116 protein-coding genes, 2 tRNA genes and 3 pseudogenes (2 of these 121 running past the window's edge) are annotated in these 113,985 nt (G+C 50.4%); 76 read left to right on the top strand and 45 right to left on the bottom strand.

Annotated features, from left to right (window positions below; genetic code table 11):
• Nucleotides 1-133, top strand: partial view of a flagellar hook-associated protein FlgL gene (gene flgL / locus J4728_RS01675; RefSeq protein ID WP_001223032.1) — the 3' end only. Its footprint begins 821 nt before the window's first position; 133 of the gene's 954 nt are visible here — the last part of the coding sequence; its start codon lies off the left edge, out of view; the stop codon is at nt 131-133.
• A 256-nt stretch (nt 134-389) separates the two neighbouring features.
• On the opposite strand, the gene rne is transcribed toward flgL, so the two are convergent.
• Nucleotides 390-3,593, bottom strand: coding sequence for a ribonuclease E (gene rne, locus J4728_RS01680; RefSeq protein ID WP_208210976.1), 3,204 nt, complete (start codon nt 3,591-3,593; stop codon nt 390-392).
• A 573-nt stretch (nt 3,594-4,166) separates the two neighbouring features.
• Between rne and rluC the strand changes: the two genes are divergently transcribed.
• The 3 genes from rluC to J4728_RS01695 all read left to right on the top strand — a co-directional run bounded on the left by rluC (nt 4,167) and on the right by J4728_RS01695 (nt 6,452).
• Nucleotides 4,167-5,126, top strand: a complete 960-nt coding sequence (rluC, locus tag J4728_RS01685) for a 23S rRNA pseudouridine(955/2504/2580) synthase RluC (protein ID WP_208210978.1) — start codon at nt 4,167-4,169, stop codon at nt 5,124-5,126.
• A 155-nt stretch (nt 5,127-5,281) separates the two neighbouring features.
• Entirely contained in the window at nt 5,282-6,025 is a 744-nt protein-coding gene (locus J4728_RS01690; RefSeq protein ID WP_208211189.1) for a DUF3053 domain-containing protein, read from the top strand.
• A 202-nt stretch (nt 6,026-6,227) separates the two neighbouring features.
• Nucleotides 6,228-6,452 (top strand): hypothetical protein, encoded by a 225-nt coding sequence (locus tag J4728_RS01695; RefSeq protein WP_023228184.1) that lies wholly within the window; start codon nt 6,228-6,230, stop codon nt 6,450-6,452.
• Nucleotides 6,453-6,523: 71 nt separating this feature from the next.
• Here the strand turns inward: J4728_RS01695 and J4728_RS01700 are convergent, their stop codons facing one another.
• Complete coding sequence (locus J4728_RS01700; RefSeq protein WP_001137605.1) at nt 6,524-7,108, bottom strand: Maf family protein; 585 nt, start codon at nt 7,106-7,108, stop codon at nt 6,524-6,526.
• 197 nt (nt 7,109-7,305) lie between these two features.
• Here J4728_RS01700 and yceD point away from each other — a divergent pair, with 197 nt between their 5' ends.
• The 14 genes from yceD (at nt 7,306) to ptsG (ending at nt 19,835) form a co-directional block, all read left to right on the top strand.
• Nucleotides 7,306-7,827, top strand: coding sequence for a 23S rRNA accumulation protein YceD (yceD, locus tag J4728_RS01705; RefSeq protein ID WP_001174492.1), 522 nt, complete (start codon nt 7,306-7,308; stop codon nt 7,825-7,827).
• 51 nt (nt 7,828-7,878) lie between these two features.
• A complete protein-coding gene (rpmF, locus tag J4728_RS01710; protein ID WP_000290727.1) occupies nt 7,879-8,052 on the top strand; it encodes a 50S ribosomal protein L32 in 174 nt (57 codons plus the stop codon).
• 133 nt (nt 8,053-8,185) lie between these two features.
• Nucleotides 8,186-9,265, top strand: a complete 1,080-nt coding sequence (gene plsX / locus J4728_RS01715; RefSeq protein ID WP_001532250.1) for a phosphate acyltransferase PlsX — start codon at nt 8,186-8,188, stop codon at nt 9,263-9,265.
• A 79-nt stretch (nt 9,266-9,344) separates the two neighbouring features.
• A complete protein-coding gene (fabH, locus tag J4728_RS01720) occupies nt 9,345-10,298 on the top strand; it encodes a beta-ketoacyl-ACP synthase III (RefSeq protein WP_000288148.1) in 954 nt (317 codons plus the stop codon).
• A gap of 15 nt (nt 10,299-10,313) precedes the next feature.
• Nucleotides 10,314-11,243 carry an ACP S-malonyltransferase gene (gene fabD / locus J4728_RS01725; RefSeq protein WP_000191343.1) on the top strand — a complete coding sequence of 310 codons (930 nt, stop codon included), beginning with the start codon at nt 10,314-10,316 and terminating at the stop codon, nt 11,241-11,243.
• A gap of 12 nt (nt 11,244-11,255) precedes the next feature.
• On the top strand, nt 11,256-11,990 hold the full coding sequence (gene fabG, locus J4728_RS01730; protein ID WP_000007236.1) for a 3-oxoacyl-ACP reductase FabG: 735 nt from the start codon (nt 11,256-11,258) through the stop codon (nt 11,988-11,990).
• Between the two features lie 155 nt (nt 11,991-12,145).
• Nucleotides 12,146-12,382, top strand: a complete 237-nt coding sequence (gene acpP, locus J4728_RS01735) for an acyl carrier protein (RefSeq protein WP_000103754.1) — start codon at nt 12,146-12,148, stop codon at nt 12,380-12,382.
• An 85-nt stretch (nt 12,383-12,467) separates the two neighbouring features.
• On the top strand, nt 12,468-13,709 hold the full coding sequence (gene fabF / locus J4728_RS01740) for a beta-ketoacyl-ACP synthase II (protein WP_000044664.1): 1,242 nt from the start codon (nt 12,468-12,470) through the stop codon (nt 13,707-13,709).
• Nucleotides 13,710-13,832: 123 nt separating this feature from the next.
• Complete coding sequence (gene pabC / locus J4728_RS01745) at nt 13,833-14,642, top strand: aminodeoxychorismate lyase (RefSeq protein ID WP_000478653.1); 810 nt, start codon at nt 13,833-13,835, stop codon at nt 14,640-14,642.
• A gap of 2 nt (nt 14,643-14,644) precedes the next feature.
• Nucleotides 14,645-15,667, top strand: coding sequence for a cell division protein YceG (yceG, locus tag J4728_RS01750; RefSeq protein WP_208210980.1), 1,023 nt, complete (start codon nt 14,645-14,647; stop codon nt 15,665-15,667).
• Nucleotides 15,657-16,298: a dTMP kinase gene (gene tmk, locus J4728_RS01755; RefSeq protein ID WP_000535399.1), complete on the top strand. Its 642-nt coding sequence runs from the start codon at nt 15,657-15,659 to the stop codon at nt 16,296-16,298. The genes yceG and tmk overlap by 11 nt, the downstream gene beginning before the upstream one ends.
• The gene (gene holB / locus J4728_RS01760; protein ID WP_000872458.1) at nt 16,295-17,299 is read left to right on the top strand and encodes a DNA polymerase III subunit delta'; all 1,005 of its coding nucleotides are present in this window, start codon (nt 16,295-16,297) and stop codon (nt 17,297-17,299) included. The genes tmk and holB overlap by 4 nt, the downstream gene beginning before the upstream one ends.
• Before the next feature lie 10 nt (nt 17,300-17,309).
• Nucleotides 17,310-18,107: a metal-dependent hydrolase gene (locus tag J4728_RS01765; protein WP_000480274.1), complete on the top strand. Its 798-nt coding sequence runs from the start codon at nt 17,310-17,312 to the stop codon at nt 18,105-18,107.
• Nucleotides 18,108-18,401: 294 nt separating this feature from the next.
• On the top strand, nt 18,402-19,835 hold the full coding sequence (gene ptsG / locus J4728_RS01770) for a PTS glucose transporter subunit IIBC (RefSeq protein WP_000475705.1): 1,434 nt from the start codon (nt 18,402-18,404) through the stop codon (nt 19,833-19,835).
• Between the two features lie 85 nt (nt 19,836-19,920).
• Here the strand turns inward: ptsG and fhuE are convergent, their stop codons facing one another.
• A complete protein-coding gene (gene fhuE / locus J4728_RS01775) occupies nt 19,921-22,095 on the bottom strand; it encodes a ferric-rhodotorulic acid/ferric-coprogen receptor FhuE (RefSeq protein ID WP_208210983.1) in 2,175 nt (724 codons plus the stop codon).
• 341 nt (nt 22,096-22,436) lie between these two features.
• Between fhuE and hinT the strand changes: the two genes are divergently transcribed.
• The 8 genes from hinT to J4728_RS01815 all read left to right on the top strand — a co-directional run bounded on the left by hinT (nt 22,437) and on the right by J4728_RS01815 (nt 28,508).
• Complete coding sequence (hinT, locus tag J4728_RS01780) at nt 22,437-22,796, top strand: purine nucleoside phosphoramidase (protein WP_001532068.1); 360 nt, start codon at nt 22,437-22,439, stop codon at nt 22,794-22,796.
• 2 nt (nt 22,797-22,798) lie between these two features.
• Entirely contained in the window at nt 22,799-23,173 is a 375-nt protein-coding gene (locus J4728_RS01785; RefSeq protein ID WP_000589563.1) for a YcfL family protein, read from the top strand.
• A gap of 13 nt (nt 23,174-23,186) precedes the next feature.
• On the top strand, nt 23,187-23,825 hold the full coding sequence (lpoB, locus tag J4728_RS01790; RefSeq protein ID WP_000164359.1) for a penicillin-binding protein activator LpoB: 639 nt from the start codon (nt 23,187-23,189) through the stop codon (nt 23,823-23,825).
• The gene (gene thiK, locus J4728_RS01795) at nt 23,806-24,630 is read left to right on the top strand and encodes a thiamine kinase (RefSeq protein ID WP_208210986.1); all 825 of its coding nucleotides are present in this window, start codon (nt 23,806-23,808) and stop codon (nt 24,628-24,630) included. Before lpoB ends, thiK begins: the two co-directional genes overlap by 20 nt.
• Before the next feature lie 10 nt (nt 24,631-24,640).
• Nucleotides 24,641-25,666, top strand: a complete 1,026-nt coding sequence (gene nagZ / locus J4728_RS01800; protein ID WP_023243959.1) for a beta-N-acetylhexosaminidase — start codon at nt 24,641-24,643, stop codon at nt 25,664-25,666.
• Nucleotides 25,667-25,690: 24 nt separating this feature from the next.
• Nucleotides 25,691-26,233, top strand: coding sequence for an alpha/beta hydrolase YcfP (gene ycfP, locus J4728_RS01805; RefSeq protein ID WP_094887588.1), 543 nt, complete (start codon nt 25,691-25,693; stop codon nt 26,231-26,233).
• Between the two features lie 254 nt (nt 26,234-26,487).
• Entirely contained in the window at nt 26,488-27,792 is a 1,305-nt protein-coding gene (gene ndh, locus J4728_RS01810; protein WP_000211053.1) for an NADH-quinone dehydrogenase, read from the top strand.
• Between the two features lie 176 nt (nt 27,793-27,968).
• On the top strand, nt 27,969-28,508 hold the full coding sequence (locus J4728_RS01815; protein ID WP_001043449.1) for a glycine zipper 2TM domain-containing protein: 540 nt from the start codon (nt 27,969-27,971) through the stop codon (nt 28,506-28,508).
• 73 nt (nt 28,509-28,581) lie between these two features.
• Here J4728_RS01815 and comR read toward each other — a convergent pair whose 3' ends face one another.
• Nucleotides 28,582-29,217, bottom strand: a complete 636-nt coding sequence (comR, locus tag J4728_RS01820) for a TetR family copper-responsive transcriptional repressor ComR (RefSeq protein ID WP_000205986.1) — start codon at nt 29,215-29,217, stop codon at nt 28,582-28,584.
• Nucleotides 29,218-29,458: 241 nt separating this feature from the next.
• Here comR and bhsA point away from each other — a divergent pair, with 241 nt between their 5' ends.
• The gene (bhsA, locus tag J4728_RS01825) at nt 29,459-29,716 is read left to right on the top strand and encodes a multiple stress resistance protein BhsA (protein WP_000800158.1); all 258 of its coding nucleotides are present in this window, start codon (nt 29,459-29,461) and stop codon (nt 29,714-29,716) included.
• Between the two features lie 96 nt (nt 29,717-29,812).
• On the opposite strand, the gene J4728_RS01830 is transcribed toward bhsA, so the two are convergent.
• Entirely contained in the window at nt 29,813-30,778 is a 966-nt protein-coding gene (locus tag J4728_RS01830) for a L,D-transpeptidase family protein (protein ID WP_208210989.1), read from the bottom strand.
• Between the two features lie 147 nt (nt 30,779-30,925).
• Complete coding sequence (gene mfd / locus J4728_RS01835) at nt 30,926-34,372, bottom strand: transcription-repair coupling factor (RefSeq protein WP_208210991.1); 3,447 nt, start codon at nt 34,370-34,372, stop codon at nt 30,926-30,928.
• 337 nt (nt 34,373-34,709) lie between these two features.
• Between mfd and lolC the strand changes: the two genes are divergently transcribed.
• From lolC to cobB, 5 genes are read left to right on the top strand one after another with little or no spacing between them, the layout of a single operon-like run.
• Nucleotides 34,710-35,909 (top strand): lipoprotein-releasing ABC transporter permease subunit LolC, encoded by a 1,200-nt coding sequence (gene lolC / locus J4728_RS01840; protein WP_001518787.1) that lies wholly within the window; start codon nt 34,710-34,712, stop codon nt 35,907-35,909.
• Nucleotides 35,902-36,603, top strand: coding sequence for a lipoprotein-releasing ABC transporter ATP-binding protein LolD (lolD, locus tag J4728_RS01845; protein WP_001033714.1), 702 nt, complete (start codon nt 35,902-35,904; stop codon nt 36,601-36,603). Before lolC ends, lolD begins: the two co-directional genes overlap by 8 nt.
• Entirely contained in the window at nt 36,603-37,847 is a 1,245-nt protein-coding gene (gene lolE / locus J4728_RS01850; protein WP_000168092.1) for a lipoprotein-releasing ABC transporter permease subunit LolE, read from the top strand. Before lolD ends, lolE begins: the two co-directional genes overlap by 1 nt.
• Before the next feature lie 28 nt (nt 37,848-37,875).
• The gene (nagK, locus tag J4728_RS01855; RefSeq protein ID WP_000291338.1) at nt 37,876-38,787 is read left to right on the top strand and encodes an N-acetylglucosamine kinase; all 912 of its coding nucleotides are present in this window, start codon (nt 37,876-37,878) and stop codon (nt 38,785-38,787) included.
• Between the two features lie 18 nt (nt 38,788-38,805).
• The gene (cobB, locus tag J4728_RS01860) at nt 38,806-39,627 is read left to right on the top strand and encodes a Sir2 family NAD+-dependent deacetylase (protein WP_080170999.1); all 822 of its coding nucleotides are present in this window, start codon (nt 38,806-38,808) and stop codon (nt 39,625-39,627) included.
• Nucleotides 39,628-39,708: 81 nt separating this feature from the next.
• Here the strand turns inward: cobB and potD are convergent, their stop codons facing one another.
• From potD to potA, 5 genes are all read right to left on the bottom strand, one after another.
• Nucleotides 39,709-40,755, bottom strand: a complete 1,047-nt coding sequence (gene potD, locus J4728_RS01865; RefSeq protein WP_208210993.1) for a spermidine/putrescine ABC transporter substrate-binding protein PotD — start codon at nt 40,753-40,755, stop codon at nt 39,709-39,711.
• 24 nt (nt 40,756-40,779) lie between these two features.
• Complete coding sequence (gene potC / locus J4728_RS01870) at nt 40,780-41,559, bottom strand: spermidine/putrescine ABC transporter permease PotC (RefSeq protein ID WP_000580299.1); 780 nt, start codon at nt 41,557-41,559, stop codon at nt 40,780-40,782.
• A gap of 315 nt (nt 41,560-41,874) precedes the next feature.
• The gene (gene sifA / locus J4728_RS01875) at nt 41,875-42,885 is read right to left on the bottom strand and encodes an SPI-2 type III secretion system effector SifA (protein ID WP_208210995.1); all 1,011 of its coding nucleotides are present in this window, start codon (nt 42,883-42,885) and stop codon (nt 41,875-41,877) included.
• A gap of 328 nt (nt 42,886-43,213) precedes the next feature.
• A complete protein-coding gene (gene potB / locus J4728_RS01880) occupies nt 43,214-44,077 on the bottom strand; it encodes a spermidine/putrescine ABC transporter permease PotB (protein WP_000799391.1) in 864 nt (287 codons plus the stop codon).
• A complete protein-coding gene (gene potA / locus J4728_RS01885; protein ID WP_000531607.1) occupies nt 44,061-45,197 on the bottom strand; it encodes a spermidine/putrescine ABC transporter ATP-binding protein PotA in 1,137 nt (378 codons plus the stop codon). The genes potB and potA overlap by 17 nt, the downstream gene beginning before the upstream one ends.
• A 250-nt stretch (nt 45,198-45,447) precedes the next feature.
• Here potA and pepT point away from each other — a divergent pair, with 250 nt between their 5' ends.
• On the top strand, nt 45,448-46,677 hold the full coding sequence (gene pepT, locus J4728_RS01890; RefSeq protein ID WP_000359414.1) for a peptidase T: 1,230 nt from the start codon (nt 45,448-45,450) through the stop codon (nt 46,675-46,677).
• A 3-nt stretch (nt 46,678-46,680) separates the two neighbouring features.
• Nucleotides 46,681-48,015 carry a hypothetical protein gene (locus tag J4728_RS01895; RefSeq protein WP_208210997.1) on the top strand — a complete coding sequence of 445 codons (1,335 nt, stop codon included), beginning with the start codon at nt 46,681-46,683 and terminating at the stop codon, nt 48,013-48,015.
• Between the two features lie 39 nt (nt 48,016-48,054).
• Here J4728_RS01895 and J4728_RS01900 read toward each other — a convergent pair whose 3' ends face one another.
• The 9 genes from J4728_RS01900 to rluE form a co-directional block, all read right to left on the bottom strand.
• Entirely contained in the window at nt 48,055-49,176 is a 1,122-nt protein-coding gene (locus J4728_RS01900) for a cupin domain-containing protein (protein WP_000456501.1), read from the bottom strand.
• An 80-nt stretch (nt 49,177-49,256) separates the two neighbouring features.
• Nucleotides 49,257-50,720, bottom strand: a complete 1,464-nt coding sequence (gene phoQ / locus J4728_RS01905) for a two-component system sensor histidine kinase PhoQ (protein ID WP_208211012.1) — start codon at nt 50,718-50,720, stop codon at nt 49,257-49,259.
• Nucleotides 50,720-51,391 (bottom strand): two-component system response regulator PhoP, encoded by a 672-nt coding sequence (gene phoP / locus J4728_RS01910; RefSeq protein ID WP_001537766.1) that lies wholly within the window; start codon nt 51,389-51,391, stop codon nt 50,720-50,722. The genes phoQ and phoP overlap by 1 nt, the downstream gene beginning before the upstream one ends.
• A gap of 126 nt (nt 51,392-51,517) precedes the next feature.
• Nucleotides 51,518-52,888, bottom strand: coding sequence for an adenylosuccinate lyase (gene purB / locus J4728_RS01915; RefSeq protein WP_000423763.1), 1,371 nt, complete (start codon nt 52,886-52,888; stop codon nt 51,518-51,520).
• 3 nt (nt 52,889-52,891) lie between these two features.
• On the bottom strand, nt 52,892-53,533 hold the full coding sequence (hflD, locus tag J4728_RS01920) for a high frequency lysogenization protein HflD (RefSeq protein WP_001519653.1): 642 nt from the start codon (nt 53,531-53,533) through the stop codon (nt 52,892-52,894).
• An 86-nt stretch (nt 53,534-53,619) separates the two neighbouring features.
• Nucleotides 53,620-54,726, bottom strand: coding sequence for a tRNA 2-thiouridine(34) synthase MnmA (mnmA, locus tag J4728_RS01925; protein WP_000004540.1), 1,107 nt, complete (start codon nt 54,724-54,726; stop codon nt 53,620-53,622).
• Between the two features lie 53 nt (nt 54,727-54,779).
• Nucleotides 54,780-55,241, bottom strand: a complete 462-nt coding sequence (locus J4728_RS01930; protein ID WP_000476071.1) for an NUDIX hydrolase — start codon at nt 55,239-55,241, stop codon at nt 54,780-54,782.
• Nucleotides 55,242-55,252: 11 nt separating this feature from the next.
• Nucleotides 55,253-55,582 carry a lysozyme inhibitor LprI family protein gene (locus J4728_RS01935; RefSeq protein WP_000825956.1) on the bottom strand — a complete coding sequence of 110 codons (330 nt, stop codon included), beginning with the start codon at nt 55,580-55,582 and terminating at the stop codon, nt 55,253-55,255.
• Nucleotides 55,579-56,244 (bottom strand): 23S rRNA pseudouridine(2457) synthase RluE, encoded by a 666-nt coding sequence (gene rluE / locus J4728_RS01940; RefSeq protein WP_208211015.1) that lies wholly within the window; start codon nt 56,242-56,244, stop codon nt 55,579-55,581. The genes J4728_RS01935 and rluE overlap by 4 nt, the downstream gene beginning before the upstream one ends.
• Before the next feature lie 171 nt (nt 56,245-56,415).
• Here rluE and icd point away from each other — a divergent pair, with 171 nt between their 5' ends.
• From icd to J4728_RS24250, 3 genes and pseudogenes are all read left to right on the top strand, one after another.
• Nucleotides 56,416-57,666, top strand: a complete 1,251-nt coding sequence (gene icd / locus J4728_RS01945; RefSeq protein WP_000444508.1) for an NADP-dependent isocitrate dehydrogenase — start codon at nt 56,416-56,418, stop codon at nt 57,664-57,666.
• A gap of 460 nt (nt 57,667-58,126) precedes the next feature.
• Nucleotides 58,127-59,251, top strand: a complete 1,125-nt coding sequence (sopF, locus tag J4728_RS01950; protein ID WP_079898940.1) for a type III secretion system effector SopF — start codon at nt 58,127-58,129, stop codon at nt 59,249-59,251.
• 120 nt (nt 59,252-59,371) lie between these two features.
• Nucleotides 59,372-59,437 (top strand): annotated as a pseudogene (locus J4728_RS24250) (phage tail protein); the annotation flags it as partial.
• Nucleotides 59,438-59,718: 281 nt separating this feature from the next.
• Here the strand turns inward: J4728_RS24250 and J4728_RS24145 are convergent.
• The 6 genes from J4728_RS24145 to pagD all read right to left on the bottom strand — a co-directional run bounded on the left by J4728_RS24145 (nt 59,719) and on the right by pagD (nt 63,497).
• Entirely contained in the window at nt 59,719-59,925 is a 207-nt protein-coding gene (locus tag J4728_RS24145; protein WP_000787626.1) for a hypothetical protein, read from the bottom strand.
• 321 nt (nt 59,926-60,246) lie between these two features.
• Nucleotides 60,247-61,035: a putative envelope lipoprotein EnvF gene (gene envF, locus J4728_RS01955; protein ID WP_208211018.1), complete on the bottom strand. Its 789-nt coding sequence runs from the start codon at nt 61,033-61,035 to the stop codon at nt 60,247-60,249.
• 489 nt (nt 61,036-61,524) lie between these two features.
• Nucleotides 61,525-61,764 carry a virulence protein MsgA gene (msgA, locus tag J4728_RS01960; protein WP_000289207.1) on the bottom strand — a complete coding sequence of 80 codons (240 nt, stop codon included), beginning with the start codon at nt 61,762-61,764 and terminating at the stop codon, nt 61,525-61,527.
• A gap of 190 nt (nt 61,765-61,954) precedes the next feature.
• Nucleotides 61,955-62,476 carry an RICIN domain-containing protein gene (locus J4728_RS01965; RefSeq protein ID WP_001532066.1) on the bottom strand — a complete coding sequence of 174 codons (522 nt, stop codon included), beginning with the start codon at nt 62,474-62,476 and terminating at the stop codon, nt 61,955-61,957.
• A 413-nt stretch (nt 62,477-62,889) separates the two neighbouring features.
• Nucleotides 62,890-63,102 carry a cold shock-like protein CspF gene (gene cspF / locus J4728_RS01970; protein ID WP_001537306.1) on the bottom strand — a complete coding sequence of 71 codons (213 nt, stop codon included), beginning with the start codon at nt 63,100-63,102 and terminating at the stop codon, nt 62,890-62,892.
• A 131-nt stretch (nt 63,103-63,233) separates the two neighbouring features.
• On the bottom strand, nt 63,234-63,497 hold the full coding sequence (gene pagD / locus J4728_RS01975; RefSeq protein WP_012664625.1) for a virulence protein PagD: 264 nt from the start codon (nt 63,495-63,497) through the stop codon (nt 63,234-63,236).
• Nucleotides 63,498-64,308: 811 nt separating this feature from the next.
• Between pagD and pagC the strand changes: the two genes are divergently transcribed.
• On the top strand, nt 64,309-64,866 hold the full coding sequence (gene pagC / locus J4728_RS01980) for a virulence membrane protein PagC (protein ID WP_208211020.1): 558 nt from the start codon (nt 64,309-64,311) through the stop codon (nt 64,864-64,866).
• 390 nt (nt 64,867-65,256) lie between these two features.
• Nucleotides 65,257-65,333 (top strand) — tRNA-Arg (locus J4728_RS01985).
• Between the two features lie 754 nt (nt 65,334-66,087).
• Here the strand turns inward: J4728_RS01985 and J4728_RS01990 are convergent.
• Nucleotides 66,088-66,432 (bottom strand): c-type lysozyme inhibitor, encoded by a 345-nt coding sequence (locus J4728_RS01990; RefSeq protein ID WP_000977725.1) that lies wholly within the window; start codon nt 66,430-66,432, stop codon nt 66,088-66,090.
• A gap of 702 nt (nt 66,433-67,134) precedes the next feature.
• Between J4728_RS01990 and J4728_RS01995 the strand changes: the two genes are divergently transcribed.
• From J4728_RS01995 to J4728_RS02005, 3 genes are all read left to right on the top strand, one after another.
• A complete protein-coding gene (locus tag J4728_RS01995) occupies nt 67,135-67,362 on the top strand; it encodes a hypothetical protein (protein WP_208211022.1) in 228 nt (75 codons plus the stop codon).
• A 196-nt stretch (nt 67,363-67,558) separates the two neighbouring features.
• Nucleotides 67,559-68,026, top strand: a complete 468-nt coding sequence (locus tag J4728_RS02000; protein WP_001218118.1) for an Hsp20 family protein — start codon at nt 67,559-67,561, stop codon at nt 68,024-68,026.
• A 338-nt stretch (nt 68,027-68,364) separates the two neighbouring features.
• Nucleotides 68,365-69,408 (top strand): sialidase family protein, encoded by a 1,044-nt coding sequence (locus tag J4728_RS02005; RefSeq protein ID WP_023255410.1) that lies wholly within the window; start codon nt 68,365-68,367, stop codon nt 69,406-69,408.
• Nucleotides 69,409-69,490: 82 nt separating this feature from the next.
• On the opposite strand, the gene J4728_RS02010 is transcribed toward J4728_RS02005, so the two are convergent.
• Both J4728_RS02010 and J4728_RS02015 read right to left on the bottom strand, forming a co-directional pair.
• Nucleotides 69,491-70,021: a cytochrome b gene (locus J4728_RS02010; protein WP_000929974.1), complete on the bottom strand. Its 531-nt coding sequence runs from the start codon at nt 70,019-70,021 to the stop codon at nt 69,491-69,493.
• Between the two features lie 148 nt (nt 70,022-70,169).
• Nucleotides 70,170-70,484 (bottom strand): TRL-like family protein, encoded by a 315-nt coding sequence (locus J4728_RS02015; protein WP_000182479.1) that lies wholly within the window; start codon nt 70,482-70,484, stop codon nt 70,170-70,172.
• A gap of 681 nt (nt 70,485-71,165) precedes the next feature.
• On the opposite strand from J4728_RS02015, the gene J4728_RS02020 reads away from it, so the two are divergent.
• Genes J4728_RS02020 through J4728_RS02040 form a run of 5 tightly spaced genes read left to right on the top strand, consistent with a single transcriptional unit; the run spans nt 71,166 to nt 75,951 of the window.
• Nucleotides 71,166-72,800, top strand: a complete 1,635-nt coding sequence (locus J4728_RS02020; protein WP_208211194.1) for an ABC transporter substrate-binding protein — start codon at nt 71,166-71,168, stop codon at nt 72,798-72,800.
• The gene (locus J4728_RS02025) at nt 72,800-73,774 is read left to right on the top strand and encodes an ABC transporter permease (protein ID WP_001533345.1); all 975 of its coding nucleotides are present in this window, start codon (nt 72,800-72,802) and stop codon (nt 73,772-73,774) included. The genes J4728_RS02020 and J4728_RS02025 overlap by 1 nt, the downstream gene beginning before the upstream one ends.
• Entirely contained in the window at nt 73,764-74,576 is an 813-nt protein-coding gene (locus tag J4728_RS02030) for an ABC transporter permease (RefSeq protein WP_000966636.1), read from the top strand. Before J4728_RS02025 ends, J4728_RS02030 begins: the two co-directional genes overlap by 11 nt.
• A complete protein-coding gene (locus tag J4728_RS02035) occupies nt 74,570-75,367 on the top strand; it encodes an ATP-binding cassette domain-containing protein (protein ID WP_000950212.1) in 798 nt (265 codons plus the stop codon). Before J4728_RS02030 ends, J4728_RS02035 begins: the two co-directional genes overlap by 7 nt.
• Entirely contained in the window at nt 75,361-75,951 is a 591-nt protein-coding gene (locus J4728_RS02040) for an ATP-binding cassette domain-containing protein (protein WP_064047246.1), read from the top strand. Before J4728_RS02035 ends, J4728_RS02040 begins: the two co-directional genes overlap by 7 nt.
• Nucleotides 75,952-76,032: 81 nt before the next feature.
• Here the strand turns inward: J4728_RS02040 and J4728_RS02045 are convergent, their stop codons facing one another.
• Nucleotides 76,033-77,166, bottom strand: coding sequence for a mechanosensitive ion channel family protein (locus J4728_RS02045; RefSeq protein ID WP_000456065.1), 1,134 nt, complete (start codon nt 77,164-77,166; stop codon nt 76,033-76,035).
• 193 nt (nt 77,167-77,359) lie between these two features.
• On the opposite strand from J4728_RS02045, the gene J4728_RS02050 reads away from it, so the two are divergent.
• From J4728_RS02050 to J4728_RS02075, 6 genes are all read left to right on the top strand, one after another.
• Complete coding sequence (locus tag J4728_RS02050; protein ID WP_001183699.1) at nt 77,360-77,686, top strand: four-helix bundle copper-binding protein; 327 nt, start codon at nt 77,360-77,362, stop codon at nt 77,684-77,686.
• An 8-nt stretch (nt 77,687-77,694) separates the two neighbouring features.
• Nucleotides 77,695-77,771: transfer RNA gene (locus J4728_RS02055), tRNA-Arg, on the top strand.
• Nucleotides 77,772-77,882: 111 nt separating this feature from the next.
• A complete protein-coding gene (gene zinT / locus J4728_RS02060; protein ID WP_208211197.1) occupies nt 77,883-78,530 on the top strand; it encodes a metal-binding protein ZinT in 648 nt (215 codons plus the stop codon).
• 108 nt (nt 78,531-78,638) lie between these two features.
• On the top strand, nt 78,639-79,427 hold the full coding sequence (aadA, locus tag J4728_RS02065) for a cryptic aminoglycoside nucleotidyltransferase ANT(3'')/ANT(9) (RefSeq protein ID WP_208211024.1): 789 nt from the start codon (nt 78,639-78,641) through the stop codon (nt 79,425-79,427).
• A 144-nt stretch (nt 79,428-79,571) separates the two neighbouring features.
• Nucleotides 79,572-80,165, top strand: a complete 594-nt coding sequence (locus tag J4728_RS02070) for a helix-turn-helix domain-containing protein (protein WP_001562706.1) — start codon at nt 79,572-79,574, stop codon at nt 80,163-80,165.
• A gap of 68 nt (nt 80,166-80,233) precedes the next feature.
• Nucleotides 80,234-81,082 carry a MerR family transcriptional regulator gene (locus J4728_RS02075; RefSeq protein ID WP_208211027.1) on the top strand — a complete coding sequence of 283 codons (849 nt, stop codon included), beginning with the start codon at nt 80,234-80,236 and terminating at the stop codon, nt 81,080-81,082.
• 253 nt (nt 81,083-81,335) lie between these two features.
• Here J4728_RS02075 and J4728_RS02080 read toward each other — a convergent pair whose 3' ends face one another.
• Nucleotides 81,336-81,584, bottom strand: a complete 249-nt coding sequence (locus tag J4728_RS02080) for a biofilm/acid-resistance regulator YmgB/AriR (protein WP_000208086.1) — start codon at nt 81,582-81,584, stop codon at nt 81,336-81,338.
• A gap of 78 nt (nt 81,585-81,662) precedes the next feature.
• Nucleotides 81,663-81,816 (bottom strand): annotated as a pseudogene (locus tag J4728_RS02085) (hypothetical protein).
• A gap of 82 nt (nt 81,817-81,898) precedes the next feature.
• Here J4728_RS02085 and J4728_RS02090 point away from each other — a divergent pair.
• From J4728_RS02090 to J4728_RS02115, 6 genes are all read left to right on the top strand, one after another.
• On the top strand, nt 81,899-82,444 hold the full coding sequence (locus tag J4728_RS02090) for a chorismate mutase (RefSeq protein WP_053445336.1): 546 nt from the start codon (nt 81,899-81,901) through the stop codon (nt 82,442-82,444).
• A gap of 197 nt (nt 82,445-82,641) precedes the next feature.
• Nucleotides 82,642-83,280: a leucine efflux protein LeuE gene (leuE, locus tag J4728_RS02095; protein ID WP_000457190.1), complete on the top strand. Its 639-nt coding sequence runs from the start codon at nt 82,642-82,644 to the stop codon at nt 83,278-83,280.
• A gap of 172 nt (nt 83,281-83,452) precedes the next feature.
• On the top strand, nt 83,453-83,815 hold the full coding sequence (gene yeaR / locus J4728_RS02100; protein WP_001248993.1) for a DUF1971 domain-containing protein YeaR: 363 nt from the start codon (nt 83,453-83,455) through the stop codon (nt 83,813-83,815).
• A gap of 2 nt (nt 83,816-83,817) precedes the next feature.
• Nucleotides 83,818-84,000, top strand: coding sequence for a DUF1869 domain-containing protein (locus J4728_RS02105; RefSeq protein WP_000513733.1), 183 nt, complete (start codon nt 83,818-83,820; stop codon nt 83,998-84,000).
• A 229-nt stretch (nt 84,001-84,229) separates the two neighbouring features.
• On the top strand, nt 84,230-84,871 hold the full coding sequence (locus tag J4728_RS02110; RefSeq protein WP_001576139.1) for a hypothetical protein: 642 nt from the start codon (nt 84,230-84,232) through the stop codon (nt 84,869-84,871).
• 313 nt (nt 84,872-85,184) lie between these two features.
• Entirely contained in the window at nt 85,185-85,433 is a 249-nt protein-coding gene (locus J4728_RS02115) for a GlsB/YeaQ/YmgE family stress response membrane protein (protein WP_000512149.1), read from the top strand.
• Nucleotides 85,434-85,571: 138 nt separating this feature from the next.
• On the opposite strand, the gene J4728_RS02120 is transcribed toward J4728_RS02115, so the two are convergent.
• Nucleotides 85,572-85,670 carry a YoaK family small membrane protein gene (locus J4728_RS02120; RefSeq protein ID WP_001589065.1) on the bottom strand — a complete coding sequence of 33 codons (99 nt, stop codon included), beginning with the start codon at nt 85,668-85,670 and terminating at the stop codon, nt 85,572-85,574.
• A gap of 195 nt (nt 85,671-85,865) precedes the next feature.
• On the opposite strand from J4728_RS02120, the gene J4728_RS02125 reads away from it, so the two are divergent.
• Both J4728_RS02125 and J4728_RS02130 read left to right on the top strand, forming a co-directional pair.
• The gene (locus tag J4728_RS02125) at nt 85,866-86,117 is read left to right on the top strand and encodes a DUF333 domain-containing protein (protein WP_000673492.1); all 252 of its coding nucleotides are present in this window, start codon (nt 85,866-85,868) and stop codon (nt 86,115-86,117) included.
• Nucleotides 86,118-86,185: 68 nt separating this feature from the next.
• Nucleotides 86,186-86,497 carry a hypothetical protein gene (locus J4728_RS02130; protein ID WP_000487129.1) on the top strand — a complete coding sequence of 104 codons (312 nt, stop codon included), beginning with the start codon at nt 86,186-86,188 and terminating at the stop codon, nt 86,495-86,497.
• Here J4728_RS02130 and J4728_RS02135 read toward each other — a convergent pair.
• A complete protein-coding gene (locus J4728_RS02135; protein WP_001649780.1) occupies nt 86,483-86,830 on the bottom strand; it encodes a DUF488 domain-containing protein in 348 nt (115 codons plus the stop codon). The genes J4728_RS02130 and J4728_RS02135 overlap by 15 nt on opposite strands.
• A gap of 118 nt (nt 86,831-86,948) precedes the next feature.
• Nucleotides 86,949-88,133 carry a CynX/NimT family MFS transporter gene (locus J4728_RS02140; RefSeq protein WP_208211030.1) on the bottom strand — a complete coding sequence of 395 codons (1,185 nt, stop codon included), beginning with the start codon at nt 88,131-88,133 and terminating at the stop codon, nt 86,949-86,951.
• A 100-nt stretch (nt 88,134-88,233) separates the two neighbouring features.
• Between J4728_RS02140 and J4728_RS02145 the strand changes: the two genes are divergently transcribed.
• The gene (locus J4728_RS02145; protein ID WP_000579793.1) at nt 88,234-89,028 is read left to right on the top strand and encodes an AraC family transcriptional regulator; all 795 of its coding nucleotides are present in this window, start codon (nt 88,234-88,236) and stop codon (nt 89,026-89,028) included.
• On the opposite strand, the gene J4728_RS02150 is transcribed toward J4728_RS02145, so the two are convergent.
• Nucleotides 89,008-89,454, bottom strand: a complete 447-nt coding sequence (locus J4728_RS02150; RefSeq protein WP_000460698.1) for a DUF441 domain-containing protein — start codon at nt 89,452-89,454, stop codon at nt 89,008-89,010. The genes J4728_RS02145 and J4728_RS02150 overlap by 21 nt on opposite strands.
• Nucleotides 89,455-89,659: 205 nt before the next feature.
• Here J4728_RS02150 and yoaI point away from each other — a divergent pair, with 205 nt between their 5' ends.
• On the top strand, nt 89,660-89,767 hold the full coding sequence (gene yoaI / locus J4728_RS02155) for a small membrane protein YoaI (RefSeq protein ID WP_000272241.1): 108 nt from the start codon (nt 89,660-89,662) through the stop codon (nt 89,765-89,767).
• Here the strand turns inward: yoaI and J4728_RS02160 are convergent.
• From J4728_RS02160 to yeaG, 4 genes are all read right to left on the bottom strand, one after another.
• Nucleotides 89,764-90,282 (bottom strand): YbaK/prolyl-tRNA synthetase associated domain-containing protein, encoded by a 519-nt coding sequence (locus J4728_RS02160; RefSeq protein WP_010989016.1) that lies wholly within the window; start codon nt 90,280-90,282, stop codon nt 89,764-89,766. The two genes, yoaI and J4728_RS02160, sit on opposite strands and share 4 nt — an antisense overlap.
• Nucleotides 90,283-90,331: 49 nt before the next feature.
• Complete coding sequence (gene dgcJ, locus J4728_RS02165; RefSeq protein WP_001048652.1) at nt 90,332-91,825, bottom strand: diguanylate cyclase DgcJ; 1,494 nt, start codon at nt 91,823-91,825, stop codon at nt 90,332-90,334.
• A gap of 640 nt (nt 91,826-92,465) precedes the next feature.
• Complete coding sequence (locus J4728_RS02170) at nt 92,466-93,752, bottom strand: YeaH/YhbH family protein (protein WP_208211033.1); 1,287 nt, start codon at nt 93,750-93,752, stop codon at nt 92,466-92,468.
• Nucleotides 93,753-93,874: 122 nt separating this feature from the next.
• Nucleotides 93,875-95,809 (bottom strand): protein kinase YeaG, encoded by a 1,935-nt coding sequence (gene yeaG, locus J4728_RS02175; RefSeq protein WP_001518010.1) that lies wholly within the window; start codon nt 95,807-95,809, stop codon nt 93,875-93,877.
• A 426-nt stretch (nt 95,810-96,235) separates the two neighbouring features.
• On the opposite strand from yeaG, the gene J4728_RS02180 reads away from it, so the two are divergent.
• The 3 genes from J4728_RS02180 (at nt 96,236) to J4728_RS02190 (ending at nt 99,421) form a co-directional block, all read left to right on the top strand.
• On the top strand, nt 96,236-96,982 hold the full coding sequence (locus J4728_RS02180) for a MipA/OmpV family protein (protein WP_000163762.1): 747 nt from the start codon (nt 96,236-96,238) through the stop codon (nt 96,980-96,982).
• 289 nt (nt 96,983-97,271) lie between these two features.
• Nucleotides 97,272-98,468, top strand: coding sequence for an anaerobic sulfatase maturase (locus J4728_RS02185; protein WP_000029242.1), 1,197 nt, complete (start codon nt 97,272-97,274; stop codon nt 98,466-98,468).
• A 95-nt stretch (nt 98,469-98,563) separates the two neighbouring features.
• Nucleotides 98,564-99,421 (top strand): aldo/keto reductase, encoded by an 858-nt coding sequence (locus tag J4728_RS02190; RefSeq protein ID WP_208211036.1) that lies wholly within the window; start codon nt 98,564-98,566, stop codon nt 99,419-99,421.
• Nucleotides 99,422-99,519: 98 nt separating this feature from the next.
• Here J4728_RS02190 and J4728_RS02195 read toward each other — a convergent pair whose 3' ends face one another.
• Both J4728_RS02195 and gapA read right to left on the bottom strand, forming a co-directional pair.
• Nucleotides 99,520-100,404 (bottom strand): D-hexose-6-phosphate mutarotase, encoded by an 885-nt coding sequence (locus J4728_RS02195; RefSeq protein WP_208211039.1) that lies wholly within the window; start codon nt 100,402-100,404, stop codon nt 99,520-99,522.
• Between the two features lie 334 nt (nt 100,405-100,738).
• On the bottom strand, nt 100,739-101,734 hold the full coding sequence (gapA, locus tag J4728_RS02200; protein WP_000153505.1) for a glyceraldehyde-3-phosphate dehydrogenase: 996 nt from the start codon (nt 101,732-101,734) through the stop codon (nt 100,739-100,741).
• 341 nt (nt 101,735-102,075) lie between these two features.
• Between gapA and msrB the strand changes: the two genes are divergently transcribed.
• The gene (gene msrB, locus J4728_RS02205) at nt 102,076-102,489 is read left to right on the top strand and encodes a peptide-methionine (R)-S-oxide reductase MsrB (protein WP_208211041.1); all 414 of its coding nucleotides are present in this window, start codon (nt 102,076-102,078) and stop codon (nt 102,487-102,489) included.
• Between the two features lie 41 nt (nt 102,490-102,530).
• Nucleotides 102,531-102,809 (top strand): YeaC family protein, encoded by a 279-nt coding sequence (locus J4728_RS02210; protein ID WP_001046864.1) that lies wholly within the window; start codon nt 102,531-102,533, stop codon nt 102,807-102,809.
• 109 nt (nt 102,810-102,918) lie between these two features.
• Here the strand turns inward: J4728_RS02210 and J4728_RS23785 are convergent.
• Nucleotides 102,919-103,415: pseudogene (locus tag J4728_RS23785) on the bottom strand (glycosyl hydrolase family 18 protein); the annotation flags it as partial.
• Between the two features lie 295 nt (nt 103,416-103,710).
• On the opposite strand from J4728_RS23785, the gene J4728_RS02220 reads away from it, so the two are divergent.
• The 8 genes from J4728_RS02220 to J4728_RS02255 all read left to right on the top strand — a co-directional run bounded on the left by J4728_RS02220 (nt 103,711) and on the right by J4728_RS02255 (nt 112,432).
• Nucleotides 103,711-104,787, top strand: a complete 1,077-nt coding sequence (locus J4728_RS02220; RefSeq protein WP_000645183.1) for a zinc-binding dehydrogenase — start codon at nt 103,711-103,713, stop codon at nt 104,785-104,787.
• Between the two features lie 26 nt (nt 104,788-104,813).
• The gene (locus tag J4728_RS02225) at nt 104,814-106,193 is read left to right on the top strand and encodes an MFS transporter (protein WP_000435326.1); all 1,380 of its coding nucleotides are present in this window, start codon (nt 104,814-104,816) and stop codon (nt 106,191-106,193) included.
• Between the two features lie 10 nt (nt 106,194-106,203).
• Nucleotides 106,204-107,247, top strand: a complete 1,044-nt coding sequence (locus J4728_RS02230; RefSeq protein WP_208211043.1) for an NAD(P)-dependent alcohol dehydrogenase — start codon at nt 106,204-106,206, stop codon at nt 107,245-107,247.
• Between the two features lie 21 nt (nt 107,248-107,268).
• Nucleotides 107,269-108,105, top strand: a complete 837-nt coding sequence (locus tag J4728_RS02235) for a ketose-bisphosphate aldolase (protein ID WP_000878870.1) — start codon at nt 107,269-107,271, stop codon at nt 108,103-108,105.
• A 4-nt stretch (nt 108,106-108,109) separates the two neighbouring features.
• A complete protein-coding gene (locus tag J4728_RS02240) occupies nt 108,110-109,057 on the top strand; it encodes a sugar kinase (RefSeq protein WP_208211045.1) in 948 nt (315 codons plus the stop codon).
• A gap of 9 nt (nt 109,058-109,066) precedes the next feature.
• Nucleotides 109,067-110,050 carry an aldo/keto reductase gene (locus J4728_RS02245; protein ID WP_079834902.1) on the top strand — a complete coding sequence of 328 codons (984 nt, stop codon included), beginning with the start codon at nt 109,067-109,069 and terminating at the stop codon, nt 110,048-110,050.
• A gap of 129 nt (nt 110,051-110,179) precedes the next feature.
• Nucleotides 110,180-110,938 (top strand): DeoR/GlpR family DNA-binding transcription regulator, encoded by a 759-nt coding sequence (locus tag J4728_RS02250; protein WP_000719104.1) that lies wholly within the window; start codon nt 110,180-110,182, stop codon nt 110,936-110,938.
• Nucleotides 110,939-111,073: 135 nt separating this feature from the next.
• Nucleotides 111,074-112,432, top strand: coding sequence for an MFS transporter (locus J4728_RS02255; protein WP_208211046.1), 1,359 nt, complete (start codon nt 111,074-111,076; stop codon nt 112,430-112,432).
• A gap of 102 nt (nt 112,433-112,534) precedes the next feature.
• On the opposite strand, the gene pncA is transcribed toward J4728_RS02255, so the two are convergent.
• Both pncA and ansA read right to left on the bottom strand, forming a co-directional pair.
• Nucleotides 112,535-113,191: a bifunctional nicotinamidase/pyrazinamidase gene (gene pncA, locus J4728_RS02260; protein ID WP_000184707.1), complete on the bottom strand. Its 657-nt coding sequence runs from the start codon at nt 113,189-113,191 to the stop codon at nt 112,535-112,537.
• A 26-nt stretch (nt 113,192-113,217) separates the two neighbouring features.
• On the bottom strand, nt 113,218-113,985 hold the 3' portion of the coding sequence (gene ansA / locus J4728_RS02265) for an asparaginase (RefSeq protein WP_001170134.1). The gene runs 249 nt beyond the window's last position; 768 of the gene's 1,017 nt are visible here — the last part of the coding sequence; the start codon falls outside the window, past its right edge; the stop codon is at nt 113,218-113,220.

A 113,985-nucleotide genomic window follows, 5' to 3' on the forward strand; every position in this document is an offset into this window, starting at 1 on the left:
GATGAGCAACCTGGTAGATGTGGACTGGAACTCGGTCATTTCCTCCTACGTCATGCAACAGGCGGCATTACAGGCGTCCTATAAAACGTTTACCGACATGCAGGGAATGTCGCTTTTCCAGTTGAACCGGTAACGCCTCTTTTTGAAACATATCACGAAACTGGATATGTTTTGTCTGCCCGCGCCATCCACCCCGGCGCGGGCATTTTTTTAGTCGTCATTGAGTTAGTGGTCATATTGTCGCGCCCGTAGCGACGCCATCCGTACGTATTATCCCGCCCAATCTCATAAACGCCTGGAGTGACTAAAAGACGCCATGGAGTGAGGCATCGCCCTGTAAGGGGCATAAAAAAGCCGACCTGGCGGTCGGCTTTGTATCGGTATTTACATCATTCTACCGGCTGTGGGCGTGTCGCCGGGGCGCTGGCATGACGTGTAGCGCTGTGTCCGCCTGCCGCGCCTTTACCTTCAAAGTGGAAGGAAGGGCGCTGCCAGTCGCTATGGTGCGGGGTTTCCGGCACATATTCCGGCGCTGGCGCACGCGTCATCGGCGCGCTGGCGTGGTTATGATCGTCAACGCAGACAACGTCCTGAGGCTTTTCCACCACCTGGGCCGGTGCGATAACGGTTTCTTCTGCCGTGTGCTCCACAACAGCCGCTTCCGCTTTTGTCTCTTCTTCTGGCTCGACAACGACAACATCAGCCACGTTTTCAGCCACCGTAATGGACGCGTCGGCGGTTTCTGCTACCGGTTCGGCGTCAGCAATAACCTCTTGCGCCACCGGCGTATCGCTTTCGGCAATCAGTTGCGGCTGTTCATCAACCGGCGCGGCAATCACTTCCGGATGCGTTGTCTCGACCTCGACGACTTCCGGCGCCTGTGGTTCGGCGACGGTCTGCGGCTCAACGGCAACGTTTTCTACCGCCTGTATCGACGCTTGTGGTTCGAGCGCTACGGTCGCAGCGATAACCTGCTGTTCAGCGACAACCGGTTGTGGCAGCGCCAGATCTGCTTCACGCTGCTCTTCAACAACCTGCGTTTCCTGAGGACGGACAATCGGGTAGCGGATCCAGACTTTACCGGACGCCATTTCCGGCGACGCGCAGGCGACGGTTAGCGGCATCGGCGATTGTGTCGGGTAGCGCTCGTCACGATAGCGACGACGACGCTGACCGCTTACGCGCAGGTGGCGCGGAGAACGGCGGGAGCGACGCGGCATACCGGTATTATCGCGAGGTTCTACGCTATCATCCTGCTCCGGCGCGATATCGGCGACGACAGGTAAATCAACTTTCGCCAGCTCGGTACGCGGCGCTGGAACGGGCTGTTCAACGTTTTCAACCGGGCGTGGTTCGTCGACGACGACCGGCGTGTCAACCGTTTCAACCACTGCGCTGTTGGTAAAGCGGACTTTCTGATTAAGCTGACGCTGCTTGCGGCGCGGCTGAACCTGCTGAACGCGTTCTTCCTGCTCGGTCTCCTGGACAGGTTGTTCTTCGCGGTTAAGCGCTTTTACTTCCTGCTGCGCCTGGCGTTTGTCATCATTGCGGCGGCGGCTGCGTTCGCGACGCGGCGTCTGTTGCTGCTCATCGCCGGTTTTCACTTTTTCCGCCGTTTCCTGCTGGCGGGTATCGCGCGCTTCCGCATTTTGCTGCTGCGCCTGGCGACGGTTACGACGATTATCGTCGCGGCTCTCGCCGCCGTCACGTCCGGCACGGTTATCACGGGTGTCGCGGCGTTCGTTACGATCGCGACGGTTGTTCTGCCGTGGCTTGCGACGATCCTGCTGACGCTCCGCTTTTTCTTCCGCTTTCGGCGCGGCTGTTTCGACGGCTTTCGTTTCTTCACCACTGAACAGTTGTTTCAGCGCGTTAAGGAAGCGGCTAAACAGACCCGGCTGGGCAGGCTGCGCGGCGGCAACATTATCCTTTTTCGCCGTGGCGACGCTAACCGCCGGTTCGACAGGCGTCGGCGCCGGAGGCACATCTGGCATAGCGAATGTCGCCAGCGCAGGCTGTTCCGGGCGTTTACGCTCGGCGTACTCTTCTTCAGAAGGCAGCGCCATCGCTTCTTCGTGCAGCTTCGGCAGCATGTAGCTCAGGGTCGGCGTTTCTTCCCCTTTGCGTACGCGCAGCACGGAATAGTGCGGCGTTTCCATCTGATCGTTCGGGACGATGACACAGCGGACGCCATCCTGACGCGTCTCAATAGCGTTAACTGCCGTCCGTTTTTCGTTAAGCAGATAAGAGGCGATCGGCACCGGAACAATGGCATGGACTTCCTGCGTATTCTCTTTCAGCGCTTCTTCTTCAATCAGGCGCAGAATGGACAGCGACAGAGATTCGTTATCGCGCACGGTGCCGGTACCGCTACAGCGCGGACACACGTGATGGCTGGATTCGCCCAGCGACGGGCTCAGGCGCTGACGCGACATTTCGAGCAGGCCGAAGCGGGAAATATGGCTAATCTGAATACGCGCCCGGTCCTGACGCACCGCTTCACGCAGGCGGTTTTCTACCGCGCGCTGGTGACGTACCGGCGTCATATCGATAAAGTCGATAACGATCAGTCCGCCCAGGTCGCGCAGACGCAACTGGCGGGCAATCTCATCGGCCGCTTCCAGGTTGGTATTGAACGCGGTTTCTTCGATATCGCCGCCGCGAGTCGCGCGGGCGGAGTTGATATCGATGGCGGTTAACGCTTCGGTACTGTCAATGACGATGGAGCCGCCGGAGGGCAGGCGCACTTCACGCTGGAACGCTGACTCGATCTGCGATTCGATCTGGTAATGGCTGAACAACGGGATTTCACCGGTGTATAGCTTAATTTTGCTGCTAAAATCCGGGCGGCCCAACGCGGCGATATGCTGACGCGCCATTTCCATCACTTTTGGATTGTCGATCAGGATTTCACCGATATCCTGACGCAGATAGTCGCGAAACGCGCGTACGATGACGTTGCTTTCCTGATGGATCAGGAACGGCGCGGGACGGCTTTCAGCGGCTTTCTGAATGGCTTCCCAGTGTTTCAGGCGGAAGCTTAAATCCCACTGCAACGCTTCGGCGGATTTACCCACGCCCGCGGTACGTACGATAAGCCCCATCCCTTCAGGAAGTTCCAGGCTGGCCAACGCTTCTTTTAACTCGGTACGATCGTCGCCTTCAATGCGACGGGAGATACCGCCCGCGCGCGGGTTATTCGGCATCAGTACCAGGTAGCTGCCCGCCAGACTGATAAAGGTGGTTAACGCCGCGCCTTTGTTGCCGCGCTCTTCTTTATCGATTTGAACAATGACTTCCTGGCCTTCGCGTAACACGTCTTTAATGTTCGGGCGACCATGAGCGCTGTAGTTAGCGGGGAAATATTCGCGGGCAATTTCTTTTAACGGGAGGAAACCGTGGCGTTCTGCGCCGTAATCAACAAAAGCCGCTTCCAGGCTCGGTTCAATACGGGTAATTTTGCCTTTATAGATGTTCGCTTTTTTCTGCTCGTGTCCGGGGCTTTCTATATCCAGATCGTACAGACGCTGCCCATCTACAAGGGCGACGCGCAACTCTTCCTGCTGAGTCGCGTTGATTAACATTCTTTTCATCGTAACTTACTCATTATTCTTACGTTGACGACTAAGCTGCGGGCATGGTGACGCCTTACCGGGCATGAACCGATGGCCTCGTGACTATTTCGCGTCGCCAACCTCACGGTTATCGTCAGCTCAAAGAGGCGCAGAGTGTCGGTTGCCTGTATTTCATACGGAAACACAGCGCAATTATCAGGGAAGCAGCCTGGGCATTACTCTCCAGAGAAGATCCTATCTACCGGTAAGGACTGCAACCCGCAGCCCGCTAACTGTCTGAAAAATCAATACGTCTTACGCCATTGCTGCGTTGATGATCGGTCAGACAAAATGGGTTATTCCGCTAAACTTTTTGTTTTAACAAGTTTCGGTGCGGAAACCGCATCATTATTCCACTGCTAACCTTGTTATAGCAAGATGACTTTTACCATTTATCACCCGCTTACTCACAGTTTTTTCACCAGCGTGAGCCAATCGCTTTAATAACCAGCAAAACCGCAGTGAAAAATGTTCATCCACTGGCGTAGACGTCTCTATAAGCATAGAAAAATGTGTGGCGCGAATCTCACAGGCTATTTAGAATCGCCCCCCATGAAAACAGAAACGCCATCCGTAAAAATTGTTGCTATCGCCGCTGACGAAGCGGGGCAACGCATTGATAACTTTTTGCGCACCCAACTGAAAGGGGTACCAAAAAGTATGATTTATCGCATCTTGCGTAAAGGCGAGGTGCGGGTGAACAAAAAACGCATTAAACCGGAATACAAACTGGAAGCGGGCGATGAAGTCCGCATTCCGCCGGTTCGCGTTGCTGAACGCGAAGAAGAGGCCGTGTCGCCGCATTTGCAAAAAGTGGCGGCGTTGGCGGACGTCATTTTGTATGAAGACGACCATATTCTGGTGCTGAATAAGCCTTCCGGCACCGCCGTACACGGCGGGAGCGGGTTAAGTTTTGGCGTCATCGAAGGGCTGCGGGCGTTGCGTCCGGAAGCGCGATTCCTGGAACTGGTGCATCGTCTTGACCGCGATACCTCCGGCGTGCTGTTGGTGGCGAAAAAACGCTCCGCGCTGCGTTCGCTGCATGAGCAACTGCGCGAAAAGGGAATGCAGAAAGATTATCTGGCGCTGGTGCGCGGCCAGTGGCAATCGCACGTTAAAACCGTACAGGCGCCATTATTAAAGAACATTCTGCAAAGCGGCGAACGTATTGTTCGCGTGAGCCAGGACGGCAAACCGTCAGAAACGCGCTTCAAGGTGGAAGAGCGCTATGCCTTCGCCACGCTGGTGCGCTGTAGCCCGGTAACGGGCCGTACGCATCAGATTCGCGTACATACCCAATATGCCGGTCACCCTATTGCGTTCGACGATCGCTACGGCGACCGTGAGTTTGATCAACAGCTTACCGAAGCGGGAACCGGTCTTAAACGTCTCTTTTTACACGCCGCGGCGCTGAAGTTCACGCATCCGGGAACGGGCGAAGTCATGCGCATTGAAGCGCCGATGGATAACGCCCTGAAGCGCTGTCTGCAGGTGCTGCGTAACGCAAAATAGTTCCTCTCTCGGGCAGGTTATCTGCCCGAATCTCACTTTTCTCATAATATTTTTGTTTTGCTGTATCCGACGCATTTTTACCGTTGTGTACTGTTTATTCTTGCGATCCGGATTTCGGCGTGTTTAAGGACGAACAGATGGCCAATACTAGCTGGATGCGCTCATTTACTCAGCGTTGGGGAAAATACGTTATCGTGCCGCTCGTGATCGCGATGCTGACCGGTTGCGAAGGAAAGGGCGATAGTTCACGACGGGCTTTCGTTGAGTATTTGAATACGCAAGTCATTACGTCTCCCGTGGTGGGCGTCTGTGAGTTGACGCCAGCCCAACGTCGGGCTTTTGGTCATTACGCCGATGACTACGATGTACTATTAGCTGCCTACGGGCAAACCTTTGCTGTGGTGTATGAGACCGGCCAGGAGGATAAGATCACCGGTGTTATCCAGTCTGAGCGTGATAATCTGGTTTTCCTGAACGAGCTACGTGTGGCTCGTGACGTAAACAATCGATTTATCCTTCGGTTGAAAAATGTGAGTAGTGAAAACAGAAAAAAATATTCTGCTTTAAAGCTCCCCTCTGATGTGAAGCCTGTCTTTGACGCTGCGTGGAATAAAACCGTAACACCGCTGGATGAGACGATGACTCGCTATTATTTTCTGCGCGGAAAGCGGCTCGACCAACTGGTCGCAATGGGCGAGTTTCTGCAAAAACAGGGAAATAAAGTCCGCTTTGAAACGAATGGAAAAGCGGTTTTTGCCGACCTGGCAGCAAAAGAACACTTTCAGGATCAACAATTTAATTTTTTCATTACGCAGAATGATATAAACCATCTTACTCAGCAGATGGTTGAATTTATACATAGTCAACAAGATGCGGCTGATGCTGGCGGCGTTAATTAAAGGAATGTGTCGTGAGGTGAAGCAATGTTAGGGGGGCGTAAACTCATCGCGAGATGGAATTTAACGAGTCGCAAAGGGAAGGTTTCAGGACAGTAAACGTCCTGAGAGTTGTTCGCGAGAATAAGTTCGTAAGCCGCTTTTGACGCCGTAGAGCGCGTCAGGCGAGTATTGAGAACATGTGTTTTTACAAAACTGAACTGAGATGGGGAATTCATTAACGCGCGCGTACACCGCTGTTGAAACCCTATGGGATAAAACGCACCGTACATCGGTTCGTAATGCCAATGCTTTTTTTCTGATCGGTGAATGGATTGACCAGGAAACGGGCCCGCACGAAGAGAGTGAAGATCGGCAGGCGCTAAATTGTTCACAACAAGCGCTTTCCAGTTGGTTAGAACTGGAAGCGGTCGAAACTGCTCCCCAATAAACGGGAGATAACTACCAACACGTGCAGAAACGGCTTTTAGCGGTATTTGAAAAGCCTACAGAGTAGGCCGTTTATTGCTGTAGCGGGTTGAAGCCCTCCCGTCGCAGCATCTGGCACAGGGCAATAAGCGGCAAGCCGATCAGCGTGTTCGGATCGCGGCCCTCTAAGCGCTCAAATAATGCAATGCCTAAACCTTCGCTTTTAAAACTTCCCGCGCAGTGCAGCGGATGCTCTTTACGGACATAGTCGTCTATTTCCGCTTCGCTTAAATGGCGAAAATGAACGTCAAAAGGCTCCACTTCGGTTTGTAAGTGCCCGGAGGCGGAGTTATACAGTGCCAGTCCGGTATAAAACGTCACAATATTTCCGCTGGCTTTGGCTAATTGCTGACGCGCTTTTTCTTCCGTCAGCGGTTTGCCGGTGATTTCGCCGTCCAGAACACAAATTTGGTCGGAGCCAATAATCAAATGATTCGGGAAACGCGCGGCGAGCGATTGCGCCTTCGCCTGCGCCAGCCGCAGCACCAACTGACGCGGCGCTTCGCCCGGCATGGGGGTTTCATCAACATCCGGCGCGGCGCATTCGAAAGGAATCGTCAGCTTTTCCAGCAGCGCGCGACGCCAGGGAGAGGTAGACGCAAGGATGAGACGGGGCATATTTTTTCCCTCAGATATAGCGTAATGATGAGAGCCATCTTAAACTATGCTCTTCGGTCTTCAAGCCTGTCATACTGACTCGTCTTGAGCGAAAATAAGTCTGTAACCCGCAATGTGTGCGAATTATTGGCAAAAGGCAACCGCAGGCTGCCTTTTTCTTTGACTATATGACGTTACGAAGTTAATATGCGCGCCCTATGCAAAAGGTAAAATTACCCCTGACTCTTGATCCGGTTCGTACCGCTCAAAAACGCCTTGATTACCAGGGTATCTATACCCCCGATCAGGTTGAGCGCGTTGCCGAATCTGTAGTCAGTGTGGACAGTGATGTGGAATGCTCCATGTCGTTCGCTATCGATAACCAGCGTCTCGCCGTTTTAACCGGCGATGCGGTCGTTACGGTGTCGCTCGAATGCCAGCGTTGCGGGAAACCGTTTACCCATCAGGTTCACACAACGTATTGTTTTAGCCCTGTCCGTTCCGACGAGCAGGCTGAAGCACTGCCGGAAGCGTATGAGCCGATTGAGGTAAACGAATTCGGCGAAATCGATCTGCTGGCGACGGTTGAAGATGAAATCATCCTCGCCTTGCCGGTAGTTCCGGTGCATGATTCTGAACACTGTGAAGTGTCCGAGGCGGACATGGTCTTTGGCGAACTGCCTGATGAAGCGCAAAAGCCAAACCCATTTGCCGTATTAGCCAGCTTAAAGCGTAAGTAATAGGTCTTCCCCGCGGACGCAGGGATAAACCGTAATTGAGGAGTAAGGTCCATGGCCGTACAACAGAATAAACCAACCCGTTCCAAACGTGGCATGCGTCGTTCCCATGACGCTCTGACCGCAGTCACCAGCCTGTCTGTAGACAAAACTTCTGGTGAAAAACACCTGCGTCACCACATCACTGCCGACGGTTACTACCGCGGCCGTAAGGTCATCGCTAAGTAATCGCGCGATACTCGATGCCTTTTGCATCACAGGCGTGCCTGTGGTGTAAAAGCCGAAGAGTACAAGCGTGATAAAGCTTAGTGAGGATTTCTCCGCGTAAGCGGAGAACACCGAACCAGGCAGCGACGATACCTTGACACGTCTAACCCTGGCGTTAGATGTCATGGGGGGCGATTTTGGTCCTTCCGTGACGGTGCCTGCAGCATTGCAGGCACTGAACGCTAATTCGCAGCTCACTCTTCTTTTAGTCGGGAATCCCGATATTATCACGCCATTACTTGCCAAAGCTGACTTTGAACAACGTTCGCGTCTGCAGATTATCCCTGCACAGTCAGTTGTTGCCAGTGATGCCCGGCCTTCGCAGGCGATCCGCGCCAGTCGCGGGACATCCATGCGTGTGGCCCTGGAGCTTGTGAAAGAAGGCCGAGCCGAAGCTTGCGTTAGCGCCGGTAATACCGGGGCGCTGATGGGGCTGGCGAAATTATTGCTCAAGCCTCTTGAGGGGATTGAGCGTCCGGCGTTGGTGACGGTATTACCGCACCAGCAAAAGGGCAAAACGGTAGTGCTTGATTTGGGGGCCAACGTCGACTGCGACAGTACCATGCTGGTGCAGTTTGCCGTGATGGGCGCCGTTTTGGCGGAAGAGGTCGTCGGGATCAAAAATCCCCGCGTGGCGCTACTCAATATCGGGGAAGAAGAAACCAAAGGCCTCGACAGTATTCGCGAAGCCTCTTTAATGTTAAAAACAGTCCCAACCATCAATTACATCGGCTACCTTGAGGCGAATGAGTTACTGACGGGAAAAACCGATGTACTGGTGTGTGACGGCTTTACAGGCAATGTCACACTTAAAACGATGGAGGGGGTTGTCAGAATGTTCCTTTCACTGCTGAAATCACAGGGCGAGGGGAAAAAACGGTCGTGGTGGCTGCTGTTATTAAAACGTTGGTTACAAAAAAGCCTGACGAGGCGATTCAGTCACCTCAACCCCGACCAGTATAATGGCGCCTGTCTGTTAGGATTGCGCGGCACGGTGATAAAAAGTCATGGTGCGGCCAATCAGCGAGCATTTGCAGTCGCGATTGAACAGGCAGTGCAGGCGGTGCAGCGACAAGTTCCTCAGCGAATTGCCGCTCGCCTGGAATCTGTATACCCAGCCGGATTTGAACCGCTGGACGATGGCAAAGGCGTAAACCTGCGGGCGCACAGATAATATCGTTGTCTCCCCGGCGCCGCCAGCGTGCCAGACGTTTACAGGTAACGGTATATAACCGAAAAGTGACTGAGCGTACATGTATACGAAGATTATTGGTACTGGCAGCTATCTGCCCGAACAAGTGCGGACTAACGCCGATCTGGAAAAAATGGTTGAGACCTCTGACGAGTGGATTGTCACTCGTACAGGTATTCGTGAACGCCATATCGCCGCGCCGAATGAAACTGTCGCGACGATGGGCTTTACCGCTGCGAATCGCGCGATTGAGATGGCGGGGATCGATAAAGACCAAATTGGCTTGATTGTGGTGGCTACCACATCAGCAACGCATGCATTTCCAAGCGCGGCATGTCAGATTCAAAGTATGCTCGGTATTAAAGGTTGCCCGGCGTTTGATGTCGCGGCAGCGTGCGCAGGTTTCACCTACGCGTTAAGCATCGCCGACCAGTACGTTAAATCCGGCGCGGTTAAACACGCGCTGGTGGTCGGTTCCGATGTATTAGCCCGCACTTGCGATCCTGGCGATCGCGGTACGATCATTATTTTCGGCGATGGCGCAGGCGCGGCCGTACTGAGCGCTTCTGAAGAACCGGGTATTATCTCCACTCATCTTCATGCCGATGGCCGTTACGGTGAATTACTGACCCTGCCGAATGCCGATCGCGTAAATCCGGATAACCCGATTTACCTGACAATGGCGGGCAATGAAGTCTTTAAAGTGGCGGTCACTGAACTGGCGCATATTGTCGATGAGACGCTGGCGGCTAATAACCTGGATCGCTCAGAACTCGATTGGCTGGTGCCGCATCAGGCTAACCTGCGTATCATTAGCGCGACAGCGAAAAAACTCGGCATGTCGATGGACAATGTCGTCGTCACGCTGGACAGGCACGGCAATACCTCCGCGGCTTCTGTGCCGTGCGCGCTGGATGAAGCCGTGCGTGACGGGCGAATTAAAGCCGGTCAGCTGGTATTGCTTGAAGCCTTCGGGGGTGGATTCACCTGGGGCTCCGCGCTGATTCGTTTCTAGTATAAGGATTTAAACATGACGCAATTTGCATTTGTGTTCCCCGGTCAGGGTTCTCAGAGCGTTGGGATGTTGGCCGAGATGGCGGCAAATTACCCTATCGTAGAAGAAACGTTTGCTGAAGCTTCTGCGGCTCTGGGATATGATCTGTGGGCGCTCACCCAGCAAGGTCCAGCGGAAGAACTGAATAAAACCTGGCAGACGCAGCCGGCGTTATTAACCGCTTCCGTCGCGCTTTGGCGCGTTTGGCAGCAGCAGGGCGGTAAAATGCCTGCGTTAATGGCAGGTCACAGCCTGGGCGAATATTCCGCGCTGGTTTGCGCTGGCGTCATCAACTTTGCTGATGCCGTTCGTCTGGTGGAAATGCGCGGTAAATTCATGCAGGAAGCGGTTCCGGAAGGCACTGGCGGCATGTCTGCGATCATCGGGCTGGATGATGCCTCTATTGCTAAAGCCTGTGAAGAATCTGCCGAAGGGCAGGTTGTTTCGCCGGTTAACTTTAACTCGCCGGGACAGGTGGTTATCGCCGGGCATAAAGAGGCGGTAGAACGTGCGGGCGCAGCCTGTAAAGCCGCTGGCGCGAAACGCGCGCTGCCGCTGCCGGTGAGCGTACCGTCGCACTGCGCGCTGATGAAACCAGCGGCAGATAAGCTGGCGGTTGAATTAGCCAAAATTACCTTTAGCGCGCCAACGGTGCCGGTAGTGAACAACGTTGACGTGAAATGTGAAACCGATGCCGCCGCTATCCGCGATGCGCTGGTTCGCCAGTTGTACAATCCGGTACAGTGGACGAAGAGCGTGGAATTTATCGCGGCGCAGGGCGTTGAACATCTTTATGAAGTGGGTCCAGGTAAAGTCCTCACTGGTCTGACGAAACGTATTGTCGACACCCTGACAGCGTCGGCGCTGAACGAGCCGGCGGCGCTGTCTGCGGCACTTACGCAATAAAAGAGGAAAACCATGAGCTTTGAAGGAAAGATTGCGCTGGTGACTGGTGCAAGCCGTGGCATAGGCCGCGCAATTGCAGAGACTCTCGTTGCCCGCGGCGCGAAAGTTATCGGGACTGCGACCAGTGAAAATGGTGCGAAGAACATTAGCGACTATTTAGGTGCTAACGGGAAAGGTTTGATGTTGAATGTGACCGATCCTGCATCTATTGAATCTGTTCTGGAAAATATTCGCGCAGAATTTGGTGAAGTGGATATCCTGGTTAATAATGCCGGTATCACTCGTGATAATCTGTTGATGCGAATGAAAGATGATGAGTGGAACGATATTATCGAAACCAATTTATCATCCGTTTTCCGCCTGTCAAAAGCGGTAATGCGCGCTATGATGAAAAAGCGTTGTGGTCGCATTATCACTATTGGTTCTGTGGTTGGTACCATGGGAAATGCAGGTCAGGCAAACTACGCTGCGGCGAAAGCGGGCCTGATCGGTTTCAGTAAATCACTGGCGCGTGAAGTTGCGTCCCGTGGTATTACTGTCAATGTTGTGGCTCCGGGTTTTATTGAAACGGACATGACGCGTGCGCTGTCTGACGATCAGCGTGCGGGTATCCTGGCGCAGGTGCCTGCGGGTCGCCTCGGCGGCGCTCAGGAAATCGCCAGTGCGGTTGCATTTTTAGCCTCTGACGAAGCGAGTTACATCACTGGTGAGACTCTGCACGTCAACGGCGGAATGTACATGGTTTAATCACGATTGAAAAATATTTGCGTTATTAGGGCGAAAGGCCGCAAAATAACGTAAAATCGTGGTAAGACCTGCCGGGATTTAGTTGCAAATTTTTCAACATTTTATACACTACGAAAACCATCGCGAAAGCGAGTTTTGATAGGAAATTTAAGAGTATGAGCACTATCGAAGAACGCGTTAAGAAAATTATCGGCGAACAGCTGGGCGTTAAGCAGGAAGAAGTAACCAACAATGCTTCTTTCGTTGAAGACCTGGGCGCAGATTCTCTTGACACCGTTGAGCTGGTAATGGCTCTGGAAGAAGAGTTTGATACTGAGATTCCGGACGAAGAAGCTGAGAAAATCACCACCGTTCAGGCTGCCATTGATTACATCAACGGCCACCAGGCGTAAGTGAACATCTCCAGGCGGTCGTTCGACCGCCTGAGTTTTATCTTTTTGTCCCACTAGAATCATTTTCCCTCCCTGGAGGACAACCGTGTCTAAGCGTCGTGTAGTTGTGACCGGACTGGGCATGTTGTCTCCTGTCGGCAATACCGTAGAGTCTACCTGGAAAGCTCTCCTTGCCGGTCAGAGTGGCATCAGCCTGATCGACCATTTCGATACTAGCGCCTATGCAACGAAATTTGCTGGCTTAGTAAAGGATTTTAACTGTGATGACATTATCTCGCGCAAAGAACAGCGCAAGATGGATGCCTTCATTCAATATGGAATTGTCGCTGGCGTACAGGCCATGCAGGATTCTGGCCTTGAAGTGACGGAAGAGAACGCAAGCCGTATTGGCGCCGCTATCGGCTCCGGTATCGGTGGTCTCGGTCTGATCGAAGAAAACCACAGTTCGCTGGTAAAAGGCGGACCGCGTAAGATTAGCCCGTTCTTTGTCCCGTCGACGATTGTTAACATGGTAGCAGGCCATCTGACTATCATGTATGGCCTGCGTGGGCCAAGCATCTCTATTGCGACTGCCTGTACTTCAGGCGTGCATAACATCGGCCATGCCGCGCGTATCATCGCCTATGGCGATGCGGACGCGATGGTGGCTGGTGGCGCAGAAAAAGCCAGTACGCCGCTGGGCGTAGGTGGTTTTGGCGCAGCGCGCGCGCTGTCGACCCGCAACGATAACCCACAGGCGGCGAGCCGTCCGTGGGATAAAGAACGCGATGGTTTTGTACTGGGCGACGGTGCCGGTATGTTGGTGCTTGAAGAGTACGAACATGCGAAAGCGCGTGGTGCGAAAATCTATGCTGAAATCGTCGGCTTTGGTATGAGCAGCGATGCTTACCATATGACGTCGCCGCCGGAAAATGGCGCAGGCGCTGCGCTGGCGATGGTTAACGCGTTGCGTGATGCCGCGATTGAGCCTGCTCAGATTGGCTACGTCAACGCGCACGGCACGTCGACGCCTGCCGGCGACAAAGCTGAGACGCAGGCGGTTAAGTCAGTCTTTGGCGATGCCGCAAGCCGAGTGATGGTGAGCTCGACCAAATCGATGACCGGCCATCTGTTGGGCGCCGCAGGCGCAGTAGAGTCTATTTTCTCTATTCTGGCGCTACGCGATCAGGCCATTCCGCCAACCATTAATCTGGATAACCCGGATGAAGGTTGCGATCTGGACTTCGTGCCGCATGAAGCGCGCCAGGTCAGCGATCTGGAGTACGCTCTGTGTAACTCCTTTGGCTTTGGCGGAACTAACGGTTCCTTGATTTTTAAAAAGATCTAAGTTAAGCCAGAGACAGACATTAATAAAAAGGTCCGCTTGTCGGGCCTTTTTTATCAGGCATATCACCTCTTGTTCTGCGTTATTCATCCTGCCACACTAGCAGGCGACGGATAAGGAGCCACTATGTTTTTAATTAATGGCCATGCGCAGGATCAACTTGCTGTAAGCGACCGGGCGACGCAGTTCGGCGATGGCAGTTTTACGACCGCACGTATTGTTGATGGCAACATTTGCCATCTGGAAGCGCATCTTCAGCGCTTGCAGGTTGCCTGTGAAAAATTACGGATCGCTTTTAGCCATTGGGCGACCCTTCGGCAAGAGATGACAATGTTGGCCACAGGGCATGATTCAGGCGTGTTGAAAGTGATCATTAGCCGTGGTAGCGGTGGCCGGGGATACAGCGCCATGAATTGTCAGGCAGCTACCCGAATCCTCTCCGTTTCTGCTTATCCCGCTTATTATTCTCAGTGGCGTAAGCAAGGCATCACTCTTACCCTTAGTCCCATACCGCTTGGGCGCAATCCTTATCTTGCCGGATTAAAACATCTGAACCGCCTCGAACAGGTGTTGATTCGCTCTCATCTTGAGCAGACGGACGCCGATGAGGCGCTGGTTCTTGACAGCGAGGGATGGGTTACGGAATGCTGTGCGGCTAATTTGTTCTGGCGTACAGGCGACATTGTTTTTACGCCGCGTCTGGATCAGGCCGGGGTGAACGGCATTATGCGACAATTTTGTTTACGCCAACTGGCGCAATCTCCTTTCCAGGTTCTTGAAGTACAGGCGAGAGAGGAGGCAGTCAGGCAGGCGGATGAGATTATCATCTGCAACGCGCTAATGCCGATTATTCCCATACGCGCCTATCACGGGACGTCGTATTCTTCGCGAACACTGTTTCAATTTTTAGCCCCATTTTGTGAGCATCCGAATTAGTTATGAAAAAATTGTCAGGCGTTTTCCTTCTGCTGTTGGTTGTGCTGGGTATTGCCACGGGCGTGGGGATGTGGAAAGTTCGCCATCTGGCGAACAGCACGTTACTTATTAAAAACGAGACTATCTTTACGCTCAAGGCGGGAACGGGTCGGCTGGCGCTTGGTGACCAGCTTTATGATGAAAAAATCATTAATCGTCCCCGGGTATTTCAGTGGCTGCTGCGTGTGGAGCCTGAGTTATCGCACTTTAAAGCGGGAACTTACCGTTTTACGCCGGGGATGACCGTACGGGAGATGCTTGAGTTGCTGGAGAGCGGCAAAGAAGCGCAATTCCCGTTGCGGTTTGTGGAAGGGATGCGCCTTAGCGATTACCTGAAACAGTTACGAGAGGCGCCGTATATTCGCCATACATTGCCGGATGATGGCTACGCCACTGTCGCTCAGGCATTAAAGCTTGCGCACCCGGAATGGGTAGAAGGGTGGTTCTGGCCTGATACCTGGATGTATACCGCCAACACCAGCGATGTCGCTATTCTCAAGCGAGCGCATCAAAAGATGGTGAAAGCTGTCGATACTGTCTGGAAAGGCCGGGCCGAGGGGCTGCCTTATAAAGATCAGAACCAACTGGTGACAATGGCCTCGATTATTGAAAAAGAGACGGCTGTCGCCAGCGAACGCGATCAGGTGGCCTCAGTCTTTATTAATCGCCTGAGAATCGGTATGCGCCTTCAGACCGATCCCACCGTGATTTACGGGATGGGGACGAGTTATAATGGTAAATTGTCGCGTGCGGATCTGGAAAAGCCGACGGCTTATAACACGTATACCATAACCGGGCTGCCGCCAGGACCGATTGCATCGCCCAGCGAAGCGTCATTGCAGGCGGCGGCGCATCCGGCGAAAACGCCGTATCTCTATTTTGTGGCCGACGGTAAAGGTGGTCACACATTTAACACCAATCTTGCCAGCCATAATCGGTCAGTGCAGGAGTACCTGAAAGTGCTTAAGGAAAAAAATGGGCAGTAATTATATCGTCATCGAGGGCCTGGAAGGCGCCGGAAAAACCACTGCGCGCGACGTGGTGGTGGAGACCCTTGAGCAACTGGGTATTCGTAACATGATTTTTACCCGTGAGCCGGGCGGTACGCAGCTTGCCGAAAAACTAAGAAGTCTGGTGCTGGATATCCGATCGGTAGGCGACGAAGTGATTACCGATAAAGCGGAAGTGCTGATGTTTTATGCCGCTCGCGTACAGCTCGTCGAAACGGTAATCAAACCCGCGCTGGCGCAAGGCGTATGGGTGATCGGCGATCGCCACGATCTCTCGACCCAGGCGTATCAGGGGGGAGGGCGCGGCATTGATCAAACCATGCTGGCGACACTACGCGATGCCGTGCTGGGCGATTTTCGTCCTGACCTGACGCTGTATCTGGATGTCACGCCGGAAGTCGGGCTAAAACGCGCCAGAGCGCGCGGCGATTTGGATCGCATTGAGCAGGAATCTTTTGATTTCTTTAACCGGACTCGCGCGCGCTATCTGGAACTGGCGGCGCAAGACTCGCGTATCCGCACCATTGACGCGACCCAGCCGCTGGATGCCGTCATGCGCGACATTCGCGCCACGGTGACGAAGTGGGTGCAGGAGCAAGCGGCATGAAATGGTATCCATGGTTACGGCCCGCCTATGAAAAACTGGTAGAAAGTTACCAGGCGGGACGTGGGCACCATGCGCTACTGATTCAGGCCTTACCTGGCATGGGCGACGAGGCGCTGTGCTATGCGCTGAGCCGTTATTTGTTATGCCAGCAGCCTGAGGGCCACAAAAGCTGTGGGCATTGCCGTGGCTGTCAGCTTATGCAGGCTGGCACGCATCCGGACTATTACACGCTGACGCCGGATAAAGGCAAAAGCAGCCTTGGTGTAGATGCGGTACGCGAGGTCAGCGAGAAATTGTACGAGCACTCCCGTCTGGGCGGTGCGAAGGTGGTGTGGATTGCGGAGGCGGCGCTATTAACCGACGCCGCTGCCAATGCGTTACTCAAAACGCTGGAAGAGCCGCCGGAGCAAACCTGGTTTTTCCTTGCCAGCCCGGAACCTGCTCGTCTGTTGGCGACATTACGTAGCCGCTGTCGGCTGCATCATCTGGCGCCGCCGTCCGAATCGTATGCGATGTCATGGCTGTCGCGAGAAGTGACGGCGTCACAAGAAGCATTGCTCACGGCGCTACGCCTGAACGCGGGGTCGCCCGGCGCCGCGCTGGCGCTGTTGCAGTCTGAACGTTGGGCGCAGCGTGAGGCGCTGTGTCAGGCGTTGATGGACAGTTTACATACGGGCGACTGGTATGCGGTATTAACGGCGCTCAATCATGAGCAAGCCCCGGCGCGCCTGCACTGGCTGGCGACGCTGCTGGTAGACGCGCTGAAACGTCAGCACGGCGCGTCGTACCTGACAAACGTTGATGCGGACGCGGTTGTTGCCGCGCTGGCGGGGCCGCTATCCCCGGCGCGTATTCAGGCAATCCTGAACGATGTTTGCCATTGTCGTGATCAATTACTTCATGTGACCGGATTAAATCGCGAACTGGTATTAACCGATCTCATTCTCCGCATCGAGCATTACCTGCAACCAGGCACCTTGTTGCCTGTTCCTCATCTTTGAGAGAGACATTATGTTTTTAGTCGACTCACACTGCCATCTTGATGGTCTGGATTATCAATCTTTGCATAAGGACGTGGACGATGTGCTGGCGAAAGCCGCCGCGCGCGATGTGAAGTTCTGTTTAGCGGTGGCGACGACGCTGCCGGGGTATCGCCATATGCGCGAGCTGGTGGGCAAGCGCGATAATGTGGTCTTTTCCTGCGGCGTGCATCCGTTAAATCAGGATGAAGTATATGACGTAGAAGAACTGCGCCTCCTTGCTGCAGAAGACGATGTGGTGGCGATGGGCGAGACCGGGCTTGATTACTTTTACACGCCTGAGACCAAAATCCGCCAGCAGGCGTCTTTTATTCATCATATCCAGATTGGCCGCGAATTGCATAAACCGGTGATTGTCCATACTCGCGACGCGCGTGCCGATACGCTGGCTATCCTGCGCGAAGAAAAAGTGACGGATTGCGGCGGCGTACTACACTGTTTTACAGAAGACAGAGAAACGGCCGGCAAATTGCTGGATCTGGGGTTTTATATCTCTTTTTCCGGCATCGTAACGTTCCGTAACGCTGAACAGTTGCGTGATGCGGCGCGCTATGTGCCGCTGGATCGGTTATTAGTCGAGACCGATTCTCCTTATCTGGCGCCGGTGCCGCATCGCGGTAAAGAGAACCAGCCTGCGATGGTACGCGACGTCGCAGAATATATGGCGGTATTGAAAGGGGTTGCCGTTGAAGAACTGGCGCAGATCACCACCGATAACTTTGCTCGCCTGTTCCATATTGACGCGTCTCGCCTGTCATCAATCCGTTAAACGAGTTTTTTTAAAGCTCGTAATTAATAAGCAAAGCGCGTAAAGTTCACCGCCACAAAAGGGGCGGTGAACGAGCTTATGGAAACATTCGGAAACTCATTTTGGCAGAATGTGATACTTTTTAGGCTATCTGGCGCTGAAACGTGATAGCCGTCAAACAAAATCAGACGTATTTATTTTACTCTGTGTAATAAATAAAAGGGCACTTAGATGTCCTGTCCACGGCGGGGTTCTCCCCCCTCGCCAATGCGTGAGAACGTAGAAAAGCACAAATACTCAGGAGCACTCTCAATTATGTTTAAGAATGCATTTGCTAACCTGCAAAAGGTCGGTAAATCGCTGATGCTGCCGGTATCCGTACTCCCTATCGCAGGTATCCTGCTGGGTGTCGGTTCCGCTAACTTCAGCTGGCTGCCAGCCGTTGTATCGCACGTTATGGCAGAAGCGGGCGGATCTGTTTTTGCCAATATGCCGCTGATTTTCGCTATCGGCGTGGCGTTGGGCTTCACCAACAACGACGGCGTTTCGGCTCTGGCGGCGGTAGTAGCGTATGGCATCATGGTGAAAACCATGGCTGTGGTTGCGCCGCTGGTTCTGCATTTACCTGCTGAAGAGATCGCCGCTAAACACCTTGCTGATACGGGTGTTCTCGGGGGGATTATCTCCGGTGCGATCGCAGCGTATATGTTTAACCGCTTCTACCGTATCAAACTGCCTGAGTATCTGGGCTTCTTTGCGGGCAAACGCTTCGTGCCGATCATTTCGGGTCTGGCCGCTATTTTTACCGGTGTGGTGCTGTCTTTCGTATGGCCGCCAATCGGTACGGCTATCCAGGCGTTCTCGCAGTGGGCGGCTTATCAGAATCCGGTTGTCGCGTTTGGTATTTACGGTTTTATCGAGCGTTGCCTGGTGCCGTTTGGTCTGCATCATATCTGGAACGTTCCTTTCCAGATGCAGATCGGCGAATACACCAACGCAGCGGGTCAGGTATTCCACGGCGACATTCCGCGCTATATGGCGGGCGACCCGACGGCGGGTATGTTGTCTGGCGGCTTCCTGTTCAAAATGTACGGTCTGCCGGCTGCGGCCATTGCTATCTGGCACTCTGCTAAACCGGAAAACCGCGCAAAAGTGGGCGGTATCATGATTTCCGCCGCGCTGACCTCGTTTTTGACGGGTATTACCGAGCCTATCGAGTTCTCCTTCATGTTCGTGGCGCCGATCCTGTACATTATTCACGCGATTCTGGCAGGTCTGGCATTCCCGATCTGTATCCTGCTGGGGATGCGTGACGGTACGTCATTCTCCCACGGTCTGATTGACTTTATCGTGCTGTCCGGTAACAGCAGCAAATTGTGGCTGTTCCCGATTGTTGGTGCCGGTTATGCGATTGTGTACTACACCGTGTTCCGCGTGTTGATCAAAGCGCTGGATCTGAAAACGCCGGGTCGTGAAGACACTACTGATGACGCAAAAGCGGGCGCGACCAGCGAAATGGCGCCGGCTTTGGTTGCGGCGTTTGGCGGTAAAGAGAACATCACTAACCTGGATGCCTGTATCACGCGTCTGCGCGTGAGCGTAGCCGATGTAGCGAAAGTGGATCAGGCTGGCCTGAAGAAACTGGGCGCGGCAGGCGTTGTCGTCGCGGGCTCCGGCGTTCAGGCTATTTTCGGTACGAAATCCGATAACCTGAAAACGGAAATGGATGAGTACATCCGTAACAGCTAAGCAGTAATGATGTTGGGGAGAATTAAGGCAGCCATTCGGCTGCCTTTTTTTAATGGCGCTTTACATGCCGCTCTCCGACAGTCTGTCAGAACTGATAATTGGCGGTGAGGCTGACGTTACGCGGCGCGCCGTAAACAATGGAACCATCAATATTGGTGTCGTAGGTTTTATCGAACAGGTTGTTGATGTTTCCCTGTACGGAGAAATTTTTCGTCACCTGATAACGGGTAAACAGATCGACCAGCGCATAGCTGCCCTGTTCGGCGCGGAAAGTGCCGTACGGCGTCGTGGTATCTTTGTAAACCCGATTCTGCCAGTTCACGCCGCCGCCGACCGTCAGCTCCGGTATCGCTGGCAGACGATAGCGGGTGAATAACTTCACGCTGGTGCGCGGAAGATTAGGGTTCACGGCGTTACCTTCATTGTCCTCGGCAACATACCGGGTAGCCCCGAAAGTCATCTGCCAGTTATCGGTAATTGCGCCGTTTACTTCAAATTCGACGCCTTTGCTCACCGTTCCGTCAGTAGACTTCCAGGCAAACTCCCCATTACTGCCAGGGATGGGAATAGTGGTTGCCTGAGCGACGTTATCCTGCTCAATGCGGAACACGGACAACGTGGTGGTGAGGCGACTGTTCATCCAGTCGGACTTCAGGCCCGCTTCATAGTTATTACCGGTAATCGGAGCCAGATATTGACCCGCTTTGTCGCGTTTATTCTGCGGCTGAAAGATAGAGGTATAACTGGCATAAGCGGACCAGTTGTCGTTGATATCATAAATCAGCCCGGCATACGGCGTGGTATGGTTTTTCTCCATGCTGTAGGTCAGTGTATCAACACGCCAGTTGGTATAACGAGCGCCAAGAATCAGATGCAGCGGGTCGGCCAGCGAAATGCGCGTAGCGGCATACAGCGATTTCATATGCGTGGTATCGTCCTGCGCCAGATTTTGTGGCGCCCAGTGGGTTTGGGGGAAATTACCGTTAAAGGCGCTGAAGTTGCCAATGTCGTCCGGAAAGACGTTCGCCCAGGCGCTAAAATAGCGGTTATTCTGCTTACTATAACTGCCGCCAAACATCATATTGTGCTGGCGGCCAAACAGCTCATAAGCGCCATCGGCAAAGAGATCTATGGCATCTACTTTGCGCTTGCCGCTGTTCCAGCCCGTACCGCCGACCACGGGGTAGCTTGCGCCATAAGGACTCACCAGCGTACCTGTCTCTTTATCCACTAACGCATCGATATACATCATTTTACTGTCGAATTTGACCTCAGTATGGGTCGCATTCAGGGTCGCCTGCCAGCTTTCGGCAAAACGCTGCTTAAGCGTGACGAAGAATTTATTTATCTCTTTATTGTTATAAGCCCAGTCCGGGGCGGTACTACGCGCGCGGTCATAGCTATTTTTGCTGCCATCGGTGTTCCAGCGCGGCAGACCGCCCCAGGTCGGGCTGTTGACATCAATTTTTTGATATTCATAACCGGCTGAAAGGCTGGTGGTTGCACCCAGATCGGCATCGACAATTCCGGAAAAGAACGCTTTCTCACTGTTATAGCGGTCCAGCCAGGAATCATTATTCTGATAACCCGCCACGATGCGCCCACGGACATTGCCGTCTGCGGTGAGCGGACTTTGCAGATCCATGACGTAACGCTGCTTATTCCAGCTACCGTATTCTGTGGAGACGTTACCTTTGAACTCCCGACTGGTGGCGTGTTTACGGATCATATTAATTGAGGCCGAAGGATTGCCGGTTCCGGTCATCAGCCCATTCGCGCCGCGAACCACCTCCACGCGCTCATACAGCGCGGTATCCGTTAGCGCATCGCCCAGATTCCAGCGGGACTCAAAATACGTTGGAATACCGTTAACCATATAGTTGTCAATTTCAAACCCGCGCGAGTAATAGCTGATGCGATCGGAGTCAGCCTGGCTTCCGCTGATCCCTAGCGTATTGGTCATCACTTCGCCCAGGGTTTGCAACTGCTGGTCTTCCATACGCTGCTGGCTGACAATACTGACCGACTGCGGGATATCGCGCTGAGTCATCGGCATTTTGGTGCCCGCTGCGGTCGTTTTCACGCTGTAATCCTGTTCTTCGCGGTTTACGGCGTCAGCGGTCGTCGCGCCTTCGACAATAACGGTATCCTCAGCCGCGAAGGCGGCAGGCATAAATGCCATCGCCATACCCATAGCTAACAGCGACGGTGCGGCGGAGGACGGAAGGTGTTTGTCCCGGCGGTATTGAATGAAAGACATCTGAAAATCCTTGCTTGTTATTGGGGTAAGTTCAGGACGTATGACGTTGAACCTTTTCATTCTTTGCTAGTTAATGTGTATAAAAATGCAAATGAGAAATATACGCATTTGTATTAAATGTGTAAAACGGTATAACCAGGGAAACTAGAAATATTTTTTAAGCGTACAAAGGCGTCATGGCAGGGGGATATGGCGGTAAGTCCAGCATGTAGTCATTTTTCGCTTAATATATCGTGGGTTAAAGTTGAAAGAGCGTCGGTAACTCGCTCATACTCTATACTCGCAGTATGGCTCGGCGTAGCATGTGCGCTGCAAGGGCTATTATGAAAAAGGAAAACGTCGTGGCAGAAGAAACTATATTCAGCAAAATTATTCGTCGTGAAATCCCTTCGGATATCGTTTATCAGGATGAGCTGGTCACCGCCTTTCGTGATATTTCACCGCAGGCGCCGACGCATATCTTGATTATTCCCAATATTCTGATCCCAACCGTCAATGACGTGACGGCGGAACATGAACAGGCGTTAGGTCGGATGATCACCGTGGCGGCGAAAATCGCCGAACAGGAAGGCATTGCCGAAGATGGGTATCGTTTAATCATGAATACCAACCGTCATGGGGGCCAGGAGGTTTATCATATCCATATGCACCTACTGGGCGGGCGGCCGCTAGGCCCGATGCTGGCGCATAAAGGCTTGTAAGTATGATCAAAGGATGCATCGCGGTTTCTCTGGGCTTGCTGCTGCTTACCGGCTGCCGGTCACACCCTGAAATTCCGGTAAGCGACGCGCAGTCGCTGGTGATGGAGTCCACGGTTCTGGCGGCGGGCGTGACCGCAGAGCCGCCTGAGCTGACGGCGTCTGATATCCAGCCATCAGCCTCTTCCCGCGTCTATAACGAAAGGCAAGAGCCCATAACCGTTCATTATCGGTTTTACTGGTATGACGCGCGGGGGCTGGAGATGCATCCGCTGGAGGCGCCGCGTAGCGTAACCATACCCGCGCGTTCGTCGGTAACGCTATTTGGCAGCGCCAATTATCTGGGGGCGCATAAGGTCAGGCTTTATCTTTATTTGTGAGGAGTGAATTTTGATGACAAAAATGCATCGCTACGCTGCCATTGCTGCGCTGGCGATATTTCTCTCCGGGTGTATGGCGCAACGTCAACCTGCGCCAGTTGAAGAGGTAAAACCAGCGCCAGAACAACCCGCGCAGCCGCCACAGCCTCCTGTTGTGCCGTCTGTGCCAACCATTCCACAGCAACCGGGGCCGATCGAACATGAAGATCAAACGGGCCAGCCAGCGCCTAAGGTGCGCCACTATGACTGGAACGGCGCGATGCAACCGCTGGTCAGCAAAATGTTGCAGGCTGATGGCGTGACGGCCGGAAGCGTATTGCTTGTCGACAGCGTGAATAACCGGACGAATGGGTCGTTAAATGCGAACGAGGCAACGGAAACGTTACGTAATGCGCTGGCGAACAACGGTAAATTTACGCTGGTCTCCGTACAGCAACTCTCGATGGCAAAACAGCAGTTAGGGTTGTCTCCGCAGGATAGTCTGGGAACGCGCAGTAAAGCTATTGGCATTGCGCGCAATGTCGGGGCGCAATATGTACTTTACTCCAGCGCATCCGGTAACGTTAACGCGCCTGCATTACAGATGCAGTTAATGCTGGTGCAAACTGGCGAGATAATCTGGTCAGGTAAAGGTGCGGTCCAACAACAATAATCCCTTAACGCGCGACGAGATCCTGTCGCGCTATTTTCCCCAGTATCGTCCCGCCGTCGCCGCATCGCAGGGGCTAAGCGGCGGGAGCTGTATTATTGCTCACGATACTCACCGTATCGTGCTGCGCCGTCATCACGACCCCGACGCTCCACCAGCCCATTTTTTACGTCATCACCGCGCCTTATCCCAATTGCCGGCCAGTCTGGCGCCGCGAGCGCTTTTTTATACGCCGGGCTGGATGGCGGTAGAATATCTGCATGGTGTGGTAAATTCCGCTCTGCCAGATGCCGACGAACTGGCGGCCTTACTGTATCATTTGCATCAACAGCCGCGTTTTGGCTGGCGTATCGCGCTATCGCCACTATTGGCGCAGTACTGGTCGTGTTGCGATCCGGCAAGGCGTACGCCGTTTTGGTTGCGGCGGCTCAAACAGTTGCAAAAAAACGGTGAACCTCGCCCGGTGCGGCTCGCGCCTTTGCATATGGATGTCCATGGCGACAATATAGTATTAACGACCGCTGGGTTGAGACTGATTGACTGGGAGTATGCCGGCGACGGCGATATTGCGTTGGAGCTGGCGGCAGTATGGGTTGAGGATGAACGCCAGCACCGACAACTGGCAGACGCTTATGCCGCGCGCGCGCGAATCGACGCCCGGCAGCTATGGCGACAGATACGATTATGGCACCCTTGGGTCATTATGCTAAAAGCAGGGTGGTTCGAATACCGCTGGCGACAAACCGGCGAGCAACAATTTATCAGGCTGGCCGATGAAACCTGGCGCCAGCTACGTATGAAAGGATAAGGAGAGCAGTGTGGGCCCAGTAATGTTGAATGTCGAAGGATGTGAGCTGGATGCGGAGGAGCGCGAGATACTGGCGCATCCGCTGGTTGGCGGGCTTATTCTGTTCACGCGTAATTACCATGACCCGGAACAGTTGCGCGAATTAGTGCGCCAGATTCGGGCGGCATCGCGTAACCATCTGGTGGTGGCCGTCGATCAGGAAGGCGGGCGCGTACAGCGTTTCCGTGAAGGGTTTACCCGCCTGCCCGCGGCGCAATCTTTTTTTGCGCTGCATGGGCTGGAAGAGGGGGGACGACTGGCGCAGGAGGCAGGGTGGCTGATGGCCAGCGAAATGATCGCGATGGATATTGATATCAGTTTTGCGCCAGTGCTGGACGTCGGGCATATCAGCGCGGCAATTGGCGAGCGTTCTTATCATGCCGATCCCGCAAAAGCGTTGGCAATGGCAACGCGCTTTATTGACGGCATGCATGACGCCGGGATGAAAACGACCGGTAAGCATTTCCCCGGCCACGGCGCGGTCACGGCGGACTCCCACAAAGAGACGCCGTGCGATCCACGTCCTGAAACGGACATCCGTGGCAAAGATATGTCGGTGTTCCGCACGCTGATTAGCGAGAATAAACTGGATGCGATTATGCCTGCCCACGTGATCTACCGCGCTATCGATCCACGCCCGGCAAGCGGTTCGCCGTACTGGCTGAAAACGGTGCTGCGTCAGGAGTTAGGCTTTGACGGCGTCATTTTCTCCGACGATCTGTCGATGGAGGGCGCGGCGATTATGGGCAGCTATGCTGAGCGCGCTCAGGCGTCGCTGGATGCGGGTTGCGATATGATTCTGGTCTGCAATAATCGTAAAGGCGCAGTCAGCGTGCTGGATAATCTGTCGCCGATCAAAGCAGAGCGTGTTACACGTTTGTATCATAAAGGTTCATTTTCACGCTGGGAGCTCATGGACTCAGCACGCTGGAAAACAGCCAGCGCCCAGCTCAACCAGTTACATGAACGCTGGCAGGAAGAAAAAGCAGGTCATTAACTCGAGTTTTCGTGAGGGTGCCAGATGATTATTTATTTACACGGTTTTGATTCAAATAGTCCGGGCAACCATGAAAAAGTGTTGCAATTACAGTTTATCGACCCGGATGTTCGGCTGGTAAGCTACAGTACGCAGCATCCTAAGCACGATATGCAGCATCTGCTGAAAGAAGTGGACAAAATGTTGCAGTTGAATGTGGACGAGCGCCCTTTAATCTGTGGCGTGGGGCTGGGCGGTTACTGGGCGGAGCGGATTGGCTTTTTGTGCGATATCCGTCAGGTGGTTTTTAACCCGAACCTGTTCCCCTATGAAAACATGGAGGGGAAAATCGATCGCCCGGAAGAATATGCGGACATCGCTACAAAGTGCGTGACCAACTTTCGCGAAAAAAATCGCGATCGTTGTCTGGTGATCCTCTCGCGTCATGACGAAGCGCTGGACAGCCAACGCTCAGCGCAAGCGCTTCACCCGTATTATGAAATTGTGTGGGATGAGGAACAGACTCACAAATTCAAAAATATTTCGCCGCATTTGCAACGTATCAAAGCGTTTAAAACGCTGGGATAACGCCATCCGGCAATATGGCGTTATCAGTGACCGGATAACCAGCCTTGCGGCTGGTTTTTTTATGCTCAATTCTCGCAAGCTGTCTATCTTTTCAGCATGAAAACTTGATGCACATCAATTTTGGTATGACCAATGCACCGTTCATGCTATTCTCATATCAGAAGCTTATTCTCATTAACGTAACTTGTTGTTAATTAAAGGCTATACTAATAACTTTTAATTAACAATTGGTTAATAAATTTAAGGGGGTCACGTTGACTACACCATTAAAAAAGATCGTGATTGTCGGCGGCGGCGCTGGCGGGCTGGAAATGGCGACGCAGTTAGGCCATAAACTGGGGCGCAAGAAAAAAGCGAAAATCACGCTGGTAGACAGAAATCACAGCCATCTGTGGAAACCATTGCTGCACGAAGTGGCGACTGGCTCTCTGGACGAAGGCGTGGATGCGCTGAGCTATCTGGCTCATGCGCGTAATCATGGTTTCCAGTTCCAGCTGGGGTCGGTGATGGATATCGATCGCGAAGCGAAGACCATCACCATTGCCGAGTTGCGTGATGAAAAGGGCGAACTGCTGGTGCCGGAGCGCAAAATCGCGTATGACACGCTGGTGATGGCGCTGGGCAGCACCTCTAATGATTTCAACACGCCGGGCGTGAAAGAGCACTGTATCTTCCTCGATAACCCGCATCAGGCGCGCCGTTTTCACCAGGAGATGCTGAACCTGTTCCTCAAGTATTCGGCTAATCTGGGCGCGAACGGTAAGGTCAATATCGCCATCGTTGGCGGCGGTGCGACGGGGGTTGAGCTGTCGGCTGAACTGCATAATGCGGTAAAACAGCTGCATAGCTATGGTTATAAGGGGCTGACCAACGACGCGCTGAACGTGACGTTGGTTGAGGCTGGCGAGCGTATTCTGCCTGCGTTGCCGCCGCGTATCTCCAGCGCCGCGCATAATGAACTGACCAAACTGGGCGTTCGCGTGCTGACGCAAACTATGGTCACCAGCGCCGACGAAGGCGGTCTGCATACGAAAGAAGGTGAATATATTCAGGCCGATCTGATGGTGTGGGCGGCGGGTATCAAAGCGCCAGATTTTATGAAAGAAATTGGTGGTCTGGAAACGAACCGCATTAACCAACTGGTGGTGGAACCGACGCTGCAAACCACGCGCGATCCTGATATTTATGCGATTGGCGACTGCGCTTCCTGCGCACGTCCGGAAGGAGGTTTTGTGCCGCCTCGCGCTCAGGCGGCGCATCAGATGGCTACCTGCGCGATGAATAACATTCTGGCGCAGATGAATGGCAAACCGCTGAAAGCTTACCAGTATAAAGATCATGGTTCGCTGGTCTCTCTGTCCAACTTCTCTACCGTGGGTAGTCTGATGGGGAACCTGACCCGCGGTTCAATGATGATTGAAGGACGTATCGCCCGCTTCGTGTATATCTCGCTATACCGTATGCACCAGATAGCGCTGCATGGATACTTTAAAACCGGCCTGATGATGCTGGTGGGCAGTATTAACCGCGTCATTCGTCCGCGCCTGAAACTGCATTAATTTCTCTGCGCCTCACCGGCTGCTCGCCGGTGAGCGCTTCTCCATCACTTGCTTCGGAGTTGTCCGAATCCTTCAGCTTTACCGCCTCATCCCGCATTTTTCATCCTCATTCCGATTGGCTTTGTTCGCATACTGGTTGCAAAATTGTTACCAATAGCAACGAAGGAGGAACTCCCGTGAATAAATCAATGTTGGCGGGTATAGGGATTGGCGTAGCGGCTGCGCTGGGTGTGGCGGCAGTGGCCAGTCTCAACGTATTTGATCGTGGTCCGCAATATGCGCAGGTGATATCGGCTAAACCGATTAAAGAGACGGTAAAAACGCCGCGTCAGGAGTGCCGTAATGTCACGGTCACGCATCGCAGACCGGTTCAGGACGAAAACCGTATTGCCGGCTCGGTGCTTGGCGCAGTAGCAGGCGGCGTGATTGGACATCAATTTGGCGGCGGTCGTGGTAAAGATGTGGCGACGGTCGTCGGGGCGCTGGGCGGCGGTTATGCTGGCAATCAAATCCAGGGGTCAATGCAGGAAAGTGATACTTACACTACCACGCAGCAACGCTGTAAGACGGTGTATGACAAATCTGAAAAGATGCTTGGCTACGACGTGACCTACAAAATTGGCGATCAGCAGGGCAAAATCCGCATGGATAAAGACCCCGGAACGCAAATTCCCCTCGACGGCAATGGCCAACTGGTTCTGAATAACAAAGCATAAAAAAGCTGTACTCTGCAAGTTAGCCCCTCATTCGCTCAGGCTGAGGGGCTTTTTTTATCCGAAGCCGCGTCGTTCAGGACTTGAGTAGTTCAGGCCAGATGCGCAGAGTCGTACGCGTAATTTGCATCAGTTGTTCGAAGGTGGCTCCTTCACGGGCGCTGATCGACATTCCCTGTAAAATACAGTTTATATATTCCGCGAGCGCCTGCGGGTTACAGTGCGCCGGAATTTCACCGCGCTCCTGACGTTGGCGCAGAAACTGGATGAGCGTCTGTTCCTGCATGGCGTGGCGTGATTTTACCGTGCGGGCGATATCGCGCGAGGAGGCGGCGAGGGTGGCGGACGTATTAATCATAAAGCAGCCAGCCGGCGTGTCTGTACTGGTAAAGCAGGCGGCAATTTCTGTGAAGTAATCTTCCAGCGCCGATTCCACGCTTTTCTCTTCACAAAAGAGCTGGGCTTCGTGCTTTGAGGCAAAGCGAGTGATGTAGCGATCCAGGACAGCGCGAAATAATCCTTCTTTGTTAGTGAATTCCGCATAGAGAGTAGGCGCTTTCGCCCCGGTAGCCTCTACGAGATCGGCAAGCGAAGTTGCTTCATAGCCGTGCTGCCAGAAGAGAGTCATGGCCTTATCAAGCGCGGCTTCCCTGTCGAACACTTTTGGTCGGCCACGGCTTTTCTTCGCGCAACTCGTGGTATCCGTTGTCATGATGCCGTTGTACCTGTTTAAAGAGCGGTCTCTCTATTATAAAAACAAACCACTTCTGGCTCCAGAGTATTCATTAGAAAAATAAATCAATTCTATTCACATGAAAAATAACACCTTTATAAATTATATAACGATCATTATAAAAAGAGGTTGACGTGTGATGTAGATCACATCTATGATTAACTTATCGATCGTTAAGTTAATGCTTGCGACACCCATTCATCTGCTAAAGGTCATCACTATGAAAAACGTAAAAACCCTCATCGCTGCTGCGGTACTGAGTTCGCTCTCATTCGCCAGCTTCGCCGCCGTTGAAGTTCAGGCAACGCCAGAAGGTCAACAGAAGTTCGGCACCATTTCCGCGAATGGCGGCACGAATCTGGGCTCGCTGGAAGATCAGCTGGCGCAAAAAGCGGAGGAAATGGGGGCGAAGTCTTTCCGTATTACCTCTGTTACCGGCCCGAATACCCTTCACGGTACGGCGGTAATCTATAAGTAAGCATTAACCCTCATTAATGCCGCTGCGATTGCCACAATAAAAAAAGAAAGCCTCGCGATGCATCGCGAGGCTTTTTTGTCGGTCAGCTATTCACGCTTACAGCGACTGCGGTTTCGCCTCTGATTGACGGGTTACATCCACCGGCATTCCGGAACGCACTTCCATAACATGTTCCATCACCGCAGCATCGGTCTGCGGCGAGTCCTTAAAGGCCTGCATCGGGCCATTCAGCACAATCGGCAGCACCTGTGGATCGTCGCCTATATTTTTAGACAGCGGCTGATGAACTTCCACCAGTCGCACGCCGCCTGGCTCCACCGAGGCTTTAATCGGCGTATTGATAATATTCACTTTGGTTCCCGGCGTGACCTGACGGAACAATGTCTCTATATCACCGTCGCGCAGACGGATACAGCCGGAACTGACGCGCATACCAATGCCAAAATCGGCATTCGTGCCATGTAACAGATAGACGCCGCCGTAGGCCGCTAAACGAATCGCGTGATGCCCCATTGGGTTATCGGGACCGGCAGGCACCACGGCGGGGAGATCGATGCCTTGCGCTTTATAACGGGCGCGAATATTGGCGGTCGGCGTCCAGGTTGGATTGGCGCGTTTATCCGAAATGGTCGTCACCATCGTTGGCGTCAGGGTATCGCCGCCCAGTTGGCCAATCCCGATAGGGTAGACCGTGACCGTATTTTTCCCCGGTTGATAATAGTAAAGCCGTAATTCCGCGAGGTTAATGACGATCCCTTCACGTGGCGCGTCCGGTAGCAACGTTTGCAGCGGAATCGTCAGCACGCTGCCTGCGCGTGGCACGTAAGGATCAATGCCGGGGTTGGCCTGTAACAGGGCTAAAAAGCCCACGTTATATTTTTTGGCGATCGCCTCCAGCGAGCCGCCGTCGTCTTCAACGACATGGAATTTATTTTCTCCCACCAGTCGACTGCCGGGGGGCGGAAGAGGCCACGTATTCGCCTGCGCGGGAAGGGCAAGCATGATGGTCGCGGTAAGCGCAAGCAACGCCCACCAGCGAGAGAGTCGCGTATTGTTGAACATTATAATAAACCCATGATTATTATGTGGTTATTTTTATAAAAGAGGAAATAAGAATTATGGCGGTTGGCTGTGTCTGGAACTGCAGGGAAGTGCAAAGAATTTGTAAAGATTAGGCCGGACGCAGAGTAATGACGCCCGGCCTGACGCTTATGCAATAGCGTTTTCTTCCAGTTGCTGCATAAACTGGCGTACCCAGTCTATACGCGTTTTACGTTCGCTTAAATCCTGAATAAACTTGAGGCGCGTCGGACCATCCAGACGGAAATGCTGCGGTTGTTTTTGCAGCAACCCGATAAGCCAGGCGGGGTCAACGTGGTTTTTCTCGGCGAACTCAATCGTTCCGCCTTTCTCGTTACCCTCCAGTTTTCGGATGCCGAGCTTTTGCGCCTGTTGGCGCAGGCGGGCGATATCCAGCAGATTACGCGCCGGATCGGGCAGCAGGCCGAAGCGGTCGATCAATTCCACTTTGATCTCTTCCAGCTCGTTTTCGTTCTTCGCGCTGGCAATGCGTTTATAGAATGACAGCCGGGTATTAACATCCGGAATAAAATCATCCGGCAGTAACGACGGCATTCGCAGCTCGACTTCCGTTTGCTGACTGGTGAGATCTTCCAGCGAGGGTTCGCGGCCTGCTTTCAGCGCATCGACGGCGTTTTCCAGCAATTCCATGTAGAGTGAGAAGCCGATGGTTTCCATTGAGCCGCTTTGCTCTTCGCCAAGCAGTTCGCCCGCGCCGCGGATCTCCAGATCGTGAGTCGCCAGCGCAAACCCGGCGCCTAAATCCTCCAGCGACGCAATCGCCTCCAGCCGTTTTTGCGCATCGGTGGTCATGGCCTTAGGATGTGGCGTCAACAGCCAGGCGTAGGCCTGGTGGTGCGAGCGCCCAACGCGGCCACGCAGCTGGTGCAACTGCGCGAGGCCGAAATGATCCGCGCGTTCAATGATGATCGTGTTAGCGGTGGGAATGTCGATCCCCGTTTCGATAATGGTAGTACACACCAGCACGTTAAAACGTTGATGGTGGAAATCGTTCATGACCCGTTCCAGCTCACGTTCGCGCATCTGCCCGTGGCCTATAGCGATTCGCGCTTCCGGCACCAGTTCCGCCAGCCGCTCTGCGGCTTTCTGAATATTTTCGACGTCATTGTACAAATAGTAAACCTGACCGCCGCGCAGGATTTCACGCAGAATCGCTTCCCTTACTACCAGGCTATCATACTCGCGAACAAAGGTTTTTACCGCCAGACGACGGGCAGGGGGAGTGGCGATAATGGAGAGATCGCGCATACCGCTCATCGCCATATTCAGCGTCCGCGGGATCGGCGTCGCCGTGAGCGTCAGAATATCGACATCGGCGCGCATCGCCTTAATTCGCTCTTTGTGGCGCACGCCGAAACGGTGCTCTTCATCGACAATCAGCAGGCCGAGGTCGTGCAGCTTCACATCGCTTTGTAGCAGTTTATGCGTACCGATCAGAATATCGATCTTACCCTCGGCGGCTTCCGCCAGGATTTGCGTCTGCTCTTTGGCGCTGCGAAAGCGGGACAGCATCTCAATGCGTACCGGCCAGTTGGCGAAACGGTCGCGGAAGTTGTCATAGTGTTGCTGCGCCAGCAGCGTGGTCGGCACCAGTACCGCTACCTGTTTATGGTTTTCCACCGCCAGGAACGCGGCGCGCATCGCCACTTCGGTTTTGCCGAAGCCGACGTCGCCGCACACCAGCCTGTCCATCGCCAGCGGTTGGCACATATCGCTCAATACGGCGTTAATCGCCTGTGCCTGATCGGGCGTCGTTTCAAACGGGAAGCTGTCGCAGAATAACTGATACTGCTCACGATCATGCTTAAAGGCAAACCCCTCTTTTGCCGCCCGTTGCGCATAAATATCCAACAGTTCCGCTGCGACATCGCGCACTTTTTCCGCCGCTTTCTGCCGGGCGCGCGACCAGGCGTCGCCGCCCAGTTTATGCAGCGGCGCACTTTCTTCCGCGCCGCCGGCATAGCGGCTAATCAGATGCAATGAGGAGACCGGCACATACAGTTTGGCGTCATTGGCGTAGGTGAGCATCAGATACTCACCCTTGATGCCGCCAGCCTCCAGAGTGGTCATGCCGGCATAGCGTCCGACGCCGTGCTCCAGATGCACTACCGGCTGACCGACGTGGAGCTCCGCCAGGTTACGAATCAACGTATCCGGGTTGATCGTGCGGCGGGAATCCAGGCGGCGACGCGCCACCCGCTCACCCAAAAGATCGCTTTCACAAATCAGCGCCAGATTGCGTTGGGTGTCGATAAAGCCATGTTCTGCGGCGCCAATCATCAGATAGCGTCCCGCATCCTGCGCCTCGTCCAGGCGTAATATCCGCTTCGGCGCGATTTTTATGCGGGCCAGGAGCTCTCCCAGCGCTTCGCGGCGTCCTTCGCTTTCCACCGAAAAAATCACCGGACCGCTGAAAGATTCGAGGAACTTACGCAGCGCGTCCAGCGGCGCTTTCTGCTGTGCCTGGATAGCCAAATCCGGTAATTTCTGGAAACCAAGATTGGTATTGGCGGCTTTTCCCGGCAGATGGTCGGTTTTAAGCTGGAGGCGAGGCCAGCGTTTAAGCTCGGAAAAGAGCTCATCTACCCGTAGCCAGAGGGCTTCCGGCGGCAAAAGCGGGCGCATAGGATCGACGCCGCGATTTTCAAAACGCGCCAGCGTATCGGCCTGAAAGCGTTCGGCGCTGGTTTCCAGCGAGCCAGTATTCACCACCAGAGTATTGGCGGGGAAATAGCTAAATAATGGCGGTAACGGTTCGCTGAAAAAGAGCGGCTGCCAGTATTCGATCCCGGCGGGCAGGGTGCCTTTGCTGACCTGCTGATAGATGTGCTCGGCGTCGCGTTTTACCTCAAAGGTATCGCGCCATTGGCTACGGAAAAGCTCAATAGCGGCTTTGTCGGTAGGAAATTCGTGCGCGGGCAACAAATTGATGGCCTCGACCTCCTCCAGCGTACGCTGGGTATCCGCGTCAAACAGACGCAGGCTGTCGATTTCATCATCAAAAAAGTCGAGGCGATAAGGCTGTTCGCTGCCCATCGGAAAGAGATCCAACAGCGCGCCGCGCGTCGCGTATTCGCCATGTTCCATCACCTGATCGACATGCCGATAACCGGCGCTGTCAAGCTGCGCGCGCAGAGCGTCGCGGGACAGCCGCTGGCCTTTTTTCATCACCAGCGCATGACCATGCAGATAGCTATGCGGACAAACGCGCTGCATCAGGGTGTTTACCGGTACAATCAAGACGCCGCGCTGCATCGACGGCAACTGGTAGAGCGTGGACAGACGCGAAGAGATAATTTCCTGATGCGGGGAGAAGCTGTCATACGGTAGCGTTTCCCAGTCCGCCAGGTTCATGACCATCTGATCGGTAAACTGGCGGATTTCATCATGCAATCGCAGAGCATTTTGCATGTCAGGCGCTATGAGTACCACCGGACCGGCATGGCGTTCGGCTATCTCCGCCACCAGCGTAGCGCAGGCGGCACCGGTAAGTTCGCCCAACTGGCGCTGATCGCCCGCTTTTGTCGGCAGCGTGTAACGTTGTTTTTCAGGCATAACAGTTGTCAGTATCTCTTTTTGTTTTACGCCGCACTCTACGCGTCACCCTTCAGGCTGCTTCATGGTTGGCTGTGCGCCAGGACAGCATGAAGGACTCAGGTATTCAGGGGCATATGACTGATAAGCAATGTTCTTTATTATCCGCGATCGTTGTTTATTAGCAAATTGAATCCGCCGGATAACACGTCGAACAGGTAAAGTATGAACATGTAAGTGACTTGATTTGTCGGCCTTTTTCAGAATAGCGCTGACGAACTCTTACGGTTCAGACATTTACGCATTCCGCTTTCGCTTATATACTCGGGACTTTGCTAACAGCAACCAGACGGATTACATGTATCAACCTGTCGCTCTATTCATCGGCCTGCGTTACATGCGCGGGCGTGCAGCAGATCGCTTCGGTCGCTTCGTTTCCTGGCTTTCCACTATCGGCATTACCCTGGGGGTGATGGCGCTGGTCACGGTATTGTCGGTGATGAACGGTTTTGAGCGCGAACTGCAAAATAACATTCTTGGTTTGATGCCTCAGGCCATCCTCTCTGCTGAACATGGCTCTCTTAACCCGAATCAGATGCCGGAAAAAGCGGTGAATCTGCAAGGCGTTAACCGTATTGCGCCGCTGACGACGGGCGATGTCGTACTGCAAAGCGCGCGTAGCGTTGCGGTTGGCGTGATGTTGGGTATCGATCCGGCGCAAAAAGATCCATTAACGCCGTATCTGGTCAATGTGAAGCAAAGCGAATTACAGCCGGGTAAGTATAATGTCATCCTCGGCGAGCAGCTCGCCGGACAGTTAGGGGTCAACCGCGGGGATCAGATTCGGCTAATGGTGCCATCTGCCAGCCAGTTTACGCCAATGGGACGCCTGCCCAGCCAGCGTCTGTTTACGGTGATTGGCACATTTGCCGCCAATAGCGAGGTCGATGGCTATGAAATGCTGGTCAATATTCAGGACGCGTCGCGTTTAATGCGCTATCCGGCAGGCAATATTACCGGCTGGCGTCTGTGGCTGGATGAACCGCTGCAAGTCGATACCCTCAGCCAACAGACGCTGCCGCAAGGCACGAAGTGGCAGGACTGGCGCGAACGCAAAGGCGAGTTGTTCCAGGCTGTGCGCATGGAAAAGAACATGATGGGATTGTTGCTGAGTCTCATCGTGGCAGTCGCGGCTTTTAACATAATTACTTCGTTGGGCCTGATGGTTATGGAGAAGCAGGGTGAAGTGGCGATTTTACAAACTCAAGGGCTGACGCCGCGACAAATTATGATGGTCTTTATGGTGCAGGGCGCCAGCGCCGGGATTATCGGCGCGCTGTTGGGCGCCGCGCTGGGCGCATTGCTTGCCAGCCAACTGAATAACCTGATGCCGATCATCGGCGCGTTTCTGGATGGCGCTGCGTTGCCCGTGGCGATAGAGCCGTTACAGGTGATCGTTATCGCGCTGGTGGCAATGGCCATCGCGCTGCTTTCTACGCTTTATCCTTCCTGGCGCGCTGCCGCCACTCAACCCGCTGAGGCTTTACGTTATGAATAAGATCCTGTTGCAATGCGACAACCTGTGCAAACGCTATCAGGAAGGCACCGTACAAACCGACGTGTTGCACGATGTCAGCTTCAGTATCGGCGAAGGCGAAATGATGGCGATCGTCGGCAGTTCCGGTTCGGGTAAAAGTACGTTGCTGCATCTGTTAGGCGGGCTGGATACGCCCACCTCCGGCGATGTGATTTTTAGCGGCCAGCCGATGAGCAAACTCTCTTCTGCGGCAAAAGCGGAATTACGTAACCAGAAACTGGGGTTTATCTATCAGTTTCATCATCTCCTGCCGGATTTTACGGCGCTGGAAAACGTGGCGATGCCATTATTGATTGGCAAAAAGAAACCGGCGGAGATTGACGCTCGGGCGCGAGAAATGCTGCACGCCGTAGGGCTGGAGCATCGCGCAACCCATCGACCTTCGGAACTTTCCGGCGGTGAGCGCCAGCGTGTCGCGATAGCGCGCGCGTTGGTGAATAACCCGCGTCTGGTACTGGCGGATGAGCCGACCGGTAATCTGGATGCGCGTAATGCCGACAGTATTTTTGAGCTTCTGGGCGAGTTAAATCGTCTGCAGGGAACCGCGTTTCTGGTGGTGACTCACGATTTGCAACTGGCGAAACGTATGAGCCGCCAGCTTGAGATGCGCGATGGCCGCCTGACGGCGGAACTGAGCCTGATGGGGGCTGAGTAATGGCGTCGCCTTTATCATTGTTAATTGGCTTGCGCTTCAGCCGTGGGCGGCGGCGCGGCGGTATGGTTTCGCTCATTTCCGTCATTTCTACCATCGGTATCGCGCTGGGCGTGGCGGTATTGATTGTCGGTTTAAGCGCGATGAACGGTTTCGAACGCGAGTTGAATAACCGTATTCTGGCGGTGGTTCCGCACGGGGAGATTGAAGCGGTCAATCAGCCGTGGACCAACTGGCGTGAAGCGCTGGCAAAAGTGCAGAAGGTGCCGGGCATTGCCGCCGCCGCGCCGTATATCAATTTTACCGGCCTGGTAGAGAGCGGGGCGAATTTGCGCGCCATTCAGGTTAAAGGCGTCGACCCTAAGCAAGAGCAGCAGCTTAGCGCGTTACCGTCATTTGTGCAAAATCACGCCTGGGATCATTTCAAAGCGGGCGAACAGCAGATCATTATCGGCAAAGGCGTCGCCGATGCGCTGAACGTGAAACAGGGCGACTGGGTGTCCATCATGATCCCCAATGCGAATGCCGACCATAAGCTGCTCCAGCCCAAACGCGTGCGTTTGCATGTCATCGGGATTCTGCAACTGAGCGGCCAGCTCGATCACAGCTTCGCCATGATCCCGCTTGAGGATGCGCAGCAGTATCTGGATATGGGGTCCAGCGTTTCCGGTATCGCGCTTAAAGTCCACGACGTGTTTAATGCGAACAAACTGGTGCGTGACGCGGGTGAAGTGACTAACAGCTATGTCTACATTAAGAGCTGGATCGGCACCTACGGCTATATGTATCGCGATATCCAGATGATTCGCGCCATTATGTATCTGGCGATGATTCTGGTGATCGGCGTGGCCTGTTTTAATATCGTTTCCACCTTAGTGATGGCGGTAAAAGACAAAAGCGGCGACATTGCGGTATTAAGAACGCTGGGGGCGAAAGATGGTTTGATTCGTGCCATTTTCGTCTGGTACGGGCTACTGGCGGGCTTGCTGGGCAGCTTGATTGGCGTGGCGATCGGCGTTGTCGTTTCGCTTCAGCTTACCGCCATTATTAATGGGATTGAAAAGGAGATCGGGCATCAGTTTTTGTCCGGCGATATCTATTTTATCGACTTCCTGCCATCCGAATTACATTGGCTGGACGTTGTTTACGTACTGGTCACGGCGTTGTTGTTAAGCTTACTGGCGAGCTGGTATCCGGCGCGGCGGGCGAGCAACATTGACCCTGCGCGAGTATTGAGCGGGCAGTAATCGCGGAATATAAAAACAAGGAGCGGTGATGTATTACGGGTTTGACATTGGCGGAACAAAGATTGCGTTAGGCGTATTTGACTCAACGCGGCGGCTGCAGTGGGAAAAACGGGTTCCCACGCCCCATACTAGCTATAGCGCCTTTTTAGACGCCGTATGCGAACTGGTCGAGGAAGCCGACCAGCGATTTGGCGTAAAAGGGTCGGTAGGGATTGGCATACCCGGTATGCCGGAAACCGAAGACGGCACGCTGTACGCCGCGAATGTCCCGGCAGCCAGCGGTAAGCCGTTGCGCGCCGATCTCAGCGCCCGACTGGATCGCGATGTGCGTCTGGACAATGACGCTAACTGTTTTGCCTTGTCCGAAGCCTGGGATGATGAATTCACGCAATATCCTTTGGTTATGGGGCTTATCCTCGGCACCGGCGTCGGCGGTGGCCTGGTGCTAAACGGGAAGCCGATTACCGGTCAGAGCTATATCACCGGCGAGTTTGGTCATATGCGTTTGCCGGTTGACGCGCTAACGTTGATGGGGTTTGATTTTCCTCTCCGCCGTTGTGGATGCGGTCAGATGGGCTGCATTGAGAATTATCTGTCCGGGCGCGGGTTTGCGTGGCTATATCAGCATTATTATGATCAATCGCTGCAGGCGCCGGAGATTATCGCGTTGTGGGAGCAGGGCGATGAGCAGGCGCACGCGCATGTTGAGCGCTATCTGGATTTACTGGCGGTTTGTCTGGGGAATATACTGACGATTGTCGATCCCGATTTATTGGTGATCGGCGGCGGACTATCGAACTTTACGGCAATAACAACGCAACTGGCGGAAAGACTGCCGCGCCATCTCCTCCCTGTTGCCCGCGCGCCGCGCATTGAGCGTGCGCGGCATGGGGATGCAGGTGGGATGCGCGGTGCTGCTTTTTTACATCTTACCGACTAATCAAAAAAAGAGGTTGTTATGCAGTCGCGTCGGTTTCATCGATTAAGCCGCTTTCGTAAAAATAAACGTCTGTTGCGTGAACGTCTGCGCCAGCGGATCTTTTTCAGAGACAGAGTGGTGCCGGAAATGATGGAAAACCCAAGAGTATTAGTCCTTACAGGTGCAGGAATTTCTGCAGAGTCTGGTATTTGTACGTTTCGCGCGGCGGATGGCCTTTGGGAAGAGCATCGGGTTGAAGACGTGGCAACGCCGGAAGGATTCGCCCGTAATCCGGGGCTGGTGCAGACATTTTATAATGCCCGCCGTCAGCAGCTTCAACAGCCGGAAATACAACCCAATGCGGCGCATCTGGCGTTAGCGAAGCTTGAAGAAGCGCTTGGCGATCGCTTTTTGCTGGTGACGCAAAACATCGACAATTTGCATGAACGCGCGGGCAACCGCAACATCATTCATATGCATGGCGAGCTGTTGAAGGTGCGCTGTTCGCAAAGCGGCCAGATTCTGGAATGGAACGGCGATGTGATGCCGGAAGATAAATGTCACTGCTGCCAGTTCCCGGCGCCGCTACGTCCGCACGTGGTGTGGTTTGGCGAGATGCCGCTTGGCATGGATGAAATTTATATGGCGCTGTCGATGGCGGATATTTTTATCGCCATTGGCACATCCGGTCATGTCTATCCGGCTGCGGGGTTTGTGCATGAAGCAAAACTGCACGGCGCACATACGGTGGAACTGAATCTTGAGCCAAGCCAGGTCGGCAGCGAGTTTGAAGAGAAGCACTACGGCCCGGCAAGCCAGGTTGTGCCGGAATTTGTTGATAAATTCCTGAAAGGGCTGTAGTGCTGTTTGCCCGGTAACGCCTTATCCGGCCTACATTTCACGTTACGTTCATCTGTAGGCCCGACAGGCGCTTTGGCTGAATTAGCGTCCTGCTTTTAGCTTCTGATAATACTCTTCATAAATGGCGCTGGCGTCGCCGACATCGTTTTGCCACTCGCCTTTGCTGATGGTTTGCGCATCCGGATAGAGCGACTTATCATTGGCGACCTCCGGGCTTAACAGCTTACGCGCCGCCAGGTTGGGGGTAGGGTAGCCGATGGTTTCTGCCACCTCTTTCGCGACGTCAGGACGCAGCAGGAAGTTGATTAGCTTCAGCGCGCCCTCTTTATTTTTCGCGTTTGCCGGAATAGCCAGGCTATCCATCCAGAAAATACCGCCTTCTTTCGGCCAGATGACCTCCAGCGGCGTGCCAGCCTGACGAGCAACGAAGGCCGAACCGTTCCACACCATCCCCAGATTGACTTCCCCTTCCATATACGGATTCGCCGGATTATCGGAGTTGAAGGCCGCTACGTTCGGCATCAGTTTTTTCAACTCTTCATATGCCGCTTCGATCTCTTTCGGATCGGTAGTGTTACCGGAATAACCTAGCTTGCGCAGCGCCATCTGGAAGACTTCTCGCGCATCGTCGGTTAAAAGCAGGCTGTTTTTATATTCCGGTTTCCACAAATCAGCCCAGCTGGTAATGGTTTTTGGATCGATAGCATCGCTGTTCACGCCAATCGCCGTTGCGCCCCAGATATACGGAACAGAATAATCGTTGTTGGGGTCAAACGGTTTGTTGAGCATTTCCGGATCGAGGTTGTGGAAATTGGTTAATTTCGACTTATCGATCTTCTGGATCATGCCTTCTTTGCGCATTTTGTCGACATAGTATGTAGAAGGAACAACCAGGTCATACGCGCCATCTTTATAGGTTTTGAGTTTGGCATACATGGTTTCGTTCGACTCGTAGGTCGAATAAATCACCTTAATGCCTGTCTCTTTAGTGAACTGTTCCAGCAGGCCCGGCGGTACATACTCAGTCCAGTTATAGAAATAGAGCGTGTCGTTGTCGGAGGCATGAGCGGCACTCATACCCAGCGCCAGGGCGCCCGCCGCGAGCAGGTGGCGTGACCATTTTTTCATTTAACGTCCCCTGAATTACGGGCCTTATCGGCCCTTGGTTTTATCACGAGCAATAAGCTGGCTGGCAATGACCATTACCAGAGACAGCACCAATAAAACGGTCGCCAGCGCGTTCACTTCTGGTGAAACGCCGACTTTTACCATGGAATAAATCTTTAAGGGTAAAATTTCATAGCCCGGCCCGGTGACAAACGACGAGACCACTACATCGTCCATCGACAACGTAAAGCTCAGCAACCAGCCCGCCGCCACCGCCGGCATCGCCAGCGGCAGAATGATTTTGCGTAAAATCGTTACCTCACTGGCCCCCAGGTCTTTTGCGGCTTCCAGCATTCTGACATCAAAGCCTTTCAGGCGCGAATAGACCGTGACGACCACAAACGGCAGGCTAAAGGTGATGTGTGAGAACAGCAACGACCAAAAGCCCAGTTGAATGCCGAGTAACATAAACAGCACCAGCAGGGAGATCGCCATCACGATATCCGGCGACATCATTACTACAAACAGCATCCCGCTGACGAATGGTTTCCCGCGAAAGCGGTAGCGATAAAGCGCCACCGCGGTTAACGAGCCAATCAACGTGGCGAAGGTCGCTGAGAAAATCGCCATCGTCAGTGAATGTTGAGCGGCCTGCAACAGACTGTCGTTATTGACCAGTAGTTCGTACCATTTAGTGGTAAAGCCCTGCCAGTTAATGCCGAACCGCGAACTGTTGAAGGAGTTCACGATCAGAATAATGATGGGAATATACAGATACGCATAGATGGCAGTCATGAAACCGCCACGGAGCAGCCGACCGATCATTCAAGTTCCACCTTCTTATTCAGAGGATGGGGTGCTTTTAGAGTATTGAAAATGATCAATTTTTTCTCTTCTCCAAAATCTCTCCAAAACGTCTCGCGGTTATCAGCAGCCAGGAAGAAGCAAGCTGCCGCTTGAAGCCGCGAATTTTACAACAAATTGCCAGACGAGCGGGAAAAAAAGGCCATTTAAATGACTATTCTCATCCGATCCGGTCATATGCGGCATTATTGCGCCTGGCAAGAGGTTACTCAGTAGGCAAACAGGAAGTACGTGAGTAAACCCTGAACGTGACGTCTGAGAAAGCGTCGTCTGATTTTATAAAAAACAACATAAACAGCCGCTTTGTTGTTCTGAGCGAACGTGTAGCGTGGTTAACTGTTCTTCCGCCATTTTTTGTATAGCCTGGGGGTCTATTCTAAAAATGGCGTGAAAAACCTGATCAGAGATGGCTTCGACTATCTCAGCTAACATACTTTGGCTGGTGCTGGGATCCGTTACGAGGAACGCCTGAAACGTCTTATCCGCTAGTAAAACCTCTTTTACCATTTTTTCAATAGGTATGTGGGTATGCGGTGGTGGTATTTCAAGCTGTTTTAATCCACACATCACCATTGTTTCTAAAAATGCGTTTTGCTGAGTACTTTCGGATATATTCGCATGGTGTAAAATGCGCGTTGTCTTTTCAATCCCGGACTGAATTTTCGCTGCCAGGTAGGTTGCCTTTTCTTGCGCTTTCCACCCATCTAAATGTCCTTTTCTCAATTCAGTATATAAATACCCCTCTATGTTGTCTAATGGAACCGATAATATCGGCGCGCCAGCAGGATTGAGACATAATGTCGAAGGGAGGGGGTAGTCTACGATTTCGCTATATCTTCTCTTAATCATGGCCGTCATTTGTGGATGCGATTTTAAAATATCCGGGCGATCTTTCATTAAAAAATAAAGATTCCCCATGACTTCACAGCTAAAGGTATCGGTATTTTGAGTGATACGTAACAATTCGTTCTCTTCGTTTTGATCCATGATGCGAAGAATAATGGTGGCATCATTTTCATGAGGATTATGAACCTGAAATCTATCTCTTTGCGATGCGCAGGCTAACTCTTTCAACTCAAAAAAAATCTCTGTAAGCCGCTCTCGTGTGGGGGCGCGTTCGGCAAACAACATCTCATGTAGACAACGGTCCGCTTTTGCTTTGCCAGTAGAAAAAAAGAAGTCTTTAATTTTTTCCCATAAAACTTTCCACCATGCTTCTTTCGTATTCCTTGGGGAGTTGGTAAGGATTTCACTTTTTAAAAAACCATTCCCTATAGTAATCGGCATATTAATCTCACTTAAACTGGAGTAAAAATGACTACATAATTGATTAAATCGACCCTTTTTATCTCAACTGCGGGCGCATCGGATGTAATATAATTTTTAAAAGAGACTGGCAATCAGTATAAAACCTGAGAGCTTCGCGTATAAACGCATTACTGTCTGTGATAGCGTCGCTACAGGTAAAAATAAAAGAAGGACTACCGCGGATGATGTTGTAGATTTGCAATACTGGCGGCAACTTCTTTCATGCGTTTTTTATGCCGAAGGCATGAAGTTTACCCTTGAATAAACTTCATGCCTGGATGCGTGTGGATTTGTTAGCGTTGCGCAATTAATCGCTTATATCACTCACCTTCTTATTCAATAAGCGGGAAGCCCGCCAGTAAATCAACAGCATGAGTCCCATCACAATGGTCAGCGTAATGCTGGTAGCCGCGCCAAACGGCCAATCGCGAATATTCAGGAACTGTACCTTAATGACGTTACCAATCAGCAGGTTTTTCGCGCCACCCATTAAATCGGAGACGTAGAACAGGCCCATTGCCGGTAGCATCACGAGCAGGCAACCGGCGACAATGCCCGGCATGGTTAATGGAATAATGATGCGGATGAACGTTTGCATTTTACTGGCGCCGAGATCGCGTGCGGCCTCCAGTAGTGGTTTGTCGAGCTTCTCAATGCTGGAGTAGAGCGGCATGACCATAAATGGCAGCAAAATGTAAACCAGGCCGATAATAACGGCGCTCGGGGTGAACATGATGCGAATCGGTGTATCAATCACGCCCAGCCACAGCAGGAATTCATTGAGATAACCTTTAGTGCTCAGGAATATTTTCAGCCCATAGATGCGGATCAGTGAGTTGGTCCAGAAAGGAACAATCAGCAAAAACAGCAATAACGGACGTATCTTTTCCGGTAACTTCGCCAGAAACCAGGCAAAAGGATAGCCCAGCACCAGGCAGGAGAGGGTGGCGATCAGCGCCATATTCAGAGAGTGCAGGAGCACTTCAAAATAGAGCGGATCGAGCAGGCGCGCGTAGTTATCCAGCGTAAAGACCATCTTGACGAAACTGGCGTCGTCACGGGTCAGAAAGCTGGTGCCAATGATCATCAGGTTGGGCAGAAAAACAAATAACACAAGCCAACCGACGATAGTGACAATCACTACATTCTGGAATTTACTTGTGTTCTTCATCAGCCAGTACGACCTCCCAGCTTTCTACCCAACTAATGGCCATTTTTTGGTCAAGTGAATGGTCGAAGTCAGGATCGTCTTCGTTGAAGAATTCGCTGACCATCACCATTTTGCCATTTTCCAGTTCAACCACCGACTCCAGCGTCATACCTTTATAATTGCGCTCGCGCACGTAGCCGATAAGCCCTTCGATGTGGTTATCATCGTTGATCTCTTCGACGCGTAGATCTTCCGGTCGCAGCAGGACGTTCAGTTTTTGGCCCGGTTCGACAGCGAAATTGACGTATATATTGCACTCCCGACCTTCTACGCTGGCGCGGACGCGCTGTTCATCAAGCCGTTCAATGACGGTTGCGTCAAAGCGGTTAATTTCGCCGATAAAACCGGCGACAAACAGGTTTTTGGGCTCTTCATAGATTTCACGCGGCGTGCCGTCTTGCTCAATCACGCCATTACGCATTACCACGATACGATCGGACATGGTGAGCGCTTCTTCCTGATCGTGAGTGACAAAAACAAACGTGATACCGAGTTTACGCTGTAATGCTTTAAGCTCGTTCTGCATTTGCTTGCGCAATTTATAGTCCAGCGCGGAGAGCGATTCATCCAGTAATAACAGGCGAGGTTTATTCACCACCGCGCGAGCGATAGCCACACGCTGCTGCTGTCCGCCGGATAGCTGGTGCGGTTTACGTTGTGCAAACTCTTCAAGCTGCACCATACGCAGCGCATCGGTCACGCGAGGCGCTATCTCGGCGGCTGGCGTTTTTTGCATTCGTAAGCCAAACGCGACATTTTCAAACACCGTCATATGCGGAAATAAAGCGTAGCTTTGAAATACGGTATTTACATAACGATTTTCGGCGGGAACGTGGGTGATATCCTGGTTATCCAACATGATATGCCCGGCATCAACGGTTTCCAGGCCGGCAATCAGGCGAAGAACGGTTGTTTTACCGCAGCCGGAAGGGCCAAGCAGCGTGAGGAATTCGCCATTGTTAATGGTCAAATCCAGCTGTGAAATGACCTCTTTGCCATCGAAACTTTTGCTAATTCCAGACAAAAGCACCAGCGGTGAAAGCGAACGCGGTTGATTATTCAATTTCTTACTCTGTCCCATGTAAACGCAACGGATGGCTGACCGCTGCGGGGTTTGTGGTTAACCACCTTAATCACTCTTAATGAGGGCGGTCATTCTACGGCAAACCACTGTGATCGCCAATCCTTGTTGCGAATTACTGACTTAGCTTTATAGTCAGAAAGCGTGTCAAAGTGAAATATTCTTGTTTGCAGGGATAAAAGTGACCTGACGCAATATTTGTCTTTTCTTGCTTATTAATAATGTTGTCACGAAAAGTGAGGGTGACTGCATGGATAAACTACTTGAGCGTTTTTTACACTACGTATCGCTGGATACCCAATCAAAGTCGGGTGTTCGGCAGGTTCCCAGCACTGAGGGGCAGTGGAAGTTACTACGTTTGCTCAAACAGCAGCTCGAAGAGATGGGGCTGGTTAACATTACATTAAGTGAAAAAGGGACGTTGATGGCGACGCTCCCGGCCAATGTTGAGGGGGATATTCCCGCCATTGGTTTTATCTCCCATGTGGATACCTCTCCGGATTTCAGCGGTAAAAACGTTAACCCGCAGATTGTCGAGAATTATCGCGGCGGCGATATAGCATTAGGGATTGGCGATGAGGTGTTGTCACCCGTGATGTTCCCGGTACTGCATCAATTACTGGGACAGACGCTGATTACTACCGATGGTAAGACATTGCTGGGCGCGGACGATAAAGCCGGCGTTGCGGAGATCATGACCGCGCTGGCGGTGCTGAAAGGTAATCCTATTCCCCACGGTGAAATTAAAGTGGCGTTTACGCCTGACGAAGAGGTAGGGAAAGGCGCGAAGCACTTCGATGTTGAGGCCTTTGGCGCGCAGTGGGCCTATACGGTCGACGGCGGCGGCGTGGGCGAACTGGAGTTTGAAAACTTCAATGCCGCCTCGGTGAATATCAAAATCGTCGGCAATAACGTGCATCCTGGTACGGCGAAAGGCGTGATGGTCAATGCGCTGTCGTTGGCGGCGAGGATTCACGCGGAAGTGCCGGCGGATGAAGCGCCTGAAACCACCGAAGGTTACGAAGGGTTTTATCATCTGGCCAGCATGAAAGGCACCGTTGACCGGGCCGAAATGCACTACATCATTCGCGATTTCGACCGTAAGCAGTTTGAAGCGCGTAAACGCAAAATGATGGAGATTGCCAAAAAAGTCGGTAAGGGGCTGCATCCGGACTGCTATATCGAACTGGTGATTGAAGACAGTTATTACAATATGCGCGAAAAAGTAGTTGAACATCCGCATATTCTCGATATCGCCCAGCAGGCCATGCGCGACTGTCATATTACGCCGGAGATGAAACCGATTCGCGGCGGTACAGACGGGGCGCAACTGTCGTTTATGGGCCTGCCATGTCCTAATCTCTTTACCGGCGGATATAACTATCATGGTAAACATGAGTTTGTGACGCTGGAGGGGATGGAAAAAGCGGTACAGGTGATTGTGCGTATCGCGGAGCTGACGGCTAAGCGCGGGCAGTAGCGAATGTTACGCATTGTGGTGAAGCGTTTTATTATTTATGGCGGGATATTTTCCGCCATCAATTTTTCTGCCTGGAGCGCCGAATATACGCCTTCCTGGTCCCAGCGCCAGCAACAATCTGCAGCATGTTTTATGACTGGCGATGAAACCTGCATGACGTTTATTGATGATGCGGTGAGGCTGGCCTCGCAGCAATATGGCAAACGCTCAATACAGCTTGTTCGTAGCCTGCTATTACAAAGCGATATTTATCAATGGCTGGGTAAACCGGAGTTAACGCCGCAAATGCTGCTGCGAGCGCGGGCAATCATGAAAACATTTCCGGCGGGCACTTATCCGGGCGATCGGGCCGATATGTTTGAACACCTGGCGGCCTTTTATGTTTACGGTGACGATCGCCATATAGAGTATTCACCGACAGAGCAGTGGCGATACGAGATCAAGGTTGATTACCGTCAGCGGATAGCCTGGCAAGAGCAGGCATTAACGTGGCGTCTTAAAGACAAAAAGGCATCGACGGAGGCATTGGTTTATACCTTAAACAGGATGCGCGACGCTTATTCTGATGCGCTGGAAGAGCGGGATGTCGAATGTGATAGTGCGCGTAAAGCCTATTATTTGGCGAAGGTAGACGCAACGGAGCGGCAGTGGCTGAGCGTTATTTTACGAGATAAAACCTGGGATAATCGTGAGCACGTCGCCTCTTTTTTGCAGCAGAAAGCGGATATTGCTTATAATGCAGGGCATATTAGCGAGGCGATTAATGCGCTAAGTCAGGCGCTAAAAATTGAGCAAACGCTTTATGGCGCCGAATTCGGCGAAATGACGGTTGACAGCAATAATCTTGCTGGCTTTTATGCACAGGGCCATCATTATAAGGAAGCGAAAGATCTCTACCTTAAACTTATCGCGTATTACCAGAGCCGTTTAACGCCAATGGCGACGGTAATATCACGATTACGCTTTTATTTGCCCGAAAACATCGACCTGGACAGTACCTCCCTCTATCTCCCATTGCTGGCAGAATATAAACGTCGGCAGTCTGACGTATCAATGGTGTTGTATGGTATTTCGCTGCTTTATCAGAGTAATCAAGAACTTGAACAAGCAAAAGACTTTGCGGAACGCGCCTTTACGCTTGATGCCGTAGCTTATCCAGCAAAGATGCAGTATGAACGATTACAGCAACTGGCTAATATTGCCGAAGGTCTTGGAGATAACGCGCAGGCGCGGCGCTATCGGCAAATGTCATTTCGCCATCGAATGGCCCACTCGCTTTATCCGGGCGATCCGCAATATAACGATGTCGCCAACCCTGGCGGCGATCGTTGTGGATAGTTTGCGTCAGCCCGGCGGTCGCCGGGCATTGCGATGTTCTTATCCTTCGAAGAACCAGTACCCGCTATTCACCAGCGCCGCCAGCATCGCGAGGAAAGAAGGGTCTTCCAGCGCATCGCCGAAGTTTTCAGCGGTCAGTGCAATATGACTGGCGAGCGCCTCCAGAGCGGGGCGATGCGGAGAGTCTATTTTTTCGCCATTCGCATAGACCTCATCGCCGATACGCAATACGCGAAGCCCGCCGAGACGTACTAATACCTCGCCTTGCTTTAAGGCATCGTAAATTTCATCAGGCTGATACGGCGGCTCCGGCGGCGCAATATCCAGTTCGTGGCGTGACTGAGAGAGAAACTCGCCAAGCCACTGTTGGAAATGCGCGGGTTGATTGATCAAATCGAGCATCATATTACGCAGTTTATCCATCTCCTGCGGCAGGATATCCGCCGGATGCTTGCGGGACGGCATATCCGGATCGCTGTAGTATGTATTGCCCAACTCCCGTTGCAGGACGTAATCGGCAAAACCGCTGATCAGCTCACGGCTATTGGGCGCGCGAAAACCGACCGAATAGTTCATGGCGTTTTCCAGCGCATAGCCTTCATGCGGGAATCCTGGCGGAATATACAGAATGTCGCCCGGCTCCAGCTCTTCATCAATAATGGCCTCGAACGGATCGACTTGTAACAGGTCGGGATGCGGGCAGTGCTGACGCATTTGCAGCTTTTCGCCCACGCGCCAGCGACGGCGACCGGTTCCCTGAATAATAAACACATCATACTGATCCAGATGCGGGCCAACGCCGCCGCCGGGAACGGAAAAGGAGATCATCAGATCGTCGATACGCCAGTCCGGCAGAGCGCGGAACGGGCGCATCAGCGCGGCGGTGGGTTCGTGCCAGTGGTTTACCGCCTGTACCAGCAGCGACCAGTTGCTCTCACCCAGATGATCGTAGCTTTCGAAAGGGCCATGGCTGACCTGCCATTTGCCATCCTGATGGCTAACGAGTCGGCTGTCGATTTCGCTTTCCATCGCCAGCCCCGCCAGCTCATCCGGCGAGAGCGGATCGATAAAGTTGCTAAACCCACGTTTTAAGACCACCGGGCGTTTTTGCCAGTGGTGTTCAAGAAAGTCGGGCCAGTTAAGAGTTAATTGGTATTCCATGTTAAGTATCCGCAGGCTGGTATCTGACACCGATTATAACGGATGCTTAACGAGATGCGTGGAAGAACGCACAGAAATGTTTATTCCTCTTTCTGTGTGGGGTGCTGTCGGCCAAAAACGACCTCCATACGGGCACCGCCGAGCAGACTGTCGCTGGCAATGATCTGCCCGGCGTATTGTTCCGTAATCTCGCGCGCGACAGCCAGCCCCACGCCTTGTCCTGGTCGTAGGGTATCGGCGCGCTGACCGCGATCAAACACCAGGGATCGTTTACTGTGGGGAATGCCTGGGCCATCATCTTCGACGAAAATATGCAAATGATCGTCGGTCTGGCGAGTCGAAATCTCGACAAACTCCAGGCAATATTTACAAGCGTTGTCCAGTACGTTGCCCATTACTTCGACAAAGTCGTTTTGCTCGCCGACAAAACTGATCTCTGGTGAAATATCCATACTGATATTCACCCCTTTACGCTGATAAACTTTATTTAGCGCGGAGATCAGGTTATCTAACAACGGCGCGACGGGATGCAGTTCGCGGCTTAACAATACGCCGCTACCGCGCATACTGGCGCGATGCAGATAATAGCCGATCTGCTGGGAAATCCGGCTGATCTGTTCCAGCATCACCGGTTCAGCTTTGCTGACGCTCATCTTTTCGTTGCGTAAAGAGCGTAACGTACTCTGCAAAACCGCGAGCGGCGTTTTTAAACTGTGCGTCAGGTCGGTCAGGGTCGTGCGGTATTTGTTATAACGTTCACGCTCGCTTTTGAGCAGTTGATTAAGGTTGCGCACAAGGCTGGTCAGCTCACGCGTCGTCTCCGGATTGAGCATTTCGCGGTGATGATCTTCAAGCTCGCGGACTTCCCGCGCCAGCGCCTCGATAGGGCGTAAGCTCCACCAGGCGGCGATCCACAGTAAAGGAATGACTAACAGTAAATTGGCGGCCAGCACGTATACGAACCAGCTCCACACCATATAGGAGCGTTTTAGTTCTATCGGAATGGTATCGACCACCACGATGGTTAACTGCGGCATCCGCGCCGTGGCAGGATAAATATTTACCGCTACCGAGTGGGTCATCTCCGCATCATCGTCATCTTCACGTACTTCTTTGAGTTTTTCCTGCGCGGAATGGTCCTCGCTCAACAGCGTGCTGGTGGCGTCTACGTTGGTTTCAATTTCATGGAAGCCGTTCGTTTTTAACCATTCCGGTTGAATGCTTTTAATCAGCCAGGGGATATTGCGCTGCGTCCATAATAATTTGCCCGTTTCATCGTAAATCAGCGTCATGGTCGGACTTTGCATGTCCAGATTTTCAGGCAGCTCAACGCTGATTTTATTATTTTCCCATTTGGCGAGGGTATAAAACAGGTTGCTTTCGCCGCGCAGCAAACGAAAGGTGGTTTTATCAAAACTTACGCTATAGCCGACCAGCGCCACTATGCCATATGCCAAAGAAAGCACCAGCACGACGCCGGCTGTCGCCAGCAAAAAACGAACCCGCAGCGACAGCGGCAGAAAATGGCGAGCAAATTTATTCATTAGCGCAATTCAAAAAGATATCCTTGTCCGCGTACGGTGGTAATGACATCGTGCGGATACTGGGCCTGTATTTTTTTCCGCAGACGCCCCATGAGAACATCAATGGTATGACTTTCCCGCAGTTCCGCATCCGGATACAGCTGAAGCATCAGCGAATCTTTGCTGACCACTTTACCGTTGTTACGGATAAGCGTTTCCATAATGGTGTATTCGAACGCCGTGAGTTTGATGACCTCTTCATTGACGGATAATTCCCGGCGTGAGAGATCCACCTGGAACGGCGGGATGTTGATCACCTGGGAGGCCAGACCGCTATTACGGCGCATTAACGCCTGCATACGCGCCATTACCTCTTCGATGTGGAATGGCTTCGTCACGTAGTCATCGGCCCCGGAGCTGAGAACCTCGACTTTATCCTGCCAGCCTTCGCGCGCGGTTAACACCAGAACCGGCAGTGAAACATCACTGCTGCGCCAGCGGCGTATTAAGGAAAGGCCGTCTTCATCCGGCAGACCTAAATCGACAATAGCGATATCCGGAAGGTGTTCATTAAGGTAGTAATCAGCTTCCCTGGCATCTTCTGCGGCATCGACCTGGTGACCTGAATCCTGGAGCTGAACCTTCAGGTGGTGGCGTAATAATGCATTATCCTCTACAACCAGTACGCGCATCATCTCTTCTCCCTTGTGTTAACAATAAGAACAGTCTAGCGTTGATTATGGTGCTTTGGGGATAAACAGTTAATAAACCAGACAAATAGTCACCCTCTTTCTGAAGAAAAGAGGGTGAGGCAGGCATTATTTAAGTTCGTCGACCAGAGTCACAGCGCGACCGATATAATTTGCCGGCGTCATGGCTTTAAGGCGCGTTTTTTCTGCTTCCGGCAGGGCCAGACTATCAATAAACTGTTTCATTCCTTCGGCATCAACACGCTTGCCACGGGTCAACTCTTTCAGTTTTTCATATGGTTTTTCAATACCATAGCGGCGCATGACGGTCTGGATCGGTTCGGCTAATACTTCCCAGTTGTGATCCAGTTCGTCAAGCAGATGATCGCGGTTTACTTCCAGCTTGCTGACGCCCTTCAGGGTGGACTGATAAGCGATAAGCGCATAGCCGATGCCGACACCCAGGTTACGCAGGACGGTTGAGTCGGTCAGATCGCGCTGCCAGCGGGAAACCGGCAGTTTGTTTGCCAGATGGTGCAACACTGCGTTAGACAGACCGAGGTTGCCTTCTGAGTTTTCAAAGTCAATGGGGTTAACTTTATGCGGCATGGTAGAAGAACCGATCTCCCCGGCGATGGTTTTCTGTTTGAAATGGTTCAACGCAATATAGCCCCAGACATCGCGATCGAAATCGATCAGGATGGTGTTAAAGCGCGCGATACAGTCAAACAGTTCCGCAATATAATCATGCGGTTCAATCTGGGTGGTGTAAGGATTCCACTGGATGCCCAGCGAGGTGACGAACTCTTCGCTGAACTGATGCCAGTCAACTTCCGGATAGGCGGCGATATGCGCGTTATAGTTGCCTACGGCGCCGTTAATTTTACCGAGGATCTCCACCTGGTTGAGCTGGCGGAACTGACGCTCCATCCGATACGCCACGTTCGCCATCTCTTTACCCAGAGTGGAAGGCGTTGCCGGCTGGCCGTGGGTGCGGGAGAGCAGAGGAATGTCGCGATACTGCGTGGCGAGATCTTTAACCGCGTTAATCACCTGACGCCAGTAAGGCAGGATCACTTCATCGCGCGCGGTTTTGAGCATTAACGCGTGCGACAGGTTGTTAATGTCCTCAGAAGTGCAGGCAAAGTGGATAAATTCGGAAACGTCATGTAGCGCCGGGATCGCGGCGACTTTTTCTTTCAGGAAATACTCAACTGCCTTCACATCATGGTTAGTCGTACGCTCAATGGTTTTAATGCGCGCGGCATCTTCTTCATTGAAGTTTGCCACAAGCGTATCCAGGTAACCGTTTGCGTCGGCAGCAAAAGCAGGAACTTCCTTGATCGCTGCGTGCGCGGCTAATTTCTGCAGCCAACGTACTTCGACTTGTACACGAAATTTCAGCAAACCGTATTCGCTAAAAATTCCGCGCAGCGCGCTGACTTTATCGCCGTAGCGTCCATCGACAGGGGAAACGGCGGTCAGTGAGGATAATTCCATAGATCATAACTCCGGGGTTAAATGAGCAAGAATTTGTTTTGCCTGAGTCGTCAGGCGATGACGAGAAAACATAAGCTGTAGGCGACCACCGCCTACCTGATGCCAGAGCACGGCTGCACGGATGCCTGCCAGTAGCGAGGCGCGGACTTTGGCCTGCACCTGCGGACTTTGCAGAACGGCCGGGGAGCCCGTCACCTGAATGCGCGGGCCCAATGGGCTAATCACATCCACGTAGATGCCCGCCATGGCGCTCATTAACGTGTCTGACTGTAAATCAAAATGATCAAGCTGGCGCTGCAGGCCGTTAATGCGATCGCCTAACGTATTCAATGCGCCTTTGGCGGATGACAGCTTGCGCTCCAGCACCATCAGGCTAAGCGTATAACGCGTCAGTTCGGCGTTAAGTCCTTGTCGGCTGCTGGCATTCAGCACGCCGAGCAGTGTTTCCAGACCAAGACGCAGGTTAGCTTCGCTGCCGCCGAACACGCCCAGAGTAGAGCTGGGATTCATATCAATGACACTGTTGAGTGAAACGTGCAACGCATCGGCATCACAGTGTCCCTGGTGCGCCAGTTGTTGCACCAGGCGTGCCGACTGGCAAATGCCAGACAGCGCGAGGGTGATGTCATAATAATTCTTTGCCACAATCACTGCTTCCTTGTATCAAATAAAATACACTTCATCTTTTAAGCCGCTTTGAGGCGACTTGAATGGTGTTGTGTATTGAATAATCAGACCGTCAGCGGCAGTCGCTGCTCGATAATGCCGCCGCCCAGGCAGACTTCGCCGCTGTAAAAGACAGCGGACTGGCCCGGCGTAACGGCGGCAACCGGCTCGTCAAAAATGACCTCGATACGATCGTCATCCAGCGCGTTAATCGTGCACGGAATATCGGTCTGGCGGTAGCGGGTTTTTACCGTACAGCGCAGGGTGCCGGTGAACGGTTCGCGATCGACCCAATGTAGCTGCTGGGCGATGAGGCCTACCGACATCAGGCGTGGGTGCTCATGCCCCTGGGCGACAATTAACACATTGTTTTCAACGTCTTTATCCACCACATACCAGGGGTCTTCGCTACCGTCTTTGGTGCCGCCGATTCCCAGCCCTTTACGCTGACCGAGCGTATGATACATCAGACCCTGATGCTCGCCGATTTCATCGCCGTCAACGGTAATGATTTTCCCCGGCTGCGCAGGCAGATAGCGCCCTAAAAAGTCGCGGAATTTGCGCTCGCCGATAAAGCAGATACCGGTAGAATCTTTTTTCTTGGCGGTTACCAGCCCCAGATCTTCGGCGATTTTACGCACCTGCGGTTTTTCCAGCTCGCCAACCGGGAACAGACTTTGCGCAATCTGCTCATGGCCAAGCGTATAGAGGAAGTAGCTCTGATCTTTGTTACCGTCGAGTCCGCGCAACAACCGGCTTTTGCCGTTTACATCCGCGCGGCGAACGTAGTGACCGGTGGCGATATAGTCGGCGCCTAAATCTTCTGCGGCAAATTCAAGGAAGGCTTTAAATTTGATCTCTTTATTGCACAGAATATCCGGGTTCGGCGTACGGCCCGCTTTGTACTCTTCAAGGAACAGTTCAAAGACGTTATCCCAATATTCTGCGGCAAAATTGACGGTATGCAGTTCAATGCCAAGTTTGTCGCACACGGCCTGCGCGTCAGCCAGATCGGCTGCCGCGGTACAGTATTCCTCACCATCGTCCTCTTCCCAGTTCTTCATGAACAGGCCTTCTACCTGATAACCCTGTTGTTGCAACAGCCAGGCGGAAACGGAGGAATCGACACCGCCGGACATGCCGACGATCACTTTTTTTGGGCTTTCTGACATTGGAATACTCGCGACATTGAACTTCAAGGCGGCGTATTCTACCACGCAGCCCTTTACTTGACACCCTCTGTAAACGGCCAGTTAAATTCGCCCACTATAGATAAGGGGTAACATTGTCCCGTTTGATAACTGCGAATGCTTTCAGCCACCAGCGGAGAACGTAAATTAGGCGCGTTCAGAATCTCGTCGGCGCTCACCCAATGGCAGCAATCGATGTCATTGTCATGGGGGTTGGTCGCGCAAATATGATCAAGCTTGATAGCGAATAAAAAGCGCAGGAACGGGGTTTTATCCGGCGCAATCCACTGATGCATACGGATAAAATACTGTGGTTGTGCCGTGATGCCAGTCTCTTCCCACAGTTCTCGCGCGGCGGCCTGCGCCAGCGTTTCATCTGCCTCCAGGTGTCCGGCAGGTTGATTCCATAACGATTTACCGTTGATGGTCTCTTCCACCACCAGAAATTTATCTTCGGCATGTACGATGCAGGCAACGGTCACGTGCGGCTTGAACATAGGCATCCTTATTAAAGCGGTTTATCAATGTGGTCATAGATCGCGTCAAGCTGTTTCAGACGCTCGTTATAAGCTTTTGTCAGGCAGGTGACATCGGCCTTGCACTGCTGACGCTGTTTAAGCCAGCTCTGCTGGGCGTCCTGCAGCGCGCCGCGACTGCCCATCGCGAACAACCCTTTCAGAAACTGATATTTGGTGTGCATTTCCACGTCTTTATCATTCAGCGTCAGGTGCGCGCAGATAGCTTTTTCATCCGCAGCCTGCGCTTTCTGGCAGTCGAAGCTGGCCGCATTAACGGATAACGGTGTTAATAAAGCAAAAGCTATGAGAAGCCGTTTCATCTGTTTTTCTCCTGTGCGATCTCGCGCCACTGTCCATTATCGAGGCCGTTGAGCGTGTAGTCGCCCATGCTGTAACGAATTAATCGTAGAGTGGGATGACCGACATGCGCTGTCATGCGTCTTACCTGGCGGTTGCGGCCTTCATATAAGGTGATTTTTAGCCAACTGGTGGGAATATTCTTCCGTTCGCGAATCGGCGGGGTGCGCGGCCACAGCCAGTCAGGCTCCGCGACAATCTCAATACCGGCGGGCAGGGTAGGGCCATCGTTGAGCGTGACGCCAGTACGAAGCGCCTGCAGCGCTGCATTATCCGGGATACCTTCTACCTGAACATAGTAAATCTTGCCGGTGCGTTTGCCCGGTTGCGTGAGGCGCGCCTGCAGCGCGCCGTCATTAGTCAGCACCAAAAGCCCTTCGCTGTCGCGGTCCAGGCGGCCTGCGGCATAAACGCCTTGCACAGGAATAAAATCTTTTAACGTGCGGCGACCTGCTTCATCCGTGAACTGCGGCAACACATCGTAAGGTTTATTGAACAAAACCACGCGTTTTGGCTGGTTTTCTTTCCGTGATTTAGATGCTTGTCGTGAGCTGAATCGCTTAACGTAGTGATTTCTAAAAGAAGTTTTTTGCATGGTGTTTTCAGAACTTATTAATTGCCGCATTATAGCGCAATAATGAGTGTCTTTCATGGCGGCAAACAATAGGGTAGTATTGACATGCTCATTACAAAACATTAACAAAAAATTGCTCTAACGCAGTCGTGCAGCAGGACGCCATTGCACATGCAGCGCGATGACAGACGAGCAAACCAGAAGCGCTCGAAGGAGAGGTGAATGGAAAGCAAAGTAGTTGTTCCGGTGGAAGGTAAGAAGATCACCCTGCAAAACGGCAAACTCAACGTTCCTGAGAATCCGATTATCCCGTTTATTGAAGGCGATGGTATCGGTGTTGATGTCACTCCAGCCATGCTTAAAGTGGTCGATGCCGCCGTCGAGAAAGCCTATAAAGGCGAGCGTAAAATTTCCTGGATGGAAATTTACACCGGAGAAAAATCCACACAGGTTTACGGCCAGGATGTCTGGCTTCCCGCTGAAACCCTTGATTTAATTCGTGATTACCGCGTAGCGATTAAAGGTCCGTTGACCACGCCGGTTGGCGGCGGTATCCGCTCTCTGAACGTTGCCCTGCGTCAGGAGCTTGACCTGTACGTTTGTCTGCGTCCCGTTCGCTACTATCAGGGCACGCCAAGTCCGGTGAAACATCCGGAGCTGACCGATATGGTCATCTTCCGTGAAAACTCTGAAGACATCTACGCCGGAATTGAATGGAAAGCTGACTCTGCAGACGCTGAGAAAGTGATCAAGTTTCTGCGCGAAGAGATGGGCGTGAAGAAAATTCGCTTCCCGGAGCACTGCGGTATCGGTATCAAACCGTGTTCTGAAGAAGGCACTAAACGTCTGGTTCGCGCGGCGATTGAATACGCTATTACCAACGATCGCGATTCCGTTACGCTGGTACATAAAGGCAATATCATGAAGTTCACCGAAGGCGCGTTTAAAGACTGGGGCTACCAGTTGGCGCGCGACGAGTTCGGCGGTGAGCTTATTGACGGCGGTCCGTGGCTGAAAATTAAGAACCCGAACACGGGTAAAGAGATCGTGGTTAAAGACGTTATCGCCGATGCGTTCCTGCAACAGATCCTGTTGCGTCCGGCGGAATACGACGTTATCGCCTGTATGAACCTGAACGGTGACTATATTTCCGATGCCCTGGCGGCTCAGGTTGGCGGTATCGGTATTGCACCGGGTGCGAATATCGGCGACGAATGCGCGTTGTTTGAAGCGACTCACGGGACTGCGCCGAAATATGCGGGCCAGGATAAAGTCAACCCAGGCTCCATTATTCTGTCTGCGGAGATGATGCTGCGCCACATGCAGTGGTTCGAAGCCGCAGACCTGATTGTTAAAGGTATGGAAGGCGCGATTGCCGCGAAGACCGTGACCTATGACTTTGAACGCCTGATGGAAGGCGCTAAGCTGCTGAAATGTAGTGAGTTTGGTGACGCGATTATCGCAAATATGTAATAACGATAATTGTTAAAAACTAAAACGGGGACTTAACGTCCCTGTTTTTATTATTAGTATTCGAACGGTTATCAAAACTTTATCAAAAAAATTTATCAAAACTCCCTCAATTCAGACCGCAATAGTAGTTCATCCTTTACCCCGATCGTCATGATAACCTGAGACCCCCCTGAAAGCTGATAGTTACCGATTTTGATTGTAGTGGTTTTCTTTATAATGTGTGGTTTGGCTATTTTTTGAAAGTGCCTTACCAGATTTATTGTTATTATCAGGATAATTTTTTAATAAAAAGTGATGGTTTATTGACTACAATAGTGGGTAGGTTAAGTATTTTATAAAATTATTAGCATGCTTTATTTGCTTTTCTACAAGGCTGCTAAGAAGTGTTGAAATATCAGCCTGATAAAGAATACGTCAGCGAAAGTGAATGCTATATTAGTCATAAAAATTCAGGAGACATATGCTCAAACCTATCTGCCATAGTGGAAGTATAAAGGTTCCGGAATATCTGGAAACAGATAAGGAAAAAAATGCCGGACGTACTCCACTGTCTTCAGACATTCAGCAAGTTAGAAATGTTGTTGAAGATGTTCCGCCATTTCCAGAAAGCAGAACGGCGAGAGGTTCTGTAAGCGCAGCGTACAGGCTTTCTTTTGACGAAGTGTTTTGCGGTCTCAGCAATGAAGAGCGTAAAAAGGTGTATGGTCGCCTTTTTGGAAAACAAGTACTTGCGCATATTCATTCCAGGTGTCAGCGCGACGCTGACATAATAAGAGAAAAAGCGCTCAGGCGGATAAGTCGTGAGTGTGGTACCGAAATAGATTGCACTCTCTTGCTAAATAAGATGGTGGATATTTTACAAAATGCCCGGCTGACAATAAATTTTAATGCGGCAAAAATTGACTTTGTCTCTCTCTTAAAAAATAAAGAATATCTGAACTCTTATGCATTAGGTTGCAGACCAGGAGATTTACCTGCTTATAATGTCGGACGTGATTCAGTTGAAACTAAAGCATTTGAACTGGAGAGGCTTGCAGATTCACCTTATGCCCCATATGGTCAGACAGGCGGTTTTTCCGTAGCATATACTCCCAACAGTAGAACTTTTAGCCCTACAAGCAGACCAATTTATGCTGCACTGGACTTTCTGAACGGTGAAAATGGAGGTGCCAGCGCCTATGGGAAATCATTTTTTGAATTAAATGATAATGTAAAAACAAATTGTACATTATCACCTTTTGATATCTACGGCCACAGATTTGGCCTGGATACGAGTAAATTATCTACATTTTGGCATATGGAGAACCTGATTGCATCCTGTCAAAATGATTTTTTTGGTTATAATTGCTTTAAGAGTTTGGTTAAAATGGCTAAGGGCGAAAAATTTTTAGCTCATTCTAATTATGGTACAGGCTATGAAGGGAATTATATAGAGGCTCATATCCATGGTGATGTGTGCTTATTTAGAGATATAAAACACGTTTATTTGTCTTTGCAAGAAAACTCTTACTCGGAAAGTCAACTATATGATTATGCAAAACAAATAAACCAGGCGCTTAATAGAGACTGCATAATATTATATTGACAAGCTTATTATCAGTCTCTTTAAAAGAGCTTTAAATGATCATGAGCGCATACTTCTTGAGGTAGGCAGTAACTGCTTTTATATTTATTATCTCAGGACCGTTCTGGCAGATACTTGGGTGGCGCTCCAGTATGGCCTGGCAAAATAGAGGAATATGGACCAGCAGAAGCGCCTGCTGGCTGCTTTTCACTTAAAATGCTGGACTTCACCGGCGCTACAGATACAGATGAAGCTACTTTCACAGTCATCAGGTGTCCTGCATTACCACAGGAGTGATTTACTGGCTATCGATATTCCTGCTCATATCAATGACAGTATTTCGCTCTTTCCCGTACATTGCTCTCCCGACCAGCTCACGGTCCAGTACATGACAGTCCTTTTCCACTTCGCTACGCCTAATTTTTTGTTTTTTAGTTGCTCTGTTTTATTGCGCTGAATTTGTACCTCAAAACAATAATCTTAAATACTTATTTGAATGTTTTTTTTATGATTTTTTCACGAAATGAGTAAAAAACAAAATGAAGAATGATATAAATAATTAATGCAATAAAAAATGATATCACACCAATTGATGGTCCTGTTTTGTATACGAATAACATGCATAAAAATATAGCAAATAGATCAAGGGAAATATCCGCGATGAAATCAGTAATTATTTTGAAAAAATTCTTCATATTACCTCTTTAAAATATCTATTTTATTCATCATCTTTAGGTCGGGCAGTGCTCGAAATTCTCACGTACAACGTATACGCTCCGGTTTCTGCGCGCTGCCCGGCTTCACACTGGCTCCAACAAGTACGCCCGCTGGAATAGATTCCTGGCGTCACATAACTTCACCTGGTTATCCACAAAAGACTCAATAAATAAACATCTTGAGTACGAAAAATTACAGTGTCAGAGAATGAAATAGCGATTCGCTGTCTTCAAGCAGTGCCTTAGTACCTGGCACGCGCTCTTTCGCGCTATAATTTTTATCAATGTTTGTATCGCCTGCTATTTTTTAAATATCTGCTGTCTTTCGTTCATCTTTTCAGCTGCTTTTTTACGCTGACTTTCAATGTCTTTTCTCGATTGTTCAACAAGTTGCTGTGCTTTTTCGGCTTCTTTTTTTGGGTCGAAAGGTTCTTTGATCTCATATCCGGCAATAGAACCATCCTTATTTAAGGTCATTACCGCACGTGCTGTATTTTTAGCAGTGATGGTAATGTCATAGACGAATTCGCCATTATGAGCTATCTCTGCTCGTACAACGATATCGCTATCTTCCGTAACGGAAATGATGCCACTGGCGTTAGCGCGTTTAATTGTTTCCTGAATACGCTCTGGTATAATGCTGAAATTGATCGAGTCGAATTTGAATAAAGCCTCTTTTAGTGCTTCTTGTTTTTGCTCCTCTGTTATAGTGCCAAAGATGGTTAAGTTGACAGGCGAAGGTCCCCCCCAGTAGCCGTTGTTAAATTTAAACATCTCTACTTTAGCAGGGGTGTTAACGCTTTGTCGAATGAATGAATACCCGCCCTTGAAGAAACGGACTTCAATAATCGCAAGATTGGCTCCACCTTTTGCGTTGATATTGGCAATAGCTTTTTGCATTTCGGCTTTGTCGTAAAAGAACATTGATTGCTGGTGCTCTTTTTGCTGGATTTTTTGCATGTATTTCTCTTGATTTTTTTCAGCTTCCGCCATGGCATCTTTATCGTTATCACAGGCGCTAATTAGAGTTGCCGCGATGAAGGTAATCGGAAGTAAGAGATTTTTATATGTAACATGTATTTTATTCATGTGAAGTATTTCCCTTTTTTATATAAAATAGATAGTCTTGACTGGTCGAGACTATCCTGGAAACATAGTAATAATGCGTGTGCATATCTGCAGTAAGTTTTAGTTATGCTGGTTTTATTTCGGATTTTTACCTGTTACTTTTTGTTCGTAAATAGGTATTTTACGTATTGATGATAAGTTTAGAACCTATCCCAGTAGGCGTAATCGTTAAAGCCAGTTTGGCGAATAAAAGAGTCTAATGGGATAGGCTCTTAATAAACAACAAAACCAAACGTACTTTCAGATTTCAGGCTGGAATGCGCACAGCTGATTGTTGATAAGGGCTACTCATACCGACAGGCCAGTGAAGCGATGAATGTCGGTTCCACATACCGGTCTGAGGTATCAACAACAACATGTTCTGAGTGGTAGCGTTTGCGTTATATCGTCACAGACAGCGCCTCAGGGCGCTGTTTTCGATCGGACATGTCGCTTTCGCAGGAGGGGACGTTATTCGGCGACCAGCCACATATCAGCCTCTTCAAACATCTCTTCCAGCATACGGTGCAGCCGTTCTTTCTCGGTTTTTGTACAGTCACTGTTTAATGCGTTCGCCTGCATTGGCTTAACTTTCACTTGCGCATCGGGAAAAAGTTGATGTACGCGTTTTGTGAGTTCATTGAGGATGATTTCGCGTGCGCCTGGCAAACCTTCAACATTTCGCTTGTCATAAACGAGTTCGACGTACATCGCCATTTCCTTTTTACTGGTTGGATGACCAGTATTTAAGCTGGGTATATAACTGGTGTCAAGGTTTAGCCGCCGTTTTGTCATCCTGACGTTGCGGACGTAAAGTAAATTGATCGCACGTGGAAGTAAAGGTCGCTAACCTGTTGTCGTGTCAAGAGGTTAGCGGCACTCTCTTCACAGCGGTGTCCTGCTACCTGATGGTAAATTCCAGGGCGCGACTAAAATCGCAATCGGCCAACACAACAGGGTCGCCTTTTCTGACAATAATGCTATTTGTGCCCAGGCATTTTCGGCTCTGTTTCCCCTTAATTTTGTTATCATCAGTGAGCCAGCGCTGGTTATCATTACCCGTGCATGAATAAAGAATGATTGGTGTGCCTTCTTTTGTACCTTGTCCTGCGGCATCCAGACATTTCTCACCCTGCGTGATTCTGTCTCGGTGAAATGAGAAAAGCTGAGATTGCACATGCTTACACTCCCGCAGCGTCAAACGATTCTGTTGATCTGGGCCTGTATCAAGGCACAGACCATCAGTTGTCCGAATTTGTTCCGCGTCATTTATGTAATAACCACCGGAATTAATCTGGTTTTGTGTAATGACCGGGAACGACAAATTAATACTATAAGGTGTGGGTAAGCCGTTCGTCGTACATCCACATAAAATAGAGGAGAGGCAGAGAACCAGTGTGGTTTTTCCTGAAAGCAAAGTCATTCAATTATTACCCTAAAAATAAATAGCGTTACAACTATATTGGCGATTTATACCCACTGAATATGACGTAGCATTGAGCGGCAATAGAGATAATTCCGATAGAATCACATAAATACTTCGGTTAAATGCGCGCAGCCAGCCACTCCTGTGACGATGAGTATATAGCGTTAAATACTTTTGCAATATTAGATATTATCACAGTGAAAAACGGCTGTACATTTCTTCACGTTAAACAAAGTGAGAAGGGGGGCACCCGATATATGATAAAAGAGGTCACAGGAGTCATTAGCAAAATAAATCCTTTAGATTTTCGCCACTGAAAACATTCTGCAGCCTTTCAGGCAAAGCCTCATAGCAGACTGCGGAGGTATACGTACTCGCTAAATTTTTCTGAAAAAATGCCGAGTAACGAATTATGAAAGATAAACGTTGGCGGCGGTAGGTCCGCGGAGGCCATTAATACGACAAAACTCAACGCGTATACCGGGGATAAGCGCTTCTGTTTCGTGTTGGCGACATGCTGAGATGTGGACCTGAACATCTTTGCGTCCATCGGAGGGGGTGATGAGACCTTTACCGCTCTTACAATCAAAGGTTTTGACAATTCCTGTCATTTTACGAGACAAACAAATTCCTTAATGGGGATAACGAGGCGCACTATACACGTCAGGAAAAATAATGCCAGCTATATTTGATGACAATCAAGATTTCCGGGTGGCTAAAAGTAGTCGTTCGGCATCATTGTAGATAAATAACATTATGTTCTGGAGAGAGTATTCCCTTTCCTGGCGTCATTGACTGGGGCGGACATCATGGGTTTTGTCGTCGGGCAGGACGGTGAACTAATCTGCCTGGCTTGCTTTTTATCAGTATTTGTAGGTGGTTGCGGGGTTTTACTACCAAAATCGTAGATAAAAATATCCCATGATGCCTGTTGTAAACCAGAACAATGGCCTGAACTGGCCAAAACATGGAATGAAAAAATAAGTAATGACCAAAGCATAAAAGCATGATGTTTCATAGCACCTCCTGTTATATATAATGACTTGTGAAGTTCATCTCCTGAATTATGGAACGTCATTGACATTTTTTATTCAACGAAGAGTTAACCACTCTTAATAATAATGGGTTTTATAGCGAAATAGACTTTTTTATCGCGTATTCAATATTTGCGTTAGTTATTATTTTTTTGGAATGTAAATTCTCTCTAAACACAGGTGATATTTATGTTGGAATTGTGGTGTTGATTCTATTCTTATAATATAACAAGAAATGTTGTAACTGATAGATATATTAAAAGATTAAATCGGAGCGGGAATAAAGCGTGCTAAGCATCATCGTGAATATGATTACAGCGCCTGCGATGGCATATAACCGTATTGCGGCTGGAGCGTCACGTGAGGACTGTGAAGCACAATGCGATATGTTCTGATTATATGGCGAGTTTGCTTAATGACATGTTTTTAGCCGAACGGTGTCAAGTTTCTTAATGTGGTTGTGAGATTTTCTCTTTAAATATCAAAATGTTGCATGGGTGATTTGTTGTTCTATAGTGGCTAAACACTTTATGGTTTCTGTTAAATATATATGCGTGAGAAAAATTAGCATTCAAATCTATAAAAGTTAGATGACATTGTAGAACCGGTTACCTAAATGAGCGATAGAGTGCTTCGGTAGTAAAAATATCTTTCAGGAAGTAAACACATCAGGAGCGATAGCGGTGAATTATTCGTGGTTTTGTCGATTCGGCATAGTGGCGATAACTGAATGCCGGATCGGTACTGCAGGTGTTTAAACACACCGTAAATAATAAGTAGTATTAAGGAGTTGTTATGAAAAATATTATTTTATCCACTTTAGTTATTACTACAAGCGTTTTGGTTGTAAATGTTGTACAGGCCGATACTAACGCCTTTTCCGTGGGGTATGCACAAAGTAAAGTTCAGGATTTCAAAAATATCCGAGGGGTAAATGTGAAATACCGTTATGAGGATGACTCTCCGGTAAGTTTTATTTCCTCGCTAAGTTACTTATATGGAGACAGACAGGCTTCCGGGTCTGTTGAGCCTGAAGGTATTCATTACCATGACAAGTTTGAGGTGAAGTACGGTTCTTTAATGGTTGGGCCAGCCTATCGATTGTCTGACAATTTTTCGTTATACGCGCTGGCGGGTGTCGGCACGGTAAAGGCGACATTTAAAGAACATTCCACTCAGGATGGCGATTCTTTTTCTAACAAAATTTCCTCAAGGAAAACGGGATTTGCCTGGGGCGCGGGTGTACAGATGAATCCGCTGGAGAATATCGTCGTCGATGTTGGGTATGAAGGAAGCAACATCTCCTCTACAAAAATAAACGGCTTCAACGTCGGGGTTGGATACCGTTTCTGAAAAGCATAAGCTATGCGGAAGGTTCGCCTTCCGCACCGCCAGTCACAAAACAGGGCTTCTTTACCAGTAACACGTACCTGCCTGTCTTTTCTCTCTTCGTCATAGTGACGCTGTACATAACATCTCACCAGCATAAGCACAGATAAGGGGTTGTGGTAAGCAATCAAGGTTGCTCAGGTAGGTGATAAGCAGGAAGGAAAATCTGGTGTAAATAACGCCAGATCTCACAAGATTCACTCTGAAAAATTTTCCTGGAATTAATCACAATGTCATCAAGATTTTGTGACCGCCTTCGCATATTGTACCTGCCGTTGAACGACTACTGAAAAGTAGCAAGGTATGTATTTTATCCAGGAGAGCGCCTTTTTTGCGCCTGGCAGAAGTCCCCAGCCGCCACTAGCTCAGCTGGATAGAGCATCAACCTCCTAAGTTGATGGTGCGAGGTTCGAGGCCTCGGTGGCGGTCCAATGTGGTTATCGTATAATGTTATTACCTCAGTGTCAGGCTGATGATGTGGGTTCGACTCCCACTGACCACTTCAGTTTTGAATAAGTATTGTCTTGCAATCCTGTTACAGAATAATTTCATTTATTACGTGACAAGATAGTCATTTATAAAAAATGCACAAAAATGTTATTGTCTTTTATTACTTGTGAGTTGTAGATTTTTCTTATGCGGTGAATCCCCCTTTGCGGCGGGGCGTCCAGTCAAATAGTTAATGTTCCTCGCGAACCATATTGACTGTGGTATGGTTCACCGGGAGGCACCCGGCACCGCAATTTTTTATAAAATAAAATTCACACCCTATGGTTCAGAGCGGTGTCTTTTTACATCAGGTGGGCAAGCATAATGCAGGTTAACTTGAAAGATACGATCAATAGCAGAAACCAGTGATTTCGTTTATGGCCTGGGGATTTAACCGCGCCAGAGCGTATGCAAGACCCTGGCGCGGTTGGCCGGTGATCGTTCAATAGTGCGAATATGAATGGTTACCAGCCGCTGCGAATTCTACCTGGGTCACTTAATAAAGCAAAACATTTAAACGCTCAACAACGACAATTCAGACAGTTCGAACTTTTCTTTAAAAATAGGATTAACCATGCTTAAAAGTGGTTACTAATTAGCCATTATACTACGGTAGTGATTCACATATTCTTTAACGTTACGTTACAGGAAGGTTGAAGTGGAAATGCCTGATGAGTCTTCAGGCATTTCTTAAGGTTAGTTAGCTAAGGAACAGTTACTGAGAACAGGTTTATCATCACCTTCCACCAGTTCAGCCGTTTTGCCTTTGGTATAAAGTTTATAAGTATAATTTTTGTCTATGGCTTCGTAATTTGCTCCGGAGGCCATTTTCATTAACCGCATCGGGATCATCTCGTTTACCTGACTGATAATCGCATAGGCGTTTCCAGCCTCGGTGTTGACGTAAATCACCTCCATAACCTGGTTATCATTACAGGTGTATATAGATTTAGAAATCTCCTGCGAAGCTGCTATAGAGGTGGTACTGGCGCTAAGCGCAGCGAGAAAGAGGGTAAATGGGATCAATTTACGTTTCATCATTAGTATCCTTTGTGCATAAAATTGTCGTTAATTCCCTGAAGAACGGGAGATAAAGCGGCATCAATACGATGAATGCTGTAGTATTCCTGTTTACTGACGAAAAGTGCGCCAGAAAAGCGTATTATAATTTATCCATCACTGACATATGTGATGAGTAGACAAATCTTAAAATCATAAACTATAGGCTGCAAATCATTATGGTGCGATAGAAAATGATTGTCACCACTGCTCAATACTATGGCATAAAAACCGAAGAAAACGGTACTGTTCACTGTCTCGTTTCATACGGTATCTGTCAGTGAAACTATTTCTTCAAATGATGGTCTTTTTATTATCGATCAGATAATGGCATCAACAGGGGTTATTCAGGAGTATATGTGAAAAAGTGGCTTATAGGAGGGATATTGATCGCAAGTTTTCTGACCGGTTGTCTGATGTGGCACAACATTGATAAATGGTTTAATAAAGATATCGAATTTTTCTACGTCGGAGACGATAGCTAAAATTCCAGTCAGTTGGCAACGGGTGTCATATCTTCAGGTATGGCGCCCGGAGCCGCCGGGCGCAAATTGTAGGTGTATAAAAGTCATTTCATTAAAATTTTAGCGACAACATGGACAGTCACTACCGCGTGCTAACGGCCCTCTGAAGTCACAAGATGAATAAGCCAGTTTTTTGTTTCAGCGGTGACTGAAACATATTTTGTTCCTGGTGGTCTTACCGCCAGTTGCTGAAAAAGACAACGATAATGTAACTGTTGCAGAGACTGACGAATACGACGACCGTGAATTTTATTTTTGGCGACCATATTTCCTCCCAAAAGGCCGCCCGAAGGCGGCGCTGGGTTTGATAATGGAGAAGGGCGTTGGTCACTGCCATAACCAACCTGTATACATTAATGCAATTGATAATCATTATCAATTGGGCTGATGGAGAAAAATTGTAAAGATGAAGGGACAGCGGAAATGGCAATGAACGGGATGAGACTTTCGTTAACCACTTAAATTCGTGACTAAAAAAAGGCTTTTATAGACTTGAAAATGTTTTTCCCGTCCCTATGTAGTCAGTGGACAAGCAATGCTTGCCTTGATGTTGAACTTTTGAATAGTGATTCAGGAGGTTAATGATGGCACTCAGAACCTTGTCAGCACTTCCCGTGTTTGCTGATTCTCTTTTCTCTGACCGTTTCAACCGTATTGATAGACTTTTCAGTCAATTAACAGGAGATACGCCAGTCGCTGCGACGCCAGCTTACGATCTGCAAAAGCGCGATGCGAATAACTATCTGCTTACCGTGAGCGTTCCTGGCTGGAAAGAGGAAGAGCTTGAAATTGAAACGGTTGGCGGCAACCTGAATATTACGGGTAAACACACTGAAGAGACGGTAGAGGATCAGACGCACTGGATTTATCGTGGTATTCGTAAGGCGGATTTCCAGTTGAGTTTTTCTTTGCCTGAACATGCTAAGGTGAATAATGCGAAACTGGAACAGGGCCTCTTGTTGGTCGAGATTTACCAGGAGATCCCTGAAAGCGAGAAACCGAAAAAAATTGCCATAGAAAGCAAACCAAAGGCGATTGAACATAAATCATAAAAGCATTAATGGAGGCCCGTTTAGACGGGCCTTCATTGTCTGTAGCGAAAAGTATCCCGTCATGCTTGTAGGCACAGATCGCTAAATATTATAGCCCTGACCTCTATATTATCCCGTGCCACTGATCTCGTCGCCATTGGACGGCGGTAAGTTGGAATTATCCGCGAGGTCAGTCCAATTTTTGTCCACTCTCGACATTCTGCCTGTTATGGGCGCGATACCTGAACATAAATTCGTATAGCGGTTGATCGTTTTCACCGCGTTGATGCTATTTCTGCTAACACTACTTTCATACGTAAAAAAGCTGATGCTTTTTACCTTATTTAATAGAGGCAGGTATGAAATTAACGCTCGTCAATCGACAGGTCATTTTACCGGAAAGCGGAACCGAGTCCTTCCAGTGTCATGCCTCTACGCTTGTTCGCCTACCGTGCGGTACGCTCGTGGCCGCATGGTTCGCGGGGTTGTGCGAAGGAAGCGAAGATACAGCCATCTGGCTATCTCGCTATGAACATAATATCTGGACAACACCGCAGCGAGTGGTGGCACGCGAGGGGGAAGCGCACTGGAATCCGGTGTTATTTTACCCGTCGGATAAATTGTGGTTATTTTATAAAGTAGGCAGCGGCGTACACGTGTGGAAAACCTGGTTTATCACCTCCAGCGATCGAGGATTTACCTGGAGTACGCCAGCTCCGTTGGTCAACGGTGATATTTTGCCGCGCGGTCCCGTGAAAAATAAACTCCTGCTGGCATCAAATGGCGCCTGGATTGCGCCAGGGTCGATTGAAAGTCCTGAACGGTGGAGGGCATTTGTGGATCGATCCTCTGACGAAGGAAAACACTGGAATATCTCTTTTGTTCCGCTGGAGCCTGATAACGCTATTTCCGGGACAAACGTAGCGTTGTGGGATGGTGTAAAAAAGGGGGTGTTGTGGGAATGTTGTCTGGAAAACCTCCTGCGCTGGGATGGCGTTATTCAGCCTACGCTGTGGGAGTCTTCTCCGGGGCATATCCATATGTTGTTACGAAGCACACGCGGGGCAATTTTTCGCAGTGATTCAATCGACTATGGCGCTACCTGGTCTGTTGCCCGCGCGACATCTTTACCGAATAATAATAGTGGTATCGATCTGGTTAGTATGCAGGACGGTACGCTGATTCTTGCGTTAAATCCGGTCAACGGCAACTGGGGAAAGCGCTATCCGCTTTCACTGATTGCTTCCCAGGATAATGGCGAATCATGGCTACCGCTACTGGACCTGGAAAGTGACCACGGTGAGTATTCTTATCCCGCTATTATTAGCGAGGGCGGCGTCGTACATATCACCTACACGTGGAACCGGAAAAATATCGTATATTGTCGATTACAAACGGTATAAGGCGCTATCAGTCGAAACCGATAGCGCTGGAATAATAATGCCTTGCCCGGCGTGCTCTCTCACGCCGGGATGGCCGAAATAGTCATGATTTACCGGGTAACATCCTTGAAAATGTATCATCTTTTTGTATGTAATGGTGAAACAACGCCGCTGCTGCATGCATGGCAATCAGGAAATAGCCGATATTGGCCAGCATTTCATGAATACGCTTTATATCCGATTTTAGGGTGCTATCTGGCGTCAAAAATACCGGTACAGTAAAACCAAAAAAGCTCCAGCTTTTCCCGCCTGACGCCATCATCGCGACGCCCAGCAGCGGTAAGGCGAGAAAAGTGAGATAAAGCGCGATATGCATTAATTTAGCGGCTACGTGCTGCCAGTGAGGAGGGGGAGGCGTAATGACCGGATCCGGGTATTTGTGTTTAAGATATAACCGTAAAAACATCAGCGCCCAGACCAGAACGCCCATGTCATAGTGCATGTCTTTCATAAACAGGTAAACGCTGGAGCCTTTTGGCGCCCACCCCCGTAACTCAATAGCCGCATATGCGATGCCTGTCAGGAGCAGTGTTAACCAGTGAAGCGTTATTTGCAGTCTTGAGAAATGTGCCATTATTATTATCCTTTATTAACAACTGCTTGTAGGGTATGCGTAAAATCTTAACAGAACCTTAAAGCGGGGGCTGAGTCGCAAGGAACAGACAGAGATAGCGGCACGTAAAATGGGATAAAAAGCCGGCGGCATCGCCGGCTTACTGTTGTTATTGTCCTCTTACGACAACACAGGTTTTACCATAAAACGGATATGAACCTGTAGTTTCATAATCAACACTCGACACTAAAGAAATATCGCCCGCTTTTTTCGCTGAATCAATAGATGCGTCGCCGGTATTTACAATACCCAATACCGTTTGCGCACACGCTTTACCGGTTTTGGTTGCCGGGAGACTCGTGGCAGTAATTGGCCCTTTAACATCCGTATATAAGCCAATCCCTGTCGGTGATGGTCCTGTAGCACACCCCGTTAAAAGAGAACCAATAAAGATAATTGAAAAAATGTGTTTTTTATTTGTCATGGGATTAGTCCATTATAAATTAATAGAAAACTTACCGTCCGAAAATGTCCGGACAGTCATTTAAAAAGTGGTGTATATTAAATATGCGATATTACTCTTTGCACCCTCCTGTTGATGTCGTACCTGACGGACAAATATCCGTTGAAGCCGGATATATTCCCCATGCCGTGTTTTTATAACTTGTGCATCCTGTCAGCAATGAGAACAGTACGGCTAAAAAAATCATCACGAGCCCTGGCGGCGTTAACATTTTTCGGTTGGACTCCATAGCATGTCATTTCATCGGGTTGCCATATGACTGGCGTTCTGCTGGTAAGTTTCATTAACGCCCGGTTCGTTTAATATTGGTTTAGGTTTAAAGCCAGGAGGCGCTAATTACGATACCTTCTTACGTTTCAGTACTGACTAATAATGTTGAGAAAATGAACAGCGTCGGGTGGGAAGACGCAATACAGAATAGAAAGGAAATAAGAGAATAAGATGGCGCTAATTAACCCGGTATTCCTGGCGTCATTTCCCTTGCGTTTTATCCCCGTCAAAAGCGGCCTTTAGCTCACGTTGGCGCTCCCGACGTTTGTGCGTATGATGTTTTTAAAAGATCGTCATACTTTCTGTTCTGCGTCAATTTTTTCATTACAAATGCTCGCCATAATGCCGTCCTCAGGAGGTCTCCCGACGTTTATGCTGCGCCGGGAGAAACAAAAACAACGCATAATCTGGGACAAATTGATGATTAAAGGCAAACTGGCGCTCGTGACGTGCGCGCTGACTCTGGTATTCACTTCGTCGCTTTTCGCCGCGTCGGACACGGCAGACGGTCGTACCCTGAAGCTGGCCATTGGCCCTGAGCCAACGGAAGGCTTTGATCCTATGCTGGGCTGGAGCCACGGCAGCTACTTATTGCTTCATGCGCCGTTGCTTAAGCAAAACGCCGACATGAGTTGGGGTAATTTACTGACGGAAAAAGTGGATACCAGCCCCGACGGTAAAATCTGGACGCTAACCTTAAAGCCCGGGCTGAAATTCTCCGATGGCTCGCCATTAACTGCCGAAGATGTCGTTTTTACATACAATAAAGCGGCGAAGAGCGGCGGTAAAATTGACATGGGCAATTTTAGCCATGCGCGAGCGCTGGACGCACGCCGAATTGAGATGACGCTGAGCCATCCGCAGAGCACCTTTGTGAATGTACTCGGGTCGTTAGGGATTGTTCCGGCCAGCCGTTATGATGAAAAAACGTTCGCCCGCGAACCGATAGGCGCCGGTCCGTACCGACTGGTCAGCTTTCAGCCGGGTCAGCAACTGATCGTTGAAGCTAATCCCTGGTATGCGGGTAAAAAGAATGACTTTAACCGGCTGGTTTTTGTCTTTCTGGATGAAGATAATGCTTATGCCGCCGCGCGCAGCGGACAGTTGGGACTGGTGCGCATTGCCCCTTCTATGGCGGTGGCCCCGCAGCAGGATAATCTTAAACTCTGGGTACGCGATAGCGTTGAAAACCGGGGCATTGTCTTCCCGATGGTGCCAGCCGGTAAAAAGGATGCTAACGATTATCCTGTCGGCAACGATGTGACCGCTGATGTCGCTATCAGACGCGCAATTAACTATGCCATTAATCGTAAGCAACTGGCGGAACAGGTGATGGAAGGCCATGCGATACCCGCCTATAGCGCGGTGCAGGGATTACCGTGGCAAAATCCTTCAGTGATATTCAGCGATGGCGATATTGCAAAAGCGCGCACCATCCTGGAAGAGGCTGGCTGGAAAATAAACAGTGCGGGCGTGCGTGAAAAAGCAGGTAAAGAAGCGCGTCTGACCTTATGGTATGCCAGTGGCGACAGCACCCGACGGGATCTGGCCGAGGCGGTGCGCGCCATGTTGCAGCCTTTAGGCATTGTCGTCTCGTTGCAATCGGGAAGCTGGGAAACTGTAGAGCGCCATATGCACGCTAACCCTACGCTGTTTGGCTGGGGAAGTCTGGACCCGATGGAACTCTTCCATCACTACAGTAGGAAAGCCGCTGGTGTGGAATATTATAACCCGGGCTATTACAGCAACCCTGCGGTAGAAGCACATCTGAAACAGGCTATAGATGCGCCTGACTGGCAAAAGGCGATTCCTTTCTGGCAGCAGGTTGAGTGGGATGGGAAGCAGGGCGCGGGCGTCCAGGGCGATGCGGCATGGGCATGGCTGCTTAATATTCAGCATACCTATCTGGCCAACCCCTGTATTGATCTGGGAAAAGGCGCGCCAGAAATCCACGGTAGCTGGTCGGTGTTAAACAATCTTGATGACTGGACCTGGACCTGTCGGTGATGAAATTGTTCTTCAGTCATTTTTTGCGGCTGATTATTCTGTTGGTGCTGGTGGCTGCTGGCACCTTCATTTTGCTTAGCTTTTCGCCCGTTGATCCTATCCGTGCTTATATTGGCAACGATCTGCTCCATGTTCCGCCAGAACAATATGCGCGGATTGCGGCGCGCTGGGGGCTTGACCAGCCGCTGTGGGAGCGTTTCGGTCACTGGTTTTGGCGTCTGCTCCAGGGCGACATGGGGTATTCCATGCTGTTCAACATGCCTGTCGCCAGCGTGATCCGGGAACGTTTTGCGACGTCATTCGCGCTGCTGGCAGGCGCCTGGCTATTGTCTGGTGTGCTGGGCGTAACATTGGGTTTTCTGGCCGGACGTTTTCTCCACCGTTGGCCGGATAAGATGATTTGCCGTATCAGCTACTTATTGTCATCGTTGCCCACTTTCTGGATAGCAATGCTGTTGCTGGCGCTGTTTGCCGTCCGCTGGCCGGTATTACCTGTTTGTTGCGCCTGGGACCCCGGAAATAATGCAGGAACAGCTCTTTTATCGGAACGTTTACGCCATCTTGTGTTGCCGGTATGTGCGTTAAGTCTGTTGGGCATGGGGCAAATTGCGCTGCATACGCGAGAAAAAATAGCCAGCGTAATGAAGAGCGAATTTATTCGTTTTGCGCGTGCTCAGGGGGATAAAGGATGGTCGCTGTTATGTCACCAGGTGTTACGTCATGCGATTACCCCAGCGCTCTGCTTACAGTTTGCTTCTCTGGGCGAACTGATGGGGGGGGCGTTACTGGCAGAAAAAGTCTTTGCGTATCCGGGGCTGGGACAGGCCACTATCGATGCCGGCCTGCGTGGCGATGTTCCGCTGCTCATGGGGATCGTTTTATTCTGTACGCTATTAGTGTTTGCCGGAAATACGATTTCAGCCTGGCTTGTGGTGGTGCTTAATCGATCGCTGGAGCGTCCCGATGCTCTATAATCCTGCCCCGACGTTGTTTCGTCTGATCCTCTCCGTTACCTGTCTGCTGTTTATTGCCGGATACGGTTATGCCACGTTGAGCCAGCCGCCAGAGGTTAATCTACTTGCCCGGCATCTGTCGCCTGATATCCAGCACTGGTTTGGCACCGATAATCTGGGGCGTGATGTATGGCTTCGTTGCTTTCAGGGGGCCTTCACCAGTTTACAAATTGGCGTTGGCGCCGCGCTGTGCAGCGGCGTTATCGCGCTAGTGATGGCGGCAGCGGCGCGCATTCATCCCCGGCTGGACCTCCTGATGCGGCTGATAACCGATGCTATGCTCGCCATGCCGCATTTACTTTTGCTGATCCTTATCTGTTTTACGCTCGGCGGCGGTAAAAGCGGCGTCATTGCGGCCGTGGCGTTAACGCACTGGCCCCGTCTGGCGCTGATTCTGCGCGCCGACGCGGAGCGGGTAGCGCAGAGTGACTACCTGACATTGACCTATCGTCTGGGGCATGGACACCTTTATTGCTGGCGATATCACTATTTTCCGGCGCTATTGCCGCAATGGTTGACGGGAACGTTATTGATGTTTCCTCATGCGGTATTGCACAGCGCGGCGTTAAGTTTTCTGGGGTTTGGGCTGGCGCCGCATGAGCCTTCGCTGGGGCTGTTGCTGGCGGATGCGTTACGGTTTATTAGCCATGGTAACTGGTGGCTGGTGCTGTTTCCCGGCCTAATGTTATTCACGCTGGTGATGCTCTTCGATCAGTTTGCGCGCGCCATTCAGCGGCTGTGGCTAAGGAGTGACGTATGCTAAGTTTACAACAGGTTACGCTGGAAAGCGCGCGTTATCGCTGGTATGGCACGAGACGCTGGTCGCCGTTATTACAGAATGTCTCTTTTGATATCGCACCCGGCGAAATGGTGGCATTGGTTGGCGGCAGCGGGGAGGGAAAAAGTCTGCTGCTGCAATGCCTGCTCGATCTGCTGCCGGAAAACTTACGCTTTCGGGGGGAGATTACGCTTGATGGCAACCGGCTGGACAGACATACCATCAGGCAGCTTAGGGGCAATACGTTTAGCTACGTGCCGCAGGGGGTACAGGCGCTTAATCCCATGCTGAATATCAGAAAACATTTGAACAGAGCATGTCATCTGACCGGACGCGCCTGGGATGAGACGCAGATGGTACAGCTATTACAGCAAAGCGATCTTGAACCGACAGTCCTGGAACGCTTTCCCCGCCAGCTCTCTGGCGGGATGGCTAAACGAATTCTGGCGTGCCACGCCTCGCTCAGCCAGGCTCGTTATATCCTCGCGGATGAGATCACCGCCTGGCTTGATACCGCACTGGCAAACCAGTTGCTTGAGCACTTGCGAGGTCTCTGCGAGCGGGGATGCGGCGTGCTGTGGGTGACTCATGACCTGCTGCTGGCGGCGCGGTATGCCGATCGCATTGTGGCGCTGCATCAGGGTTATATCACGGACAATATTCGCTGCGAGCAGTTACAGCCGGAAGAGATGAGTGAGCCGTTAAAACGGCAATGGCAAGCATTGCCTGAACTAAACCCGTTATTTATGCCGACCGGAGAGGGAATAGAATGCTGAGCTGCCGCGACCTCGTTATTCATCAGGGCGGGAAAGTCTTATGGCAGAACCTGACGTTTACGATTTCTGCCGGTGAACGGGTAGGAATTCATGCGCCAAGCGGAACGGGGAAAACAACGTTGGGGCGCGTCCTGGCCGGATGGCAAAAGCCGACGGCGGGCGACGTTCTGCTGGACGGCAGCCCGTTACCCCTGCATCAGTATTGTCCGGTACAGCTTGTTCCCCAGCATCCTGAACTGACGTTTAATCCCTGGCGAAGCGCCGGAGACGCTGTGCGTGATGCCTGGCAGCCTGATCCGGAAACGATGAGGCGTTTGCATGTGCAGCCCGAGTGGCTGACGCGTCGGCCAATGCAGCTCTCAGGCGGGGAGTTGGCGCGTATTGCGATACTGCGCGCGCTTGACCCACGAACGCGTTTTCTGATTGCCGACGAAATGACGGCGCAACTCGATCCGTCTATTCAAAAAGCGATATGGGGATACGTGCTTGAGGTGTGCCGCAGCCGTTCATTAGGGATGTTGGTGATTAGTCATCAGTCTGCGCTACTTGATCAAGTCTGTACCCGCCATTTACAGGTGGAATAGCCGCAAGTCGTTTCTCCGCATTGCCGTGTCGCCGTTAACGCACCGGGAACCCATGGGTTCCCGGTATTGTCGGCAGAGATTTTACTGCATGACGCGTTTATCTGCGTTTTTTGCATCAGCGGTATTACTGTAGTCCCTGGTCTCTTCAACCTGTACAGGGGCTCTGACGACCAGACTTGGCAGCGCCAGTTCGATATCATTCTCAATGAGTTTTTCAATAATACGGATATTTATCTCTTGCTGAATATCCATGTATTTATTGTAATCCGCGGTATTGACGATATGTACCACCTCATAGGTCAGCCGATCCTGACCAAAGGCCAGTAGATGGGCGCGGTCGAATTGTGTTTCGCCGACATCGGTAATAATCTTTTTCACCATATCGCCGATGAGGCGTAACTTTTCCGGCGGTGTCGCAGTGGCGACGCCAAAAGTAAACACGATACGACGCGTTTGCATCCGCTTATAGTTGTGTATGGTTTGCTGCAACAACTGCGCGTTCGCACAAACGATCTGTTCGCCGCTGAGGCTACGGATGCGAGTGGTTTTCAAACCGATATGTTCAATCGTACCGGCTACATCATTAAAGACGACGAAATCGCCGATCTCGAAGGGCTTATCGAAACCAATCGACAGCGAAGCGAAGACATCGCTCAGAACGGTTTGTACCGCCAGGGCAATAGCAATACCGCCCACGCCGAGGCTTGCTACCAGTGCGGTAATATCCACGCCGACGTTCGCCAGGATGGAGAGCAGCATCATAGACCAGACGAGCACGCGCAAAATCATACCAAGAATGACTAACGTCACCGGGTTTTTATTGGAGCCTGGGGCATACAGTAAATGACGCATCCATGACTGTACGCCCTGATCAAGCCAAATCGCCATTTGAATCGCAACCACTAAAAACCAGGCGTGAGAGAGGGTAGAGAATAACCGGTCGGGCAGGGCGACAAAGCGCAGGCTAAAGAGAAATGCGGCAAAAAAGATGAGCATCTTACTGGTCTTTTTCAGCATCTCGAAAACAATAGGCCGCAGCCGCCCATGAGCATCATCCTTTTTATCCGGGCGTTGTAGCGCTTTATAGACCACATTAAGTAGCCAGTTGATGAGCCAGTAAGTAATGAGGGTGACGAAAAAAACGACCGCCAGATTGATCCAGAACGTCGTTGACATCAGCATCGCAACGATATTTAGTCGTGCTAAATACTCCATTTTACCTCCGATGAAAAGCAGATGAACATTACAGTATAGACGTCACATCACGGAGGCCGATTTCCGGCTTTACGATTGCTGTTTTATTCAGCACTTTTGTTCAAAAAGTATGAAAAAGAGGGGTAGCCGTTTGGCTATCCCGGCGTTTCTGTGCAGACTTATCTACTCCTCTTAATAAAATAAGGAGTCATTTATGCAACAAGAACATCGTGAGTGTATTGAGCAGTGTTATGAATGCGCGGCGGCGTGTGATATCTGTGCCTCTTCTTGTCTGCGTGAAGATAACGTCGAAATGATGAAGCACTGCATCCAGTTAGATATGCAATGTGCGGCCATTTGTCGCCTGGCGGCGCAATTTATGGCGTTGGAAAGCGAGTACTCACAAAAATTATGCCGCCTGTGCGCGGATATCTGCAAAGCCTGCGCCGAAGAGTGTGCAAGGCACGATCACGATCATTGCCAGAATTGCGCGCGGGCATGCAGCCAATGCGCGGACGCCTGCCTTAAAATGGCCGCGTAATTTTTCTTCCGCCATTAGCTCAACCGGATAGAGCATAGAGCTTCTACCTCTAAGGTTCGGGGTTCAATTCCTCGATGGCGGACCAGTTGATATCAAAAAAGGCCACCTGCGCGGTGGCCGCTGAGTTTCTGTTGAAATAAATGCAATGTTATAATATAACAATCATCTTTCTAAGAAAGATGAGGGGAACGTTTTGGTGATTCATTTAAAAATACTGACAATGCTTCTGGGAATACTGTTGGTGAATAGTCCTGCCTTCGCGCATGGTCATCATGCTCATGGCGCGCCGATGACGGAGGTTGAGCAAAAAGCGGCAGCGGGCGTATTTGATGACGCTAATGTACGCGATCGCGCGCTCACCGACTGGGATGGTATGTGGCAATCCGTCTATCCTTATCTGGTCAGCGGCGAGCTGGACCCTGTCTTCAGACAAAAGGCGAAGAAAGACCCGGAGAAAACGTTTGAGGATATTAAAGCGTATTATCGCAAAGGATACGCGACGAATGTTGAGACTATCGGCATTGAAAATGGCGTTATAGAATTCCATCGCGACAATAACGTTGCATCCTGTAAATACAATTATGCCGGCTATAAAATTCTGACTTACGCATCGGGTAAAAAAGGGGTGCGCTATCTGTTCGAATGTAAAGATGCGAATAGCAAAGCGCCTAAATATGTTCAGTTTAGCGATCATATCATTGCCCCGCGCAAATCGGCGCATTTCCATATCTTTATGGGAAATACCTCGCAGCAGGCATTGTTGCAAGAGATGGAAAACTGGCCTACCTATTATCCTTATCAGTTAAAGGCGAATGAGGTCGTTGACGAAATGCTACATCATTAAGTTTGATTGCAATGTTAAAAGCTCGCTATGAATAGCGGGCTTTTTTTCTGCCGTTATGCCATATTTCTGGCAATCAATATAAAAAATACCTGCGCCCCCGGAGCAACGATGACGCTGTCCATACCGCCCTCGATTCAATGCCAAACGGAAGCGGCGTGTCGCCTGATTACTCGTGTCACAGGCGATACGTTGCGTGCTATTCATTTATATGGTTCCGCTGTCGCGGGCGGTCTGAAGCCAAACAGCGACATTGATCTGCTGGTGACAATATGCCAGCCGCTGACGGAGGCCCAACGCGCAACGCTGATGCAGGAATTGCTGGCGCTTTCATCGCCGCCGGGGGCGTCAGCAGAAAAACGCGCTCTGGAGGTCACTGTCGTGCTTTATTCGCAGCTGGTTCCCTGGTGTTTTCCACCTTCCCGGGAAATGCAATTTGGCGAGTGGCTAAGAGAGGACATTTATAAGGGGATTTATGAACCAGCGCAACAGGACTGGGACATTGTGTTATTGATAACCCAGATTCTGGAAACCAGTATACCGCTAAAGGGAGAACGCGCGGAACGGCTGTTCACGCCAGCCCCTGCGGCGCAGTTGCTGAAGGCCTTGCGTTATCCCCTCGACCTTTGGCAATCCACGGCAGATGTGCAGGGAGATGAGTATCATATCGTTTTAACCCTGGCGCGTATCTGGTACACCCTTTCTACCGGGAGATTTACCTCTAAGGATGCGGCGGCTGACTGGCTGTTACCTCAGTTGCCAGAAGAGTATGCTGCTACGTTGCGTGCGGCGCAGCGTGAATATTTAGGTCTGGAGCAACAGGACTGGCATATTTTGCTGCCTGCGGTCGTACGCTTTGTGGATTTTGCGAAAGCGCACATCCCCACGCAGTTCACATAAGATGCCCCAGGACGTCTGTCAGGTTGCGCAAACGGCGTTCCTCAACTACTACTTAATAGGTTCTCATCGCTGAAGTAAGCAGATGATCTTATGCGGGCCATCGAATGGATATTCCCACATGGCTCTCGTTTTGTTGAGGTGGATATGACTGGTTCCGCATCATCTGTTTTAAAGACAGATACAAGACTATTGAGCGAAAACCTGTTTCTTAATTATGGTCTGGAGTCCTTATTTAAGGACGTCGCAATAATAGCTGGCAACGTAAATTATATTATTTTTGATATCGACGATTACTACACCGTACAGCAGTATATTACTTCCACATTTAAAACGGTACTCATTGGAATTGTTACCCATAATGAATATAACTTTATTGATGAACATCATGCTATATATCGAATAAAGGTCGATGCCTCTATTGCTGAGTGGCGCGAATTACTGATTTTGGCCGCTGCTGGTCAATTTTTTCCCAGGTCAGAGAAAGTCAGATTAACGGCGAATGAAAGAAATGTTTTGGCGATGCTTGTTAAAGGAATGGATATCCGACAAATAAGCTGTGAGCTGAATGTACATTTAAAAACTATTTACTCAGTACGCTACCATGTTCTGACTAAATTAGGTTGTAGAACAGTTCTGGATTATCAAATACTGTCCGTTTCTAAAGCCTTTACGCACTGGCTTACAATAAATAATGTTGATAATGTAATTTCCCGTGTAAATAGTAAGGTCATTGCTTAATAATGATTTGCTTCTGATGGCGTTTAGGTTCACTATGCTTTCTTACATCATCATGAGGCCAGACAGGCATGGCTACTTTTAGTATTAGCGCAATGGCGGCGCAGTGTGGTGTCACAACAGCAAATATCAGGTCCTGGGAACGCTATGGCCTGCTTCAACCTACCAAAGATGAAGCTGGCAATCGTTTTTATTGCATAGAAGATGCTATCAGAATACAGCATATTATCGACGCGTTAAGCAAAGGCTTTTCATTAAAAGAGATTAAACCTGCCCTCTATGGTGAAGAAACGCATTGCCGCTCGGGATGGTTATTCTACCAGGAAGAGATTTTAGCGCAGTGTAGAAAATTCGAACCCGCCAAATTGCGAAAATTACTCTGGCGTTATGGTCGGGAAATTCCGCCGTGTATCGTAATTGAGTCAATACTGCGTCCTTTACGGCTGTGGTTGTCCGCAGGCGATGATGATGCACGCCGATTTGAAAAGGCATTACTGGATACTGCGATTATTGAATACGCCACGTTCCAGCTAAGTAGCGTACGAAAGGCGCCAGCAGGCACAGTGCTTATTGCTGCGTTTTCGCTGAACGACCCCATTGAGCTATGGCTGGAAACGATTAAATATTGTAGTGAAGGTATGCGAGTTGAAGTCATCCCCTGGCAGGCGCCGATGCCCGATCTTTTATCAACGTCTTTCGAGCATATTGTTCTGTGGCATGATGAGACATTAACTCCCGCGCAGGAAAATCTTATTCAGGCTTTAAAAGAATCGGGTAAATTTAGTCTTCATGTGAAAAATGGCTCAGGCTTAACATTACTGCCAGCCGTATACCGGCAGCATGAGATGCCCGAAAGCATGCAGCATGTTGCACCGCAAATCCATGCAAACGGCTACGAAAAATCAGGCACCGCACGTTGAGGCATCTGCATTATTAACGAACAGGGGAGGAGTAACCCCTCCCTTGTTTATACCCTTCATACTTCAAGTTGCTTATGTGTTGGCTACGGATTACTCGGCCCATCCATAGGCCTCGCCCTGACGGGCCGTCGCAAGCGACGTTCAAATCTGCTCCCGGCAGATTTGTCGTTCACCCCAGTCACATAGTTATCTATGCTCCTGGGGACTCACTCCCTTGCCGCCTTTAAGCAACTCGAATTATTTTGGGTATATATTAGATGTCGTCAGGTGTCTGAAACAAAACGGCTTCTAAGGCATTACGGTAAATATCAAGCTGCACTACGTCTTTTTCTGTTTCCAGTTTTTCAATAAGTTTGGCGATGATATCCTTATTTGAGACATGCTGCTGCGATTGCAATAGTTCGTAAGTAATTTCCTGAATAGCTCGCTGTTCACATAACATATGTGCAGAAAAAGGATTGCCAGTACTATTTTGTTCGTTGACTAGTGTAATGGTAGTCATATTTCACCATATTCGATGTAAATTGAAGCCGATCTCCCTGAGCGGGGGAGAGAAATTAGTGACCTATTAAAGTTAGACCTATATCATAAAACTGTAATAAAAAATCATAAAAACGTGATATGCATCACATTTGGTGATTTGTTGTATATTTTATACACTTTAAATGAAGGTGAAGATTCCGCAGAATCAACGGCCTGTTCTTTCTATCACTCCAGTTTAAACGAATAAGCATTAATACCCATCTGTAATAATTTCTTAATGTTATCTTAATGAAGGTAAATTACTGTCAAGCCTCCGTAAAAGGAGGTTGATTAATGATTCGTCATATCGCCATTTTTCTTTGTTCTTTATTGATGTGCAGCACCACTTTTGCCGATTCGGTAACGTCGGTATCGCTTGGCGCGCTCTTAACCGCGCTCAATGAACGCATGTTATTAATGAAAGATGTGGCTGCTTATAAAATGAAGCACCATCTGCCGATAGAGGATTTCACGCGTGAAAAAAATGTTTTTGCCGAGGCTGAAGAAGAAGCGAAAAATAACGGTCTGGACCCGCATTCGATAATCCCTTTTATTCGTTCGCTAATGGATGCCAGTAAAGCGATACAGTACCGCTATTTAGCGCAGTGGCGAACCGGCCCAGGACCCTCCTTTCCGATACAAACCTTGTCGGTCACCCGGCAACGTATTCGACAACTTGATAATCAAATGTTGATCATCATCAGCCAGCGCTTGATGGTCGGCGCTTTCAGCCACGAGGATATTGTGTGGCTGAGAGCGAAGTTTAATGCGCCGAATCTGAATGAGAGCGATATCAGTGATGTGTTGGCAGCCCTATCTTTGGTACGACGCGCGCGTTAATTCCCCATGAGGAAACGTGGGCCAATACCTGGTGATTGCCTGCGGGGGGCGCGATACAAGAACGTTTTTGGGTGATGTGGATATAAGCGTGGCGGAATAGCGGCCTGGAGAGACGTGGTTTCGCTTCCCATCTTCCGGTGCATTCGTTAGCATACTGTTTCGCAGCTAAGCGTAAATGTTTTCAGGAAGAGGTTAATGTGTTCGCGGAGTATGGTGTTCTGAATTATTGGACGTACCTGGTTGGGGCGATTTTTATCGTTCTGGTACCGGGGCCGAATACGCTTTTTGTGCTTAAAAACAGCGTGGGACGCGGGGTTAAAGGAGGATATCTTGCCGCATGCGGCGTGTTTATCGGCGATGCGATATTAATGTTTCTGGCGTATGCGGGCGTGGCGACGCTGATCAAAACAACGCCGGTTCTGTTTAACATTGTTCGCTATCTCGGCGCGTTTTATCTGCTCTACCTTGGCGCAAAAATCCTTTACGCCACGCTGACCTCAAAAGGGCGTGCGGCGACGGAAACGGTAGTTCCTTTTGGCGCTATTTTTAAGCGTGCTTTAATTCTTAGCCTGACGAATCCTAAAGCCATACTTTTTTATGTTTCCTTTTTTGTGCAATTTATTGACGTTACTGCGCCGCATACTGGGGTGTCATTTTTTATTTTGGCCACCACCCTTGAAATCGTCAGTTTTTGCTATCTGAGCTTTTTAATTCTTTCTGGCGCTTTTGTAACCCACTATATTGGTACCAAAAAGAAACTGGCAAAAGTGGGCAATTCTTTGATTGGCCTTCTTTTCGTCGGATTTGCCGCCCGGCTGGCAACGCTCCAGTCTTAACCACCTGGACCCGTCGTCAACGGCGGGTCATTGCTCTCCTTTCGGTTTTATTGCGTGGAAAACAGCAAAATAGTAACCAATAAATGGTATTTAAAATGCTGTTTTTGGAGCGTAACCTTTTTACGACAGCGATGAGATTATCGCTGAGTAACCTGCGGGAAGAGGGAAGCAAATGCGGCAAATTCCACAAAATCATATCCATACACGTTCCACGCCCTTCTGGAACAAAGAGACGGCGCCTGCCGGAATTTTCGAACGCCACCTTGATAAGGGAACGCGACCCGGCGTTTATCCTCGTCTCTCGGTGATGCAGGGGGCGGTCAAATATCTCGGATACGCTGATGAACATTGCTCTGAGCCGGAAGAGATCATGGTGATCAATGCCGGCGAGTTTGGCGTGTTTCCTCCGGAAAAGTGGCACAATATTGAGGTCATGACGGATGATACCTATTTTAACATCGACTTTTTTGTCGCGCCGGAAGTACTGATGGAAGGGGCGACCTCACGAAAAGTCATTCATGCCGGGAGAGAATAATAATGGGAAAAGCTACTTATACCGTCACGGTCACGAATAATAGCAACGGCGTCTCTGTGGACTATGAAACGGAAGCACCGATGACGTTGCTGGTACCTGAAGTTGCAGCAGAAGTTGTGAAGGATTTGGTCAATACCGTGCGTTCCTACGATACCGAAAACGAACACGACGTTTGCGGTTGGTAAGGATCTTGTAGTATCTATTTGATATAAAGTGATTTTTTAAATCAGAAGCCGCATCGCGCGTCGCCAGCGTGATGCGGTTTTTGCGTATTGAAAAGCGCTGTTTATTTACATCAGACATGGGTTGAAAAGAAACATTAAGAAAACATTAAGAATATCGCATTGTTTGCTAATGAGAGCGTATTCATAAAACTTATGATTGGGTATTAAAAACCAGAAGAGTCTTATAATCATGAAACTCGATACCCGATTAACTTCGTCAGCACTTACTCTTGCGCTTGCCGCTGTGGTCATCCCGTTTACGGCGGACTGGCAATTGCCTTTGCTTAACGGCGTGGTGGTCCGATGGATTGAAAACGGACAAGCGTTATGGTTACTGTTTGGGGCGCTATTTACCGCCTGGTATATACGGCCACTTTCCCGTCCCGAAGGGGCAAAGCAGTTTTGGCTATGGGCTGTTGTCTGGTGGGTGGTGCTATTGGGTAGAAGCACCAGTTGGGGGCGTGACTATTTCCCTGACGAGCCGCGTATGCTGTTCAGAACGATTTCAGTGCTATTAATTGCTGCGTTAGTCTTGCCAGTCCTGTTTTCTGCCGGGCTCCGTAAGGAGATTGTTCGTCGCCTACGGGACGCTCCTCTGCCATTGTGGCTGTTTACCGTGACGGCATGTTCATATCTGATTTCCGACACTGTCGAGCATCATCGGTGGTTGTCGCCGATATTCCTGCATAACGCTCGTTACACAGATTTGATTGAAGAGCTTTATGAAGTGCCATTTATGATCGGTTTGTTTATGGTGACCGTGGTGTTTATGCAGCAGGACAAGCAGGATGAATGTACGGCGCTGGAGATGACCCCGTATCACGCAAAATAGCGCGGCTGAAAAAGACCATGAATTCGACATGGGATAGATAGCGGTTAGCAAAAAAAGCCCGCACTCGGTGAGGCGGGCAAATAATACTGGAAGCAATGTGAGCAATGTCGTACCGAACAGGTGGGTTATAAACTCAACCACTCGGTGTTGATAAAGATAATCGTTATCATTAATGATTGCAACCCTGATATTTATGCGCTTTTATCCACGGCGCTAAAAGGTGATGGATATCACAAACTTCACTTTCCTGACGATGTGCTATTCTTTTTAACGGCAAATAAACCGCTAACGTTAAGACATAAGTGAGGAAAAAATGGGCATTCTTTCATGGATTATTTTTGGACTTATTGCGGGTATTTTGGCTAAGTGGATCATGCCAGGTAAAGATGGCGGCGGATTCTTTATGACGATCATTCTGGGGATCGTTGGTGCGGTAGTCGGAGGATGGATCAGTACGTTCTTTGGCTTTGGCAAAGTGGATGGTTTCAACTTCGGCAGCTTTGCAGTCGCGGTGATCGGCGCGATTGTCGTGCTGTTAATCTACAGAAAAATCAAAAGCTAAACGCAGAACTTTCAGAGATAATAAAGGCTACGACAGGTAGCCTTTATTATTCAAAATGAATTTACCACCAGCCCAGTTCGGTACCCGCCACCGCAATTAGCGCGATGCCCATCAACACCATCGTTGTTTTCCTCATGGTTATGCTCCCGGCGCGGCGTAACCGCCAATAAAAAACCATGCCAAAAATAATATTGCCGTAATGAAAATGACGACAGGGAAGAGGATACCCACTCTCATGCTATTACCTTCACTGTTCAGGGGGCGCCAGAATAGCAGGGTTTTCTCAGCGACAAAAGGTCGGTTGCTTTGTGACAGGGCGTGGTTATTACTGACTTAACCCGGGATAAACACCCACTAAAGCGCTGACAGAAAGTATGGAAATAGCGTACCCGCCAGGTTATCCTGGACAAAATATCGCTTTAAGGAGTCGTTATGAAATTTACGTGGATTGCGTTGCCAGGCGTATTGCTGCTGAGCGCTTGTTCATCGTCGCAACCCAACGCCCCCAGGCCGCCGCGTATTGGGATGCCTAATCCGGCAGCCGTCTACTGTGAGCAACAGGGCGGTACGCTGATGCCGGTGCAGACCCCACAAGGCGTGCGTTCCGATTGCAAATTGCCCAATGGCGAAATCATTGATGAGTGGACATTATGGCGCAGAGAGCACCCTGATACGAAAAAGTGACAACCTGCGGTCCGACGGGATATGATTAAGAACAATCTGATAATGAGTTTCATGCGGCGCAAGAAAATATGTTTCAGTTAAAGCCGGGCGCGTTGGCAATAGTTATTGGCGCTAAAACACCCGCCGGACGGCGGAATATTGGTAAATCGGTTGAGCTATTTTGCCTGTGTCAACCCGGAGATGAATTCATTAACCCGGTAAATGGACACGTCACCTTACTGCCGAAAGAAGCGCCTCGGGCGCTGTGGCTGGTCACGGGCGATGTAGCCTCCGCCGATGGCCAGCACGGTTTTGCTTGGGTGCGGGCAGAACATTTGATGCCGTTGTCCCCGGACAGACAACCAGGCCAGGCGGCGGCACGACAATCACAGCTCTCGTAGCCACTCTGCCAGCACAATGGCATGGTTCTGGCGAGTATCTTTAGCGGCGTATAGCAACGTTAGCGGCTGGTGTCGGGCAATATCCGCCAGACGTTTGCCTTCTTGATGCTGTTGCGCAAGTTCTGCCCGGTATTGCTGCGTGAAGTGGTTAAAATCAATCAGTTCGCTATGAAAGGCTTTGCGCAATTCGGTTGAGGGCGTAATAGCCTTATTCCATTCATCATAGACCAGCGCTGCTTTTTTAATGCCTCGCGGCCATAGCCTGTCAACCAATACCCGATAACCATCGTCTTTTTCCGCCGGGAAATAGACGCGCTTACACTGGATTCGCATTTTTCCCTCCTGTGATGGTGTCGCTTACGCTACTTTTGTCGGATAGCGGTAATGATTTTAATGGATCAGGCCTGATAAACGAAGCGTCATCAGGCATTCAAGTGGGTATCAGGTTTATTTATGACGCTATCTCTCGATCGCGTCCGGCGTAGAGGCCGAAAATCGCCATGATGATAGCCAGAACCGTCACGCCTGATAGCGGCAGATACCAGCTACCGCTGGCATCATGAAGTTTTCCCATGACGGGCGGCCCACATGCCGCCAGTAAATACCCGACCGACTGCGCCATGCCGGAAAGCGCCGCTGCCTGATGCGCCGAACTGGCGCGCAGGCCAATAAACGTCAGGCCGAGGATCATCGTCGCGCCTGAACCGAAGCCGAACAGTAGCGTCCAGATGACCGCCTGGCCCGGCACAAACCAAAGCCCCGCCGCGCCCACTGCGCACAAGAGTGAGACCAGCGCGGCAATCCAGCGTTGATCGTTAAAGCGATGCAAAATAAGCGGAATGGCTAACCCAGGCGCCGCGGTCGCCAGTTGCAGCAGGCCATGTAGCGATCCTGCCTGTGCTTCGCTGTAACCGTGGTTGATGAGTATTGTTGGTAACCAGCCGATAATCACATAATAAATCAGTGAGTTAAGTCCCAGAAACAATGTAACTTGCCAGGCTAAAGGCGAACGCCAGATACCGCGTTCATGTAATGCCCGGGAGCTACTCAGGTTAGCTGTGCGAGTAGTGCGCCACTGCGGCAACCAGATAAGAAACGCCAACAGCGGAAACAGCATCAGCATTAACAGCGCGCCGCGCCAGCCAAAACCGTGCAACGCCAGCGGAACCACCAGCGCAGACCCCAACGCGGCGGCGGCGCCCATCGTCAATGAGTACGCGCCCGTCAGCCTGGCGACATGTTGTGAAAAATCGCGCTTAATCAATCCTGGTAGCAGCACATTACCCAGCGCTATCCCGCACCCAATAATGGCAGTTCCGGCAAACAACAATGCAGCGGAGGGCAGGGAGCGGAGAGCAATACCCGCGCAAATCAGCAGCATTGCGGCAAACAGACTGCGTTCCATCCCAAACCGGCGGGCAATACCGGCCGCCAGCGGCGAAACCAGTGCAAACGCCAGAAGCGGCAAGGTTGTTAGCAGGCCCGTCTGGGCGGTGGAAAGACCGTAATCCGAACGGATTGTCTCCAGCAACGGCGCAGCGCCGGTAAATGTTACGCGCAGCGTAGTGGCTATCATCAAAATACCGGCAATCAGTAAAGCGCCCTGTTTGCCGCGTGGAGAAAGGGTTGTCGTCATCGTTTTCTCATCTCGTCAGGCGAGGCGATACCTTAACAGTTTTTACTGTTTGGATGAATCAAGCTAAAATGACAATTTATCGCTAAAATCGGACAATATAATGATTGGCCTGAGACTGGACGGTTACGATCCCGACCTTCACCACGATGCCGCTGTGGCCTTTTGTATTCGCGCCAGGGATGATGAACTGTTTAGCCCTCGCCATCAGCATCGCAAGGGACAGTTGATTCTCGCTCTGCACGGCGCGATCACCTGCGAGGTGGAAAATGCGATGTGGATGGTGCCGCCCCAGTATGCCGTCTGGCTCCCTGGCTCGCTGCCGCACAGTAATCATGTGACCGCAGGGGCGGAGCTGTGCTTTTTATTTATTGAACCTGCGGCGGTCGTCATGCCGGAGCGTTGCTGCACGCTGAAAATTTCGCCGTTATGCCGGGAGTTGATTTTGTCGCTGGCGCGCAGAACCGATCCCGAAAGAGCGCAAATGCCAACGCAGCGCCTTATTCAAGTGTTGTTTGATGAACTGCCGCAGCAGCCGCAGGAACAATTGCAATTACCGGTATCAGGGCATCCGAAAATTCGCCAAATGGTTGAGACAATGGCGCAGGAGCCCGCGCGATGGAATACGTTAGGGCAGTGGGCCAGCGTATTCGCGATGAGCGAGCGTAACCTTGCCCGGCTGGTCGTCAAAGAGACGGGACTAAGCTTTCGTCGCTGGCGTCATCAGTTGCAATTAATCCTGGCGCTACAAGCGCTGATCGCGGGACGTAATGTACAACAGACGGCGCAAATGCTGGGTTATGATTCCACCACGGCATTCATTACCATGTTTAAAAAAGGCCTGGGGCAGACCCCAGGCCAGTATCTGACGGGCGAGTTACTGCTTCCCCACAATTAAAGAGACCAGCCCCGCCGCAATCAGTGGGCCGACCGGCACGCCGCGAAACAGCGCGACGCCAAGTACCGTACCGACCAGCAGCCCGGCGACGAGCTGCGGTTGGTTTCCCATCAGCGTAATGCCGCGACCGCCCAGCCAGGAGACGAAAACGCCGACAGCAATCGCGACCAGCGATTTCCAGTTCACAAAAGAGTGGATCAATGTGGAGGGCGGTAGGGTTCCGCTGGCGATGGGAGCCATTACGCCGATGGTCAGAATGATAATCCCGACGGTGAGTCCCTGTTTTTCAATCCAGGGAAAAAAGGTATTCAACGGGGTTACGCGGACAATAATCAGCACCAGAATTGAGACGGCGACAGTGGTGTTGTGGCTGATAAATCCCAGAGCTGCCAGTCCGAGCAGGATCAGCAGAGTGACATCAAACATTATGGTTTCCTTGCCAAAAAGTAAGCCTGACTACTTTACGCCCAAACGGCAAAGCGCACAGGCCTTTTTAACGATTGATGCGGATTTCAGGCAACTGCCTGAAAGACAATCTCTACGTGAAAAACGGCGTTGTCATTAAATTGCCATCAACGCCGCGTATTGCTAACAGGTGAACCGTCATTGTTGTCTTCCTGAGGATACAATTATGTACGATCCACCGTTTCTTGAAGCGCTGATGATTACGGCGTCGTTTTTCGCCATTTTTATCATTATCGTTGTGTCGGTATTGCTCCTTGAAGGGGGAGGGGACTAAGCCGTTGGCGATGACTGAAAGCGGCGGAAGACTGCCAGTTCTGGTCGGGCGATGCGCAGATAGTCCTGTGTATTCATAATGACTGATTTTTCCAGCAGGCCGGCATTAAAGGCAATTTCATCGAAACGCTCAAACAGGAGCGGATCGGCGACCAGTTTCAGATTGGGGTGAAAACTGAAAGGCGGGATCGCGCCAAAAACGCAGCCGGTCAGCATATCGACTTCCGCCGGGCTGGCAAGGGAAGCGCGTAAGCCGCCCAGATGTGAAGCAAGCTGAGAGAGGTCGGCTTGCTGATCGGCCGCCAGAATAGCAAGAACGTGCTGGTTGACGCCGTTGCCTTTGACTTTACAGACCAGCGCTTTTGCGCCCTGGCCCAGCGCAGTACCGCGTATTTCAGATACCGCTTCGCATTTCCCTACCGCTTCATGGTTCACCACACGATAGCGCGCGTTCTCCTGGGTTAATAAAGCCACTAAACGTTGGTGTGTAGCGACACCCTTCGCGACTTCAGTCATTTCGGCCATTTCTCACTCCTGGTGCAATATGAACATTTACTGCGAAGCACTATGATGAACGATGTTGTTTTTGTTGTTTGTTCAGATAGAGCTGCGCATCGGAAGCCTGGTAGGCATCATTAATCGTATCATTGGGCTGCATATTATAAATCCCGGCAGAAAAATGGACTGTCTTATCCGGTGCGATAATTTGCAGGTTACGAATAATACGCTCCGGCAGATGGATAGCCAAATCCGCCGCGTAATCAACAAGAATAATACAGAACTCATCGCCGCCGAGGCGAATGGCGTAATCGCTTTTACGAATCGATGTTTTAATCGCTTTCGCCAACAGGGTTATAATTCGGTCGCCTTCCTGGTGCCCCTGGGTATCGTTGATCAGTTTTAACCTATCGCAATCAATAGCGACAAATGTCACCGGCGTCCCGGTATTGACCAGGCGTTGCAGTCGCTGTTCCAGCACAGGTGTTAATATTTTACGGTTGTAAAGCCCGGTCATGGCATCGCTAATATTTTCGCGTGTGACGTTGCGATAAAGCCGAAAGTGCATCCGTACCATATTAAGCAGGAGCGCCGTTGCCAGTAAGTAAAAGGCCAGCGCTTTCCAGGACGAGACAAGGAAATAGGTTAAATCAAGGGACAACGAAACGCGCAGTCCACCAGGGATATCATGGCTATAATTCACATATTGAAACAGATTATTTTTGCTTTGATTAATAATAATTTCTTTTCCGGAGTCCATGTCCTTTAGTGTTACGTTAAGATAACGCCAAACCAGCGGACGGTCCTGGGTATAAAAAATATTTTTTAAATTATCCTGGTTAACATCCACCATCACGATGCCTTTTAACGATCCCGCCAGATAGACTGGCGTTAAAAAACTCATGACGTTTTCCTGGGTAATATCATCCATGTAAATACTTGAAATAACCGTACGGCCGGTAAAAAGTTTATCTATATCTTTTCTGTTAATACCCATTGTGCCTTTTTGTAAAAAAGTCCAACGATGCATGGCGAAGCGCCGTGAGTTGATTAAATCATAGAAATAGACATAATGTTTATTTAAATCAACGTAATAACGGAATTTAAGCTCCAGTGTGCCCAGCCCGTGACTGTGGTCGTCCTGCGAACGGTTGATGCTTACCGCCTGATCAAATGCAGGCAGTAAAAGGGCGTCATCAAGATTATCGGTACACTGTGTAGCGGCGGTTTGCAGGGTACCATGTAGCGCCGGATAATTATGCCGGGTCAGGTTGACACCGTGCGTACCGTTAATAGCCTCAAAGGCGTCGCAAAACGCGCGGCGTTTTTCTGCGGTGACGGGGTCTCCCGGCGCTTCAAAAGTTCGCATCAAATGTGCGGCGATGCTTTGATTCTGGTACTTATCGTACAAAAACGACGAATCGGCTCTCTCCATGATATAACGCATATAGGCATTCATTGCCCTGTCGCTGGCAATAAGTTCGTAAATCAGGAAGGACGATGTCAAAACGATGACGCTTGCCGAGATAAAGTGCCTGAGCGCTTTATGATGCAAATTCATGATGAACTACAGCCCTGAAAGTCGGATGCGTTAGTTTACCATAGCGATGAGAATTCCTCTAATAGACTGTTTAAAAATAAAACGTGTTAATGTTATGGAATAAAAATCATTCTCGATTTAATAAATTCAATAATATATGATGTTGATATTTTCAGTCGTGACTATTGTCGCAAAAAGTAAATTGTTAATTAACGGCATCGATTTAACACTAACGAAAATAAAATAGCCTTTATTATTACGCGAAAGGAGTGTGAAGTGGTAAGGATAATAATGTACTTCCGTTCGGAGGCACTATGAAACGATTTAAAGAAATGGCAACAATTTTTCTTTTTGCATTGCTGGCTGCGGGGTTCACGTCGTCTGCTATGGCAGCGTCGGGTAGTGATAGTCCGTGGGATTTTGATTTTTCGGGTCCATGGCTTTTTTGCAAACTACAACCCCCTGATTCTCTGCAATTACCGCCACCTCCTGGTGAGTATTGCTGGCATTAATAAATCCATACTATTCCAGTGATAAGTCGGCGCATGTAAGGTTAATCCAGTCAGGAGATATACAGGTTTACGGCTATTGTAATGGCAATATGTATAATCGCCTTGTTAGTGATAAATCAGCCCGTGACGCATTACGGGCTGATTTAGGTTTATGCACTTTGATTGGCGCTCTGTTTCTGAAACAATTCGCGGAATACCGGATAAATATCCTCCTGATCGCGAATATGCTGCATGGCGAAGTTATCGAACGTCGCCTGCAGATGTTCATACTCGCGCCATAAGGTCTGGTGGGCGCGGCGGGTAATCTCGATATAGCTGTAATAGCGCACTACCGGCAGCAGCTTTTTCGCCAGAATCTCATGGCACAGCGGTGAGTCGTCGGCCCAGTTATCACCGTCTGACGCTTGCGCCGCATAGATGTTCCACTGACCGGGGTCGTAGCGCTCTTTAACTACTTCGTCCATGAGTTTAAGCGCGCTGGAGACAATCGTCCCGCCGGTCTCTTGCGAATAAAAGAACTCATGTTCATCCACTTCCTTCGCCTGGGTATGGTGGCGGATATAAACCACTTCGACGTTCTTATACGTTCGGCTCAAAAACAGATAAAGCAGAATGTAAAAACGCTTGGCAATATCTTTGGTTGCCTGGTCCATCGAACCCGAGACGTCCATCAGACAGAACATCACCGCCTGGCTGGAGGGCTCAGGTCGTTTTTCATAATTTTTATAGCGTAAATCAAAAGTGTCGATAAACGGCACCCGCTCGATTTTAGCCCGTAGTTCGGCAATCTCCCGACGTAACCGCTCCTCTTCAAGCAGTTGCGCTGGTTCGCTTTTGCTGATGGTCTCCAGTTCCGTTTCCAGCGCGTGCAGTTCGCGGCGTTTTCCTGCCGTCATTGCTGTACGGCGCGCCAGAGAGTTTTGTAGCGAACGTACCACGCTGATATTGGCCGGCACGCCGTTTGAGGTGAAACCGGCGCGGTGAGTTTTATACTCGTTAAGCTGGCGATGCTGGTTTTTTTTCAGATTAGGCAGCGCTAAATCTTCAAAGAGCAGATCCAGATACTCATCTTTTGAAATCTGAAAAACAAACTCATCCTGGCCTTCGCCGTCCTGGCTGGCCTGACCTTGACCGCTACCGGAACCGCCGCCGCCACCGCCTTGCGGACGCTCAATGCGATCATTCTGGATAAAGTGATCGTTACCCGGATGGACGCGATGGCGCAGACCGCCGCGCCCCTGATGAAACATCGGTTCGCTAATATCATCGGTTGGAATAGAGACGGACTCTCCGCTGTCGACATCGGTCACAGAGCGTTTATTAATCGCTTCGGAAATCGACTGCTTAATTTGTGCTTTATAACGACGCAAAAAGCGCTGGCGATTCACCGTGCTTTTATTTTTGCCGTTAAGACGTCGGTCTATGAACCAGGTCATATGCCCCCCGTACTGCCAACTGAGCGCCTGTTCTGTCAGTGCCGGATAGCGCTAACGCTTAGCCAGTCTACAGAACATTACTTTGTAGGACCGGTAAGCGCAAGCGCCACCGGGCATTAACATCACGACGATTTACGCACGCGCAGGTACCACTCGCACAGCAAACGAACCTGTTTACGGGTATACCCTTTTTCCATCATCCGATCGACAAAGTCGTCATGCTTTTTCTGCTCGTCAGTCGACGTTTTGGCGTTAAAAGAAATGACCGGCAACAGCTCTTCAGTATTAGAGAACATTTTTTTCTCAATCACCGTGCGCAGCTTCTCGTAACTGGTCCAGTTTGGATTACGGCCGCTATTGTTGGCTCTGGCGCGCAGGACAAAGTTTACTATCTCATTACGGAAATCTTTCGGGTTACTGATACCCGCTGGTTTTTCAATTTTTTCCAGTTCGGCGTTCAGCGACTCGCGATCGAACAGTTGACCGGTATCCGGGTCGCGATACTCCTGATCCTGAATCCAGAAATCCGCATAAGTCACGTAACGATCAAAAATGTTCTGCCCGTACTCAGAATAAGATTCGAGATAGGCCGTCTGGATCTCCTTGCCGATAAATTCGGCGTATTTCGGGATCAGGTAGCCTTTCAGGAACTCCAGATAACGCTCAGCTTGCTCCTGCGGGAACTGCTCGCGCTCGATTTGTTGTTCCAGAACGTAGAACAGATGTACCGGGTTTGCCGCCACTTCCGCATGGTCGAAGTTGAATACGCGGGAGAGGATCTTAAAGGCGAATCGGGTGGAGAGACCGTTCATCCCTTCGTCCACACCCGCATAGTCGCGATACTCCTGGTACGATTTAGCTTTGGGGTCGGTATCTTTCAGGCTTTCACCGTCATAAACGCGCATTTTCGAGTAAATACTGGAATTTTCCGGCTCTTTCAGGCGGGAAAGAATCGAGAAGCGCGAAAGCGTTTCCAACGTGCCCGGCGCGCAGGGCGCATGAGCCAGCTCGCTATGATTAAGTAGTTTCTCGTAGATTTTGATCTCTTCGGAGATTCGCAGGCAATAAGGCACCTTCACAATATAGACACGGTCGAGGAACGCTTCGTTATTTTTATTGTTACGGAAAGTCACCCATTCAGATTCGTTTGAGTGGGCAAGTATGATGCCATTAAAGGGCAGGGCGGAAATACCTTCCGTACCATTGTAGTTACCTTCCTGAGTTGCGGTCAGCAAGGGGTGCAGCACCTTAATAGGCGCTTTAAACATCTCGACGAACTCCATGATCCCCTGGTTAGCGCGGCACAGCGCGCCAGAGTAACCATACGCATCCGGATCGTTCTGGGCGTGATGTTCGAGTTTACGAATATCCACCTTGCCGACCAGCGCCGAAATATCCTGGTTGTTTTCATCGCCGGGTTCCGTTTTGGCGATGGCAATCTGCTCCAGAATGGAGGGCCAGACTTTCACCACGCGGAATTTAGTAATATCGCCGCCAAACTCATGCAGGCGTTTGGCCGCCCACGGGGACATAATCGTACCGAGATAGCGGCGCGGAATACCGTACTCTTTTTCCAGAATCTGCGCGTCTTCCTGCGGATTAAACAGGCATAACGGATGATCGTTGACCGGACTACGCTCGCCGTTGGCGCTTAAAACATAAATTGGCACGCGCTGCATTAGCGATTTCAGCCGTTCAGCGAGCGATGATTTGCCACCCCCCACAGGTCCCAGCAAATAGAGAATTTGCTTCTTCTCTTCCAGCCCTTGCGCCGCATGTTTCAGATAAGAGACAATCTGTTCAATCGCGTCTTCCATGCCGTAAAACTCTTCAAACGCAGGATAGCGAGCAATAACCCGGTTGGAGAAGAGTCGGGAAAGTCGGGGTTCCTGGGCAGTGTCGACCATATTAGGCTCGCCGATAGCCATTAATAGCCGCTCTGCCGCGTTGGCATAAGCACTGCGATCTTGCCGACAAATGGTAAGAAAATCCTGCAGTGTGAACTCTTCGTCCTTGGCAGCTTCGTAACGCTGGCGATAGTGATCGAATATATTCATGATATGCCATCCTTTCGTTTTTTCGCACATGTTAAGAGCCGTTCATATGAATAGTAGAGGCTCCCGGAAGAGGTAGACTGAACGCCGTCTCTGCTAAGGAAAAAAAAGCAACTCTCATGCCATTTTATTGGTCAGAAGATTAACGTGTCCGGTGATACACCTTCTTAACATTAAGCGTAGATGGCATTTGCAAAACTTGCCTGTACGCGTCAGTGGATTTCGATGACATATCAATAACTCATCAGGTAGAAAAGGCTGGTGGATATCAGAAAAAGCGTTCCCGGTCATATAACGATCATCAGCCGATCATCTGAAAATAATCGGTGGTGGTGATATTAAACGGTTACATTGTGTAAAATAGTTGGGCTTACAGGTATTGGCGGTTACACTTTTGCCGCAGAACATTTGAATAAGGAATTATGGATTGTGACCAAACTTAAACTTCTGGCTCTTGGCGTGTTTATTGCAACATCCGCCAGCGTCGCGCACGCTGAAAGCAACCTGACGTTGGGCGCAGGCGTTGGTGTGGTTGAACACCCTTATAAAGATTACGATAGCGATGTTTATCCGATACCGGTCATCGCTTATGAAAGCGAAAACTTCTGGTTCCGTGGTCTGGGCGGCGGGTACTACTTGTGGAATGACAATGCCGATAAGTTGTCAATCATGGCATACTGGTCCCCGATGTACTTCAAACCGGGCGACAGCGATGACCATCAGTTGCGTCGTCTGGACAGGCGTAAAAGTACTATGATGGCGGGCGTTTCTTACGCGCATCACACCCAGTATGGATTCCTGCGTACCTCACTGGCAGGGGATACGTTGGATAACAGTAACGGTATTGTCTGGGATCTGGCCTGGCTGTATCGGTATACCAATGGCGGGCTGACCTTAACGCCTGGTATCGGGGTTGAATGGAATAGCGAGAACCAGAACGATTACTATTACGGCGTATCACGTAAAGAATCTTCGCGTAGCGGCCTGCGCGGCTATAACCCGAACGATAGCTGGAACCCGTATCTTGAACTTAGCGCTAACTATAATTTCGCCGGTAACTGGAGCGTATATGGTACTGCGCGCTACACCCGCCTGTCGGATGAAATTACCGACAGCCCGATGGTGGACAAATCCTGGACCGGTATCCTTTCTACTGGCGTGACCTATAGATTCTGATTGATTGAATTTGCCGGAAAAACCACGACAAAGCCTGCGTTATGCGGGCTTTGTGCTGTCTGAAACGCGAACATGACGGCTTGCATAAATGCGCTGTTGACCGGGTATGGCGCAGCCTTACGTGATTTATACTTTGTTACATCAATTTAAAAAACTAGCCTTTCATATGAAAAATCCAGGTGATTACAACTGCGCTAACAATTAGCGTAATAATTGTTGCAATGCTGGCTGATATCGCCCTGTCACGTCCCGCTTATGCTATACCCATTCTTCACAGCGAGTAAGACGAATGAGCATAGTATTCAATACCGTAGCCAAGCCCAGCGGCAGTCTGTGTAACTTATCCTGCAAGTACTGTTTCTATCTTGATAAACCCCGGGGCCAGCGCGTCATGTCTGACGATGTGCTGGAGACGTATATCCGTCGGGTAATTGATGATACGCCATCCTCAGAGGTCTCGTTTTGTTGGCAGGGGGGAGAGCCGACGCTATGCGGTCTTTCTTTTTATCAAAAAGTGGTGTGCTTGCAGCAACGCTATGCCAACGGCAAAACTATTTACAACAGTCTGCAAACCAATGGCGTATTAATCAATGAAGAGTGGGCGGCTTTCTTTGCGCAGCACCAGTTCCTGATTGGTATATCGATTGATGGGCCGCAAGTCGTTCATGATAATTACCGGAGAACGCCGTCAGGGCGGGCGTCTTTTTCCCGAGTCGTTAATGCTATCCGCCTTCTGCAGGCAAATGATGTCGAGTTCAATACGCTCACTGTCGTGAATGATGCATCATGCCGTCATGGCAACGCTATTTATCATTTTTTGACGCAGGAACTGGAAAGTAAACACCTGCAATTTATTCCCATTGTTGAGCCGCTCGCGCAAAAAGCGCAGCGTTCTTTGACGTTATCTGACAATGAAGATTCGCCTTCGCTGATGCCCTTTTCCGTCACGCCTGAAGGGTGGGGCGCCTTTATGTGCGATGTTTTTGATCAATGGATACGTCACGATGTCGGACGCATATTCGTACAGCTTTTTGACAACTTACTTGGCGTCTGGATGGGGGAGCCCGCCACGCTTTGTACGATGCAGTCGACCTGCGGGCAAAGTTTGCTGGTGGAGCAGAATGGCGACGTGTTTAGCTGTGACCATTTTGTTTTTCCCGCCTATAAACTGGGCAATCTGCAGCAACACTCTTTAGAAGAAATGGCGGCCTCTCCTTTTCAGCAGCAGTTTGGCGCGGCTAAAGCAAACCTTTCTTCACGCTGCCAGAACTGTACGTGGCGCTTTGCCTGTCACGGCGGTTGTCCGAAACATCGAATTTGTATGGACGGTGGCGAACGGCAAAATTATCTCTGTAAAGGATATCTGGAGTTCTTTCAACATGTGACGCCCTATATGAATGTGATGCGTCAATTATTACTGAATCAGCGGCCCGCCGCGCATATTACCCGCATCGTCGACATGATTGCAGATGACGTTCGTCAGTGACAAGAAAATCGCCCCCTTGCGCGGTATGATGCCGGACATTACCGTAGGGTCTAAGAGTCCTGTATTGTTTTACCGTCGAGTGACCTTGAAAAGGAATGAAATCAGTGAAAAACGTAACGTTTTGCGGGCAGGTGACGCTTCCTGCTATCGGACAGGGAACATGGTATATGGGCGAGCGCGCGGATCAACGTCAGCGCGAGGTTTCGGCGTTGCGCGCGGGGCTGGATTTGGGGTTACGCCTTATTGATACAGCGGAAATGTATGCCGACGGCGGGGCGGAAAAGGTCGTGGGCGAGGCGTTAGCAGGGCGACGCGATGAGGCATTTCTGGTGTCAAAAGTGTACCCGTGGAACGCTGGCGGTCAGAAGATAGTTGCCGCCTGTGAAGAAAGCCTGCGTCGTCTGAAAACAGATTATCTCGATCTCTATCTATTGCACTGGGCCGGAAGCTTTTCATTCGAAGAGACCGTTGAAGGTATGGAGCGGCTAATCGCGCAGGAGAAAATTCGCCGTTGGGGAGTCTCTAATCTTGATTATGACGATATGCAGGCGCTGTGGCGCATCCCTGGGGGACAGCAATGCGCGACAAATCAGGTGCTCTATCATCTGGCGTCACGCGGTATTGAGTATGATTTATTGCCGTGGTGTCAACAACAGCGAATGCCAGTGATGGCCTATAGCCCGCTGGCGCAGGCTGGCCGGTTACGTAGCGGTTTACTGAATCATCCGGTGGTGAATGAAATTGCGCAAGCGCATAACGCTACGGCGGCGCAAATCTTACTGACGTGGGTGATTGCGCATCCGGGCGTGATGGCGATCCCGAAAGCCGGAAGTACAGAACACGTGAAGCAAAATGCGGCGGCGCTTGAGATCGCCTTGTCAGCAAACGAACTTGCCTTACTGGACAACGCCTGGCCTGCGCCAAAAGGGAAAACCGCGTTGGATATGGTGTGACGCCGGATAAAATGTGTAAGCGCCGCCATCCGGCAGGTCATGCCTGATGGCGGCTGACGCCTTTCAGATCCTATAGTAACGCCGTTATCCATTCACTTTTAGCGTTTAGCGACGCAGATAGTCTGCGCCAGACGAGAGGGTTTTTCTTCTATGGCTTGTTGCGGCGCAGTAGCGTAAACCGTTTCAACGCAGACAAACGTTTTATAGCCGTCATCCGGCATGTCGCCCATGCTGACGGACAACGCCGGGCCAGGGTTCCAGCCTACGACGTTAAGGTGATGGTGGTGGACCACATCAATCGTGCGGTTTAATGTCGCATCGTGGATCACGCTACATGCTTCAGGATTGAGGTAAACGCGATCGGTACGGTCCGGAAAGGTTTGTATACCGCCGGCCAGGACACCTTCTTTAGCGTCGTTAACTTTATCAATAAACCGATCGCCGAGTCCGCTGACCTTAACGTTGGCGATGTCGCCAACGTTAAAATAGCTGTGGAGCGCGGATGTGGTTGCAAACTCGCCATGCGCTTCCAGTTCAATTTCACAGGTTTTGCCCACTTTAAAACGTGCCAGCAGCGTGAAATCGTGCGGCCAGTATTTCCGGGTGGCCTCACTGCTTTGCAGCTCAAATGTCAGCATTACGCCATTATCATCTTCATTATGCGCTTTTAGCGCCCACGGTAGATTACGCGCAAAGCCGTGTGACGGCAGACCCTGTTGGGCCGCAGGTCCAAACCAGGGCCAGCAGATCGGTACGCCGCCGCGTAGCGCCACGCCGGTTTTGAAAGGCGTATTATTACTGAGCCACAATACCTCTTCCTCGCCAACGGGTTTCCAGGAGAGAAGGTGCGCGCCCTGTAATGCAAAAGAGGCTTTAACCTGCGGATGGTCAACGACGATCAGATCCAGGTCATCAAGCTGACGACGGGAAAGGACAGGGGTAAGCTGTTCGATAACCGGGAGGGCAAAAATTTTATTAATCATTACGCAATCCTCTTAACCCTAAATAATTCGAGTTGCATGACAAGGCGCTTGTGCCTTGACCAGTGCTTGCGCTGGCCCGTAGAGACGAGGCCGCAGGCCGAGTAACGCGGCAAGTGAACGACAAATTCATCGGGAACGAACTTGAACAACCGTAGGTCATCTCCGGCCAGGGACATGGACATCCCTGATTCATCCCGATAAGTTCGACTTCCGTCAGTGATTCGGGTGAGAAAGCATAGCCAACACACCTGCAACTTGAAGTATGACGGGTATATCTTTAAGCAAAAAAAAGAGCGACCTGAGTCGCTCTTACCAATGACTGTGTCATCTCAACTTATTTGGAGATGTGAGCAATCAGGTCCAGTACTTTGTTGGAGTAACCGGTTTCGTTATCGTACCAGGAGACCAGTTTCACGAAGTTGTCGTTCAGCGCGATGCCTGCTTTAGCATCGAACACGGAAGTGCATACTTCGCCGTTGAAATCGGTAGATACAACGTCGTCTTCGGTGTAACCCAGAACGCCTTTCATTTCGCCTTCGGCAGCAGCTTTAACAGCAGCTTTGATCTGCTCGTAGGTAGCCGCTTTTTCCAGACGAACGGTCAGGTCAACAACGGATACGTTCGGAGTAGGAACACGGAACGCCATACCGGTCAGTTTGCCATTCAGTTCAGGCAGTACTTTACCTACCGCTTTAGCAGCGCCAGTAGAGGACGGGATGATGTTCTGAGATGCGCCGCGGCCGCCGCGCCAGTCTTTGTGAGACGGGCCGTCAACGGTTTTCTGGGTTGCGGTAGTCGCGTGAACAGTAGTCATCAGACCTTCGATGATGCCGAAGTTGTCGTTGATAACTTTAGCCAGCGGCGCCAGGCAGTTGGTGGTGCAGGAAGCGTTGGAAACGATGTCCTGGCCTTCGTATTTGTCAAAGTTAGCGCCTTTAACAAACATTGGGGTGTTGTCTTTAGACGGACCCGTCAGAACCACTTTTTTCGCGCCAGCGGTGATGTGTTTACGCGCGGTTTCGTCAGTCAGGAAGATACCGGTAGCTTCAGCCACTACGTCAACACCAACTTCGTCCCATTTCAGGTTAGCCGGATCGCGTTCAGCGGTAACACGGATTTTTTTACCGTTAACGATCAGATGACCGTCTTTCACTTCAACAGTACCGTCGAAACGGCCGTGAGTGGAGTCATATTTCAACATGTATGCCATGTACTCTGCGTCTAACAGGTCGTTGATTGCAACGATCTCGATGTCAGAACGTTTCTGAGCAGCACGGAAAACAATGCGACCGATACGGCCAAAACCGTTGATACCTACTTTGATAGTCATATATTCCACCAGCTATTTGTTAGTGAATAAAAGGTTGCCTGTAAAATTACAAAAACCTTACGCAGCGTCAAGCGGAATCGTGTCAATCATTGCGACAAATCAATCCTCTGCACAACCTTTGCGCGGCTGATTCGCCTCACTCTTCCTTTCGGCTTGAAACCACATGGGGGCGCCGCCTCGAATTTTAAAGGGCAACCGAGATAATAATGTGACATCAGTCACGATTCGTGAGCCGCCATTTCGCAATGATCAAGTTTAGGACAAAAGTTGGTACTGAGGTGTTAATGTTTTGTTAGAATCGGTCAGGCAATGTGAGCACGTTTAAAGTGAGATGTGAGCAAATGGCTAACCAACCTTCAGCAGAAGAACTCAAGAAAAAATTGTCCGAAATGCAATTCTATGTGACGCAGGATCGTGGCACAGAACCGCCATTTACCGGACGCCTGCTACATAATAAACGCGATGGGGGTTATCACTGCCTGGTCTGTGATACGCCGCTTTTTCACTCCCACACCAAATACGATTCAGGCTGCGGCTGGCCTAGCTTTTACCAGCCTGTCAGCGAAGAGGCGATTCGTTACATAGACGATTTTTCTCATGGAATGCAGCGTGTCGAAATTCGTTGCGGTAACTGCGATGCGCATCTCGGACACGTTTTCCCGGACGGGCCGCAGCCAACCGGTGAGCGCTATTGCGTTAACTCGGCCTCGCTGGCCTTTTCTGACGAGAAAAACGGCGATCAACTGAAAGGCTGAAAAAACGATTCAGCAAATTATTCCACAGGAGCGGACACATCATGAATCTTGATGAGATCATTAACAGCATGACGCCGGAAGTGTATCAACGTTTATCCACCGCCGTTGAGCTGGGTAAGTGGCCGGATGGCGTGGCGTTGACGCCGGAACAGAAAGAAAACAGCCTGCAACTGGTGATGCTATGGCAGGCGCGGCACAATACCGAAGCGCAACATATGACGATCGATACTCACGGTCAGATGGTGATGAAAAGCAAGCAGCAGCTCAAAGCGGATTTCGGTATTACGTCAAAGCCGATTGCGACATTGAAAATGCAGTAACGGCAGCCGGATAAGAGGTAGCCGCCATCCGGCGGTTTCATTGCCAATGCGTTGTGCTTACCGGGCCTGCTCATTGCTGCCAGGCACAGGCCCGCCATATTTTTACCCATTAACGCTTAATGTACAGCGAGTCCGCCAACTGTTTCGCTAACTGATTATTGTCATCGGCGGCCTATTCCCAGAACTTGCGCCAGCCAGCCCGCGCTTTTTAATCTGGTCCGCGTTGATCGCCACCGGGCGCGGATTTTCATAAGAGAGGGCAAACAGCGCCTTCCCCCGGCAGACTTCACTGACTGCGGCGGCAGCAGTAGGCCAGCGTTTGAGTCATACGGATTGGCATTGAAATACTGTGTGCCATAGGGCCATGTCGTAAGTCATCAGATTGATAAAATCGAGCTACGGGGCTATAGCTTTCACGTCCAGCCAGCTTTTCGGACTTTCCGCATTCGCGCCGACGACGAGGGTGACCCATTTTTGGGGCCCATTAGCTGACGAAGCGCTTTTAAATGCGACGTTAAACGAATATTCCCAGTCAAGATCGATCCCATCGAGACCATATTTGTCGACAATCTTCTGCGCCGGTTTAATAAACACCGCGCGGGCTTCTTTAACGATCCTCTTCGACATCTAAAACAGAAACACGCCACAGAATGGAGTGACGAAAAAATAACCGCAGCAGATTAGCGTCTTCATCCATGGAAACCTGCGCAGGCGTTCACGCCGTCTTTCGCGATACGGCTTCCATCTTTTTGGTTTTATCGCCGTTTGTTTCGTTGAGTTTGTGATCTTGGTTGGTAAATACAGATCATTATCTGTGTTTTAAAGATTTATCGTTGACCTTAAAGATTTTATGGTTAAGTATGATGAGCATTGATGCACACCAAACACAAAGGAAGATGCAATGAAAGCACTGGCGAGATTTGGCAAGGCCTTTGGCGGCTACAAAATGATTGATGTCCCGGAGCCGGTATGCGGTCCGGAAGACGTGATTATCGAAATCAAAGCGGCGGCGATCTGCGGCGCGGATATGAAGCACTATAACGTTGACAGCGGGTCCGACGAATTTAACTCCGTTCGCGGTCATGAATTCGCCGGACGTATCGCGCGGGTGGGCGAAAAAGTGAAAGACTGGAAAGTCGGCCAGCGCGTGGTTTCTGACAACAGCGGACACGTTTGCGGCGTTTGCCCTGCCTGTGAACAAGGCGATTTTCTGTGTTGTACAGAAAAAGTGAATCTGGGTCTGGATAACAACACCTGGGGCGGTGGATTTTCCAAATACTGCCTGGTTCCGGGAGAAATCCTGAAAATCCATCGCCATGCCCTGTGGGAGATCCCGGAAGGCGTGGATTACGAGGAAGCCGCAGTACTGGACCCTATCTGCAACGCCTATAAATCTATCGCCCAGCAATCCAAATTTTTACCCGGCCAGGACGTGGTAGTCATCGGCACCGGTCCGTTAGGTCTGTTTTCGGTCCAAATGGCCCGCATTATGGGGGCGGTAAATATCGTGGTGGTTGGCCTGGATGAGGATGTTCCTGTCCGTTTCCCTGTGGCCAAAGAACTCGGCGCGACGGCGTTTGTTAACGGCTCCACGGAAGATGTCGTCGCACGCTGCCAGGAGATTTGCGGCAAAGACAACCTCGGTCTGGTGATCGAATGCTCCGGTGCCAACATTGCGCTTAAACAGGCCATCGACATGCTGCGGCCAAATGGTGAAGTGGTTCGCGTCGGTATGGGGTTTAAGCCGCTCGATTTCTCCATTAACGACATTACTTCCTGGAACAAAAGCATCATTGGGCATATGGCCTATGACTCCACATCCTGGCGCAATGCGATTCGCCTGCTTGCCAGCGGCGCTATCAAAGTAAAACCGATGATCACCCATCGTATCGGTCTTTCTCAGTGGCGCGAAGGCTTTGACGCAATGGTCGATAAGACAGCCATTAAAGTGATCATGACCTACGACTTTGATGAATAACCCTTCTGCTAAAGGAACGTTATCGCATGGAACAGATAACAAAACCGCACTGCGGCGCCCGGCTGGATCGCCTGCCGGATTGCCGCTGGCATTCATCAATGTTTGCCGTCGTCGCCTTTGGTCTGCTTGTTTGCTGGAGTAATGCCGTCGGCGGATTAATTCTTGCCCAGCTCAAGGAGTTAGGCTGGACCGATAATTCCACGACAGCCACCTTCTCCGCCATTACCACGGCGGGGATGTTTCTCGGCGCGCTGGTGGGCGGCATTATCGGCGATAAAACCGGACGCAGGAACGCCTTTATTCTGTATGAAGCGATTCACATTGCCTCGATGGTCGTGGGCGCATTTTCACCGAATATGATGTTCCTGATTGCCTGTCGTTTTGTGATGGGCGTGGGATTAGGGGCATTACTGGTCACGCTGTTCGCCGGATTTACCGAGTACATGCCCGGCAGAAACCGGGGAACCTGGTCGAGTCGCGTTTCGTTTATTGGCAACTGGTCATATCCATTGTGTTCCCTGATTGCAATGGGGCTGACGCCGCTAATTAGCGCGGAATGGAACTGGCGCGTGCAGTTACTGATCCCGGCTGTACTGTCGCTGATTGCTACCGCGCTTGCCTGGCGATACTTCCCTGAATCTCCCCGCTGGCTGGAATCGCGCGGGCGTTATCAGGAAGCCGAAAAGGTTATGCAGGCCATTGAAGCAGGCATCGAACGTCAGACAGGAAAACCGCTGCCGCCGGTTGTTATTGAAAGCAGCGGCAAGCCGCCGCGTTCCGTACCGTATTCAGCGTTGCTCACTGGCGTATTACTGAAACGCGTTATTTTGGGTTCCTGCGTGCTGATTGCCATGAACGTTGTGCAATACACGTTAATTAACTGGCTGCCCACCATCTTTATGACACAGGGCATCAACCTCAAAGATTCGATCGTTTTAAATACCATGAGTATGTTCGGCGCACCGTTTGGCATATTTATCGCTATGCTGGTAATGGATAAAATTCCGCGCAAAACCATGGGTGTCGGTTTATTAATTCTGATTGCCGTGCTGGGATATATTTATTCGCTGCAAACCAGCATGTTGCTCATCACCTTAATTGGCTTTTTCCTGATTACCTTTGTCTATATGTATGTCTGTTATGCCTCGGCGGTCTATGTGCCGGAGATCTGGCCAACAGAAGCGAAACTTCGCGGTTCCGGCCTGGCGAACGCTGTCGGCAGAATCAGCGGTATCGCTGCCCCCTATGCGGTGGCGGTATTACTCAACGGTTATGGCGTGACGGGCGTTTTCGTCCTGCTGGGCGCTGTCTCGATTATCGTCGCCGTCGCAATAGCGACTATCGGAATCGAGACCAAGGGTGTTTCGGTCGAAAGTCTGGGCATTGATAAGGTCACGAGTAAATAAAGGAATAAAAATGAAAAATTCAAAAGCGATATTAAAAACGCCGGGCACCATGAAAATTATCGCAGCGGATATTCCGGTGCCAAAAGATAACGAAGTGCTGATCAAAGTGGAATATGTCGGTATTTGCGGTTCAGATGTTCACGGTTTTGAATCCGGGCCATTCATTCCGCCGAAGGATCCAAATCAGGAAATTGGCCTAGGGCATGAGTGTGCCGGAACGGTCATTGCGGTCGGCAATCGGGTAAGCAAATTTAAGCCAGGCGATCGGGTTAATATCGAGCCGGGCGTGCCGTGCGGCCACTGCCGCTATTGTCTGGAAGGAAAATACAATATTTGTCCGGATGTTGATTTTATGGCGACGCAGCCGAATTATCGCGGGGCCTTAACGCACTATCTGTGCCATCCGGAAAGTTTTACGTACAAGCTTCCGGACAATATGGACACTATGGAAGGTGCGCTGGTGGAACCTGCTGCTGTTGGAATGCACGCGGCAATGCTGGCGGATGTTAAACCGGGTAAGAAAATCGTCATTCTCGGCGCGGGCTGCATTGGTTTAATGACCCTGCAAGCGTGTAAGTGTCTGGGGGCGACCAATATCGCGGTAGTGGATGTGCTGGAAAAACGGCCGGCAATGGCTGAACGACTGGGAGCGACAACCGTTATCAATGGGGCGAAAGAAGATACTGTCGCGCGCTGCCAGCAGTTCACCGACGATATGGGCGCCGATATTGTGTTTGAAACCGCCGGTTCCGCCGTCACAACTCAGCAAGCGCCGTATCTGGTCATGCGCGGCGGGAAGATCATGATTGTTGGCACTGTCGCGGGAGATTCAGCGATTAATTTCCTCAAAATTAACCGTGAAGTCTCCATCCAGACGGTATTCCGCTATGCCAACCGCTATCCGGTGACTATTGATGCCATCTCCTCCGGGCGTTTCGATGTGAAATCAATGGTGACGCATATTTACGATTACAAAGACGTGCAACGTGCATTTGAAGAATCGGTGAATAACAAACGCGACATTATTAAAGGCGTTATTAAAGTTTGCGATTAATAAAAAACGGGAGAAACAGCGATGTTGGCAGATATAAAATATTGGGAAAATGATGCACAAAATAAACATTACGCGATTGCGCACTTTAACGTGTGGAATGCGGAAATGTTGATGGGAGTGATTGATGCGGCGGAAGAGGCAAATTCGCCGGTTATTATCTCCTTTGGTACCGGATTTGTGGGCAATACTTCATTTGAAGACTTCTCTCATATGATGGTTTCCATGGCTAAAAAAGCCTCTGTGCCGGTAATTACCCACTGGGATCATGGACGTAGCATGGACATTATCCATAATGCCTGGACGCACGGCATGAACTCGCTGATGCGTGACGCTTCATCCTTTGACTTTGAAGAAAATATTCGCCTGACCAAAGAAGCCGTTGATTTCTTTCATCCGCTGGGTATTCCGGTAGAGGCGGAGTTAGGGCACGTAGGGAACGAAACGGTGTATGAAGAGGCGTTGGCGGGGTATCACTATACCGACCCGGATCAGGCGGCGGAATTTGTAGCGCGCACCGGTTGTGACTCGCTGGCGGTCGCCATCGGCAACCAGCATGGCGTGTACACCTCTGAACCAAAACTGAATTTTGAGGTCGTGGAGCGCGTGCGCCAGGCAGTTTCCGTACCGCTAGTGTTACACGGCGCTTCCGGTATTAGCGACGCGGATATCAAAAAAGCCATTTCGCTGGGCATCTCGAAAATCAATATCCACACCGAACTGTGTCAGGCCGCGATGGTAGCGGTAAAAGAGAATCAGGATCAGCCGTTCCTGCATCTGGAACGCGAAGTACGCAAAGCGGTAAAAGCCCGCGCGCTGGAAAAAATCAAACTGTTCGGTTCAGATGGTAAAGCGGAATGATGATATGGACGAAATCGAAGTTCTTTGCATAGGGGCGGCCATTGTCGACATTCCTTTGCAACCGGTTAGTAAAAATATCTTTGATGTCGATTCGTATCCATTAGAACGAATTGCCATGACCACAGGGGGAGATGCGATTAATGAAGCCACGATTATTTCGCGTCTCGGGCATCGCACTGCGCTAATGAGTCGCGTTGGCGACGATGCGGCAGGATATTTTATTCTCGACCACTGTCGGAAGGAGAATATCGATATTCAGAGCCTGAAGCAGGATGCTGATATTGATACCTCAATTAATGTTGGGCTGGTGACTGATGATGGTGAGCGCACCTTTGTCACTAACCGTAAAGGCAGTCTGTGGAAGCTAAATATTAACGATGTCGATTTTGACCGTTTTTCTCAGGTCAGGCTGTTATCACTGGCAAGTATCTTTAACAGCCCGCTGCTGGATGGCAAAGCATTAACGGCTATTTTTACGCAGGCGAAAGCGCATCAACTGGTTATCTGCGCTGACATGATCAAACCGCGGCTGAATGAAACTCTGGACGATATTCGCGAAGCGCTAAGTTTTGTCGATTATCTGTTTCCTAATATTGATGAAGCCAAAAAACTGACCGGGAAAGAGACGCTGGATGATATTGCCGATTGTTTTTTGCAATGTGGCGTAAAAACAGTGGTGATTAAAACTGGCAAGAAAGGCTGCTTTATCAAAAGCGCCGATATAAAAATGGAGGTGCCTGCGGTGGCAGGCATTACCGCCATCGACACTATTGGCGCCGGCGATAATTTTGCATCGGGATTTATCACCGCGCTGCTGGAGGGAAAAACGCTGCGTGAATGCGCACGGTTCGCCAATGCGACGGCCGCGATATCGGTACTCAGCGTGGGCGCCACAACGGGCGTGAAAAACAGAATGCTAGTGGAACAACTCCTGAATGAATACGAAGGGTAATAGCGGCAGATGAAAATGATACCTTTAGGTAATACAGATATAGCGCTTTCCCGTATGGGACTCGGCACCTGGGCTATCGGCGGCGGTCCGGCATGGAATGGCAACCTCGATATGCAGGTCTGCATCGATACTATCGTTGAGGCGCACCGTTGCGGTATTAACCTGATTGATACGGCGCCGGGCTATAACTTTGGCAATAGCGAAGTGATTGTCGGCCAGGCGCTGAAAAAATTACCGCGTAACGAGGTGGTGGTGGAGACCAAATGCGGGATCGTCTGGGAGCGGGAAGGGAGCCTGTTCAATAAAGTCGGCGATCGCCAGCTTTATAAAAATCTTTCTCCGGACTCTATTCGTAAAGAAGTCGATGCCAGTCTCCAGCGACTAGGGATTGATTATATCGATATCTATATGACCCACTGGCAGTCGGTACCGCCGTTTTTTACGCCGATTGCAGAAACCGTTGGCGTGCTCAATGAGCTGAAAGCAGAGGGGAAAATCCGTTCTATCGGGGCGGCGAATGTAGATGTCAGCCATATCCGCGAATACCTTAAACATGGCGAGCTGGACATCATACAGGCGAAATACAGCATTCTTGACCGGGCGCTGGAAACGGAGCTGCTGCCTCTATGCCGCGAGCACGGCATCGTGGTACAGGTTTATTCGCCACTGGAGCAGGGATTGTTAACCGGCACCATTACCCGTGACTATGTTCCCGGCGGGGCGCGAGCGAATAAACTCTGGTTCCAGCGTGAGAATATGTTGCGGGTTATTGATATGCTGGAGCAGTGGCAGCCATTGTGCGACAAATACCATTGCGCCGTCCCGACGCTGGCGCTGGCGTGGATATTGCGACAAAGCGAACTGATTTCGATACTGAGCGGCGCCACGTCGCCGGAGCAGGTACGAGAGAATATCGCTGCGCTGTCCATCACCTTAACGGATGACGATGCGTTATTGATGAGACAAATGGCGGAAGCGCTGGACAATCCATAAGCAATACATTACACCTCTTTTTTGGCGAAATGCAGATAAAATCTGTTATTCAAACGGCTTATTTTGAAAGTAAACATAGTCTGTGAGATACTCAACGTTTATCATGACGTCGAAAACAGAGGTGTAATCGTGGCGGCGAAAGACAGGATTCAGGCGATCAAACAAATGGTCGCTAATGATAAAAAAGTAACAGTCTCTAACTTGAGTTCAATTTTTCAGGTAACCGAAGAGACAATTCGACGCGATCTGGAAAAACTCGAAGATGAAGGCTTTTTGACTCGAACTTATGGCGGTGCGGTATTAAATTCGGCGGTGCTGGCTGACAATATCCATTTTTATAAGCGTGCAAAATCGTTCTATGAAGAGAAGCAAATTATAGCCCGTAATACGCTTCCGTTTATTAAAAACAAAACAACGATGGCCGCCGACTCCAGCAGTACGGTAATGGAATTGCTAAAACTGCTGAAAGACCGAAACGATCTTACTTTGTTAACTAATTCAGCGGAAGCTTTCCATGAACTGGCGCAATCGGACATTAATCTTGTTTCTACGGGCGGTGAGTTAAATAAAAATACGCTATCGCTGCAGGGGCGTATCACTAAAGAAATAATCAGCCGTTATCATGTTGATATTATGGTAATGAGTTGTAAAGGGCTGGATATGGCGAGCGGGGCGCTTGATTCTAACGAGGCGGAAGCTGAAATCAAAAAAACGATGATTCGCCAGGCCACAGAGGTGGCGTTATTGGTGGACCATTCAAAATTTGATCGCAAAGCGTTCGTGCGGTTGGTCGATTTTAGTCATATCCATTACCTGATAACGAATAAAACGCCAGGTGATGAATGGATCGCATTTTGCGATAAAAATAATATCCAGCTTGTCTATTAATCGATAGATTATCCTTGCCTGGATTGTTTTCGCCTGGACTATGCCAAAAAAAACGGCAGATGATAGCAAGTGCGGCAAATACCCCTTTGCCGCGAGACAATAATTTATTATTTTGCTGCGTTAGAGGCCATCCAGATGGAAGACAATGATCATATCGGCGCCAGACTAGAACGCTTACCTTTATCCCGGTTTCATTTTCGTATTTTTGGAATAATTAGTTTTGGCCTGCTATTAACGGGGTTTTTGAGTTACTCAGGAAATGTGGTTCTGGCCAAATTGATAAACAATGGCTGGTCGAATAATTATCTTAATGCCGCGTTCACATCGGCACTGATGCTTGGCTATTTTATTGGTTCGCTTACCGGCGGTTTTATTGGGGATTACCTGGGGCGTCGAAAAGCGTTTCGCATTAATTTGTTGCTTGTGGGCATCTCCGCAACGGCTGCCGCATTTGTTCCCAATATGTACTGGCTGATTTTCTTTCGTTGTCTGATGGGGACAGGCATGGGAGCATTGATTATGGTTGGATATGCTTCTTTTACCGAGTTTATCCCTCCCATTGTACGAGGAAAATGGTCCGCGCGTCTCTCTTTTGTAGGGAACTGGTCACCGATGCTGTCTGCGGGAATTGGCGTAGTGGTCATTGCGTTTTTAAGCTGGCGGATGATGTTTCTTCTTGGTGGGATAGGGATGCTGCTGGCGTGGTCTCTTTCGGGGAAGTACTTTATCGAATCGCCCAGGTGGTTAGCAGGTAAAGGGCGGCAACGCGAGGCTGAACAGCAGCTTCTCATGATTGAATCGCAAATAGAAAAAGAAAAAAGTATTGTTTTGCCGCCGCATCAGGAAAGCAATAAATCCACGGAATCGCGCTTTGAAAACGGTACATTCTGGCTCCTATTCAAAGGACAAATGTTGCGGCGCACGTTAGTGGCGATCACTGTATTGATTGCGATGAACATTTCGCTTTATACCATTACGGTATGGATCCCGACAATTTTTGTTAATTCAGGAATTGATGTTACAAAATCCATTTTCATGACCGCCATCATTATGATTGGCGCGCCGGTGGGCATATTTATCGCCGCGCTCATTATTGATCATTTCCCCAGACGGTTATTTGGTTCGCTGTTGCTTATCGTTATTGCGGTAGTAGGATATTTTTACTCAATACAGACTGAGGAATGGGCCATTCTGGTTTATGGACTAGTCATGATTTCCTTTCTGTATATGTACGTCTGCTTCGCCTCGGCGGTTTACGTTCCCGAATTATGGCCTACGCACCTTAGACTACGTGGATCGGGTTTTGTGAATGCGGTAGGGCGGATCGTCGCTGTCTTTACCCCCTACGGCGTGGCGGTTTTATTGACCCGCTATGGATCTGTCACCGTTTTTGTTGTGCTGGGTATGCTGCTGGCGGCGTGCGCGCTGATATTATTTTGTTTTGGCATTGAAACGAGAAGAGTTTCGTTAGAAGCGCTCTCCAGCCTGCGTTGAGCTTTGCCTGGTAGCGGCGCTGACGTGACGTATCCGGCCCAAAGATCTATGCAATGGTCTCACCGTTGCGTGATGTATTGACCGGATACGATACCTGCTCCGCTACCTGGCGACAGCCTGGCCCTGCGTCTCTTCCCAGTCTGCCAGCGTATACAGCGTCGCGCCTGCCGCCGCCATCTCCATAAACGCGTGTGCGCTATCCTGCGGGTGAATATTCACGCCGCGACAGCCATCGGTGATAACGTTAACGGCATAGCCCAACTCTAGCGCATCCAGCACCGTAAATTTTACGCAGTAATCGGTCGCCAACCCCATCACGATAAGCTCGGTAACGTCATGCTCGCGAAGCCAGGTATCAAGGGTAGTTTTCTGCCGATGTTCGTTGTCAAAAAACGCGCTGTAGCTATCAATCAGCGGGTTTTCACCCTTATAGATGCAGGCGTCAATCGCATGTTGGTTAAGCAGGGGATGTAACGCCGCGCCGTCGGTATGTTGAACGCAGTGATCCGGCCAGAGCGTTTGCGGCAGCCCGTCCAGCTTTCCCTGACTATAGGGTTCCGCCTGATGCTGGCTGGCGAAGCTGCCATGCTGCGCGGGATGCCAGTCCTGACTGGCCAGCACCGGAATCTGCCGGGGCTGGCACCAGTCAATAAGAGCGTTGGCGATGTCGATGGTGCTGTCGCCTTCCGCTACAGCCAGCGCGCCGCCGGCGCAAAAGTCATTTTGCAAGTCGACCAGTAATAAGGCCCGGTTTGTCATTATCTTCTCCTTGTCGTCGGGATTTTTTAATCATCCGGCGTCAATTCACCACGCAAGTTTTGCGCCATCGCGCTACGAATCGCCTGAGTGTCCAGACCCTGGCTTAACAAATAATGCAGTTTGGTTAAGGTGGCTTCGACGGTCATATCGGCACCGCCAATCACGCCAGCGTGCGCCAGCGCATTACCGGTAGCGTACCCGCCCATATTGACTCGCCCTGACATGCATTGCGTCAGGTTAACCACCACGATGCCGCGCGAACTGGCCTCTTTCAGCTCCTGTAAAAACGCTTTATTTTGCGGCGCGTTGCCTACGCCATAAGAGCGCAGAATCAGCGCTTTTACCGGCTGACGCAGAAAGTTACGTACTACCTCGGCGGAAATCCCCGGATAAATCGTTACTACGCCTATCGGCTGCGGCGTAATAGGGTGAACGATTAATTCACCAGAACCGTAGGGCGCGGGAGGCGTATTTAAACGGCGAATGTGAATTCCTGCTTCCAGCAAGGGCGGCAGATTGGGAGAGGCAAAAGCGTCAAACCCATCCGCATGGGCTTTGGTCGTGCGATTACCGCGGAACAGACGATTATTAAAAAACAGCGTTACTTCATTAATAGGGTAGTTGGCGGCGACATAAAGCGCATTCAGCAAATTAATTTGCCCGTCGGAGCGCAGCTCAGCCAGCGGAATTTGTGACCCTGTCACAATAACCGGTTTACCCAGATTTTCCAGCATGAAAGAGAGCGCCGATGCGGTAAACGCCATCGTGTCGGTGCCGTGCAGAATAACAAAACC

The sequence above is a fragment of the Salmonella sp. 32070601201500089SM genome, from assembly GCF_017573605.1.
Taxonomy (GTDB): Bacteria; Pseudomonadota; Gammaproteobacteria; order Enterobacterales; family Enterobacteriaceae; genus Salmonella; species Salmonella enterica.

What these genes read in the sequence shown, in the direction of transcription:
- rne (WP_208210976.1), bottom strand. Translation starts at nt 3,593, where the DNA reads ATGAAAAGAATGTTAATCAACGCGACTCAGCAGGAAGAGTTGCGCGTC.
- rluC (WP_208210978.1), top strand. Translation starts at nt 4,167, where the DNA reads ATGAAAACAGAAACGCCATCCGTAAAAATTGTTGCTATCGCCGCTGAC.
- J4728_RS01690 (WP_208211189.1), top strand. Translation starts at nt 5,282, where the DNA reads ATGCGCTCATTTACTCAGCGTTGGGGAAAATACGTTATCGTGCCGCTC.
- J4728_RS01695 (WP_023228184.1), top strand. Translation starts at nt 6,228, where the DNA reads ATGGGGAATTCATTAACGCGCGCGTACACCGCTGTTGAAACCCTATGG.
- J4728_RS01700 (WP_001137605.1), bottom strand. Translation starts at nt 7,108, where the DNA reads ATGCCCCGTCTCATCCTTGCGTCTACCTCTCCCTGGCGTCGCGCGCTG.
- yceD (WP_001174492.1), top strand. Translation starts at nt 7,306, where the DNA reads ATGCAAAAGGTAAAATTACCCCTGACTCTTGATCCGGTTCGTACCGCT.
- rpmF (WP_000290727.1), top strand. Translation starts at nt 7,879, where the DNA reads ATGGCCGTACAACAGAATAAACCAACCCGTTCCAAACGTGGCATGCGT.
- fabH (WP_000288148.1), top strand. Translation starts at nt 9,345, where the DNA reads ATGTATACGAAGATTATTGGTACTGGCAGCTATCTGCCCGAACAAGTG.
- fabD (WP_000191343.1), top strand. Translation starts at nt 10,314, where the DNA reads ATGACGCAATTTGCATTTGTGTTCCCCGGTCAGGGTTCTCAGAGCGTT.
- fabG (WP_000007236.1), top strand. Translation starts at nt 11,256, where the DNA reads ATGAGCTTTGAAGGAAAGATTGCGCTGGTGACTGGTGCAAGCCGTGGC.
- acpP (WP_000103754.1), top strand. Translation starts at nt 12,146, where the DNA reads ATGAGCACTATCGAAGAACGCGTTAAGAAAATTATCGGCGAACAGCTG.
- pabC (WP_000478653.1), top strand. Translation starts at nt 13,833, where the DNA reads ATGTTTTTAATTAATGGCCATGCGCAGGATCAACTTGCTGTAAGCGAC.
- yceG (WP_208210980.1), top strand. Translation starts at nt 14,645, where the DNA reads ATGAAAAAATTGTCAGGCGTTTTCCTTCTGCTGTTGGTTGTGCTGGGT.
- tmk (WP_000535399.1), top strand. Translation starts at nt 15,657, where the DNA reads ATGGGCAGTAATTATATCGTCATCGAGGGCCTGGAAGGCGCCGGAAAA.
- holB (WP_000872458.1), top strand. Translation starts at nt 16,295, where the DNA reads ATGAAATGGTATCCATGGTTACGGCCCGCCTATGAAAAACTGGTAGAA.
- J4728_RS01765 (WP_000480274.1), top strand. Translation starts at nt 17,310, where the DNA reads ATGTTTTTAGTCGACTCACACTGCCATCTTGATGGTCTGGATTATCAA.
- ptsG (WP_000475705.1), top strand. Translation starts at nt 18,402, where the DNA reads ATGTTTAAGAATGCATTTGCTAACCTGCAAAAGGTCGGTAAATCGCTG.
- fhuE (WP_208210983.1), bottom strand. Translation starts at nt 22,095, where the DNA reads ATGTCTTTCATTCAATACCGCCGGGACAAACACCTTCCGTCCTCCGCC.
- J4728_RS01785 (WP_000589563.1), top strand. Translation starts at nt 22,799, where the DNA reads ATGATCAAAGGATGCATCGCGGTTTCTCTGGGCTTGCTGCTGCTTACC.
- lpoB (WP_000164359.1), top strand. Translation starts at nt 23,187, where the DNA reads ATGACAAAAATGCATCGCTACGCTGCCATTGCTGCGCTGGCGATATTT.
- ycfP (WP_094887588.1), top strand. Translation starts at nt 25,691, where the DNA reads ATGATTATTTATTTACACGGTTTTGATTCAAATAGTCCGGGCAACCAT.
- comR (WP_000205986.1), bottom strand. Translation starts at nt 29,217, where the DNA reads ATGACAACGGATACCACGAGTTGCGCGAAGAAAAGCCGTGGCCGACCA.
- bhsA (WP_000800158.1), top strand. Translation starts at nt 29,459, where the DNA reads ATGAAAAACGTAAAAACCCTCATCGCTGCTGCGGTACTGAGTTCGCTC.
- J4728_RS01830 (WP_208210989.1), bottom strand. Translation starts at nt 30,778, where the DNA reads ATGTTCAACAATACGCGACTCTCTCGCTGGTGGGCGTTGCTTGCGCTT.
- mfd (WP_208210991.1), bottom strand. Translation starts at nt 34,372, where the DNA reads ATGCCTGAAAAACAACGTTACACGCTGCCGACAAAAGCGGGCGATCAG.
- lolC (WP_001518787.1), top strand. Translation starts at nt 34,710, where the DNA reads ATGTATCAACCTGTCGCTCTATTCATCGGCCTGCGTTACATGCGCGGG.
- lolD (WP_001033714.1), top strand. Translation starts at nt 35,902, where the DNA reads ATGAATAAGATCCTGTTGCAATGCGACAACCTGTGCAAACGCTATCAG.
- lolE (WP_000168092.1), top strand. Translation starts at nt 36,603, where the DNA reads ATGGCGTCGCCTTTATCATTGTTAATTGGCTTGCGCTTCAGCCGTGGG.
- nagK (WP_000291338.1), top strand. Translation starts at nt 37,876, where the DNA reads ATGTATTACGGGTTTGACATTGGCGGAACAAAGATTGCGTTAGGCGTA.
- cobB (WP_080170999.1), top strand. Translation starts at nt 38,806, where the DNA reads ATGCAGTCGCGTCGGTTTCATCGATTAAGCCGCTTTCGTAAAAATAAA.
- potD (WP_208210993.1), bottom strand. Translation starts at nt 40,755, where the DNA reads ATGAAAAAATGGTCACGCCACCTGCTCGCGGCGGGCGCCCTGGCGCTG.
- potC (WP_000580299.1), bottom strand. Translation starts at nt 41,559, where the DNA reads ATGATCGGTCGGCTGCTCCGTGGCGGTTTCATGACTGCCATCTATGCG.
- sifA (WP_208210995.1), bottom strand. Translation starts at nt 42,885, where the DNA reads ATGCCGATTACTATAGGGAATGGTTTTTTAAAAAGTGAAATCCTTACC.
- potB (WP_000799391.1), bottom strand. Translation starts at nt 44,077, where the DNA reads ATGAAGAACACAAGTAAATTCCAGAATGTAGTGATTGTCACTATCGTC.
- potA (WP_000531607.1), bottom strand. Translation starts at nt 45,197, where the DNA reads ATGGGACAGAGTAAGAAATTGAATAATCAACCGCGTTCGCTTTCACCG.
- pepT (WP_000359414.1), top strand. Translation starts at nt 45,448, where the DNA reads ATGGATAAACTACTTGAGCGTTTTTTACACTACGTATCGCTGGATACC.
- J4728_RS01895 (WP_208210997.1), top strand. Translation starts at nt 46,681, where the DNA reads ATGTTACGCATTGTGGTGAAGCGTTTTATTATTTATGGCGGGATATTT.
- J4728_RS01900 (WP_000456501.1), bottom strand. Translation starts at nt 49,176, where the DNA reads ATGGAATACCAATTAACTCTTAACTGGCCCGACTTTCTTGAACACCAC.
- phoQ (WP_208211012.1), bottom strand. Translation starts at nt 50,720, where the DNA reads ATGAATAAATTTGCTCGCCATTTTCTGCCGCTGTCGCTGCGGGTTCGT.
- phoP (WP_001537766.1), bottom strand. Translation starts at nt 51,391, where the DNA reads ATGCGCGTACTGGTTGTAGAGGATAATGCATTATTACGCCACCACCTG.
- purB (WP_000423763.1), bottom strand. Translation starts at nt 52,888, where the DNA reads ATGGAATTATCCTCACTGACCGCCGTTTCCCCTGTCGATGGACGCTAC.
- mnmA (WP_000004540.1), bottom strand. Translation starts at nt 54,726, where the DNA reads ATGTCAGAAAGCCCAAAAAAAGTGATCGTCGGCATGTCCGGCGGTGTC.
- J4728_RS01930 (WP_000476071.1), bottom strand. Translation starts at nt 55,241, where the DNA reads ATGTTCAAGCCGCACGTGACCGTTGCCTGCATCGTACATGCCGAAGAT.
- J4728_RS01935 (WP_000825956.1), bottom strand. Translation starts at nt 55,582, where the DNA reads ATGAAACGGCTTCTCATAGCTTTTGCTTTATTAACACCGTTATCCGTT.
- rluE (WP_208211015.1), bottom strand. Translation starts at nt 56,244, where the DNA reads ATGCGGCAATTAATAAGTTCTGAAAACACCATGCAAAAAACTTCTTTT.
- icd (WP_000444508.1), top strand. Translation starts at nt 56,416, where the DNA reads ATGGAAAGCAAAGTAGTTGTTCCGGTGGAAGGTAAGAAGATCACCCTG.
- sopF (WP_079898940.1), top strand. Translation starts at nt 58,127, where the DNA reads ATGCTCAAACCTATCTGCCATAGTGGAAGTATAAAGGTTCCGGAATAT.
- J4728_RS24145 (WP_000787626.1), bottom strand. Translation starts at nt 59,925, where the DNA reads ATGAAGAATTTTTTCAAAATAATTACTGATTTCATCGCGGATATTTCC.
- envF (WP_208211018.1), bottom strand. Translation starts at nt 61,035, where the DNA reads ATGAATAAAATACATGTTACATATAAAAATCTCTTACTTCCGATTACC.
- msgA (WP_000289207.1), bottom strand. Translation starts at nt 61,764, where the DNA reads ATGTACGTCGAACTCGTTTATGACAAGCGAAATGTTGAAGGTTTGCCA.
- J4728_RS01965 (WP_001532066.1), bottom strand. Translation starts at nt 62,476, where the DNA reads ATGACTTTGCTTTCAGGAAAAACCACACTGGTTCTCTGCCTCTCCTCT.
- pagD (WP_012664625.1), bottom strand. Translation starts at nt 63,497, where the DNA reads ATGAAACATCATGCTTTTATGCTTTGGTCATTACTTATTTTTTCATTC.
- pagC (WP_208211020.1), top strand. Translation starts at nt 64,309, where the DNA reads ATGAAAAATATTATTTTATCCACTTTAGTTATTACTACAAGCGTTTTG.
- J4728_RS01990 (WP_000977725.1), bottom strand. Translation starts at nt 66,432, where the DNA reads ATGATGAAACGTAAATTGATCCCATTTACCCTCTTTCTCGCTGCGCTT.
- J4728_RS02000 (WP_001218118.1), top strand. Translation starts at nt 67,559, where the DNA reads ATGGCACTCAGAACCTTGTCAGCACTTCCCGTGTTTGCTGATTCTCTT.
- J4728_RS02005 (WP_023255410.1), top strand. Translation starts at nt 68,365, where the DNA reads ATGAAATTAACGCTCGTCAATCGACAGGTCATTTTACCGGAAAGCGGA.
- J4728_RS02010 (WP_000929974.1), bottom strand. Translation starts at nt 70,021, where the DNA reads ATGGCACATTTCTCAAGACTGCAAATAACGCTTCACTGGTTAACACTG.
- J4728_RS02015 (WP_000182479.1), bottom strand. Translation starts at nt 70,484, where the DNA reads ATGACAAATAAAAAACACATTTTTTCAATTATCTTTATTGGTTCTCTT.
- J4728_RS02020 (WP_208211194.1), top strand. Translation starts at nt 71,166, where the DNA reads ATGCTGCGCCGGGAGAAACAAAAACAACGCATAATCTGGGACAAATTG.
- J4728_RS02025 (WP_001533345.1), top strand. Translation starts at nt 72,800, where the DNA reads ATGAAATTGTTCTTCAGTCATTTTTTGCGGCTGATTATTCTGTTGGTG.
- J4728_RS02030 (WP_000966636.1), top strand. Translation starts at nt 73,764, where the DNA reads ATGCTCTATAATCCTGCCCCGACGTTGTTTCGTCTGATCCTCTCCGTT.
- J4728_RS02035 (WP_000950212.1), top strand. Translation starts at nt 74,570, where the DNA reads ATGCTAAGTTTACAACAGGTTACGCTGGAAAGCGCGCGTTATCGCTGG.
- J4728_RS02040 (WP_064047246.1), top strand. Translation starts at nt 75,361, where the DNA reads ATGCTGAGCTGCCGCGACCTCGTTATTCATCAGGGCGGGAAAGTCTTA.
- J4728_RS02045 (WP_000456065.1), bottom strand. Translation starts at nt 77,166, where the DNA reads ATGGAGTATTTAGCACGACTAAATATCGTTGCGATGCTGATGTCAACG.
- J4728_RS02050 (WP_001183699.1), top strand. Translation starts at nt 77,360, where the DNA reads ATGCAACAAGAACATCGTGAGTGTATTGAGCAGTGTTATGAATGCGCG.
- aadA (WP_208211024.1), top strand. Translation starts at nt 78,639, where the DNA reads ATGACGCTGTCCATACCGCCCTCGATTCAATGCCAAACGGAAGCGGCG.
- J4728_RS02070 (WP_001562706.1), top strand. Translation starts at nt 79,572, where the DNA reads ATGACTGGTTCCGCATCATCTGTTTTAAAGACAGATACAAGACTATTG.
- J4728_RS02075 (WP_208211027.1), top strand. Translation starts at nt 80,234, where the DNA reads ATGGCTACTTTTAGTATTAGCGCAATGGCGGCGCAGTGTGGTGTCACA.
- J4728_RS02080 (WP_000208086.1), bottom strand. Translation starts at nt 81,584, where the DNA reads ATGACTACCATTACACTAGTCAACGAACAAAATAGTACTGGCAATCCT.
- J4728_RS02090 (WP_053445336.1), top strand. Translation starts at nt 81,899, where the DNA reads ATGATTCGTCATATCGCCATTTTTCTTTGTTCTTTATTGATGTGCAGC.
- yeaR (WP_001248993.1), top strand. Translation starts at nt 83,453, where the DNA reads ATGCGGCAAATTCCACAAAATCATATCCATACACGTTCCACGCCCTTC.
- J4728_RS02105 (WP_000513733.1), top strand. Translation starts at nt 83,818, where the DNA reads ATGGGAAAAGCTACTTATACCGTCACGGTCACGAATAATAGCAACGGC.
- J4728_RS02110 (WP_001576139.1), top strand. Translation starts at nt 84,230, where the DNA reads ATGAAACTCGATACCCGATTAACTTCGTCAGCACTTACTCTTGCGCTT.
- J4728_RS02115 (WP_000512149.1), top strand. Translation starts at nt 85,185, where the DNA reads ATGGGCATTCTTTCATGGATTATTTTTGGACTTATTGCGGGTATTTTG.
- J4728_RS02120 (WP_001589065.1), bottom strand. Translation starts at nt 85,670, where the DNA reads ATGAGAGTGGGTATCCTCTTCCCTGTCGTCATTTTCATTACGGCAATA.
- J4728_RS02125 (WP_000673492.1), top strand. Translation starts at nt 85,866, where the DNA reads ATGAAATTTACGTGGATTGCGTTGCCAGGCGTATTGCTGCTGAGCGCT.
- J4728_RS02130 (WP_000487129.1), top strand. Translation starts at nt 86,186, where the DNA reads ATGTTTCAGTTAAAGCCGGGCGCGTTGGCAATAGTTATTGGCGCTAAA.
- J4728_RS02135 (WP_001649780.1), bottom strand. Translation starts at nt 86,830, where the DNA reads ATGCGAATCCAGTGTAAGCGCGTCTATTTCCCGGCGGAAAAAGACGAT.
- J4728_RS02140 (WP_208211030.1), bottom strand. Translation starts at nt 88,133, where the DNA reads ATGACGACAACCCTTTCTCCACGCGGCAAACAGGGCGCTTTACTGATT.
- J4728_RS02145 (WP_000579793.1), top strand. Translation starts at nt 88,234, where the DNA reads ATGATTGGCCTGAGACTGGACGGTTACGATCCCGACCTTCACCACGAT.
- J4728_RS02150 (WP_000460698.1), bottom strand. Translation starts at nt 89,454, where the DNA reads ATGTTTGATGTCACTCTGCTGATCCTGCTCGGACTGGCAGCTCTGGGA.
- yoaI (WP_000272241.1), top strand. Translation starts at nt 89,660, where the DNA reads ATGTACGATCCACCGTTTCTTGAAGCGCTGATGATTACGGCGTCGTTT.
- J4728_RS02160 (WP_010989016.1), bottom strand. Translation starts at nt 90,282, where the DNA reads ATGACTGAAGTCGCGAAGGGTGTCGCTACACACCAACGTTTAGTGGCT.
- dgcJ (WP_001048652.1), bottom strand. Translation starts at nt 91,825, where the DNA reads ATGAATTTGCATCATAAAGCGCTCAGGCACTTTATCTCGGCAAGCGTC.
- J4728_RS02170 (WP_208211033.1), bottom strand. Translation starts at nt 93,752, where the DNA reads ATGACCTGGTTCATAGACCGACGTCTTAACGGCAAAAATAAAAGCACG.
- yeaG (WP_001518010.1), bottom strand. Translation starts at nt 95,809, where the DNA reads ATGAATATATTCGATCACTATCGCCAGCGTTACGAAGCTGCCAAGGAC.
- J4728_RS02185 (WP_000029242.1), top strand. Translation starts at nt 97,272, where the DNA reads ATGAGCATAGTATTCAATACCGTAGCCAAGCCCAGCGGCAGTCTGTGT.
- J4728_RS02190 (WP_208211036.1), top strand. Translation starts at nt 98,564, where the DNA reads ATGAAATCAGTGAAAAACGTAACGTTTTGCGGGCAGGTGACGCTTCCT.
- J4728_RS02195 (WP_208211039.1), bottom strand. Translation starts at nt 100,404, where the DNA reads ATGATTAATAAAATTTTTGCCCTCCCGGTTATCGAACAGCTTACCCCT.
- gapA (WP_000153505.1), bottom strand. Translation starts at nt 101,734, where the DNA reads ATGACTATCAAAGTAGGTATCAACGGTTTTGGCCGTATCGGTCGCATT.
- msrB (WP_208211041.1), top strand. Translation starts at nt 102,076, where the DNA reads ATGGCTAACCAACCTTCAGCAGAAGAACTCAAGAAAAAATTGTCCGAA.
- J4728_RS02210 (WP_001046864.1), top strand. Translation starts at nt 102,531, where the DNA reads ATGAATCTTGATGAGATCATTAACAGCATGACGCCGGAAGTGTATCAA.
- J4728_RS02220 (WP_000645183.1), top strand. Translation starts at nt 103,711, where the DNA reads ATGAAAGCACTGGCGAGATTTGGCAAGGCCTTTGGCGGCTACAAAATG.
- J4728_RS02225 (WP_000435326.1), top strand. Translation starts at nt 104,814, where the DNA reads ATGGAACAGATAACAAAACCGCACTGCGGCGCCCGGCTGGATCGCCTG.
- J4728_RS02230 (WP_208211043.1), top strand. Translation starts at nt 106,204, where the DNA reads ATGAAAAATTCAAAAGCGATATTAAAAACGCCGGGCACCATGAAAATT.
- J4728_RS02235 (WP_000878870.1), top strand. Translation starts at nt 107,269, where the DNA reads ATGTTGGCAGATATAAAATATTGGGAAAATGATGCACAAAATAAACAT.
- J4728_RS02240 (WP_208211045.1), top strand. Translation starts at nt 108,110, where the DNA reads ATGGACGAAATCGAAGTTCTTTGCATAGGGGCGGCCATTGTCGACATT.
- J4728_RS02245 (WP_079834902.1), top strand. Translation starts at nt 109,067, where the DNA reads ATGAAAATGATACCTTTAGGTAATACAGATATAGCGCTTTCCCGTATG.
- J4728_RS02255 (WP_208211046.1), top strand. Translation starts at nt 111,074, where the DNA reads ATGGAAGACAATGATCATATCGGCGCCAGACTAGAACGCTTACCTTTA.
- pncA (WP_000184707.1), bottom strand. Translation starts at nt 113,191, where the DNA reads ATGACAAACCGGGCCTTATTACTGGTCGACTTGCAAAATGACTTTTGC.